Here is a 115343-nt window from a genome sequence, read left to right as displayed (position 1 = left end):
ACCGTCAAGCACCATGTCACTCTTGCTAACAATTAAACATTCCCATTCTAATGAGAGATTATTAGGATTAACATACTTGTATTCACTTTTAGTAGTCATCACAAACACTCCTTAGAAATTGTAAATCCAATGTTAAGTTATACCCGTATATATTTAAGTCAAACACAACCTAGTCATTTTTATTGTGATAGTAAGCAAGATGCAATGATAATAAAGTGCTAAGATAATTAATGATACATGTGGAATCGTGATAAAATAGAACTATAGACCTAAACCGTTACGTTGATGTGACGGTTTTTATTACATCATATGTTGCAGGGTTAGGAGTGTTTTTATGGAAAAAATATTATATTTAATGCGACATGGACAAACATTATTTAATTTAAAAGGAAGAATCCAAGGTTCAAGCGATTCGCCATTAACTGACTTAGGTGTACAACAAGCACAAGCAGCGGGTCATTATTTCACGCAACATCAAATTAAATTTGATAGCGCAGTGTCATCTACACAAGAACGTGCATCGGATACATTAGAACATGCAATTCCTGGGCAACCATATACGCGACTTAAAGGGTTAAAAGAATGGTCATTTGGTTTATTTGAAGGGGAGAGTATTCAATTACTACGCAAAATTAAACAGCCAGGTGTACTATATGGAGATTATGTTGTACCGTTTGGTGGTGAGGCAAGACAAGCAGTACAGACGCGTATGATAGAGACATTAACACAGGTGATGGAACATGATAGCCAAGGATGTACATTAGCAGTGAGTCATGGGAGCACAATTGGGGTCTTTTTAGATTATTGGGTTGAACGCGAGCAGTTTTTCGAAGCGGGAAATTGCCATATCTTAAAATTTTCATATAAAGATGGCGCATTTAAGTTTATTGAAGTGATAAATCCTATTAATGATAATTGAAAAATTAACAATATGTTGAGGTATTATTACTAGAGAAATTAGAAAGTGGGACAGAATTTATTTTGAATTTGTATTCTCGCCTTAGCAAGATTGACTAGGATTGAAACAAGCTTGATATAAGCGTATTTTCAGTCCTTGTCAGCTACTGCTAATAAAGTAGGGGAACTTGTTGACAGTTTAAAGCTGCACTAGCAAATCGCTAGAGCAGCTTTATTTTAAACATTTTTAATCATTCTTTTGTTTTGCACGTTTAGTATGGTAAATAAGCCAATGAACATCTTGATATTCATCGTTAATTTTATAGGCATCTTCTTCATAGCCTAAAGTCTCAAATCCTATGGAGCTATACATAATCTTATCACTTATGTTATTAGAAATAATAGACGTCATAACTTTTTCAATTTGATGATCTTCGGCATATTGCAAGATATGACGAATCAAAGCTTTGCTGTAATCATGGTTATTTTCTTTAACAAACAGGTCTTCAAAGTTTGCTTTATGCTCTCTACCGACAAACTGAATTTGATAATATGTGGCTGCCGCTACAAGTTCATTTTGATCAAACATCCCAAAGATATAAGCATAAGTCATATCTGGAGATAATAGTAGATTTAAATTTTCTTCAGTGATATGAGTTAAATAAATTTTATCCCAATTAAAGGCATGGTCTCCGGTTTCTAATAACGCTTTATATTGTGCTAAGTCATCCAACGTCAATATTCTAATATCACTCATAGCGTCCTCCATTAATAAAAAATAAAGTCTTGTATTAAGATGATAATAAAATAAATAAACTAACAATGCAATATGCTAAGGTTTGAAATTTATATATTTATTTCATTCTTTTTTAAAAAAGGTATTATTACAATGGTATTTTGTAAAAAATGTGGCGTATTTGTATGGGGTTAAAATCTAAGGAAAACGCATGAGAGCGTAGAGATTTGATGAAGTGAAAAGACGGAATCGCAGTCATTGCTGACTGATCAATTCCGTCATAAAAAAGACATAAAATTTATTTTTAGATGATATGAGTTAACTATCATTAGTCAACTACTTCGACACTTAAATCAACATCGATATTACCTCGTGTTGCTTTTGAATAAGGGCAAAATTCGTGAGCATCTTGTAAATATTTTTCCGCATCTTCTTGAGATAATACATTTTTAACTTTTGCATGGATGTCTACAGATAATTTCGGACTTTCTGACTCTGAATCATCCTCTAAGCGCACCGTTAATGTAACTTCTGGTTGTGCATCTCTTACTTTATTTTGTTTTAAAATTAAATCAAATGCACCATTAAAGCATGAGGCGTATCCAGCAGCAAATAATTGTTCTGGATTTGTCGCATTCCCATCAGCTTGTTGAGGTGGTAATACATCTACATTTATCGCTTTATCGTCTGTTTGAACGTGTCCTTTACGGCCACCAACGTTTGTTGCTTTTGTTTCATATTGTACTGCCATGAATAAAGACCTCCTAAAAATGTTTGTACTCATGCTATACCCACTGCAATTTGTTTCAATCATCGAACACCAACATTTGTCATAGTTAGTCGTTGTCACTTAAAATATAATTAATAAGCGAATTTAAAAGTGAGGGATCACCATGACTAAAGTAAACATAGCAGCAACGATTGCACCTAAAGGCCGTTTAGATCACACGTTATTAGCAAAGATAGAACGTGATCATCATGCTATTGATATTATAGAGCTTAGAATTGATCAATGGCAGACGGATATAGATCGTTTACTACAAGATAATTTGGAACAACTGGCAACATTGTCTTTCAAACCTCAAATCTTAGTGACGTATCGTACAGAATCACAAGGGGGTCAAGGGGTTTTAGATGAGCAAAATTATCTCGCGTTACTAAAACGATTGGCTAAAGTTCAAGGCATTGATATGGTCGATGTGGAATGGCATAATCATTTACCATTTGATATTTATCATCAATGTATATCACATTTGAAAGCACAACATAAAGCGGTTATCTTATCACATCATAATTTTCAACATACACCGGAGAGTGAAGCATTACATTTTATCTTTTATAAAATGAGTCAATTTCCAGCTGACTATTTGAAATTAGCAGTGATGCCTGAAAATCAAAGTGATGTACTAAGATTATTAGATGTATTGTCGATTACAGCGCAATCAGTTGATCAACAGGTCATTGGTATTTCGATGTCATCACTTGGTGTGATTTCCCGTACGGCTCAGGGGCTATTTGGAGGTACAATGTCTTATGGCTGTATTGACACACCTAAAGCGCCTGGTCAAATACAAGTTACGCAATTACATGACATCATCAATTTCTATCAAAAATACGATAATTGAATAATCTCATAAACTCGCATATAATTGATAATAGTTATCAACGAAAAAGGGAGAGATACGTCGTGGAATTACAAGAAGCGATTGCAAATAGAAGAAGTATTAAGAAATTTAAACATGATGTCGAAATCGACGATAAAGCATTATATCAAGCGATTGAACAAGCAGCAGATGCACCAAACCATGGCATGCGAGAACCTTGGCGCATGATTCACATTACAAAGGATAGACTAGGGGATATGAGTGAAGCAATCACGCCTTATGCATTCCCAGATAGTGTGGATAAACAGCAAGATCATTATCAAACGGTAACGCGTTTAGGCGGTATATTGGTATTGGTTGTGAAAACAGATCCACGCCAACGTCAAAATAGAGAGAATTTCTTTGCTTTGGGTGCTTATGCTCAAAACTTAATGTTATTATTACATGAAGCAGGAATTGGCACTTGTTGGAAAACACCACCTTATATTTTTGAACCTAAAGTACGTAAAATCTTTGGTATCGCTGGTGATGAAGCCATTGCAGGATTGCTATATCTTACAGACTTATCAGTTGATATGCCACATGTTCAACGTAAAAACAAAAATCTTATAGAAAAATTCTAATAAATAAAGCATGAAGTCACGACTGGTAATGTCGGAACTTCATGCTTTTGCTTTATGCTTGAAATGTTTCAGCTAAAAAAGTTTCAACCTGTTCGGGTGATTTAGCATTTGCTGAATGTAAGTGTGCTAATTTTTCACTATTTTTAAAGATTAATAAACTAGGAATGCCCATTACATCATGATTTGCAGCAACATCTTCTAACTCATCTCGATTGACTGAATACCATTGATAGGCATTGTATTTTTCAATTATAGGGTCAATCCATAAATCCATTGCTTTACAATCTGGACACCAACCCGCTTCAAATTTTATGATGACAGGCTGATCACTTTGAATAATCTTATTAAAATTTTCAGTTGTTTGTATACTTTCCATATTGATGCGCTCCTTTAGTCAATGTCGTAATCGTATTATAACTAAATTTACTTTTTTAATAAAAAATTCAGCTTAAAAAATAGAGCGTTTTCATTTAATATCTGTTATATTAAACGTAACTACTATAGGAGGTTACAACTGAATGATAAAATTTTATCAATATTCTAATTGTACAACTTGTAAAAAGGCTGCAAAGTTTCTAAAAGATTATGGCGTTAGCTTTGAACCAATCGATATTGTGCAACATACACCAACTAAAAAAGAATTTGAACAAATCATTAAGAAAACAGGTGTGGAAGTTAATAAACTATTTAATACACATGGTGCTAAATATCGTGAATTAGGGCTTAAAGATAAGTTGAAAGACTTAACGCAAGATGAAAAATTAGAGTTATTAGCTGGCGATGGTATGTTGGTAAAACGTCCACTTGCAATCTCAGGAGATAGAATCACACTTGGATTTAAAGAAGACCAATATAAAGAAACGTGGTTAGCATAATATAATACAGTTTACATATATTATTATATGTGCAGAAATTATTCAAAGTTTTATGAATAATAGTTGAATGAATGCAGACGGTATGGCATCATTAAACTGTAATTATTTTTAGGAGGGGATTTTCGTGACAGTACCGAGCGAATTAAAATATTCTAAGGAACATGAATGGGTAAAAGTTGACGGAAATGTTGTAACAATTGGTATTACTGAATACGCGCAAGGCGAATTAGGTGATATTGTATTCGTTGAACTACCAGACGTTGATGATGAAATTAACGAAGGGGATACATTTGGTAGTGTTGAATCTGTTAAAACAGTGTCAGAACTTTATGCACCTGTTTCTGGAAAAATCATTGAAACAAATGAAGAGCTCGAAGATAGTCCTGAATTTGTGAATGAATCACCATTCGAAAAGGCTTGGATGGTTAAAGTTGAATTAGATGATGAAAGCCAATTAGATGAATTATTATCTGCAGAACAATATGCTGAAATGATTGGCGAATAAAAGCGATGAACTCCTTGATATACGTATCTTGGAGTTTTTTCTATCATCAGTTATAAACAAAGGTATATGACCAGTTTATTGGTAATATAACATTTTGTTAACATGATTAATCTAAACGCAACAAAATAATAATTATTTTTACAGCATTTCAATGTTTAGAGACACGCGTTTTTGTATAGAAGTAACTGTCTTATAATATGTAACTGTAGAAGGTGGATGAACATGACACTTGTAAATAAAGTTATTATTGTAGAAGGTAAATCAGATAAGAAAAGGGTACAACAAGTGATTGCTGAGCCCGTTCACATTATTTGTACACACGGTACAATGAGTATAGATAAGATAGATGATATGATAGAATCACTTTATGGCAAACAGGTTTTTATCCTGGCAGATTCAGATGATGAAGGTGCCAATATTCGTAAATGGTTTAAACGCTATTTGAGTGAAAGTGAACATATTTATATAGATAGAACATATTGCGAAGTTGCGCGCTGCCCTAAGAAATATTTAGCCAAAGTACTGCACAAGCATGGGTTCATGGTTCGACAAGAACAACAGCTCATGCCTCATTTAAACATGGAAAGGTTCGTCTTATCGAATGACTAAAGATATCAACATCTCTGAAATAACAGAGCATGCACAACAACCACGTCACCTTATCTTTGGTTATACACCAATGTGCGGAACGTGTAAAATATCTGAACGTATGTTAGATATTGCTAATGAAATGTTACAACTACCAGTAACCAAGCTTGATTTGAATTTCTATCCGGAATTTAGTGAACATTATCAAATTCAATCAGTCCCTGTGTTACTGCTAATGAATCAAACACAAGAGTTGAAACGAATCTATGCATTTCAATCGGTGCCTTATTTGTTAGAAAATTTAAAAAAGTAGTTGACGAAATATTACCATAATGGTAGGATTAAAATTAATTAAATAATGCGAAAACTCTTATCGAGAGAGGTGGAGGGATGTGCCCTGCGAAGCCCGGCAACCGTCTATATTAGAAATAGAAATGGTGCCAATTCACATAAAGTTAAACTTTAGAAGATGAGAGAAAGGATATATAAATGCTTTCTCAAACATCTAAAGTTTGAGGAAGCATTTTTAATTAGATACAGCTACATAAGGAGGCACTTAACGTGATTGAGTTAAAACAAGTTGTTAAACGTTATCACACAAAGAAAAAAGATGTTCTCGCAGTTGATCACGTTGATTTAAATATACCAACTGGTTCGGTTTACGGTGTGATTGGATTTTCTGGCGCCGGTAAAAGCACATTAATCAGAATGTTCAATCAACTCGAGTCCCCAACGTCAGGAGATATCATCATCGATGGTGATAACATGAGTCAGTTATCTAAGTCAGAACTGCGTTTAAAACGCCAAAAGGTAAGCATGGTTTTTCAACATTTTAATTTATTATGGTCAAGAACCGTATTAAACAATATTAAATTTCCCCTTGAAATTGCAGGCGTTCCGTCAGGACTTGCTGTCAAACGTGCGCTTGAGTTAGTTGAATTAGTGGGTTTAAAAGGTAGAGAACATGCGTATCCTTCTGAATTATCAGGTGGACAGAAGCAAAGAGTAGGAATTGCGCGTGCACTTGCGAATGACCCTGATGTTCTACTATGCGATGAAGCGACAAGTGCCCTTGATCCGCAAACAACAGATGAAATTTTAGATTTGTTATTAAAAATTAAAAAAAGTCAGAGCTTAACGATCGTGTTAATTACACACGAAATGCACGTCATTCGACGCGTGTGTGATCAAGTTGCTGTCATGGAGAATGGCCGTGTGATTGAGCAAGGTAAAGTAAGTGATGTCTTTGAAAATCCGCAACATGAAGTGACACGTCGTTTCGTAAAAGATGATTTAAATAACGATTTTGAGGAATCATTAGATCAACTCGAGCCACTAGCACACGATGCTTATGTCGTACGTCTAAACTTTAACGGTGATAACACGACACAACCTATCGTGTCTTATATTACGAAAACACATAACATAGACGTTAATATTCTTGAAGCAGATATTAAGAATACGCGCAATGGCACAATAGGATTTTTAGTGATTCATATACCACATATTTCAGAAGTAGACTTTGATCATTTTACTGAAGGATTACATAAAAAAGGTGTCAATGTGGAGGTGCTAAGACATGGGTAAATCATATAGCGAAATCTTCCATGAGATGGTGACAATGCCAAATGTGCAATGGCCAGAAGTTTGGACAGCGATTTACGAGACACTATACATGACTATTATATCAACCATTTTTGCGTTTATTTTTGGCTTGATTTTAGGTGTGCTTTTATTCCTATCAGCGAAAAGTAATTCAGTAGGTGCACGTATTTTCTATAGTATTGTGTCATTTGTAGTCAATTTATTTAGAGCGATACCATTTATTATTTTAATCTTGCTGCTAATTCCATTTACAAGCATTGTCTTAGGTACGATTAGTGGACCAACCGGAGCCTTGCCAGCACTTATCATTGGCGCTTCACCATTTTATGCAAGATTAGTTGAAATCGCCTTTAAAGAAATTGATAAAGGTGTCATTGAAGCTTCAGTTTCAATGGGTGCTACCACACTTACCATAGTAAGAAAGGTATTACTTCCTGAATCGATGCCAGCACTCGTTTCCGGCATTACAGTGACAGCAATTGCTTTAGTTGGCTCAACAGCTGTTGCCGGAGTTATTGGTGCAGGTGGTTTAGGTAACCTAGCTTACCTTACTGGTTTCACTCGTAACCAAAATGATGTCATTTTAGTTTCGACGGTATTTATTTTAATTATTGTATTTATAATTCAATTTATTGGGGATTGGATTACAAATAAATTAGACAAACGATAAGAAGGAAAGAGGAATGATTAGATGAAGAAGATTTTAACTTTAGTTGCAGTATTCGTATTAACGATCGCATTAGCGGCTTGTGGTAAGGGAGACAGTGAAGATAAGACTATTAAAGTCGGCGCTTCACCAGCACCACATGCTGAAATTTTAGAAAAAGCTAAACCATTATTAGAGAAAAAAGGATATGACTTAAAGATTCAATCAATCAATGACTATACAACGCCAAACAAATTATTAGATAAAGGTGAACTCGATGCCAATTACTTCCAACACACACCTTATTTAAAAACAGAAAGTAAAGAAAAAGGTTATAAAATTGAATCAGCTGGTAACGTACACTTAGAACCAATGGCTGTTTACTCTAAAAAATATAAAAGTTTAAAAGATTTACCAAATGGTGCAACAGTTTATGTTTCAAATAATCCAGCTGAACAAGGTCGATTCTTAAAATTCTTTGTGGATGCAGATTTAATTAAAATTAAAAAAGGCGTAAAAATTGAAGATGCGAAGTTCAGTGACATTGTAGAAAATAAGAAAAATATTAAATTTAATAACAAACAATCGGCAGAATTTTTACCTAAAATCTACCAAAACCAAGATGTAGATGCAGCAATTATCAATTCAAACTATGCAATTGATCAAAAATTAAGTCCTAAAAAAGACTCAATCGTTCTTGAAAAAGCAACAAACAATCCATATGCGAATTTAATTGCAGTAAGAAAAGGCCATAAAGATGATAAAAAAATTAAAGCTTTAATCGAAGTATTACAATCTAAAGAGATTAAAGACTTCATTAATAAAAAATATGACGGTGCAGTAGTACCAGCCAAATAATAGCTAAAAACCCGAGAAGGTCAATTTAATTGAGTATCTCGGGTTTTCTGCATGTATAAAGATATTTTGTGAGATTACTAATATAAGAAATTTTATATTAACATCAAAAAATTTGTTTAAGGGCTTGATTTATTTAGAAACTAGGTATATAGTTTTAAGCGTAATAATTACGATTTAGAGGAGTAGGTTATGAAGAAGTTACTAGTAGGTATATTAACCATTATTTTAACGATAACACTTACAGCATGTGGTGGTGGTAAGAGCGAGGACAATAAAAAAGTAAGTGCGGATAATAAGCTAAATGTTTATACAACCGTCTTTGCGTTCCAAAGCTTTATTGAGCAAATTGGTGGTAAATATGTCAATGTGAAATCAATCTATCCGAAAGGCACGGATATACATAGTTATGAGCCAACGCAAAAGGAAATGACAAATATTGCTAAGAGTGATTTATTTGTTTATTCTAGCGATGATATGGATCCAGTTGCCAAAAAAATTGGCAAAGCCATCAATAAAGATGATAAGAAATTACAATTAACTAAAGATATGGCTAAAAAAGACATGATTAAAGCAGATGAAGATGAGGACACACAACATGACCCACATGTATGGTTAGATCCTGTACTCAATAAAAAATTTGCTAAAGAAATCAAAGATGAACTTATTGCCAAAGATAGTAAGCATAAACAATATTATGAAGATAACTACAAAAAATTAATCAAAGATATCGACCATATTGATCAACAAATGAAAGATATCTCAAAAAATAAAAAACGAGACAAAGTCATTATCTCACATGATTCACTTGGATACTTGGCAAAACGCTATGATTTTGAACAAGAAGGCGTAAACGGTATGAATGATGACGAACCAAGTCAAAAGAAAGTCATGGATATCGTCAAAGAAATCAAAAAATCAAAACAGCCGTATGTATTGTATGAACAAAATATTCCACACAAAACAACGGATGTCATTAAATCAGAAACAGATACGAAACCATTAAGTTTCCATAATATGGCTGTGCTAACAAAAGATGACAAAGATGCAACATATCAATCATTGATGGCTAAAAATATTAAAACATTAAGACAAGCATTAACTGAATAATACAGATACAGTCGTAATAGTGTGCAGATAAGAATTTGTAGCTCAACAAGCATTTTAAGCATCATTCATGTCTGATTGTAAAATCAGTTTGGAACATCTTTATGTTTTAGGCTAAGAACTATATATTGAAAGTAGTTGACTGGATTGAAAATACGCTGATACCAAGCTTGTTTTCATCCTAGTCAACCTCTCTGGGGCGGGACTACGAATTTATTATGAATTCTGTCCCGCTCCTATTTTGATATGAATGTGGTAATTATAAATCTTGTAGTGTAGTATTTTTCTGGGAAAGAGATATTTAACTTAAGCGTTAAACTCAAGCTGAACGTCAGCCGTGATTTAGCTCTGATTTTACAGCATGCAACCCAATAAGACACATACTGTAGTGAATCTTTTTCGAAAAGATGTTTATGAATGTGGCCTACGGGTAAATAGAACTATCTCAAAACAACCTAGGAGGAATACAAAATGGCTGAAGACAATAAATTTGAACAAGCAAAAGGGAATGTAAAAGAAACTGTAGGTAATGTGACAGACAATAAAGAGTTAGAAAAAGAAGGTAAAGAAGATAAAGCTTCTGGTAAAGTAAAAGAAACAATCGATAATGTAAAAGACAAAGCAAAAGATTTTGTTGATAACATTAAAGACGGGAAAAATAGAGATACAAACTAATAAAGTAGAAAAAGCTCTTAGGCTGTGTGCTTAAGAGCTTTCTTTGTGTGATTTGCTTGATGTTGAAGCTTCATTTTTAGCGGTAATTTGGCCTAAAACGAAGCTAACGATAAAACCTAGTATAAGCGTAATAATCGATATCAACCATGATAGCAGCGTCATTGGCATTCCTGGGAAAACAGCAAAAACAGAGCCGATCACAAAGCCAATAATCAAGGCAAAGGTCAATGTAGGATAATGATGCAACGCATAATGGATGACTTTACTAGAACATATAAAGCCAGCTACGATGCCCAAGCCAACAACGAATAATAAAGATATAGCTTGAAAATTAAATGACATAAGTTCAGAAATAGCAAACATTACTGTGCCATAAGCACCGAATACCAGTAACATAAATGAACCTGAAATACCTGGTAAGAGCATTGCACTAGACGCACACATGCCAGCGATAAAATATTCAATAATAAGACTTGAATTTAATGTAAGTGACGTGTTGGCATGCGTGTCACCATGATTGAGCAATGTGATTATGACTAAGATAATGATACCTAAAGCAACTACAGCATAATGTTTAACTTGAAAGCGACTTTTGAAATGAGATATACGCAATAAATAGGGAATGATACCAATGATTAATCCTGTGAAGAAAAACATGGTTGGTACTTGATGGTTGGCCAATAAATAATTAAAAAGTTTACTTAAAAGGCCGATAGCTAACAACATGCCGATTAAGATTGGAAATAAGAATTTAAGACTAGGCCAGAAACGTTTAGAAAATAGTCCACTGATAGCATGAATAAAATCATCATAAATGCCTAGTAACAAGGCGATTGTTCCACCACTAACACCAGGAACTAAATCACTTGTGCCCATACCAAAACCTTTCAAGACATTAATCCATCTAAAATGTTTCATAATGACTCCTTTCTAGTTAAATTGCAGTGAAACTGCATCATAGCAGAAATAGTGTTAATAAGGAAATAATATCTGTCGAAATTTTGGATATTGAGAACAGAGGGGCCAACATTATCAGTTAAGTGTAAAATAATACGATTATCAAAAATAATTATATTTAAATAATGACTCTAATTTAGCAGTTCAAACGGTTTATATTGCTACTTATTTGCGTTATAATGTAGTGGATTGAACATTTCAAAGTCTTTTTGACTACAAATTAAAATTACTATAAACTAGTTAAGAAAACTTTATATTTTACGGAGGGAATATAAATGTCATCAACATTAGAAATCAAAGACTTACATGTGTCTATTGAGGATAAAGAAATTTTAAAAGGTGTTAACCTTACGATTAATACTGACGAAGTACATGCAATTATGGGGCCAAATGGAACAGGTAAATCAACATTATCATCAGCAATTATGGGGCATCCTAGCTATGAAGTCACGCAAGGGGAAGTGTTATTAGACGGCGTGAATATCTTAGAATTAGAAGTTGATGAAAGAGCTAAAGCAGGATTGTTTTTAGCAATGCAATATCCATCTGAAATCACAGGCGTAACTAATGCGGATTTCATGCGTTCAGCAATTAATGCGAAACGTGAAGAAGGCCAAGAAATTAATTTAATGCAATTTATTAAGAAATTAGATAAAACTATGGCATTTTTAGATATTGATGAAAACATGGCACAACGTTATTTAAATGAAGGTTTCTCTGGTGGCGAAAAGAAACGTAATGAAATTCTACAATTAATGATGCTAGAACCAAAATTTGCTATTTTAGATGAAATCGATTCGGGTTTAGATATTGACGCATTAAAAGTAGTATCCAAAGGAATCAACAAAATGCGCGGTGAAAACTTTGGTGCACTCATTATTACGCACTATCAACGTTTATTAAACTACATTACGCCAGATCAAGTACATGTGATGTATGGAGGCAAAGTAGTGAAAACGGGTGGTCCAGAATTAGCTAAACGTCTTGAAGACGAAGGTTATGAATGGGTTAAAGAAGAGTTCGGTACTGAAGAATAATCAAGCATGCGTGTTTAAATGGCATTGCATAAATCGCAATCACGTATGGAGAAAATTCAAGTTTAGCTATGTGTTTAGCATCTAACTTAATATTTCATCAAGTAGGAGGAAAAAGTTATGACAACGGAAACTTTAAACATTTCTGAAGAACAACTTGTTGATTATTCAAAAGCACTCCATGAACCTTCTTGGATGACAGACAGTCGTAAAAAAGCTTTGAAATTAACGGAAACTTTAGAAATGCCTAAACCAGATAAGACCAAATTAAGAAAATGGGACTTTGATTCATTTCAACAACATCATGTTGATGGCGCAACATTCAAAGATTTATCAGAACTCCCAGAATCAATTAATAAAATCATTAATGTTGAGACATCTGAAAACTTAATCATTCAACATAATAATACGCTGGCCTACACACAAGTGTCAGACCAAGCAAAGCAAGATGGCGTCATTATCGAAGGATTATCTGAAGCCCTTGTTAACCACGGAGACTTAGTTCAAAAGTATTTAATGACAGAAGCGGTTCAAGTAGACGAACATCGTTTAACAGCCTTACATGCTGCATTAATCAATGGTGGTGTCTTTGTTTATGTACCAAAAAATGTTGTGGTAGAACATCCAATACATTATGTTGTGTTACACGATGATGATAAAGCGAGCTTTTTCAATCATGTGATTTTAGTCACTGAAGAAAGTGCTGAAGTGACATATGTGGAAAACTACGTTTCAGATGCAAGTGGTGATGGTAACCAAATTAATATTATTTCCGAAGTAATTGCAGGTGCAAACTCAAGTATCACCTATGGCTCAGTCGATTATTTAGACAAAGGCTTCACGGGTTATATCATTCGTCGTGGACATACAGAAGCGGATGCCTCTATTAATTGGGCATTAGGCTTAATGAATGAAGGCAGCCAAATCATTGATAACACGACAAACCTTGTAGGAGATCGTTCAACAAGTGAACTTAAATCGGTTGTCGTAGGTACTGGAGATCAAAAAATCAACTTAACTTCTAAAATCGTACAGTATGGTAAAGAAACGAATGGCTATATTTTAAAACACGGGGTCATGAAAGAACATGCATCATCTGTCTTTAATGGTATTGGCCATATCAAACATGGTGGTACGAAATCAATTGCGAACCAAGAATCACGTGTTTTAATGTTATCTGAGCATTCACGTGGCGATGCGAACCCAATTCTCTTAATCGATGAAGACGATGTAGAAGCTGGACACGCAGCATCTGTAGGTCGTGTTGATCCAGAGCAGTTGTATTATTTAATGAGTCGTGGTATTTCACAACATGAAGCCGAACGCCTTGTTATTCATGGTTTCTTAGATCCGGTCGTGCGCGAATTACCAATTGAAGATGTTAAACGTCAACTTAGAGATGTCATTGAACTTAAAGTTTCTAAGTAAAATGAAATATAATATTAGCAGTATTCTAAAATAAATCATATAAGCGTGCTTCATAAGCACAAGCGTTGAGACACGTTATAAATTGAAGAAACAAATGAGATTTTTAATATAAGAAAGGTCGTGAAGTCAATGGCCGACACAACTTTAAATGTTGAAGACGTTATAAAAGATTTTCCGATTTTACAACAGCAAGTGAATGGCAAACGCTTAGCTTATTTAGATTCTACAGCAACAAGTCAAAAGCCTATACAAGTACTCAATGTATTAGATGACTATTACAAGCGCTATAATTCAAACGTTCACCGTGGCGTGCATACATTAGGTTCATTAGCCACTGATGGTTATGAAAGTGCACGCGAAACCGTGCGCCGTTTTATAAATGCGCACTATTTTGAAGAGGTTGTCTTTACACGTGGTACAACGGCATCTATCAACATGATTGCACACAGTTACGGCGACGCACATGTTGAAGCTGGTGATGAAATTGTAGTAACTGAAATGGAACATCATGCCAACATTGTGCCATGGCAACAATTGGCTAAACGTAAACAAGCGACACTTAAATTTATTCCGATGACCGCAGAAGGCGAATTACGTGTAGAAGATATTAAAGCGACAATTACCGATAAAACTAAAATTGTAGCGATTACACATGTATCCAATGTGTTAGGAACAATTAATGATGTGAAAATGATTGCTAAAATTGCGCATGAACACGGTGCGATAATTAGCGTTGATGGTGCACAATCAGCACCGCATATGCCAATTGATGTTCAAGATTTAGACTGTGATTTCTTTAGCTTTAGTGGTCACAAAATGCTAGGGCCAACAGGCATTGGTGTGTTATATGGTAAACGTGACTTATTAAATGACATGGAGCCTGTAGAATTTGGCGGCGATATGATTGATTTTGTTAGCAAGTATGATGCGACATGGGCAGACTTACCGACAAAATTTGAAGCAGGTACACCGCTCATTGCCCAAGCAATAGGCCTTGCAGAAGCCATTCGCTACATTGAAAATATTGGCTTTGAAGCGATCCATCGGCATGAGAGAGCGTTGACTGAATATGCATATGAGCAAATGTCAGCGATTGAAGGTATTGACATATATGGTCCGCCTAAAGATCGTCGTGCAGGTGTTATTACGTTTAACTTAAAAGACGTACATCCACATGATGTAGCAACAGCAGTTGATACAGAAGGTGTTGCTGTTCGTGCAGGACATCATTGTGCACAACCCTTGATGTCATGGTTAAACGTATCTTCTACAGCACGTGCAAGCTTTTATATTTATAATACGCAACAAGATGTCGATCAATTAGTCAACGCATTGAAACAAACGAAGGAGTTTTTCTCGTATGAATTTTAATAATTTAGATCAATTATATCGATCTGTGATTATGGATCATTATAAAAACCCTAGAAATAAAGGCGTCTTAGACAACGGCTCAATGACTGTAGACATGAATAACCCAACCTGTGGTGATCGTATTCGACTTACATTTGATATTGAAGATGGCATCATTCATGATGCGAAATTTGAAGGTGAAGGCTGTTCTATTTCAATGTCCAGCGCATCTATGATGACGGAAGCAGTAAAAGGTCACTCATTGGCAGAAGCTATGCAAATGAGTCAAGAATTTACAAAGATGATGCTTGGTGAAGACTACGAAATTACTGAAGATATGGGTGATATTGAGGCGCTACAAGGCGTTTCTCAATTCCCAGCGCGTATCAAATGTGCCACTTTAGCATGGAAAGCGCTTGAAAAAGGTACGGTTCAAAAAGAAGGCAAAGCGGAAGGTTCTACTGAAGAAGACTAGCAGAGTGTGACAATTGAGATGTCACACTTTTGATACAGAAAGTAACTTGTTACAATGGCGGTAGACTTTTCATAACATTAAAAATCTCACGCACGTCGTTTAAATATATTTTTAAGGAGTGATTGAAATGGCTAAAAAAGCACCTGATGTTGGGGATTATAAATATGGATTCCACGACGAAGATGTGTCCATTTTCAGATCAGAACGCGGTTTAACAGAAAATATCGTGACTGAAATTTCAAAAATGAAGGAAGAGCCTCAATGGATGCTCGACTTTAGATTAAAAGCACTTAAATTATTTTATAAAATGCCAATGCCTCAATGGGGTGGTGACTTGTCAGAATTAAACTTTGATGACATCACATATTACGTTAAACCTTCAGAACATACAGAACGTTCATGGGATGAAGTGCCAGAAGAAATTAAACGTACATTTGATAAATTAGGTATTCCAGAAGCAGAACAAAAATATTTAGCAGGTGTATCTGCACAATATGAATCAGAAGTGGTTTACCATAATATGGAAAAAGAACTTGAAGAAAAAGGCATTATCTTTAAAGATACAGATAGTGCGTTAAGAGAAAATGAAGATTTATTCCGTGAGTACTTTGCGTCAGTCATTCCAGCAGCAGATAATAAATTCGCTGCATTAAACTCAGCCGTGTGGTCAGGTGGTTCATTTATTTACGTACCTAAAAACGTTAAACTTGATACACCGCTGCAAGCTTATTTCCGTATAAACTCTGAAAATATGGGGCAATTTGAGCGTACATTAATCATTGCTGATGAAGGTGCTTCTGTAAATTATGTAGAAGGCTGTACAGCACCTGTATATACGACAAGTTCGTTACACTCAGCTGTCGTTGAAATCATTGTGCACAAAGATGCACATGTCCGTTACACAACGATTCAAAACTGGGCTAACAACGTCTACAACCTAGTAACCAAACGTACATTTGTGTATGAAAACGGTAATATGGAATGGGTTGATGGAAACCTAGGTTCTAAATTAACAATGAAATATCCAAACTGTGTACTGTTAGGAGAAGGTGCTAAAGGTAGCACACTATCCATTGCCTTTGCCGGTAAAGGACAAGTTCAAGATGCAGGTGCGAAAATGATTCACAAAGCACCAAACACATCATCAACTATTGTGTCAAAATCTATTTCTAAAAATGGTGGTAAAGTCATCTATCGTGGTATCGTTCATTTTGGACGTAAAGCAAAAGGTGCGCGTTCTAATATTGAATGTGATACGTTAATCTTAGATAACGAGTCAACATCAGACACAATTCCTTACAATGAAGTGTTTAATGACAATATTTCCTTAGAACATGAAGCGAAAGTGTCTAAAGTATCTGAAGAACAATTATTCTATCTCATGAGTCGTGGTATTTCCGAAGAAGAAGCCACTGAAATGATTGTTATGGGCTTCATTGAACCATTTACGAAAGAATTACCAATGGAATATGCCGTTGAAATGAACCGTTTAATCAAATTTGAAATGGAAGGTTCTATCGGTTAATTATCAATGAAATCAATGATCATATACAGCCATCAATGGATTGTTTGCGTACAATGCCATTGGTGGCTTTTTTGACTATTCAAAAATGATAATAAGCAAACAAATTTACAAATAACTGTTTAAAAATATTATTATATAATTCATATTTACTTTTTTACCCAAGAGTGGAATAATATGAGTTGTGGAACGGGTTGTGTAGCAGTTGTAAGTGATTCATGTTGTAGACACAATCGGTTTGGCTTTATGACTTAGGGAGGTTAGATGGGATGGAACAGCCACAATAGTCCAGGCTTGCCTGACATTCCATAGATTATAGATTTTACATATTCGCTCCTTGAGGAATAATAAAATTTCTGGGCAGTCCTCTTATTATTTTTGGAGATTTTTATTAAAAAGTATCATTAATGCCGAGAAATAACAGATTTTTCAAATATGTAAGAAAAAGGAGGAACATCATGAGAAAAATATTCATCGGTATGCTGGTTGCGGTGATTATTGTTGTCAGTGGTTGTAGTAAAGATAGTCATAATGATAAGCAAGCAGATAATAAACAACAAAGCACCAATAAGCAGAAAAATAATAAATACCAAAGCAAGATAGATGAAATATTATCAATTCAGCAAAAAACACATCAAGATATGGTGAAAAGTAGTGATAAAGTAAATCCAGAGTTTAAGAAAGAACGTGTGAATCGTTATGTTTATAACGATGGCAAGTTAATAATTATTAGTTATCCATTGTACAAAGGAAACAATAAGTTATTTTATGCAGCTTATGAATATAAAAATGACAAAATATACTATAAGCGTGGTTTTAACGCGAAAGCCTATGTTGAGCAGCATAAACCAGACTATAAAGATATTAAAGTTAAATAATAAAGGAGATTGTTATGACTAAAGCAATTAAAGTAACATCATTGATTGGCATAATTTTACAAGCTATCATTAGCGTTATATTATTACTCTTATTTTTAGCATCCGTAGCAGGCTTGTTACACCCCGAATTCAAAACAACGGTGAATGGTGAAGTGAAAATATACAGTCCGGAAGAAGCACAATCTATTTTTAATGGTATCTTTGGGGTGCTATTTATTATTAGTATTATTTCATTAGCCTTAGGACTTGTAGGATTAAAATTTATGTCTAAAAAAATGGCAATGAGTGCTACATTCTATATTATAGGCGCTATTTTAAGCTTTAATTTCATTACATTTGTGTCATGGATTGCATGTGGTGTATTAATCATCCAAAGAAAAAAAGAACTCAAAAATCCATTATCAGATGAACACCAATCAGTAGATTAATCGGTATTATTCATATTTAGAGCCGGTTAACAGTCTTTCAAAAATTTAGCCAGTAATGCATTGTCATTGTACAATTGTATTGCTGGCTTTTTGAGTTTAATAGAGCAAGTAATAAATAAGTGTTTAAAATTATTATTATATAATTCATATTTACTTTTTTACGTCACAATGAAATAATAAAAATCATAATACTGTTGACCGTGTAGCATGGTTGTGTTATCAACAGTTGTGCGCTACAAACTATTAACATACATAAAATCAAGCATAAGGGAGAACATGATGATTAAAACAATAAAAGTAACATCGCTGATTGGACTTATTCTAGAAGCATTTCTATCATTTCTATTTTTACTTTTTTTCGTAGGGTCAGTTTCAGGCATTTCTCATTCCGAGATTAGGACTACGATAAATGAGCAAACAACAACAAAAAGCACTGAAATGTCATCATTAATCTTTAATTGGATTTTTGGTGTGCTGATGGTTGCAAGTTTTATTTCATTTATTATAGGGTTTACAGCGTTAAAGTTAATGACGAAAAAAACGACGATGAGTGCAGTGTTCTATATCATTGGTGGTGTGGTCAGTCTTAATTTAATCACGATTGTTGCTTGGATGATTTGTGGCATATTAATTTTTAAAAATAAAGCAGCAGTTAAAGAGGCAGTTATTGAGAAAAATAAAATAGGCAATAGCTGGTGGATTATTTTAGCTGTTGCTGGCATTTTTAGTTTACTGAGTATACATGGATTTATTATAACCATAGGTGCATTTGGCATCTTAGCTTTGAATATTGTATGGTTAACCGTATATAAGCCAAAGAGCAACGGTCAAGCTTTCGAAAGTACGGCTAAACCAACCATCTATTTATCTATCATCGGTCTATTTATTATGTCAGTTTTAATGAATATACTATTTTATATAGTATTGTATGATGATTTCTTTGATATTGGGTTGAAATTATATGGCGATAACTTTCATTTTATAGGAAAAACACTATTTTTCATTAGTATCCTTCTATTTGCATTAGGTACAATATTTGCTTTTCAAATACAAAAAGCACGTTTACAACATCAAAACAGCAAACAGTGATATATACGAAAACACCTTATTTTTTAAAAGTATGTTGATGTAAAACTACATATAAATACGACGTATTTTGGCGAGACTCTTGAGGGAACAGGACAAGCTGAAGACAGGGGCCTCAACAAAGAGAAATGCGAAAAGCATTTCGTCGATCAAAGCAAGTTGGTGTGGGGGCCCCAACAAAGAGAATTTCGAGAAGAAATTCACCAGGCAAAGCAAGTTGGGGTGGCTGAAGCTGTCCCCTAAGAAAGCGAGCCAACAATACAAAGTATTGAATAAAAAGAAGCACTCAGATGAGTTGAATTCAATTCATCTGAGTGTTATTTTTCTGAGATTTATGTCCCAGGTGTTTGCTCTCTAATGTATATAGTTGTAGGACCCGGCTTCCATAGATGATATTGTACGTGTAGATGTAATGTATGGGGCGATCCAGTTCATTTCTGAAATAAAGACACTGCCGTCAGCGTTAACGCGTTCAACAAAAGCAACATGTCCATATGGGCCATTACCAGTCTGTAGAATCGCACCTTTTTCAGGTTTGTGATCGACTTTAAAGCCGTCACCTGAAGCTTGACCAGCCCAATTGCGCGCATCTCCCCAAAATGTGCTAATCGTGTGGCCAGCTTGTGCACGTTTATCGAAGACATACCACGTACATTGACCTGCCGTATAGAGATTGTTCTTACTTGTAAATAATGGGTTTGAAATAATCTTACCATTGCCTAAAGCAAGTGGTTTACCATCGACTGTCATCGCCTTGTCGTTAAATTCACTTAACTTCAACTCATCATAAAGACCGTCGACATTAATGCTTGTAATCATACCGGAGTCATCTTTTTTATATACTTTGTCAAAATCTGCTTGTTCATTTTGCGATTCTGCTGCTAATGATGCATCAGCTGCATATTGACGTGTCGCAATAGATGGTGCTGGTTGACTTGGTTCTGGTGCTTTGACAGGACCGACATTTTGTTGCACACCTAATGGAGATTGAGATGTGCTTCCTGGTGCTTGGCTTGCTCTTTGGCCTTGATTGGTACCAGCTTGGCCATGTGCATGACTTTGTGGTGTATGGTTATCATTAGAACCACGTTGCTGTTGGCCATAAGTATAGGTAAACGTGCCATCATTTGAATTGACATTAAATGAGGCATTTGGATGTGCCTTTTTAGCTTCTTGTAGTGAAGTGTATGTTGCTGCATATGTCAGTTGGCTATTAACGATTGTAAATAATAATAAAGAAGACATTGTCGTAACTAGTGTTTTTTTCATACGGGTACATTAATCCTTTTTAATTATTGATATAAATTTAGTATACATAAAAAAGACTTACAAATGAATAGTAATAGGCAAATTAAATTTCCGCAATATATTTTACGTAAAATTTTAGTAAAAGTGTATACATGAACCTATTTTTTTTATATTATTTAATAAGATACGATTTTTCATAATCTATCTGTAATAGAAGTAACCAATTAAATTTTTTAGGAGGTTTCGTATTATGGCATTGATTAAAATGAGCCCAGAAGAAATAAGAGCTAAGTCACAATCTTATGGAAATGGTGCTGAGCAAATCCATCAAATTCTTTCTGATTTAACTAGAGCACAAGGTGAAATTGCTGCAAACTGGGAAGGTCAAGCATTTAATCGCTTTGAAGAGCAATTCCAACAATTAAGTCCAAAAGTTGACAAATTTGCTCAATTATTAGAAGAGATTAAACAACAATTAAACAGCACAGCTGATGCTGTTCAAGAACAAGACCAACAATTATCTAATAATTTCGGTTTACAGTAATAGTTATATATAGGTTGAGACATTTAATCGTGTCTCAGCCTGTTTTATCATTAATAAGTGTGGATTGAAAGGACAAAAAAATGAAAAAAGAATACTGGATCTATACTCTTATCTCAATTTTAATCGTCGCGATTGCCATTATAGGATTTTTTGTTTTTGTACATTTTAAATATGGTGACCAATCAGGACAAAGTCATAAGAGTGAAACAAAAAATTATGAAGATATACATATAGCGATTGTCAATGAAGACCAATCGACAACATATAACGGTAAGAAGATTACGCTAGGGGATACATTTGTTAAGAAATTATCTAGTCAAACGAACTATAATTTTGAGACGGTTACGCGTAATATTGCTGAAAATGGCTTAAAAGATGGTAAATATCAAGTCATGATCATTATCCCTGAAAACTTTTCTAAATTATCGATGCAATTAGACAAAAAGAAACCAGCCAATATGGCGATTCAATATAAAACAGCAGTTGGACAAAAAGAAGAAGTTGCGAAGAAAACTGAAAAAATTGTCGCAAGTATTTTAAATGATTTCAACAAAGATTTAATTAAAATCTATTTAACAAGTATTATCGACAATTTGCATAACGCTCAGAAAAATGTTGGCGCAATTATGACACGTGAACAAAACGTTAATCAAAACTTTGCCAATTATTTGTTGAATCCGCTCAACGATTTTCCAGAATTATTTACTGATACATTAGTCAATTCTATTAATGCGAACAATGATATTACGAAATGGTTACAAGGTTACAATAACTCTTTATTAAGTGCGAAGCCAGAAGCGTTTAGCATTCAATCTGATAATGATGTGTCATCTATCGTCGGCAAACAAGCAGAATATTTCAATGCGCATCAGTCTTTATTAGAGGATACACTTGATGATATGAAATCACGAGATAAAGATGTGAATATCTCAGATTATATTAATCAATTGAAACAAGTTGATAGTAAGTTAGACCAACAACATGAAGCGCAACAACGTACGAAAGATGACTACCAAAAATCATATCAAGACGCTTTAAATAAAGTGAAAGATGAAGTGAAAGCACAAGAATCACCATTTACGGAAGATATGATTAGAGACTATCGTCAAAAATTGACTGTCTCATTACAAGAACAATTGAAGAATAATCAAGATTTAAACGATATCGTGGATCAAATGAAACAAGACCAACAAAAAATACAAGATACGATGGCTAATCAATTGAGAAACGCTATTGAAAACGACCAGTCTGGTCAAGATGAATTTTATATTAGAAAGTTAACAAATAAAGATATCGCAGACGCTGGATTATCTGAGAAAGCTACTAAAGAATACCAAGAAATTTTAAAAGAAGTAAATCAATATAGAACAAGCTACAATGTGAAGCATCTTGATAATCCAATTAAACAAGAAGATTATCACGGTGAAATTAGTGCCACAGATACATCGAAATTAGAAACTGAAGGTACGACGTTTGAACGTCAAGAGGATATCAAATCTAAAGATATTAACCATTTAACAGTATCAACAGATCCTAACTTTGATTTTAGCGGTGATATTTATATCAACGGTAAGAAATACGATATTAAAGATCAAAATGTCAAACTGGATACGACAGTTAAAACATACCATGTTAAAGTCAAAGGTGTGGCCAAACTTAAAGCTGATGCACAACATAAAGAAGATTTCCTTAAAAATAAAACGATGAAGCTACAATTGTTATTCGGCCAAGCCGATAATGATAAAGATGAACCAAAAGCGAATGTCGTTGATTTATCTATCAACAATCATTTAGATGGCAAATTAATCAGTGGCGATTTAAATCAACAACTCCGTTCACTTGATCAATTCAAATCTAAATATGACATCTATAAAGACGTTGCAATCGATCCAAATGATATCAAGATTGATAATAAAGCAATTGTCGATATGATGGTTAATCAAGTTATTAAAGATATGGAAAGCTTTAAAAATGATAAATCAGCATTACTAAATCAATTAGATCAATTAAATCAACAGTCTGATAAATTTATTGATGATGTCATCAATAATCAAGACCAAGTTGCACAGAATAAAAAAGACATCAGCACGTTACTTGATGATTTATCAAAAGCTGAAAAATTATTAAGTGATGAACCTGAAACACCAAAAATCAATGAAGAAAAAGGTAAAGAATTTACAACGATATCAACCGATTTAGATAAACAAATTAGTGATTTATCTGAGCGTAGTACGAAGTTACTTTCAGATAGTCAAAATTCTAAATCAACTGCCGATGACATTAGTGGTGAATTAAACAAACTTGATGACAATGTTGGCAAGCTTCATGCTAGCGGACGTGCATTAGGTGTTAGAGCTAACAACTTAAATGAAGTGATGAATAAAAACGATAAAGAAAATCGTCTCTTCGCTAAAGACTTTGAAAACGTCTTGAAAAACTCTAAAGAAGGCGATCGTCAAAACGAAGTGTTAAAAGACTTTATGAGTAATCCAATTCAGAAGAAAAATCTGGAAAATGTGTTAGCAAATAGCGACAATCACAACACATTCTCACCAACAATTCTAGTATTGCTCATGTACTTAGTTTCATTAATGACGGCATACCTATTCTATAGTTATGAACGCCATAAAGGCCAAGTGAACTTTGTTAAAGATGAATTTAGCAAACATAATCACTGGTGGAATAAAGGTATTGGTGCAGGTATTGTTACTGTTGCTGGCTTAGCAGAAGGTCTCATTATCGGTTTGATTGCCATGAATCAATATGAAGTTATGGCAGGATACCGTGCGAAGTTTGTCGGTTTAATTATCTTGACAATGATTGTCTTTGTACTCCTCAATACGTACTTATTGAGACAATTAAAATCCATCGGTATGTTTATCATCATTGTCATACTTGCCTTATACTTTATTGACATGAATCGCAATAACGCAATACTTGCAGCGATTTCACCATTATCACATATAGATAAAGTGTTCTATAACTACTTGAATGCAGAACATCCAGTTGGCATGGCAATGTTAATCCTTGCAGTACTTGCCATTATTGGATTCATCTTAAATATGTTTATTAAGCACTTTAAGAAAGAGAGGCTCATTTAATGCTCATTGAAGGCTTAACCATGATGACGCTATTAACTGCCAATCCACATCAAGGTGATTTAGATATAAGAGTCGATGATGAAGATCAACAAAATGTGAATAAAGATATCAAAGAATACGATACAACGCTCTTTGATGATGAAAGTAAAAAAATAAATCAACGCATTAAAGAACAACAACAGAATAAAGATTCAAATATAAAAAATAATTTGTTTCAAAAACAAGCGGGCAATAAGTCCCGCTTGGATGAAACAAAGCATGTATTGTTTTCAAACAAGAATTTGAACAAAACAGCGGAGAGTGATAAAAGCCCTTATTTACAAGACAAACAAAAGAAAAATTTCTTTCCATATATCTTGTTAAGTATAGGGGCTTTTTTAACTATAGGATTTATGGTATTTACCATCCAGCGAGGGAGAAGGGTTAAACGATGAGCCAGCATAAAAAAGTGACATTTGATTTTTCAAACTATCAACACGGAAGCTTTGATTTAGCAGTTCCCATATTTATTCCTATCAAACAACTAATACCACTGATTATAGAAAGTTTAGATTTAGAAATATATGATTATAAAAATCAAATAAAAGTGACCACTAAGGATCGCTTATTACTAGAAAATGACCGACTCGTGGACGGCAAAATTGCAGATGGAGATATTCTGAAAATATTGTAGGGAGAATCAAAAGATGGCAAAAAACAAAGCTGAAGAACGAAATGAGCAAGACGTAATTAAAGAAACAAAGCATGAACGCGAAGATATGCGAGAGATTCCTAAATCCTCGATTAAAGATGAACATTATCATTTGATGTATTTATTAGAACAGCAAGACAATGCATTTTTAAATGCGAGGCTGACTGAATTAAGAGATAGTTATCAAATTCATTATGATTTGTCACAACATCACACGCCATTTTCAGAAATAAAGACCTTCCCTAAAAATGAAAAAATGCGTTATTTGTTAAACATTGCCAAGCTCGAAGATGTGCTGAAAACACGTTACACCTTCATCTTATCGCCACAAGAATTATTCTTTACGAAAGATGGATTACCATTATTAAAGACACGTGGTTTGAAAAATATTGTCGAACCCCTTGCCTTATCGGATGAAGAGTTTCTTGCGCGTTACAAAGCACTGATTATCACGGCATTTAATGACAAAGTCACATTCGATTCTTTAGTAGAAGGTAATCTTGAATTACATAAAGGCACACCGTTTGAAAAGAAAATCATTGATATTGCGACGTTAGATGAATTAAAAGCCTTTTTAGTTGAACAATTTGATAAACAACAATCAGATTATCGTCGTAACTTCTCATATGTGAAGAGAAGAAACTTTACGATTTTCAAAGCTATTGCCATTACAATGAGCGTAATTGGTGTTATTTTACTAGCAATACTTGCTTATCTGTACTTTTCAGTAATGAAAAATAATGCTCAGATTGAAAAAGGTTATAAATCATATGTGAAATCGAATTACACACAAGTGCTCAATGATTACGATGATTTAAATGGTAAAAATTTAGACAAAGAAGCGTTATATATCTATGCAAAAAGCTATGTTGAAACAAATAAACAAGGCTTGGAAAAAGATAAAAAAGAGAACTTATTAAACAATATTACACCAAATTCGAATAAAGATTATTTACTTTATTGGATGGAATTAGGTCAAGGTGACTATGACGAAGCACTTAATATTGCCACATATTTAGATGATAACGATATTACTAAATTAGCTTTAATCAATAAATTAAATTCAATCAAAAATAATGCTAACTTATCAAACGATAAACGTTCAGAAGAAACGAAAAAATATAACGATAAATTACAAGATATTTTAGAAAAAGAAAAACAAGCTAAAGAAGAATCTTCCAAAGAAAAAGAAGAAGCAGCTAAGAAAAAAGATGAAAAAATAAAACAACAAGAAGAAAATGAGAAGAAACAAAAAGAACAAGCGCAAAAAGATAAACAAAAACGTCAAGAAGCAGAACGGAAAAAATAGTATAGGATTGAGGGCAGAATGATGCATAAATTGATAATACAATATAATGACCAATTAAAAATGCTAAATCTCCAAGATGATAAAACTTATACTATCAGTTCGGATGACAAAGCAGATATCACGCTAAAGCATTTGCCAGAGGCCATTCATATTGAACAAAATGAATTTGGCGCTTGGCAAGCCAATCATACGACCTTGTTTAAAACATTGGTGCGTAAAGTTGCAGATGGAGAAGTGACATTAAAACTTTATGGTCAAGAACATTTACATTCATTCATGTATCCATCACTTAAAGAAGTGATGACGATAGGTAACCATGCATACGATGACTTAAAGATAAGTGGCGCGACCAATGTCATTATTTTAAAGGATATTCATCGCATTAAAGAACAACACTATATTAAAATCATTCATGATAACGCAGCTGAAGTCTTTATCAATTACGATAAACAACATAATAAAGTGGATAGAGCTTATGTCGGCGATCACTTGTTTATTGACGACATGTGGATTGAAATTAGAGAAGATGGTATCAACATCTTGTCACATGATGATATTGAGACGGAACTTATTCGCAGAAATAGCGATAAGTTTGAAAATTATACGATAGAATCAAATGATTACCATCGTTCACCGAGAATTATTCATCGTGAACCGACAGATACCATTAAGATAGAGCGCCCACCTCAACCAATTCAGAAGAATAACTCTATGATTTGGCGCTCCATCATTCCGCCATTAGTGATGATTGCCTTGACGGTTGTGATCTTTTTAGTACGACCTTTAGGTGTCTATATTTTAATGATGATTGGTATGAGTACAGTAACCATCATCTTCGGTATTACGACATACTTTTCAGAAAAGAAAAAGTATAAGGAAGAAGTTAAAAAGCGGGAGAAAGATTATAAAGACTATTTGGATGAAAAATCAACAGCGATTAACCATGCCATTAAAGATCAACGCTTTAGCTTGAACTTTCACTATCCAACGTTGGCAGAAATTAAAGAGATTGTTGACAGCAAAGCACCAAGAATTTATGAAAAATCACCACAACATCACGATTATCTTTACTATAAATTAGGGATTGCAGATATTCAAAAGTCGTTCAAAGTGGATTACTCGGAGGAAGAATTTAATCAGCGCCGTGACGAACTGTTTGACGATGCGAAACGCCTGTATGAATTCTATGAAAATGTCGAACAAGCACCATTAACTAACGACTTAACCCATGGGCCTATTGCCTACATTGGGACACGCCGTCTAATCTTAGAAGAACTCGAAAAAATGATGCTGCAACTCGCGACATTCCATAGCTATCATGATCTAGAATTCTTATTAGTGACGCGTGAAGATGAATATAAGAAGTTGAATTGGTCACGTTGGTTACCACATACAACATTAAAAGCGCTGAACATTAGAGGTTTCGTCTATAATCAACGTACACGCGACCAAATATTGACATCCATTTACAGCATGATTAAAGAGCGCATTCAAACCGTCAGAGAACGCAGTAGAAGCAATGAACAAATTATTTTTAAACCGAATTTAGTATTTATTATTACGGATATGTCATTAATTATTGATCACGTTATTCTTGAATACGTCAACCAAGATTTATCAGATTATGGTATTTCACTTATCTTTGTTGAAGACGTGATTGAAAGTTTACCAGAACATGTAGAGACGATTATCGATATCAAATCTCATACAGAAGGCGAACTCATCATGAAAGAAAAAGAATTAGTGAAAACGCCATTTGTACCTGAAAGTATGGAAGGTATTGATAAAGAATATATCGCACGACGCATTGCCAACTTAAATCATGTTGAGCATATGAAAAATGCCATTCCAGACAGTATTACATTTCTACAAATGTATCAAGTCAAGGATGTGAATCAACTCAATATTGTACAGCGTTGGCAACAAAATGAAACATTTAAGACGATGGCAGTGCCCCTCGGTGTGCGTGGGCAAGATGACATTCTAGAGCTGAACCTACATGAAAAAGCACATGGGCCACATGGTTTAATTGCAGGTACAACAGGGTCAGGTAAGTCAGAAATCATCCAATCTTACATTCTGTCACTTGCAGTGAACTTCCACCCACATGAAGTGGCATTCTTATTAATTGACTACAAAGGTGGGGGAATGGCGAACCTCTTTAAAAACTTAAAACATCTTGTGGGAACGATTACCAACTTAGATGGAGACGAAGCCATGCGTGCATTAGAGTCCATTAAAGCCGAATTGCGCAAACGTCAACGTTTATTTGGGGAGTTTGATGTTAACCACATTAACCAATATCACAAGTTATTTAAAGAAGGCGTTGCGACAGAACCGATGCCGCATTTATTCCTGATTTCCGATGAATTTGCGGAATTAAAATCAGAACAACCAGATTTCATGAAAGAATTAGTATCAACTGCACGTATCGGTCGATCATTAGGGATTCACTTAATCTTGGCCACACAAAAGCCATCCGGTGTGGTTGACGATCAAATATGGTCGAACTCTAAATTCAAATTAGCCTTAAAAGTACAAGACCGTCAAGATAGTAACGAAATATTAAAGACACCAGATGCTGCAGATATTACGTTGCCAGGTCGTGCATACTTACAAGTAGGGAATAACGAAATTTATGAACTATTCCAATCCGCATGGAGCGGTGCAGTGTATGATACTGAAGAAAATGTTATCGAGACAGAAGATAAAACGATTTATGCTATCAATGAATATGGTCAGCTCCAAGCCATCAATAAAGACTTAAGTGGTTTAACCGATGCTGAAGCGCAACCAACACAAACCGAACTCGAAGCGGTCATTGCCCATATTGAAGAAATTACAGAACGCTTAAACATTACAGAAGTGAAACGGCCATGGTTACCACCTTTACCAGAAAATGTATATCAAGATGAGTTAATGACGACAGACTTTAAAGCACTATGGAGTGATCAACCAGGTGATGTCGAATTAACACTTGGTTTAAAAGACGTGCCAGAAGAACAATTCCAAGGGCCATTAACCCTAAAATTAAAAGCGTCAGGACATATTGCCTTAATCGGAAGTCCAGGATACGGACGCACGACATTCTTACACAACATTATTTTCGATATTGCACGTCATTTCAGACCAGATCAAGCCCATATGTATTTATTTGATTTCGGTACAAACGGCTTAATGCCAGTATCCGATATCCCACATGTGGCGGACTTATTCACGATAGACCAAGAAGATAAAATCACAAAAGCTTTAAAACGCATTAACGAACTCGTATCAGAACGTAAACGCTTATTAAGCCAACAACGCGTCGTTAATATCGAACAATATAAACGCGAAACACAAGACAATGTACCAAACGTCTTTATCATGATTGATAACTACGACGCCGTTAAAGAATCACCATTAATGGAAGCCTATGAAGATATGATGATGAAAGTCACACGTGAAGGTTTAGCGTTAGGCATATACATTATCCTAACAGGTTCACGCTCAAGTGCGATTAAATCCGCAATCTTCACCAACATTAAGACACGCGTTGCTCTATATTTATTCGATAACAATGAGTTAACCAACATCATTGGTTCATACAAAAAAGGCGTTAAAGACATGAAAGGCCGTGCAGCCATCAATGATGATAACTTCACCCAATTCCAAATTGCACAGCCATTCAAACTAGCAGAAGGTGAAACGTACAATAACCGTATCAAAGATGAAATCGCTCAAATGAACGAACACTATGTTGGCGATTATCCAAGTCATATTCCAATGATGCCAGAAAAAGTATTGAAATCAGAAGTAATAAAACGCTATGATATAAACACAATCATCAAAGAAGATTACAAACTTCCATTAGGATTAGACTTTGAAGATGTCGAGTTAGTGAGCTTGGATTTAAAATCACCAAGTATTATCGCAGCTAGAGCACCAAAAGATTTAGACTTAATAAATCAAGTTGTTCTAGAGGGTATTAGTCAGTTAAAAGAGCAAACGACAACAATTTTAATTGATGCAGACGGTAATATGTCAGATAAAGAGAAATATGTGCGTTCTTATTATACACAACCCGAAGAATTAATTTATATCAAACAAGGATTTAATGTTGAAATAAAAAAACGTCTTCAAGGCCAACGTGATATTAAAGATAAGAAAATAGTAATAATTAATAACTTTAAAGAATTTTCGACAAAAACAGGTATTACTGAAAATGATATCCGATTAATGTTTGCTGAAGGACCTAAGGTCAACGTTTATATTATTATAACAAGTATGTACAATGATATTCTTGGTACTTTTGACAAAGTAACTAAATTAACTAAGCAAATCATTAATCAAGCAATCATTGTATCTCGATTATATGACCAAGAATTTTTACCAGCAAAATCAACAAATAGAGAACCATTATTAAAACCTTATGAAATGTATTACTTTAACGATAATGAATATCAAAAAATTAGGTTATTAGAGTAGGAGTGAATAATATGGGAGAAATAAAAGTAGAAACAGGAACAACATCGTCTAAAATTAGTAATATTACATCAGCAGGGACTGCCATGCAATATGATGCAATTAATGATAGTCTAGAAACAACAAATATTAGCCCATTTGTAGAGTTCGCTGCTGCTAGTGAATCGCTCTCTAAAGCTATTGCTAACTATAGTACAATCGTTACTCAAGATGCCAAAGCTATGCAAAGTGCAGTGAATGATTTTAATGACAATGATCAATATATTGCCGGACAAATTAATAATAGCCAAGGATTGACTTAAAGGGGGAATTGAGGTGTCTAATAAAGCAGAACTTCGTAGTAGAAAAGCTAAATGTGTATCTGAAAAAAGTAGCAAACTAAGTGATTTGTCAGATTTAAAAGCAGATAAAAAAAGACTTGAGCATGCTATTAAGTCAGCAGAAGGTATACAAGAAGACTTTAATTCGGAACATACAACATATAAAAGTATTAAAATAACAAAGAATGAATGGTCAGGGGAAACAAGAAATAAAGCTGACAATAAAAAAGATGATTTAGATAATGAAATTAAAGACTATAGTGATAAATACGATCATATTCTGGAACAAATGAATAAAGATTTGGAAAAAATAGAGAAAAAAATTAGTGGTTTAGAATCAGATATTGCAAGTTTAAATAGTGAAATTGCTAGTATTGATAGAGAACTTGGTAAAGACTAAGGGAGGTATTATACTGTGGATAATAAAGTTAGAATGTCAGAAGTTCATGCATTACAAAAGGCTGTGAACAGCTCATTAAGCAGTTTGTTAAGCAATGGAAAAACATTAAAAAATAACTTAAATCAACTTAAAAACGATGATAATTTTAAAGGGCAAACTGCTAGTAGTATTAATGCCTATAATGATAGTTTTCATATTGAAACAATACATCGAATTGAAAAAATAAAATCTGAATTTGAGTCTAAATTTAAAAGTGCAGTTGATAGCTTTCATTCAAATGTAGATAACGATCATAGTGCTATCCTTGATGCAGAGAGAATGGAAAATTATAAAGATGATATTAAAAAAGCAGTTAATAACATCGAACAAACAAAAACTAGAATGAATAGTACGATAAATGGAGTACATGATATTACAGATGCAAAAACCATAACGGGCCACTCTGTCAAAGAAAAAGGGACAGCATTAACTAACTTTATAGGTGATACGGTATCAGATTTTAAATCTTTTCAGGGTAAACATGACATGGATGGAGCAGAATTGCTAGATATGATAACGCCGGTAGCTAAAATGACATCTAAGGTCAAAGATATGCCTGCTGATAGATCTACAATCGCAGGAAAGGCTGTAATTATAAAAGAACAATATAAAATATATTCAAAAGATAATCAGTTTACTCAATTAAAAAAAGAATTAGACAAATATAAAAATGCTGCATATGGTGGTAATAAGGCAGCGAAAACAACTAAAGCATTTTTAGAAATAAAAAATCAATTATTAGCTGCATATATTGCTGGAGATGGAAATTTTTATAAAGGAAATGAACTTTTAAAAGCTGGCAAGATAGGAAGTTTAGGGAAAAGTAAATTAAAATTAATTAATGCTACTTTGCATACAAATATTGAAAATATCCAAGGTAAACGTTTGCTTAAAGCAGCTAACTTTTTATTAAGCAAAAAAAATATGAAAATGAGTGATAAATTAGTAAATGCGTTAAAAATGACTCGAAATTATGATGATGTTGAATTTAGAACAATACAAAAAGAAATGAAAAAATACACAGCTAAAAATCCCTTAAAACAAGGGTCAAAATCATTCTTAGATAAAGTATTGGATCCTAAATTAAAAGAAGCTTTAAAGCACCCTAAAAAAATGACTTTACAGGAAATTGAAGAGTTCAAAAGTCTTAATTTATTGGGCAAAGGCGGTAAAATTTTAAAATATGGTGGTAAAGTTTTAGGTCCTCTAGGAATTGCAGCTATTATTGCGACAAACGCTATGAGTAATAAGTCAAAACAAAGAAAAATTGTTGATACAACTGTTGATTTAGGTGCAATGGGAGCTTCAACAGCAACAGGTATGGCTGTAGGGACTGCCATAGGAGGTCCTATAGGTGCAGCAGTTGGAGCAGGAGTTGGTGCTTTAACAGGTATTGCTACCGAACTTAAGGTTTTTGGTGGTAAGTCTCTAACTGATATTGCTAAAGATAAAGCAAATGAAGCAGTTAGTCGGTTTAGAAATTCAAAAGCCGGTGAAATGACAGGTAAATTTTTAAAATCTACAACTGTATTTGGATTATTTAGTTAGGAGGAATAATAATGTCAACATCCGAATGGATTGAAGATATAAGAAAACCCGCAGTACAAATAATAAGTTTCTTTTTGCTAGGGTTTATAGGTTTATCATTTGTTGTATTTATTATGGATGCCAAAATCGAGGATATGTACTTAGGTTTAAAAATTTCAATAGTTGCGGAACTGCTTATTATCTTAATTGGTATTATTATGTGTAAGGATTTTTTTAACTATTCATATGTCAATGATTTAAACAAGGTAAGAAGATATACTAAGTTTCTAACGATAATTAATGTAGTAGGTACATATAATGTGATATTTGTAACTCATAATGTCTTTTATACACTAGCATTGCAGTATGAAGCTAATTTAGAAAAAGTATGGCTTTGGAGCTTTTTATTAGTAGTAAGTTTTTGCATTGTAGATGCAGTGAGTAATGTTTTTATATTGATAAAGTTGGAAAATGTAGAAAAAATTATTAGTGGAAAAACAAAGTCGATGATAGGAATAATATTGAAATTATTTGCACAGCTTATTTTTGTCGAAAAAATAATTGAATATATGTCTGTTCCAGCTTCTGATGAAAATAGATTTATGATATTAGCGTCTATTATTGTTATCTTTTGTATGAACTTTGCGGCCTTCTTATTTGTAAAAAAATATGCTGATTTTAAAATTGAGGTATTGGAGGATTAAATATGCAATTAGATATGTTAATTATGCCGAACTTAGCAAAAATGGAATTTTCAATGAATCCAGAATATTGGGAAGATGAAATGTCACGAATTCAATCATTTTTTATCTCAAATGATATTTATACTACTGGACCAATTATCTTTTCTAAAGAAGTAACAGGATTAGATGAAGTAAGCTATACAACATATATTGCGCTGAATGATGAAATCGAAGCTATACCAGAATTGAATATTGAATATGTTCCTTCTTTAGAAGTTTTTCCTACAATATCTCATCGATGCTTTGAGGATGCTGATCTTGATCAAGTATATCAGGACATTAAAGACTATGCTGCTGAAAATGATGTGATTTTAAGTGATAAACCTTTTTATCATGTTGCAGTTAATTATTTTGATGGTCAAGTCTATGAAATTCATGCTGAAATTGATGTAGATGGAGTTGAAATAGATGAATAAGATGGGATATTCAACTATGATGTATCGAAATCTTGTATACAAAGAGTACATAGATATTGAACTAGATATGACGAAAGATTATATTCAAGAATTTTATCGAAGCGTAGAAAAAAATAAGTTGCATAAAAATGGACCACTTATTATTGTTTATACTCAAATTATGAAAGATGAACGTGTGAATATTCTATTTTATTTACCTGTAGATAAACCGTTCAAGGGTAAAGAAACACTTAAATTCCGCTCATACTTGTACATTGATCAAATGTTACATGCTAGGATGATTGGAAATGATTATGAGCAAGAGGAAGTTAAAGCATTAAATGAGATAGAAGAACATGCTAAAGAAAATCATTTAAGAAAAATACCTCCTTATTATCATATAATTAATGAAATTAACGATTATTATTGGGTAGATATAAAAGTTAAAGTAATGGAAACGAGAGGATAAGTATGTGTACGTTTTACTAATAATTGTCATTTTTGGATTTTACTATTTACTTTATTATACTGCAGTGCTGTGGTCTGAGCGTTTGGTACTTAAGTCTACGCTTATATACATCGTTAGTGGTATTTTATTTTCAATCCCTTTTATTTTTATGCCAAACAATCAGAAATCCGTAGATACTTATGTAGTAATATTGTTTTTGGGCGTTGTATTTTATGGTTTTGCAGCAATTAATGCACTATGGAAAAGGCCATTGAAAATTAAATTTGAAGTTTCAACAAAATATAGCAATCAAAGTATTTCACAATGGAAATATGGTCAAATTGAGAGTATGAAGATTAATTTGCAATTATCAAAATATAGATTATATATTTCTCTTGGTGTATTAGCTGCATTATTTATTGCAGCTAAAATATTAGTTACACCTGATATGGTAGATGTGATTGTTGAAATTGTTGAAACGTTATTCATCATATTATTTTTTGTTACTATAGTATTTTTCGTAATCGATATCGTTTTATGGATTAAAAGAGGAAAATTCGCTTTTATTACGATTAAACCATTATTTATCATGGCATTAATTATTCTTTTAGTTTGGTTTTTACCATAGAAAAAACGGTTAATAGTTTAAATAATAAAGATGAAGTGTGTATTTAAGTAGGTTTAAATCAACATCATAATCATATAACAAATAAAAGCGATGGTTTTCATTGAGTAAATACATAAGTTGGAGTAATGGAATCGAGAGGATGAGTATGTGTACTTTTTATTGTTAATTGTTATTATGGGGTTTTATCCTGTACTTTGCTTTACGACAGTCATGTGGTCTAATCGTTTAGTGATTTTACCCACGATTGCTTATATGATTAGTGGTGTATTATTTGTAATTCCTTTTATTTTTACACCAAAAGATCAGAATTCAATAGATAATTACTTACTAGCTTTATTATTTGGTATTGTATTATACGGTTTTGTAGCAATTAATGCACTGTGGAAAAAACCAGTGAAAGTAAAATTAGAAAATTTAAGGAGACCTACCGGAATAATTGAAAATACCAATGAAGATAAAATTGAAGAAATAACAATGAATCTACAGGTATCAAAATATAAATTTTACATAGCAAGTGGTACATTAGCAGTTTTATTTTTTGCGACTAAAATATTTGTTACACCAGAAATGAGAGTTGGAGCACTTGAGAGTATTGAGACGATATTTATTCTGTTACAGTTTATGATTATAGTGTTTTTTGTGATAGATATTTATATATGGTTAAAAAATAAAAGATTTGTATTTATTACGATTAAACCACTATTTGTTATCGCTTTATTAATTGTGTTAGCTCGTTTTTTACCGTAATAGGTTATATAAGTTTTAAGATGGTTCACTAGTTATTTATTCGTATTATTAAGCTGTATTTAATCTTCATCTAACAAAAACGGCAAACAATATATTATCAATTTAAGACAGTCAGGAGAAATAGCTTGGTTATTTTTGTTTTTATTACAATATTTATATTATATTGGTTTGTGGCATTTATCAGTATATTAAAGACGGAAGCATTTTCGTTATTAGGTTTATTCATGGACATTATTGTATTAGTATTATTATTAGTCTATTACTTTATTGGAGACCACTTATATAATAATGATTTGAAAAATTTCATTATGTTTATGCATTTTGGTTCATTTACATATATGTATTTTGCGATTAAATTCTTTTGGATTAAACCCAAAGTATTAATCTATTTAGTTAATAAAGATGCTAACCCAGAGGATGAGTCGTTAGAAGAACAAGAAATTGATATTCAAACGTCACGGGTTCGTGCTTTATATTATTTTATTATTTCAATTGTCTTATTTATCATTACTAAAATAAGACTTACACCAGATATTAAAGAAGATTCCTTATCAATGAACCCTATGTTTATTTTTATTGGTATGATTATCACAATAATATGGTTTATTATTGATTGTTATCGTAAGAAGAAATATCGTATATTTTTATTTAAAACTATTGTTCCATTGGTAGTTACATTATGGATCATTATTGTAACGTTAATATTGCAATAAATATTAATGTTTAAATAGACAATATAGTAATTTATTTAATCAAAATGATTAAAAAGGAGTAATACAAACGAAAAAGGTCATGACGGCATTACTCATATTTGCTATAGTCTTAGCTGGCTGTGGTAAAGGAGATAAATACGACAAAGATATTAATAAAGTGTATAAAGAACAAGAAGACTTTAATGATATATTAAATTCATTGGACATCGAAAAAGCAGATAAAAAAATAGATAGAGATGATAGCAATACATATGTTTATGAAGATGGTAAAGTCATTATTATTGGTATAAAACTAACTAAAAAGGCAGACAGAATTAATTACTTTATCTATAAAATTAAAAAAGGAAAACCAATATTAGATGTGGATGAAAACCCAATAAAATACAAGAAGAATCACAAAGCTGATTATGAGGAAGAAAATCTGAAAGTGAAAGAAGAAAAATAGTAGATTCTAGAAATAATAAATATTACAGGTTTTAAATCGTAAAATAAAGTGGAAAAATGTTTGTTGTATATATAAATTTATTTAAAAATATCATATAATGATAGCATCAAATGTATAATTTAATTTGATTGATAAAGTATGAAGGAGAATTGATATGGAAGAAAAAGGTAAAGCTTTAAAAATATGGGCTTGGGTATTCATGGTCCTATCATTGGTCATTTTCTTATTCGGCATAGGTTCAATTATCTGTAGTTATAAATACAAACAATATAATGAAGAAAAAGGCGCAAAATTATTACAAATAGCAATTATTGTTACGGCAATAACAACTGTTTTTACTATTAGCAGACTTTTTATGTAATAAACTAACTAAATATTAGTTTAAACTTACTATGAATGAAAGAGATTAGACAAATAATCCTTGTTTAATCTCTTTTTTTAAAGTTTAATTATATTTATAGACATCTAAATTAAAACGAATGCTATAACCGTCTGCTTTATATTAATATTGATATGATAATCAAGCATTGAGTAATATAATTGTATTACAGATCAATTAGGAGTGATTGATAGTGAGTTTTGAAAACAAGTTAAATAAACAATACAATAAAATAGCGAATTATGTGAGTGATATGATTCCAGGTCCATGGGAGAAAGTAAATTTAGTTGCATATATGGAAGAATATGCTAGTGAAGTGTTTTTCTTTTTTACAGTTCCACAGAAAGATGAACTTTATTATTCACAACATATACCAAAAGATTTTGGTGTGTCTAAGAAAGAATATGTAGACAGTTTTTTTAGATTATGTGATTTATATGATGATTTAAATGCAATTTTTATTAAATATGGTCAAGAACCATTTGGCACGTGTGAGTTTGACTTTACCATTGAAGGTAACTTAAATGTCTCTTTTGAGTACATAGATTGGAAAGCATCAAATTTTTCTCCAAGTGAAAAATTTGATTATTATCGATATAAAAAATTTGGCATATTACCTAAATTTCAATATCAAATTGATGATCTTCATGCGGTCGAAAAGTATGTAAAAGAAAGTCAGGAAAAATAAAACATTAACAAAGCAATTATGCAAAAGAAGATTAGACAAATAGTCCTTGTTTAATCTTTTTTAAGTAATTAAATTCACTTACAATATAAATAATGCTCATTAACCAAATTACATTTTAGATAATCAATATTTGAATCAAAGTTTAACTTATAAAAGCATAATGAAGATAATAAATTAATTTTAGTATAAATAACGCAACTGTGAGAAAAATAAAAATTATAGATATAACTATCTATTCAGAAATTCAAAATTTGGTTAAATCACAATAAAGTTTTTAAAATCTACAGAAGCATTAGGAATATTAGGTTAGGAGGGGTATCGTGTCAAAAAATGAATTGATGGACGATATAAGAAAACCAACAGCACAAATCATAAGTATTTTTTTATTATGCATGATAGGAGTCTCGTTTATAGTTTTTATCGATGATGCAAAATTAACAGATGTATATTGGGGATTAAGAATTTCAATACTATTTGAAATCTTAATTGCAATAATGGGTATTATTCAGTTTAAAGATTTCTTTAATTATTCAAATATTAATGATTTAAATAAGGTGAAGCAATATACTAAATTTTTAACGATAGTTAATGTTTTGTGTACATATAATTTTATTTTTGTTGCTCACAATTTGTATTATACTCTAGCGTTACAGTATGAAACAGATTTAGAAAAAATATGGTTTTGGAGTATTATATTTGTTATCATTTTTTGTGCTATAGATGCAGTGAGTAATGTTTTTTTATTAATAGATTTGGGAAATTTAGAAAAATTTATTAGTGGAAAAACAAGGTCGATGATAGGTATAATATTGAAATTATTTGCACAGCTTATTTTTGTCGAAAAAATAATTGAATATATGTCTGTTCCAGCTTCTGATGAAAATAGATTTGTAATTATTGTATCTCTTCTCATAATTTTTTGTATAAATTTTGCAAACTTCTTATTAGTAAAAAAATATGCTGATTTTAAAATTGAAGTATTGAAAGATTAGAATAGCAATTAGGTATGCTGATTTTAGAAAAAATTGAATTTCCAATGAATTCAGTATTATTAAAGAGAATAAATGTCACGAATCTAATCTTTTTGCCAATATTATTTATATTATAGAGGCAAGCATCTTTTTTAAGAAGTAACAGGATTAAATAAAGTGATTTCGGTCACATATATTATGTTAAAATTATATAAAAAATGTAAAATTGTTTTTTGCTGTTTATGAGTTTGAAAAATTACAATAAACAGAGACTTAACATGAAAAATTTTGTAGATCAATACGAAGTAAATTACAAATATATAAAAACAAACAATAAAGGTGAATACTATGATTAAAACAATTAAAGTGACATCCCTTATCGGACTTATTTTGGAAGGATTTTTATCGTTAATGTTCGCCCTTTTTTTCGCAACGTCAATTTCCGGTTTGTCTCATTCAGAGATTCAAACCACAGTTAATGGTGAAACAACGATGCAAAGTGCTGAAACGTCATCATTAATCTATAATTGGATTTTGGGTGTACTTATGGCTGTAAGTATCATTTCATTTATTATTGGTATTATAGCTTTAAAAATTATGACAAAAAAGACAACAATGAGTGCAGTGCTTTATATTATTGGTGGTTTTGTAAGCCTTAATTTGATTGCGATTTTTGCATGGACACTTTGTGGCGTATTGTTGTTAAAAAATAAAGAAGCACTTAAAGGAATAGTCATTGAGAAAAATAATATAGGTAATACCTGGTGGATTATTTTAGCTATAGCTGGTGTTCTAGGCCTGTTGAGTGTACATGGTTTTTTAATTGGATTCGGTGCACTAATCATTTTAGTTTTGAATATTATTTGGTTAACTGTGTATACGCCAAAGAATAATACTCAAGCTTTCGAAAGTACGGCTAAACCAACGATATACGCATCTATCATAGGTATTTTTGTAATACTTGTTTTAATTAATATATTGAACGGTGCTGTTCTATATGATGACTTGCTAGATTTAGGGTTAAAAATATACGGTAATATATTTAACGTCATCAGTAAGCCGATGATTATATGTAGTTTGATATTATTTGCGATTGGTACATATGATGTTTTTCAAATTCAGCGAAAGCGATTAAATAGTAAATAATGAAATAAAGAAAATTTTAAAGTGTGCTATATTGGTTTTACGTCAAATAGGACTATTAAGCTTAATTATATTTATTGACATCTAAATTATATTGAATACTATAACCGTCTGCTTTATATTAATATTGACATGATAATCAAGCATTGAAAAATATAATTGTATTACAGATCAATTAGGAGTGATTGATAGTGAGTTTTGAGTCAAAGCTAAATAAACAATATAATAAAATAGCGAATCATGTGAGTGATATGATTCCAGGCCCATGGGAAAAAGTATATTTAGTCGCATATATGAAAGGATATGCTAGTCAAGTAATTTTCTTTTTTACAGTTCCACAGAAGGATGAACTTTATTATTCAGAACATATACCAAAAGATTTTGGTGTGTCTAGGGATAAATATGGACAAAGGGTTTTTCGATTATGTGATTTGTTTGATGATTTAAACGCTATTTTTGTTAAATATGGTCAAGAACAGTTTGGCACGTGTGAACTTGACTTTACCATTGAAGGAAACTTAAATGTCTCTTTTGAGTACATAGATTGGAAAGCATCAAATTTTTCTCCAAGTGAAAAATTTGATTATTATCGATATAAAAAATTTGGTATATTACCTAAATTTCAATATCAAATTGATGATCTTCATGTGGTCGAAAAGTATGTAAAAGAAAATCAGGGAAAATAATTAAATTAGATAAAAGAATTTATAAAAAATAAAGGTGAATACTATGATTAAAACAATTAGAGTGACATCTCTTATCGGACTTATTTTGGAAGGGTTTCTATCGTTGTTGTTCGCCCTTTTTTTCGCAACGTCAATTTCCGGTTTGTCTCAATCTGAGATTCAAACCACGGTTAATGGTGAAACAACGATGCAAAGTGCTGAAACGTCATCATTAATCTATAATTGGATTTTTGGTGTACTTATGGTTGTAAGTATCATTTCATTTATTATTGGTATTATAGCTTTAAAAATTATGACAAAAAAGACAACAATGAGTGCAGTGCTTTATATTATTGGTGGATTTGTGAGTCTTAACTTGATTGCGATTTTTGCATGGACATTTTGTGGTATTTTACTGTTAAAAAATAAAGAAGCACTTAAAGGAATAGTCATTGAGAAAAATAAGATAGGTAATGTATGGTGGATTATTTTAGCTATAGCTGGTGCTCTAGGTTTGTTGAGTGTTCATGGGTATTTAATTGGATTTGGTGCACTAATTATCTTAGTTTTGAATATTATTTGGTTAACTGTGTATACGCCAAAGAATAATACTCAAGCTTTCGAAAGTACGGCTAAGCCAACGATATACGCATCTATCATAGGTATTTTTGTAATACTGGTTTTAATGAACATACTTGACTACGTAGTGTTGGATGATGGAAATTCAGATATAGGAATAAAATTATATGGTAATACATTTAATATAATAAATATGCCAATGCTAATATTGAGTTTGTTATTTTTTGCGATTGGTACATATTTTGTTTTTCAAATTCAGCGAAAGCGATTAAATAGTAAATAATGAAAACAATAAAAATTTTAAAATGTGTTATATTGGTTTTATGTTAAATAGGACTAGTAAGGCTAATTTGAGAGATTAGACAATTTTGTTTAATCTCTTTTTTAAAAGCTTAATTATATTTACTGAGATCTAAATTGTATTGAATACTATAACAATCTGTTTTATATTAATATTGACATGACAATCAAGTATGAAATATCTAGCATTGAGTAATATAATCGTATTCCAGGCCAATTAGGAGTGATTGATAGTGAGTTTTGAAACAAAGTTAAATAAACAATATAATAAAATAGCGAATCACGTGAGTGATATGATTCCAGGGTCATGGGAGAAAGTTTATTTAGTTGCCTTTCTGGAAGAAAGAGCATGTGAAGTCTTTTTCTATTTTACAGTTCCAAACAATGATGAATTATTATATTCGTTATCTATTCCTGAAATTTATGGAGTTTCAGAAAAAGAATTTAGCCAAAGAAAGTTTAAACTGTACCATTTATTTTTTGATTTACGTAATATTTTCGAAAAAAATGGACAAGAACCGTTTGGTACGTGTGAATTTGACTTTACAATTGGAGGTAAGTTAAATGTATCTTTTGAATACACAGATTGGGATGCATCAAAATTTGGACCTGGTGGAAAATTTGATTATTACCGATATAAAAAGTTTGGTATTTTGCCTGAAATGGAATACGCAATTAAAAGAATGCATGAAGTTGAACAATATGTAAAAGAAAGCCAAGAGAAATAATAAAATTAGATAAATTAATAAAAGGAGATTAGACAAACACTATCTGTTTAATCTCCTTTTTCAATGGGCTCTACGTCAAATATTAATGTATAATAATCATTTGTTATTTAAAATATTTTTCTATAAAAAGACTTCAATTACCTGTTCCAAAGCTATAACAAGATTAAATAAAGTGAGTTCTGCTACATATATTGTGTTAAAATTATATAAAAAGTAAAGGTGAATACTGTGATTAAAACAATTAAAGTAACATCTCTTATCGGACTTATTTTGGAAGGATTTCTATCGTTAATGTTCGCTCTTTTTTTCGCAACGTCAATTTCCGGTTTGTCTCAATCTGAGATTCAAACCACAGTTAATGGTGAAACAACGATGCAAAGTGCTGAAACGTCATCATTAATCTATAATTGGATTTTTGGTGTACTTATGGCTGTAAGTATCATTTCATTTATTATTGGTATTATAGCTTTAAAAATTATGACTAAAAAAACCACGTTGAGTGCAGTGCTTTATATTATTGGTGGTTTTGTAAGTCTTAACTTGATTACGATTTTTGCATGGACATTTTGTGGTATTTTACTGTTAAAAAATAAAGAAGCACTTAAAAGAATAGTCATTGAGAAAAATAAGATAGGTAATGCATGGTGGATTATTTTAGCTATCGCTGGTGTTCTAGGTTTGTTGAGTGTATATGGATTTGTTATAGGTATAGGTGCACTTGGTATTTTGGCAATGAATATTGCATGGTTAACAGTTTATACACCAAAGAAAAATAGTCAAATATTTGAAAATACTGCTAAACCAACAATGTATGCATCAATCATAGGTGTTTTTATAATGTCAGTTTTAATGAACATACTTGACTATGTAGCATTTGGTGATGGAAAATCAGATATAGGAATAAAATTATATGGTAATACATTTAATATAATAAATATGCCAATGCTTATATTGAGTTTGATATTATTTGCGATTGGTACATATTTTGTTTTTCAAATACAGCTTAATCGGCTAAAAAGTTAAAAAATGAAATAGAATATCTATAAGTTAATGAATTATTAAAGTATTCTTAACCAATTAGGTGAAAATGGAAACCAGTTGGAAATTATAGTCAGAATGGACAGGGGCGATATACAATGAAATTTGAAGAGAAATTAGGAGAACAATACAATAAAATAGCGAATTATGTGAGCGATATGATTCCTGGCCCATGGGAGAAAGTATATTTAGTTGCATATATGGAAGAATATGCTAGTGAAGTGTTTTTCTTTTTTACAGTTCCACAGAAAGATGAACTTTATTATTCACAACATATACCAAAAGATTTTGGTGTGTCTAAGAAAGAATATGTGAACAGAGCTTTTCGATTATGTGATTTGTTTGATGATTTAAACGCTATTTTTGTTAAATATGGTCAAGAACAGTTTGGCACGTGTGAATTTGACTTTACAATTGAAGGTAACTTAAATGTCTCTTTTGAGTACATAGATTGGAAAGCATCAAAATTTGGACCTGGTGGAAAATTTGATTATTACCGATATAAAAAGTTTGGTATTTTGCCTGAAATGGAATACGCAATTAAAAGAATGCATGAAGTTGAACAATATGTAAAAGAAAGCCAAGAGAAATAATAAAATTAGATAAATTAATAAAAAGGAGATTAGACAAATGACACTTGTTTAATCTCTTTTTTTAAGTTTAATTCTAATTATTGTTATCTAGATGATATTATAAGTGTTATTTTTATTAATATTGCTATGCCAGTTAAATTTAAAAACCTAAAATAAACGTATTAAATATAAATAGCAGTGGGTATAAATGAGTTTTAAATCAAAGTTAAATGACGGAGGCGCTGTAAAATAATAAATATAGATAGAATAAATCAACGATGATTATTTTTTTTTACTAAATAGTATATGTCAATTTTAGAAATTAATATATAATCAATATTGTATATAGTCATTTCAAAAGCATAACTATTAGTTAAAATGAGAATTAAACTGTTTTTACAATTTAAAGCTTAAAAGAAAATATACGTCAATATGGTTTAGAGATTTATTTAATAAATATAAAGAACTACAAAAATCAAACGCCGACTGTAAAATAGCTATTTCAATTTATAAATAAAAGAGGATGGTGTTTCAAAGAATAAAAGTATATTTGAAATTACCAGGTTGGAAATATATGAAAATTATTGAAGTCATGCAAGACGGATTAAGATAAAATGAAATATGGTACATCATCCAGAACACTACTTTAATCATTTGATATCTGAATACTAAAAATTATCGCAAAAATATTTACATAATGAATGGGAAGGTGTGACTAATCATGAATTTTGAAGCGCAATTAGATGAATTATATATTGAAATTACTAATCATATCAGTGACATGATTCCAGAAAGATGGGAAAACGTGTGTCTAAATGCGTTTATTGGGGACAATAAGAGGTATGTGTACTTCCATTATATGGTCCCAGGTGAAGATGATTCTCAACTGTCAATGGATATTACCTGGAATTTTGATGTATCAGAAGAAGTATTTGATCAGCAGTTTGAAACGTTATGTGAATTATTAATGAAGTTGCGGCATCTGTTTGTTGTAAATGGCAGACCGCCATTTGGTACATGTGTTATTGAGTTTAATCATAAGGGACAAAAGCAAGCTGTATATGAAAATACAGATTGGGATGTGGTAGATTTTAGATCTAAACATATGAAAAACTATTATTTTTATAAGAATTTTGGTCACTTACCAAAACAAAAATATGACATTGAACAAATGTATGCCATTCATAGGTATGCCAAAACAATTGACGATAAAAATGAAATTGTAACTATGGAATTTAAAGAAAAGATAAATTATTTATATCGATATATTGGACAGCATATCATGAATATGATTCCAGTATCGTGGGAGAATGTATATGCAGTTGCATATATGACTGATGGCGGAGGATCAGTGTACTTTTACTATACTGTACCGGGTAGTGATGAACTGTTTTATTCAATGGATATCCCTAAGAATTGTCATACTTCAAGTGATGAATTCAGTCATCAAACCGATGGATTATATGATTTGTTTGAAGAATTACGTTATGAATTTATTAGAAATAAACACAAAGCTTGGAGTACATGTGAATTTGATTTTACGATTAAAGGTAAATTAAACGTATTGTATCAATTTATAGATTGGGATGCTACAGAATTTGGATCAAGTGCTTATTTTAATTATTATCGTTATAAAAAATTTGGTATATTACCTAAATTAGACTATGAGCTTAAAGAACTGTATGCACTCGAACGTTATATGAAAGAATATCAAAAACAGCAGGATACATCAATTTAGATAAAAGTCAGCAAAGCATGTTATAAACAATTTGATATAGTCAGGAGAAATGTTTTGGTTATTTTAGGTTTGATTTCAATTATTTTACTTATTATTTTAGCGATTTTTACAAGTATGTTAAAAGCTCAAAGAATCCCGATTTTCGGTTATTTTGTCGATATTGTTATCTTAGCACTGCTGATGACAATTTACTTTGTTGGTGGAGGTTTAAATCATAGTGGGTTGATTGCTTATGTGGTGTTTCTGCATATAAGTTCATTGATATATATTTATTTGGCACTGAAAAATTACTTTATCAAATTAAATAAACATAAATATAATTATGCTAAGAAAAATCAATTTAATGACAAAATAGCAAAGGATAAAGCTTATGATTTTCGCTTTACTCGCAGACAAGCTGTATATCATTTTCTTATTGCCATCGCCTTGATTGCTATTGCTAAACTAAGACTCACACCAGAAATAGAGCAAGATGTTTTATTATTTGAGTTTGGTTACGCATACCGTTTCATTATAATTGGGCTTGCAGTTATAGTTCTTACGTTCCTCATTGAGTGCTATCGTATGGAAAAATATGGCGCAAATTTAGTTAGAATAATTGTGCCACTAGGTGTTGCATTATGGGCAGTTATCTCCATGTTGTTGCTAGTAAAAGACGTATGGATAATTGTATTATTAGCCATTGTTGTTTTTGGTTTTTATTACGTACTTTGTAGTACAGCAGATATGTGGTTTAATCATTCTATTATTTTACCGATAATTTTATATAGTATAAGTGGCATTTTATTTGTCATTCCATTTCTATTTATGCAGCACAATCAGAAATTAATCAACAATAGTTTATTTATACTCATACTTGGCATTCTTATATATGGATTGGTAGTGATAAATGCATTATGGAAGAGACCACTACGACATCAATTAAAGATATTAATGAAATATAATAATACGTTGATATCAGCTAAAATTTATAATCAAACTAAAAAGCGTATGACAAGTTTGAGATTATCAAAATATAAATTTTACATTGCTATGGTAGCATTAATCATATTATTTACTGCAACTAAAATACTAGTCACACCGGCTATGAAAGATATCGCCGGCAAAGATATTGTAGCATTAATGATGCTATTATTTTTTATAACTGTGGTATTTTTGGTAATAGACATTATTTCATGGCTGAAAAGAAAACAATTTGTCTTCATCACCATAAAACCTTTATTTGTTTTTGGATTATACATCCTTTTATTCATATGGTTGCCTTAATTATCAAGCGTTAGTTTGAAAGGTTCGAAGTAAAGATAATGATACTTTTTTGATTGCGTTTGTTGTAATAGATATTTTGTTTTGGATTAAAAATAAAAAAATTATATTCATTTCGATTAATCCACGATTTCTTATGGTATTATTAATTGTGTTAGCTTGGTGTTTATTTTAAAAGAAAAAGATAATATCAATCTAAATAAAAAAGATTAAGGGGTAAACAAATGAAAAGAATTATTACTGTGTTATTACTGTTTGCGATTGTGTTAGCGGGTTGTGGTAAAGGAGATAAGTACGACAAAGATATCGATAAGGTTTATAAAAAGCAAGAAGAAACAAATAAAATGTTACCAGCATTTGGCTTAAAAGTAGATAAAAAAGTAGATAGAAATGATAGTAATACATATGTTTATAAAGACGGAAAAGTATTTGTGATTGGTGTACAACTTAGTAAAAAAGTTGAAGAATTAAATTACTTTACTTATAAAATGAAAAACGACAAACCAGAATTAGATATGGATGAAAACCCACTTAAATACAAGAAAAGCCATAAAGCAGATTATGAAGAAGAAAATGTAGAAGTAAAAGAAAAATAGGGACATACTTGTATTATTTGTGTGGAAATATTATAAAATTATTATATAACAGTATATTGTTTTATTTATAAAGAGGAGTATTGATATGGAAGAAACCGGGAAGGCATTAAAAATATGGACATGGGTATTTATGGTCTTATCTCTAGTAGTTTTTCTATTTGGTATCGGTTCAATCATCTGTAGCTATAAATATAAACAATATAATGAAGAAAAAGGCGCCAAATTATTACAAACCGCAATTATTGTAACCGTTGTTACAACTACTATGACAATTTGTAAATTCTTTGTTTAATGAACAATACATTTTAGTTCGATATCAATAATAATTATAAGGGATTAGGCAAATAGCACTTGTTTAATCCCTATTTTTAAAAAATACAATATATGGCATAACGTTTAATTGCATGGGAAACATACAAAAAAATTAGTATTTATTTAATGAATATCAAGCACTAATTGGTATAACTATAGCTAAGATTAGTTGACAGTTTTAAAGCAATATCAATGTTTGAAAAAGGAGAGAGTCCATGAAACCTAAAGAAATGCAAGTTATGTGTATAAACAACATAAAGAATTCATATTTAATCGCCTTTGCTTTTAGTTAATCAAATGGTTAGGAATTAACACTATAATACTTTCAACTATTGGATTAATATACTTTTCATTGATTATTCCCGTTGACTCTGAAGAAAATAGAACAATTTGGGTAGGGATATTATTTATAAACCTCATTATGTATTTGAACCAGAACGAATTGGTAGGTCACTAACAATATTTTACACTAATGACGACAATGTACAGCGTGTAAGATACAGATATAAAGTCCATGGAGAAAATCATGACCACACAGTAGTTAAACATGGCTCGGATTTTAAACTAGAAGAATAATGTCATTACTATTTTTTATCTTTAGAGCTTAATTGAGAACTAACTAGCTTAAAAAGACATCATTTGTAGAGGAGAGGTGGATAGTGGAAAAGGAAATAACTAAAGAGGAAATTGCTCATAATATAAAAAATCCATAAATTACCCTTGTTGCAACTTTTATGTTTATATTCTCAATGGCCTTTTATTGCATTTTATTTTTTAGCGCTAATTTATTATACAAATTGCCAATATATTTGTACATATTTTTATTTGTTATTTGGTGAGATATTAACGAGTAAAGAAATGGGTTACAGGATTGAAAGCAAGTAATCCAGTGAAAATAAGCATCGGTTAGCAACTTATGGTGAATTTAGCTATGAGTTTAAAAATGATTTGAACTTATCGAGTCTCATTATAGACTGTGTCACCCAAAATATATGATTATTTCATAATGAATTTGAATTTACTTTATTCAGTTTGTAATAACATAATTTAAATTAAAACTTATAATGTGTTATTCGCACGTCATCGTCGCTAACACTTATAAGTTTTTTGTATATTGGCTAAGGGAACTTATGCGTTTATGGTGTTTAATTGTTGGGAATATTTTATATAATATAACATTTTTATTCATTGCAGAGGAGCATGTTGTATGATTATTGCAATTATTTGTTTAGTTGTGTTGTCGTTCTTCTTTTCTATTGGTGAAACCACTTTAAGTACGGTGCATCGGACGAAATTTCAAACTGAAGGCGAGCAAGGTGATAAAAAAGCATATCGTATTGCACGATTTTTAGCGCATCCAAGTGAAGCGATGACGGCGTTACTCATTGGTCGTACGATAAGTATGACGCTGTTGACTGTGCTAGTAGCAGCGGTATCTTATCATGCACAATGGCACTTAGGCCTCACGCTTACAATATATGCTGTATTTGTTATTTTATTTGCAGAATTGATACCTAAATCTATTGCTGCAAATTTTGCTAATCGCATTATGCGTATGATTTTTCCTGTTGTACGTGTGTTTGTCGCAATCTTGCGTCCAATCACTTTATTATTGGATGCGATAACGAAAGGGTTGAATCGACTTATTGCGAATGGAAGTGAACCAGAAGCGCAATGGTCTAAAGCGGAGATTCAAATGATGTTTGCAGTGGCTCAGCGTGATGGGGCATTGAATGAAATTGAAAGTGAACGTTTAAAAGGGGTTATGGCGTTTAGTAATTTAAAGATTAAAGATGTTAATACGACGCCAAGAGTAAATGTCACTGCTTTTTCAAATATCACACCTTATGATGAAGTCTATCAAACGGTCATGAATGAACCTTATACGCGTTATCCAGTATATGATGAAGATATTGATCATATTATAGGCGTGTTTCATTCGAAATACTTACTGTCTTGGAGCAAAGATCCGAGTCATACTATTGATGAATATATTGCTGAACCACTGTTTGTCAATGAACACAATCGTGCAGAATGGGTGTTGAGAAAAATGACGATAAGTCGAAAACATTTAGCGATTGTGCTTGATGAATATGGTGGTACAGATGGTATTGTTTCGCATGAAGATTTAATTGAAGAAATGTTAGGCATGGATATTGAAGATGAAATGGATAAAGAAGAAGAAGAAAAGTTACAACAACAACGTTTAAAACATCAGCACCTGCATCAACAATTTCAAAGACGACGGTAAATTTGGAGGATACAAGATGAAGCAGTTGACAACGCAATTCACAAAATATTTGAACGTTCACTATCCTATCATTCAAGCAGGTATGGCTGGCAGTACTACTCCAGAATTAGTGGCTGCCGTGAGTCATCAAGGTGGGCTTGGCACGATTGGTGCAGGCTACTTTGATACTGCGCGATTAGAACAAGAAATCCAAGCAGTTCAGGCATTAACTTCGCAACCATTTGCAGTGAATTTATTTATTCCGAGTGATTATCAGTATTCAGAGGCTGAGGTGGCACAAATGAATGCTTGGCTGAAACCTTATCGTCGTGCACTTCAACTAGAAGAACCCACTGTAAATATTACTGAGGAACAACGTTTTAATGCTGCGATTGATTTAGTGCTTCAATACCATGTTCCTGTATGTAGCTTTACATTTGGCATACCGAAGCAAGAAATCATTGAACGATTAAAAGCAGCACAAATTGTGACGATGGGTACTGCAACATCAGTAGATGAGGCAATCGCAATTGAACAAGAAGGTATAGATATCGTAATTGCCCAAGGTAGCGAAGCAGGAGGGCATCGTAGTAGCTTTTTACCTACAACTCAAGGGCAACAATCAATGATTGGTACAATGGCACTTGTACCACAAATCGTTGATCACGTAGATATTCCTGTTATTGCTGCAGGTGGCATTATGGATGGCCGTGGCATTTTGGCAAGCTTGATTTTAGGTGCCTCTGGCGTACAAATGGGCACAGCTTTTTTAACGTTGCAAGAAAGTGGTGCACGCCCAGTATTAAAGCAAGCCATTCTGAATAGTAAAGAAACGGATACTGTCGTGACAAATGTATTTAGTGGCAAATATGCGCGCGGTATTAATAACAATTTTATTCAATCCTTTAAGAATTATAATGGTAAAATCCCTGATTATCCAATTCAAAATCAGTTGACAACATCGATACGTCAACATTCAGCACAAAAGCATAACGATGCATGGACGCACTTATGGAGTGGACAAGCACCACGACTGGCTATAGATAGTCATGTAGCTGGACTTTTTGATAAATTGTTGACAGAGATAGAAGCATTACGTTGCCAATTTTAAATCGTTTATCATTGATAAATCTAAGTTGATATAATGAAGTAATAAATTCGATTGTGGTATGATTGTACTGGTGATGAATATGATTAACATTGGCTTAACTGGTTGGGGTGACCATGAGACGTTATATGAAGATATTGGACGCCAAGCTGATAAACTTCAAACGTATGCAGGTCATTTTCCAATTGTTGAATTGGACGCCTCTTATTATGCGATTCAACCTGAAAGAAATATATTAAAGTGGATTAAAGAGACACCAGAGACGTTTAAATTTGTTGTCAAAATACATCAAGCGTTGACGTTACATGCGGATTATAAAGATGTTGCGACATCGCGCAAAGCGTTGTTTGAGCAATTTAAAGCAATGATTGAACCCCTGCAAACGCATGATAAATTAGCGTTGGTGTTAGTTCAATTTCCGCCTTGGTTTGATTGCTCGATGGAAAATGTAACTTATTTACGGTATGTACGCCAACAATTATTAGATCTTCCCGTATGCATTGAATTTCGTCATCAATCATGGTTTGATGCGGTACATAAGGAACAGACATTACAATTTCTTGTCGACCATCAATTTATTCATGCGGTTTGTGATGAACCACAGGTGAAAATGGGTTCGATTCCAATGGTTAATCGTATTACTCATGATATCGCCTTTGTACGTTATCATGGGCGCAACACTCAAGGCTGGACTAAAAAGGATATGACAGACCAAGAATGGCGAGATGTGCGGTATTTATATGATTATAATCAACAAGAATTGCAAGACCTCGCGCATAAAGTTGAAATATTAGCGCAAAAAGCTAAGACAGTATATGTCGTGTTTAATAATAATTCTGGGGGCCATGCGGCTAAAAATGCCAAAACATATCAACAGATGCTTGGAATAGATTATACAGGTTTGGCACCACAACAACTAAAATTATTTTAAGAGGCGAAATCAATGGTATTAACTTTTATTTTTCTTATTTTAATTGGCCTACTTTCTGCTGTTATTGGTTCATTAGTAGGTATTGGCGGCGGTATCATCATTGTACCTACGCTTGTTTATTTAGGTGTGGAACATCATCTTTTACATGGCATTACGCCTCAAATTGCTATTGGGACGTCATCCGTGATACTCATTGTAACAGGATTATCGTCATCTCTAGGCTATTTGAAAACGAAACAAGTTGATATTAAAAATGGCTCTATTTTCCTATTTGGCTTATTGCCTGGGTCATTAGCGGGTTCGTTGCTTAGTCGCTATTTAACATTAGAGTCATTCAATTTATATTTTGGTATTTTTATGATTCTTGTATCCATTATATTGATGGTACGTCATAAAATAAAACCAATTAAACTATTTGATAAGCCACAATATCGTAAGTCTTATACGGATTCGGAAGGTGTAACTTATCATTATAGTGTTCCACCGCTTGTGGCTTTTGTCGCAACCTTATTTATTGGTGTGTTAACAGGATTGTTTGGCATTGGCGGCGGTGCATTAATGACGCCATTAATGCTGATTATCTTTAGATTTCCACCACATGTTGCTGTCGGCACAAGTATGATGATGATTTTCTTTTCTAGTGTGATGAGCTCAATTGGTCACATTTTTCAAGGACATGTGGCTTGGGGATATTCTATCATTTTAATTATCTCAAGTTATATTGGCGCACAAATTGGAGTGAAGATCAATCATTCTATTAAGTCTGAAACGGTAGTCATGTTGCTTAGAACTGTCATGTTATTCATGGGGATTTATCTTATTTTTAAATCATTGATGTAAATTACAAAGGGGGTAGTACTGTGAAGTTGACGATTTATCATACGAATGATATACATAGTCATTTGCACGAATATGCACGCATTCAAGCTTATTTACAGACACATCGCCCAGCGCTTCAACATCCTTCTCTTTATATAGATATTGGGGATCATGTCGATTTATCTGCCCCTGTGACAGAAGCAACATTAGGGAAAAAGAATGTTGCGTTATTAAACGAGGCACAATGTGATATTGCAACCATTGGTAATAATGAAGGGATGACGATTTCGCATGAAGCTTTGAATACATTATATGATGATGCGCATTTTAAGGTGATTTGTACGAATGTTCTTGACGAACATGGACAATTGCCTAACCATATCGCAACTTCATATATTCAAAACATCGAAGGGACACGGATTCTTTTTGTTGCTGCAACCGCACCATTTACACCATTTTATCGTGCGCTAGATTGGATTGTGACAGATCCACTTGAAGCGATTAAAGATGAGATTCAATCACGTCAAGGACAATATGATGTCTTAATTGTGATGAGTCATGTTGGTGTCTTTTTTGATGAACAATTATGTCAAGAAATACCAGATATTGATGTTATTTTCGGGAGCCATACGCATCACTATTTTGAACATGGTGAAATAAATAATGGTGTGCTGATGGCTGCCGCTGGAAAATATGGTCACTATTTAGGTGAAGTTACGCTAACCATTGAACAACATCAAGTCATTGCGAAAGAAGCAATGCTACATCCCCTCGACACATTGCCCACTGTCGAAACACACTTTGATGAGGAAGGTAAGGCACTGCTAAATGAACCTGTGATTCACCATCCAGTTCACTTAGAAAATAAAACAGATGTCATTACCCAAACAACCTATCTTCTCGCTGAAAGTGTCTTTGAATTTACAAATGCAGATTGTGCGATCATCAATGCGGGATTGATTGTTCAAGGTATTCAGGCTGACCAAGTGACTGAGTACGATATTCACCGTATGCTACCACATCCTATTAATTTAGTAAGGGTAAAAGTCACAGGTACAGAATTGAAAAATGTGATTATAAAAAGTCAAAAGCAAGAATATTTACATGAGCATGCACAAGGTTTAGGCTTTAGAGGAGACATCTTTGGCGGTTATATTTTATATAATTTGGGTTTTATAGAATCAGAAGCGCGTTATTTTATCAATGGAGAAGACATTGATGATGAGCAATGCTATACGTTGGGAACGGTTGATATGTACACGTTTGGCCGTTACTTCCCGATGCTAAAAGGATTGCCAACAGAATATTTAATGCCAGAATTTTTACGCGATATATTTAAAGAAAAGTTATTAAATTATTAAATTTATTGCGTATTACGTTTTAATTTAGGGTAAATTTAGTTATAATGAATGAAGATTGATTATTCAGGAGGGTAAGCGTTGTTATGGCTACAAGAAATGAAGAAATTTTACGTAAACCAGATTGGTTGAAAATTAAGCTTAACACGAATGAGAACTACACTGGCCTCAAAAAAATGATGCGAGAAAAGAATCTACACACTGTTTGCGAAGAAGCAAAGTGTCCAAATATACATGAATGCTGGGGAGCAAGACGTACGGCAACGTTTATGATTTTAGGTGCGGTATGTACAAGAGCATGCCGTTTCTGTGCGGTTAAGACGGGATTACCTAATGAATTAGACTTAAATGAGCCAGAACGTGTGGCAGAATCGGTTGAACTGATGAATTTAAAACACGTGGTTATTACAGCAGTAGCACGTGATGACTTAAGAGATGCGGGTTCAAATGTTTATGCTGAAACAGTGCGCAAAGTACGTGAACGAAATCCATTCACAACGATTGAAATCTTACCATCTGATATGGGTGGGGATTATGAAGCGTTAGAAACATTAATGGCATCACGACCAGATATTTTAAATCACAATATCGAAACAGTACGCCGTTTAACACCAAGAGTACGTGCACGTGCAACATATGACCGTACACTCGAATTCTTACGTCGTTCAAAAGAATTACAACCAGATATTCCTACGAAATCAAGTATTATGGTAGGTTTAGGTGAAACGACTGAAGAATTATTACAAGCTATGGATGATTTACGTGCGAATGACGTAGACATTTTGACAATTGGTCAATATTTACAACCATCTCGTAAGCATTTAAAAGTTCAAAAATATTATACACCTCTAGAATTTGGTAAGTTACGTAAAGCAGCTATGGATAAAGGATTCAAACATTGTGAAGCTGGACCAATGGTACGTAGCTCATATCACGCAGATGAACAAGTTAATGAAGCGGCTAAAGAACGTCATCGCTTAGGAGAAAAGCAATTAAATCATCAACAATAATCGAATAGACTGTGGAAATTGAGTTGGCAGAAGTATTATGTGAGCCACTATCAGCTATGGTCATTCTTATCAATAAAAGGGCTTAGTTTGTACGAGAGTGATTAACTGTCGTATTTGCTAAGTCTTTATTATCATATAAAGGTGAGTCATTTATGATTAAAGTAAACCAGCAATATTTTGAAATCATTGAGGACTATCGTGACTGCTTTGATGAAGAATTATTTGCTGCTAAATATGCAGATATTCTCGATAAATATGACTTTGTTGTCGGAGATTTTGGTTACGAACTGTTAAGACTCAAAGGATTTTATAAAGATAGTAACAAAAAGGCTGAAATTTCAAAACGATTTTCAAGTATTCAAGATTATATCTTAGAATATTGTAATTTTGGCTGCCCATATTTTGTTCTACAGCGTCTTTCAGAAGACGAGGTTAAAACTCGATTAGGTGAGCCAGACACACAAATTAACAGCGAAGACAAACTACACGATGTCAAAATAGCGCCATCCATACCAGCAGAATCTCAACAAATAGAAACCAATAAAGATTAATTGGCACAGACAACATAGCATCAACAGAGTAACTTTCAAAACGAAAGTCCACAAGTAAAGCGAGAAAACAAAGTTAACATCAACTTTTGTTTCCTCGCTTTTTTCATGCTTTGATAACATGTTTATGACACAGCATTGAATCATAAACATGTTATTGTATGACTTCATTTAAATATTCGGTTATTTCAGTGGCTTCTGCATCAGAAACACCAAGAATATAGGCGATATAATCATCTTCTTCAAGGTCATCTGTGCCGATAATTCCAAATTTATTGGTCTGCATATTCAAAACTAATGTCTTTCCATAATGACGGTCTGTTTGAACTAACATCAAATCATAGCGACTATGTTCACCGACAAAGCCTACAAATTGCACTTGACTTTGTTCTTCATCGTCATATAAATACATATCTATCATAAAGTGGTGCTCCTTTATTTAAGGTTATTTATTTAGTATAACTACAAATGAAGTGTGCTGCAAAATTATGATATGATAAAGACATTAAGAGGTGACTAAGCATGTATTTTGTAGACAAAGAAAAATTAACACAGAAATTAAATTATTTAAGGCAGTTAACGCAAGATTATCAAGATCATAAAGATAATCCTTATGCTTTTGAGCGCATTGCACAAATGCTAATTGAAGCATCTGTCGATATTGGTAATATGATTATCGATGCTTTTATTTTAAGAGATCCTGGTAATTACAAGGATGTAATTGATATATTAGCACTTGAGGGTGTGATTACATCTGAAACACAAGCTGCAATCAATCAAACAATCGAAGTGCGTAAGCAATTTGCACATGATTATATTACTTTACAACATGATACACTTGAACCTCTGTTTGATGATGCACTACCGTATTATGACAACTTTATATATGAAGTATCATTATTTTTAGAACAGGAAAGTGTACCAGTGACAGCTTTTGGAAAAGGAGACAATTAACAATGAAACACTATAAAGGATATTTGATAGATTTAGATGGGACGATGTACAAAGGTACAGAGGAAGTTGACGGAGCAGCACAATTTATTGATTATTTAAATCAGCAAGGCATTCCTCATTTATATGTAACGAATAACTCGACCAAGACACCTGAAGAAGTAACAGCTAAATTACGCGAGATGCATATTGATGCTAAACCTGAGGAGATTGTGACTTCAGCATTAGCTACGGCAAACTTTATTGCCAATGAAAAAGCAAATGCCTCTGTATATATGATTGGTGGTAGTGGTTTGAAAGCAGCATTACTAGACCGTCGTTTAACATTAAGACGAGATAAACATGTCGATTATGTAGTGATAGGATTAGATGAACAAGTTACTTACGATAAACTAGCGATTGCAACACTTGCTGTACGTGAGGGTGCCACATTTATTTCAACTAATCCGGATGTTTCTATTCCTAAAGAAAGTGGTTTATTACCTGGTAATGGTGCTATTACAAGTGTCGTTAGCGTCTCTACTGGGCAACAACCACAATTTATTGGTAAACCAGAACCAGTTATAATGGATATTGCACTTGATATACTTAAATTAGATAAAGCAGATGTTGCCATGGTCGGGGACTTGTATGATACAGATATTATGTCTGGCATCAATGTTGGCGTGGATACAATTCATGTTCAAACGGGTGTAACCTCATTTGCTGAAATTCAAGAAAAAGATGTTCCGCCAACTTATTCGGTAAAAGATTTAAATGAAGTGATTCGACAATTACAACAATAGTCAGGGACACTTAAAGGAGGCTGAATGATGGTTAAAATACTTGTTACCAGAAAAATCCCAGACCACTTTGTCCAGCAATTAGAACAATTTGGGGAAGTAGAGATGTGGGATAAGGCACTTGTACCAATGCCTAGAGCACAGTTTTTAACAGCTATTAAAGATGCAATAGCGTGTTTCATTACGCTCAGTGAACAAATTGATCACGAAGTTATCGCACAAGCGCCACAGTTGCGTATCGTTGCAAATATGGCAGTTGGCTATGATAATATCGATATTTCACTAGCAAAGTCACGCGATATTGTGGTAACCAATACACCAGATGTACTTACAGAAACGACAGCAGAATTAGGGTTTACCTTGATGCTTAGTGTTGCGCGACGTATTGTTGAAGCAGAAAAATATGTTCAAGATGGTCGATGGACTAGCTGGGGTCCTTACTTATTATCTGGTAAAGATGTGTACGGTTCGACTGTTGGTATTTTTGGCATGGGTGCCATTGGTCAAGCATTTGCAAGGCGTTTAACTGGCTTTAATACGCGTACGCTATATCATAATCGTTCAAGAAGAGAAGATGTTGAGCGTGAATTAAAAGTCACATATGCTGATTTTGACACATTATTAGAAGAAAGTGATTTTGTCATATGTACAGCACCATTGACAGTGGAAACGAAGAACAAATTTAATGCTGAGGCATTTCAAGCGATGAAACAAGATGCAATCTTTATCAACATTGGTCGAGGTGCAATAGTAGATGAAGACGCACTTGTATTTGCACTTGAACAAGGTGATATCGCTGGATGCGGCTTAGATGTTTTACGTGAAGAACCTATTAATGAGAAACATCCATTATTATCTATGCCGAATGCCGTCATTTTACCGCATATTGGCAGCGCATCAGTGAAGACGAGAAATCGTATGATTCAATTATGCGTTGATAATATCGTGGCTGTTTTACAACAACAGGCGCCATTAACACCGGTTACTAGCCATTAAATTATGATACAAGCAGAGCTTTTACATGTTGTTATTTAATAGCATGTAGAAGTTTTTTGCGTATATAACAAAATTGTTATGTCATATGTAATTGTGTGTTTCGTTAATAAGACGTAAAATAAAATATGTTCTACAAATAGTGTAGTGCAAGTCTTTGCAATAGTGTTTTTAAAGATAACATTGCAGGCTTGTCAAAAAATAGATATAATAAGTTGTAAAAATAATATATAAATCTGAAACTAATTATACTTATTATAAAAAGTGGCGCAGCAAAAGATAAGCTGTGCATCTTAATTTTGAATGAGTGAGGTGCGATATGAAAGCCCAACAAAAAGAAACTTCAGAAACATTTAAAAAACTTAAACCATATTTATTAACATTGCTTTATTTAGCTATATTCATAGCATTGTATTTAATTTATGGTACTGGCGATACACAGAATAACTTCATTTATAATGAATTTTAATGAGGGAGAATATAACATATGAACGATATCATTTCTAAATTAATCGATATTGAGCAAGCGCAGCCGAATCAAGTTGCTGTAAGACATATGAATGACGAATTAACTTATAAGGAATTACTTGAGGAATCAAGTAAACTAGCACATCAATTACAAGGCAGTCAACAACCAATGATTTTATACGGCCATATGTCTCCGTACATGATTGTTGGTATGCTTGGTGCTATCAAAGCAGGTTGCGGCTACGTTCCGATTGATACATCGGTGCCAGCTGAACGTGTAAACATGATTATTGATAAAGTTGAACCACAGTTCATCTTTAATACCGTTGATGAACCATTAACATATGATGGGGCGAAGACGATTACGACTCAAGATGTCAAAGAATCAAACAATCCAATCGTATTCGATAGTCAAATGACTGAAACAGATACGGTATATACTATCTTTACTTCCGGTTCAACTGGTGAGCCTAAAGGTGTTCAAATTCAATACGCAAGCTTGATTGAATTTGCTGAATGGATGGTATCGTTACATCAAGAAGATGGTGGCCAAGAATGGTTAAACCAAGCACCATTTTCATTTGATTTATCAGTGATGGCAATCTATCCATGTTTAACATCTGGTGGCACACTAAATCTTGTAGATAAAGATATGATTAAAAAGCCTAAGTTATTAAATGACATGTTAGTGGCTACACCAATTAACACTTGGGTATCTACACCATCATTTATTGAAATGTGCTTATTATTGCCGACATTGAATGAAAATGATTACCCAAGCTTAAATCATTTCTTCTTCTGTGGTGAAATTTTGGCACATAGAACAGCTAAGGCTTTAGTTGATAGATATCCACACGCTGTGATTTACAACACATATGGTCCGACTGAAGCAACTGTAGCTGTTACAAGTATTCAAATCACACCTGATGTATTAGCGCAATATAATCCACTTCCAGTAGGTGTTGCACGTCCAGGTACGACGTTATCTATAACTGATGAAGACGAACTTGTTATTAAAGGTAACAGCGTGAGCCTAGGTTATTTAAAAAATAAAGCTAAAACAGATGCTGCATTTAAATATGATGATGGCATTCGCCATTATTATACAGGGGATAAAGCCAAAGAAGACAACGGCCTATGGTTCATTCAAGGACGTATTGATTTCCAAATTAAAATGAATGGTTACCGTATGGAACTTGAAGAGATTGAAGCACAATTACGCCAATCTGATCGAGTGAGAGAAGCTGTTGTAGTGCCAGTATACCGCAATGATAAAGTTGTTCACTTAATTGGTGCTGTTGTTCCAACGCAACACGTTGAAGATGATATGGCTATGACTCACGCATTGAAATCCGAATTGAAATCTCGTTTACCCGAGTATATGATACCGAGAAAATTCGTTTGGATGGATCATTTACCACTTACTTCAAATGGTAAATTAGATCGTAAAGCTATTGCGGAGGTTGTAAACGGATGATTCCATATGGTACGTTTACGTTCTTTTTAATTGCATTTATTGTACTCTTACCAGTGATTATACTCGGATTTTTAGGTAAGCGTAGTTATATATACAACGGCATTAGTACAGCCATTATGATTGTCATTATCTTTGCTTCAGATAAGTATCATTTCTTTGGTACGAAATATATTAGCGTCCAGTTAATATGTTTTATTGTGTATTTAATTTATCAAACAGCGCTGATTATGTTTTACTTTAAATCGAGACAGAAAAATAATACATTTGCAAAATTTACTGTAATTATGGTTCTGTCTATCTTGCCATTAGCAGTGGTTAAAATATTGCAAAGCTCTTGGCTAGGTGGTCATCAAATTCATTTCCATGAACATAAATTAATTGAATTTGTAGGGTTCTTAGGTATTTCTTATGTAACTTTTAAAAGTGTTCAATTAATTATGGAAATTCGAGATGGCTCGATTAAAGAAATAAAAGTTGGCAAGTTAATGCAATTTATTTCATTCTTCCCAACGGTATCATCTGGTCCAATCGACCGTTACAAACGTTACGTGAAAGATGATAAGAAGATTCCAACAGGTGAGCAATATCGTGAGTTGATTTTAAAAGCGATTCATATGATAATGTTAGGGTTCCTATATAAATACATTATTGCGCATTTAATTCAATTCTATGCGATTAATCCATTGATGATGGATTTACATGGATTTACGCATAAATGGCTGTATATGTATGCGTATAGTTTCTATCTGTTCTTTGACTTTGCTGGTTACAGTTTATTTGCGGTAGCAGTCAGCTATATCTATGGCATTATGACACCGCCAAACTTTAAACAACCATTTAAAGCTAAAAATATAAAAGACTTCTGGAATAGATGGCATATGTCGCTATCATTCTGGTTTAGAGATTGCATTTACATGCGTGCACTGTTCTACATGTCAAAGAAAAAATTATTAAAAAGTCAATTTGCCATGTCTAATGTAGCCTTTTTCCTAAACTTCTTTATCATGGGTGTCTGGCACGGTTTAGAATTATTCTATATCGTCTATGGTATCTATCATGGTTTAATGTTTATTGGTTACGGCTATTATGAACGCTGGCGCAAGAAACATCCTGCACGTTGGCAAAATGGATTTACAACTGCCTTAAGCATTGTTATCACTTTCCATTTTGTAGCATTTGGATTTTTAATTTTCTCAGGAAAACTGATATAAAAGGAGTAATTAATTATGGAATTTAAAGAACAAGTATTAGATGTATTAGCTGAAGTTGCTGAAAATGATATCGTCAAAGAAAACCCTGATGTAGAAATTTTCGAAGAGGGGATTATTGATTCATTCCAAACTGTAGGACTGTTATTAGAAATTCAAAACAAATTAGGTATTGAAGTTTCAATTATGGATTTTGATCGTGATGAGTGGGCGACACCAAATAAAATTGTGGAAGCATTAGAAGAATTACGATGAAATTAAAGCCGTTTTTACCGATTTTAATTAGCGGTGTGATATTTATCATCTTTGTCTTAATGCCGTCAAGCTGGTTTACGGGATTGGTGACAAATAAAACACTGGCAAATAATAGACTTGCTTCAACGGATCAAGTGCTTAAAGGTACGCTCATTCAAAACAAATTATTTAAATCAAACGATTATTACCCAATTTATGGTTCAAGTGAACTCAACAAAGAAGATCCATTTAATCCAGGTATTGCACTTAATGGTCGTAAAGGGACTAAACCTGCATATTTACTTGGAACTGGTGGTTCAACAGACTTGATTAACGCTGTTGAGTTAGCAGCACAATACGATCAACTAAAAGGTAAAAAAATTAGTTTAATTATTTCACCGCAATGGTTCACTGATCATGGTTTAACAAATAAGAACTATGATGGACGTATGTCTGCGAACCAAATCGATCAATTGTTCAAGCAAACTAAAATGCCAGCTGAGTTGAAACAACGCTACGCGAAACGGTTATTACAATTTAAGCATGCTAAAAATAAAGCATTTTTAAAACAACTAGCAAAACACCCAAATCAAGATCATGGCAATTATATTTCTCAATTCAAAGGTGAGCAAATCAAAAAGATTGAAGCAATCAAATTATACTTTGGTTTCGACAAATCACCGTTGTCACATGTTGAACCAGTGACATCACCGAATGCTTCTTGGAACGAGATGAATCGCAAAGCGACAAAAATTGCAATCGATCATTCGAAATCCAATAAATATGGCATTAAAGATGAATATTGGAAACTAATTAAGGAAAATAGACGTAAAGTAAGACGTGATTGGGAGTTTAATATTAATTCTCCAGAATTTAACGACTTAAAATTACTTGTAGATACAATGCGTGAAGCAGGTGCAGATGTTCAATACGTCAGCATCCCTGCCAATGGTAAATGGTACGATCATATCGGTATTCCACATGAACGTCGTCAACCTGTTTACAACAAAATTCGTGAAACAGTAATTAATAATGGTGGCCAATTGTATGATATGACGGACAAAGAATATGCGAAACATTACATTACTGATGCCGTTCATATAGGCTGGAAAGGCTGGGTCGACATGGATAGACAAATCGACAAGCATATGAGAGCACCTTACAAAGCACCACATAAACCGCATCACGATGATCAAGATCATCAATAAATATAAGTAAGATGTATTGAATATAACAATAGCACAAAGACGGTTTTTAATTTCAAATCGTCTTTGTGCTATTTATTTTGGGATTTATGTTCCATATTGTAATTTTTTAGAGATTTATATCTCAGTATTTTGGTTCTTGAATGTTATACATTTTATCTCTGTGACTACAAATGAAAAAACTAGAGCGCGTAGGGGCTCTAGTGATGTATATATTATAGATATCTAGAATACTTGTTCCACTTCAATTACACCTGGAACTTCTTCATGTAATGCTCGTTCAATACCTGCTTTTAATGTAATTGTTGAACTTGGGCAAGTGCCGCAAGCACCATGTAGTTGTAATTTAACAATACCGTCTTCTACATCGACTAATGTACAGTCGCCGCCATCACGTAAGAGAAACGGACGTAAACGTTCAATAACTTCAGCTACTTGATCAAACATTGTTGCATTCTCAGTTGGCATGAGAGATGACTCCTTTCAAGTATATTACTTCATATTTAGATTGTTATTCTATTATAATGGATAGTGAAAGAAAAATCTATCAACTCAACGGGGGATTTTTTATATGACAAAGGTGAGTGTTGTCGTTTATGGGGCAGATGTGGTATGCGCAAGTTGTGTCAATGCGCCAACATCTAAAAATACGTATGAATGGTTACAACCATTATTAAAAAGAAAATATCCACAAATTGACTTTCAATTCACATATATCGATTTTGAACACCAAACAGAAAATTTAACGGATCATGATGTGCAATTTATTGAACAATTGCAAGAGGATGAATTATTTTATCCTCTTGTGACGATGAATGATGCGTATGTAGCTGATGGCTATATACAAACAAAACAAGTCACAAATTTTGTAGATAATCATATTATGGATACAAAATAATATGTAGGGAGCGGGACAGCATTCATTATGAATCCTTAGTCTCGCTCCCATATGGTTGACAGGATTGAAAATACGTTGATATCAAGCATTTTCAATCCTGTCAGTTACTGTCAATATAGAGTTCGTAACCTAAAATATAATGATGTCCAAGACTTTATATTGAACCGTTTATTAACCATTATGGTATTTGTAGAGCCATAAGACACCTGATTTTAAAATAGCAGCAAGACGTCCGGTCACGGTACGATCCATGATATAGGCGAAGCCTTGCTTTTCACCTAAAGAACCAAGGAAACCTTGTACTTTTAATTCTGGCATTTTATCTGGAAGCGCTTCGTTTGCCCATTGTTTTTTTAAGACATCGGCTATTTGATCGCCTTGAAGTTCTGCAAGTTGTGCACTTGGTGCGTGAGGTAAATCTGCACAGTCACCAACTACAAATACATTCGTATATGTAGGAATTTGATGATATTGATTTACAATCACGCGACCACTGCGATTAATATCTATCGGTAAATTTCTGACAATCTCAACAGGTTGGATACCAGCCGTCCATACTACTAAGTCGACGTCTTCAGGCTGTCCATTATTATATATTTTACCGGGTTCAACACCATCAATTGTCGAATTTGGTACCACCGTTACATCGTGCTTTTTGAACCAAGTTGCAATATAATTGCTTAGTTTTTCCGGGAAATTTCTTAAAATACGTTCTCCACGGTCATATAAGATAATCTGAATGTCTTTTCGACTTTCTCTCAATTCGCTTGCTAACTCAATCCCGCTTAAGCCTGCACCAACGATACCAACTTTGGAACCAGCAGGCAGTTCGCTGATTTTATGAAATGTTTCACGAGCTTTAGATAATGTTTGGATACTATACGTATAGTCGTCAGCGCCAGGAACATTATGATATTTATCTTCACAGCCAAGTCCAATCACTAATTCATCGTAATCGACTTTTGTTTGACCGACCGAAATGATTTGGTCATCTAAGTTAATATCTGTAATTTCCCCATAAATGGTATTAATCCGCTCTGATTCTGGAAAATTCATGCGAACATCTGTATCAGACTTTGTGCCGGCTGCCAATGCATAAAATTCTGGCTTAAGGCCATGATAAGGCATGCGGTCGACTAACGTTAATGTGTAGTCAGCCGGTAATGCATTTGGTAAAATGTGCGACATAATACGCATATTACCGTAGCCGCCACCTAGTAATACTAAATTTTTCATAAATATACCCCTTTGATATGAAATCATTGTCACACATCACTCATATTTTCTTAAACTGATGTTATATTAATTGAGTGAAAAACTGTGTAAACTGCATTTACGATAACAAAACATCAATTTCCCCAAAAAATTGAAGTATTTTTATTTATGTGCTTATTATATCTTGTTTTTTTGATGACTACAAACAAATTTACGACTGGGCACAATCATATTGTAAACGTTTTATTGGAGTGCATATAAAAATCAAGATAATGAGCTGGCCGTATGCATATAGAAAGTATATTTGCTATAATAATATGACTAAAATGATTGAGAGGGTGTACTATGAATCCAATCGTGGAATTTTGTATTTCCAATATGGCACGTGGTGGACAATATGTATACGATCAACTTGAAGAGGACCCTGATGTCGATGTGTTAGAATATGGTTGTCTACAAAATTGTGGTATCTGTTCATCCGGGTTGTATGCATTGGTTAATGGTGATATTGTTGAAGGTGAAACGCCAACTGAGTTATTAAATAATATATATAAACATATAGAAGAAACATGGATTTTTTAGGAGGTCATGATGATGAGTACTGTAACTTTAACAGAAGCTGCTGCTTATGAAGTCAAAGATATGTTGAAAAGTAATGATATGGAAGACGGTTATTTAAAAATTAAAGTTAATGGTGGTGGATGTACTGGTTTAACGTATGGTATGTCTGCAGAAGAAACAGCAGGGGATAACGACGAAGTGTTAGAGTTCTATGGTTTAAAAGTACTCGTAGATAAAGATGATGCGCCGGTGTTAAAAGGGACAACAATCGATTTTAAACAGTCACTCATGGGTGGTGGTTTCCAAATCGATAATCCTAATGCGATTGCATCTTGTGGCTGTGGCAGTTCATTTAAAACAGCCAAAGTTTCAGGTACACCAGAAGAATGTTAATCACGTGTAGTTAAATATAAATTGAATTAAATATGTTAGAAAACCTTATGAGTCTCTCATAGGGTTTTTTTGTTTTCCCAAAAAAGAGTATAAAAAATAAAAATTATATAGAATTTTTTGGGAAACAATAAATTTTGCGTTAAATATCAATCAACATTGATAATCATTATCAATTAATGTAAGATAAAAGTGTAAATATCATTTTAAATCATAAAATAACTATAGGAGGAAAAAGGTATTTGGCAAATTATCTAATAAATCATGAAAAAGATAGAGATGAAGCGTTGATATTATTTCCCTTCGCAGGTGGGGGGGCGAATATTTATCGACATTGGAGTGATTATTTTCCGGCAACCAATGTAATGCGAGTGCTTTATCCAGGCAGAGAAAGTCGGTTTAGCGAAACGCCCATTTCCGAAATTAGTGAGTTAGTTCAAGAAATTTATGATGAATTAGTCCAAACATTTAATTTTGAACAAGACTATTATTTATTTGGCCATAGTATGGGAACTAAAATTGTTTATGAACTTGCATTAAAAATTAAACATAGCGGTTTAAATAATCCTAAGGCAGTGATTATTTCAGCGGGTAGAGCACCGTGTTTTAAAGAACCTGATCCTATATATCATCTTGATGATGCAGGTTTTAAACAGGGCTTGCAAGACTATGGTGGTACACCTAAAGAAGTATTAGAAAATGATGATTTAATCAAAATGTTTTTACCGATGCTAAGAGCCGACTTTGTCATTGATGAAGAATACCAAGATATGAATAAAGAACCCTTAGATAGTCCTATTTTGGCGTTGATGGGTACCTCAGATGAACAAATGACGCTAGAAGAGTTACTAGAATGGGAGCAATACACAACCAAATCATTTAGATGGGAATATGTAGAGGGTGGACATATGTTTATTAACGGTAATTCCGAAGAAGCCATCAATAAGATAAAGGCATATTTAAATGAAATATAAAATATATGAGCTAAATGATAACATGCACAATTTATCACAACGCATCATGCAACATTTGTTAAATGGTTATTCGGTGATTGTTATTGGTAGGACTGACAGAGTTAACAAGTGCGGTAATCAATCCAGTTTTTTAACAAAATCACAGCTTGCTAAACTAAAAAATTTAAAAAGAAAAAGCGACAAAGTGAATTATATTTATAGTCATGCACTTGTGAATTTGTTTTATCAATATCTATTGACGTGTGAGTTAACTGACTTGGTCTATCAATACACAAGCTACAAAAAGCCTTATATAGAAAATGCTTATAATATTCGCTTTAATATTTCGCATACTGAAGGTTGCTGTGTGGTTGCGTTTTCAATGGTTGATATTGGTGTAGATGTTGAAAATATAACAAGACAAATTGACTTCAAAGATATTATTGACTGTTATTTTAATGTGCACGAAGCGTTATATATTAGCGATAATCCGTATCATTTCTTTCAGTGTTGGGTTGCCAAGGAAGCATATTTAAAATGTATTGGTACAGGTTTGATGGAAGGATTGGATTATGTAGAAGTTCAAAAACGTTCAGGCAATCATTTTATAATATACAACAATAAAGATACAACAAAATCCATTGTGAGAATGGAAGATATAGATTCAAAATTTATTTTAGGTATTTCAATGATGGAGGTTCCAAAATGAAAAGGACAAAGAGAGAACAACTAGAAATATTTTATGATGAACAAGTTTGGGATCATCAAACACTAGATGAATTTATCCAAGAAAAAGTAAGACAGTACCCAGAAAAGATTGCACTTATAGATCGTGAGTTTGAATTTACATATCAAGAAATGTATGACGAGATAAATCATTTTGCGTATAAATTTTATCAGGATGGCATTAAACCGGACGATAAAGTGTTAATCCAGTTACCAAACTGCTTCGAATTTATTTTCGTCTTATTCGCATTATTTAAAATAGGAGCGATACCTGTATTAGCTTTAGCGACACATCGAAAAGTTGAGATCAAAGGTGTTTTGGAAGCGTCTGGTGCGGTAGCATATATAGCTAAAGATAAGTATTTAGGCTTTTCATATTCACAGCTGATTAATGAAATAGAAGGTGAACTAGGTTGTCAGATTAATCAATATATTCTTGGAAATTCCAAGCAATATAAAAATTTTTATTCCGCAAATCGTAATGATTATGACTATCGCTATTCAGAGGAATTAATCAAGCCATCTTATAATAATACTGCATTATTGTTACTTTCAGGCGGTACGACAGGTATACCTAAACTTATACCTCGTAGACATTGTGACTATATTTATGTTGCCAAACAATGTGCACAAAGATGTGGCTTAGATGAACATTCGACTTACTTAGTTGCTTTGCCTATCGCACATAATTTTCCTTTAGGTTGTCCAGGAATCATTGGAACATTAGCGGTCGGTGGCGCAATAGTGATTTGTAGTGTTACGAGCCCTGATGAAATTTTCCCGTTGATAGATGAACAAGATATTACTCATTTAGCGTTTGTACCATCATTGGCGAAAATGTGTCTTGACTATCAAAAAGACAACGATGAAGATGATATCAGTTCTCTCAAATTAATTCAGGTGGGAGGTGCATTATTAGATTCATTTACTGCGCAAAAAATTGAAGAACAATTTGAGTGTAAATTACAACAAGTATACGGTATTGCAGAAGGATTAATTTGTATGACTGATAAGCAAGATGGCAATGAAGTCACTTATCACACACAAGGGACACCTATTTCTGAATATGACGAAATTAAAATATTAGATGATAGTGGAAAAGAAGTGCAGCAAGGTGAATATGGCGAGCTTTACGTCAGAGGCCCCTATACAATATATAACTATGAACATGCGCCACACATAAAATGTGTAGATGATGACATGTATTTTATGACAGGAGATAAAGTGAAGCAACAACCTGATGGAAACTTTAAAGTTGTTGGGCGTATCAAAGAGATGATTAATAAATCAGGTGAGAAAATTTTACCTAATGAATTAGAAGATGTCATTTTAGGCCATCCTAATGTTGACGAAGTCAAAGTAATAGGAGTACCAGATGAGGTTGTAGGTGAGAAAATTTGTGTCTGCATTAAAGAGGATACAAATATCAATCTTAATGAACTGAGAAATTATCTACAACAACAAGGTATAGCAAATTTTAAATTGCCCGATTTAATAAAAAAAGTACCCGTATGGCCTTTAACTACATTTGGGAAAATTGATGTTAATAGATTAAAAGAATGAGTTAAATAAGACATGGAGGTTTATAGTAATGGAAGTGCTTTTTTCGAAAGATAAAATAAAACAGCTTATTAAGTCTTGGTTAACTGAAAAAACAAATCTTACACACATTGATGCGCACGAAAATCTTATTAATTTAGGCGTTCATTCAATAGATATCATGGCATTAGTCAGTAAATTGCGACGAGAAGGTTTAAGGATAAAATTTTCTCAATTAATAGAAAAACCTACATTTAGCCAGTGGATGTTACTTGTTGACAACAGTAAATTTAAAAAGAAAAAAAGTACTGTTCATCATTCAATAGAAGCGGTTGATAACTATCAGCCATTTCCATTAACAGATGTACAAAGTGCGTATTTAATTGGTAGAGAACAGGATCAAGTGTTGGGTGGCGTTGGCTGTCATGCATACTTTGAAATTATAGGGCATCAAGTGGATATAGAAAAATTAAATCAAGCATGGAATGAGCTACAACGTATTCACCCTATGTTACGCTGCCGATTTATTGATAACCATCAACAACAATTTCTGAAAGAACCAATCAAAAAACGCATCGATATAATCGAATTAGATAACTTAGATGAAACGCAACTATCAGTGGAATTAGCAAAATATAGAACAGAACTATCCCACAAAAAATTAGATGTTTATCGTGGAGAAGTGGCAAGCTTAACTGCTTTTATATTGCCACAGCAAAAGGTGCAAATAAGTTTAAATATCGATTTATTGGTAGCAGATGTTTTAAGTATCAGTATGATCATAAAACAATTAGCGCATTTATATCATGGTCATACTGTAAGTGAAGAACAAATCACGTTTAAGACATATTTGGAACAAAAGCAGATAGATGATGAACAAGTAGAACAAGATAAAACATTTTGGTCACACAAAATAGATGAATTGCAGTTGAATCCTATTCAATTACCCATTTTAAAAAAGCCAGAATTGGTAGAACAGGTAAAAGTATCAAGACATAAAAGAATAATTGAAAATAAGGTATGGGAAAAAATTAAAGAGAACGCAAAGCGATTTGACACAACGCCATCTATTGTTTTACTTACATGCTATATGTTGACACTAGAGAAATGGAGCAATCAAGAAGGCTTTTATGTCAATATTCCGTTGTTTAATAGAGAAAGTGATACAAAAGATGTAACGCATATAGTAGCAGATTTTACAAATCTGTTATTAGTTGAACATATACCTCATAAAAATGAACGGTTTGCGAATACGTTACAAAGAGTAAAGCAAACGTTTATTGAGAATGTATCCCATTCTGATTATAGCGGTGTACAAGTACAACGTGATGTTTCAAAAAAATATGGAGAAAGTATAAATATCGCCCCAGTCGTATTCGCATGTAATATTGATTATGAACTTGAAAACGATGAGACAAGACAAACATTTGGAGAAATATCGTATATGGTTTCTCAAACACCAGGCGTGTGGTTAGATTTTCAATCTTATCTTGTTAAAGGCGACTTGCATTTATGCTGGGACAAGGTGGATGATTTGCTAACAGATACAACGGTTGATGCGATGTTAGATGACTATCGTCGTTTGCTCGCATCATTAACAGATGTTGATAATTGGAATAAGACGAACGACATATTAAGCGAATATGTGGAAGACATACAGCTATCAGACTTGAAACAACCTAATGCAATGCTATATGAAGGTTTCGTGCGAAATTATCAGCAGACACCAGACAATATTGCATTAATAGCTTCAGATGATGGTAAACGTATGACTTACGGTGAATTGTTTGACAAAGCCATGTCCGTTAAACAGATGTTAGAAGATATTGGCGTAAAGCCCCATGATTATGTGGGGATAACATTACCTAGAGGAATCGACCAAGTGGTGTCAATTCTCGGTGTGTTATTTGCCGGCGCTGCTTATGTACCGATTGGTATTCAGCAACCTAGTGATCGGAGAGACAAGATTTATAAGCAGGTAGGGATAGATGTCATTATTAGCAATACCAAATATATTGAGTCATGTTCATTAAGAAGTAGTCATAAAAAAATGATTGATGCTAATTTAACTACAAAGCCAAAAGATTGCAAGATTAAGTCTGTTAGTGCAAATAGCTCTGCATATGTCATTATGACGTCGGGTTCAACAGGTGTACCTAAGGGTGTTGAAATTACCCATAATAATGCAATGAATACAATACTTGATATTAATTGTAAGTATCATATCACCAATGAAGATACATTATTGATGGTGTCATCAATAGACTTTGATTTATCTGTTTACGACATATTTGGGATATTAGATGCAGGTGGCACGCTAATCCTCACAACCGAAGAGAATTTTAAAGATGCTAATAAATGGCTAGAAATCATTCATAAATATAATGTGACAGTTTGGGATTCTGTGCCTATTCTGTTTGATATGCTTGTTACCATGGCAGAAGGTAAAAATGAACATCTTCCTTTAAGTAAAGTATTACTGTCAGGAGATTGGATAGATTTAAACTTGCCACAGCGGTTTTACGAACGTTCAATGTCAGATAGTTTAGTCGTTGCGATGGGCGGTGCAACGGAAGCATCCATTTGGTCTAACCATATCGATGTTCCACATCAACTTCCTATTGACTGGATTTCGATACCATATGGAACAGCACTCAAAGGGCAAATGTATAAAGTAGTAGATAAATTTGATAGAGTATGCCCTAATAATGTAGTTGGAGAATTACATATTGGTGGACTTGGCGTGGCTAAAGGTTATATTGGTGACCAACAGCTAACTGAAGAAAAATTCTACTATGATAACAATCATGTTAAGTGGTATCGAACAGGTGACCAAGGTCGTATTTGGAATGATGGCACGATTGAATTTTTAGGTAGAATTGATAATCAAGTAAAAATCAAAGGGCATAGAATTGAAATCGGTGAAATTGAAAAAGCAATCTCAAACGCTATAGACATTAGTAAAGTGAAGGTTATTAAAACTAATAATGCACTTTCAGCATTTATTATTCCTAAAAGTCATACAACCATCTTAAATGATGAAAATGGTATTAAAGATATACCTCAAACATTATCTAGAATGAATAACATGATCTATCACGTATTAATGAAAATGTTTGAGAATTTAAATGCATTAGATAGCTTAAATTATCGTTCGTTTGAGACTATTTTAACAACATTAAACGTTCATAAAAAGTACGAGTCTATAGTGAACAAATGGCTAAATAGACTTATAGCTAAAGGCTATATTAATGAACAAGATGGCAAATACAAGCGTACATCTAAAGTAGATAATGCTTATCAATACCCTGATGAAAACAAATCCATCATCAAATTTTTAAATAAATTAGAAAAATATTTACCTAAACTGATTACTGGAGAACTGAATCCTATTGAGCTGTTCTATCAGCAAGAACCAGAGTTAGCACCATCTAAACTTGCAGAACTAATGCCTTGGAATATGGCGATACAAGACTATTTGTTCAAAACTATCCAAGAATTAAACAATCAATCGATAAATGTCTTAGAGTTTGAGACAAGAAACAGTGCATTAAGCAGTGACCTTGTGCATCAAATCAATCATAAAGGCAAAGATTACCATTATTTAGATGAATCAAAATTATTAAATCGGGAGTATATTGATCATGACATTGGAATCGAAGTAAAAAACGACTTTGAGCAGCTAAAAGATCACCATTATGATGTGATTATTGCTGTTAACGCGCTTCATAGAAGTTTTAATATACAACAGCAGTTGATGAAACTTAAATCTAAGTTGAAACCAGATGGACATATAATTATTGTTGAACCTAATCTAAGTTTATTTATTGAACAAATTACGGTTGATATATTAAATGCTTATATTGGTGATTATAAGGGGAAATTAACTAGACGAGATTGGCAAAACATGTTTACTGAAAATAACTTTGATTGTCAGCGTATACAACAAGTTGGTAATGATAGGGTTTATGCTAATATTTATTGCATTTCTCCAACTGATATAACATCTGAATATATTACATCTCAACTGACGCATATTATACCGAATTATATGATTCCAGCGCATATTTATTTCTTAAATGTATTTCCATTAAATAAAAATGGTAAAATTGATCAAAAAAAATTAAGTCAGTTAGCTCGTAAACAAAGAAACAGTGATTCCAGCGTTAAAGCTGACAACTTAACTCATATGGAACAAAAGATACTAAATATATGGCGTGCAGAGTTTAACGATAACACTATTAACAGCGATTCAAATTTTTATAACATTGGTGGCGATTCACTAATTGCTACACATATAGCTAAAGAAATAGAAACCGCATTTCATATAAATTTTACTATTAAAGATGCCATGGAAAACACAACAATCAAAGCGCAGGCTGCACAAGTTGAGAAGAATAAGAACCAAGCGCATACAGATGAAACCATCGAATTTCAAACTAATCCAGCAAAAGAAAATGAACCGTTTTCCTTAACTGATGTTCAATATTCTTACTTCATAGGCAGGAAAAAAGAATTAAGCCACCATAATGTATCGACGCATTGCTATTTCGAAATTAATGCTACGAATATTGAATTAGAACGACTAGAAAGAGTATGGAACAAGCTAATCCATAGCCACGGCATGATGCGAGCAATAATTACTGATGATGGCTTACAGCAAATATTAAGCGAAGTGCCATATTATAAATTTAAAACGAACCATCTTGAAAATAAAAATTCACAACAGCAACAAAGTTCGTTGTTGGAAATTAGAAATAGATTGTCTCATCAAGTATTAGATATCAATCAATGGCCCATTTTTAATATTGAAGTATCTATTTTATCTGACAGAGAAGTTAGACTGCATATTAGTTTCGACAATTTGATCTTTGATGGTTGGAGTATGTTTACATTGCTAAGTCAATGGAATCAGCTGTATCTTAACAAAGATATAAGCCAACAACTTACAGCGTTAAACTTTAGAGATTATGTATGCTACCTAAATCAACTTAAACAAACAGAGCAATACACCAAAGATAGAGACTATTGGTTAAAACGAGTCGGACACTTTTTAACAGCACCAGAAATACCAACAATGGCTGTATCAAATGATGATGCAAATCAGTTTACAAGAAGAACATATCATGTTGATAAACAAAGTTGGCAAAAGTTAAAAGAAATAGCTAAAGGCATAGAGTTGACGCCAACCTCACTCTTGATCGGTATATATGCTGAAGCGATTAGGAAAGTCAGTCATAACGATAATTTTTCACTTAATATTACGCAATTTAATAGGTTGCCAGTACATCCTAATATTGAACATGTCATAGGTGATTTCACTACATTAACTTTATTAGAAATTAAACATTATGGCAGCACAACATTGTTAGATCGCTTTAAATATGTTCAGAAACAGCTCGTCAAAGATTTAGAACATCATCTGTATTCCGGTGTTGAATTTCAACGAGATTTAAGAAAATATTGTGAAATTAATGACTATATACTCATGCCGTTTGTATTTACAAGTGGTCTAGGTATACATGCACTTAATAGCCAAAACTTACTAGGAGAAATTGTTTACAATATTAGTCAAACGCCTCAGGTTTGGTTAGACAATCAAGTGATTGAACGAGATGGTGGTTTAGACATTTATTGGGATAGTGTAGATCACCGCATAGGTACAGACAACCTTGATAAAATGTTTGATTATTTTATTAAGATGATACTTGAGATTGCGCATAATAAAAATGTTCTAAATCATGAATTAAACGTAAGTGATAGATATGAAGATACTTATTTTACAAAAATAGATTCCGTTTTAGAAAATGATAATCAACTCGAAGTAAGTAGTTTCATAGACGATGTTAAAGATATTTTAACGGATATTGTTAAACAAGAGGTTTCTAACAGTAATAGCAGATTTTTTGAAATTGGTGGTGATTCTCTTAAAGCGATAGAACTTACCAATAAAATTAGAAACCAATTTAACGTTGAACTCGAACTATCCTTTATATTTACAAATCCTACTGTCGCTGATATTGCAGCTAAAATAGAAGGCTCACAACATATTAATCGTGATGAAGGGGTGTTGTAAATATGAAAAATTGTATTATATGTGGCAGTAGATTTGGTCAATTTTATATAGAGGCGATACGTAAACATGATGATATAAATATTTGTGGGTTGTTAGCAAATGGTAGTCAACGCTCTGTCGACTGTGCTGAATTTTATCAGTTAAATTTATATACGCATATCGATGAGATTCCGAGTCATATTGATTTTGCATGTGTAGCAATTAAATCAGAAGTTCAAGGTGGTCAAGGCAATATTATTGCCAAAAAGCTATTACAAAAAGGGATAGATGTCATATTTGAACAACCTATTTCTGAGAGGGAATATGCGGAGTTATATGGGGTCGCTCGAAAAAATCAACGTTATTTTGCAATTTGCAATTTATATAGTAGATTGCCATCAGTACAAAATTTTATCGAAAATTATCAAATCATAAAAAAGGAACAAGATGTTAAATATATCAATTTCGAATTTGCAACACAGTTATCTTATCCAGTGGCAGAAATACTATGTAAATTATTACCAGCGTTTGTAAATGAACCCCTCCCTGAAAAATTAAATAATGATGGACCGTATCATTTACTTTCGACTAATTTAAATGGTATTCAATTAAATTTAAGTGCGTACAATGAAGTTCGTGATGATATTGACCAATTTATGCGACAGTTATTCAATATAAAAATAGGATTTCAAGGTGGCGAACTAGCATTAACCGATCCGCACGGTAATGTGCAGTGGAGAGAATATATTCATTTTCCAAAAGAACACTTGTTGCCTTATAAATTAAAAGATCATCCACCACTTGGCATGCAAAAAAATAACATAGAAACGATATATTCAAGCTATGAACAAACACAGCAATTAATATTTACAGAACTTTGGACTCGGATGATTTTTGAAGAAATAAATTTATATTTAAACCAAGAATATTACAGTAAAAAATGCTTTAATTCCAAGGCACAGAGCCACATCAATCATGCCATGGCTTGGAAAAAACTTATGCAAGCATTTGGTTATCCACAAAAGACAGAAAATGATTTTTATGCGTACTTTGATGTCAGTCAGTTCAAATATGACATTGCGTCTGATGATGATATAAGTGGTCAACTGCATAGATTAGAACGTGTATGTGCGCTCACCATGCTTTATGTATTAGGTAAGTATTTAGATAAGAAACAGTCTTATATGATAGATGACATATTTGAAAGATTAGAAGTACATCCTAACAATAAAGACATTATGAGCAGATGGTTGAATTATTTAGTAGATCATTTTTATGTAATTAAAACTATGGATGATGCATATATTTTTGATTATCAAACGCTTACTAAAGATAACGTGCAACATGAATGGAATCATCTTGAGCAGCAATGGATAACATCTATTATGCCAAAGAAAATCTTCCAATATTTTAAAGCACACTTTGAGCATATTGAAGCTATCGTTAGAGGAGATAAACCAGTTAATTTAATTTTATTTGAACATGGAGATATTGACATTGCCAATGCGTTGTATCGCCATACAGCGATTGCACGCTATATTAACACACAAATTGCTTTATACGTTCAAACATGCGCAGAACATAGAAGGCTCAATATATTAGAATTAGGCGCTGGTACAGGTGCAACTACGACGTGCATTTTGAAACAAATCGGGCAGATATTTACGGGGTCGTATCTCTTTACGGATATTTCGCAGTATTTTATCTCGTTGGCAAAAAAACAATTTGTTGATAAAACCTTTATGCGATATCAACTTCTAAATATAGATAACCTTCATCATAGCAAATTAAATGCTTATCAGCCTATAGACATTGTGATCGCAGTGGGTGTTATTAATAACGCGAAGAACTTGAACAGATTACTTAAGGCTGTGCATCAGATTTTAACTAAAGGAGGCAAACTTATCATCGGTGAAGCTTATGGTGAATCGGCACCTATGTTAATTTCTCAAGCATTTATGATGACCGAGCCAACTGATATTAGAAAAAGTAAAAATACAACCTTTCTCACGCTAGATGAATGGTATGAACTATTTAATCAGACGGGATTTAAACTATTAGATAAAAAACCACAACAAAGCGATGAATTAGCATCATTTAAGCAAGTATTATTTATTTTAGAAAAGAGGTAATTATGTATAAAATTGGCCACTTACAATATAAAGTGAAAAATCTTGCACAAGCGATGGAAGCGTTCAAACAGCTAGGGTTTGAAATTGAAAGAGGCGGTGAAAAATCTAAAAATGCATTTATTTGGTTCAATGAGGGTCCCTATATTGAACTTATAGAAATGAATCGCACATTAATGCCATTTGCTTATATTTTTAGATGGATTTATGGCCGTGCAATGAAAGCGCGATGGAAAAAATGGTGTTGTAGTCAGCAAGGATTTATAGATTTTGCCATTGAAGCTCAAAAAGCTAGCTTAAGGTCTATTGCGCACTTTTCAAAAAACAAAACAATATTAAATCAATTTGAAATCAAAGGGAGAAAGGTGATTACGTGGTATAGAAAAAATTTAAAAAACGAAAAGATAGCATTTAGTTATTATCCAATTCTACCTGTAACATTACCGTTTGTGGTTTCAGATTATAGTACGCCACAGAGGCCTTCAAGTACAATTCATTCGAATCAATTCACAGAAATTGATAAGGTTATCTTCGTGTGTCAACCACAAGATTATCAATTGATGTGCCAATTGGTTTGTCATGATGACAAACTTCAATTAAAACAAGGAAATATTACAGAAATTGATAAAGTTATTTTGAAAAATAATCAAAATGAAACGTATCAATTATCTAATAAAATTACCTTAGAAAGGATGTGATAAAGGTGAATTTAGAGCAGCAACTCATTGAGTTATATAAGCAAGGTATAACGCTGTGGACGAAAAACGGTCAATTACATTATAAAAGTAAAAATGCAAAAATAAATGAAAAAATATTAGCATTTTTGAAGCAAAACAAACAGGATATTTTAAAGCTTTTATTAAAACATAGTGACGTTAATTATTATCAAAGTGCAACACGCTTTCCCTTAAAAGACATTCAAAGTGCCTATCTAATAGGGCAACAAAGCAAATTTGGAGATGTATCAAGTCATGTCTATTTTGAAGTCAAATTTCCTAAATTAGACATAGAGCGAGCTAATCAATTATGGAATAAACTCATAAAGAAACATCAAGCTTTGAGGACGATTATTGACTCATGGGAGACACAAACGATATTGTCAGGTGACTTAGATTATAAATTATTAGTAAATAATGAAAATGGTGACAGTCATTTAATACGAGAACAACTTCAAGATAAACAATATGATCCAGCAACATGGCCATTATTTGATATAGGTATTACGCAACGACATGAGCAATCCATACTGCACCTATCGTTTGATTTTTTAATTTTAGATTGGACAAGTATTTGGATATTACTTAAAGCGTTTGAAAGTGCCTATTTTAATGAAAATGACGTTATTGATACATCTCAAGACTACGAGCTAAAAGATATATATATGCAAAGCGAATTAACTAAGGCAAGCTCTAAATATTTGGTTGATCAGCAATATTGGTTAAATAAGTTGCCACATTTAGGACAATATCCACAATTACCAATTACTATTGATAATGCCAAAGATTTATTTGTAAGAAATTCATTTGTAGTCAATCGTCAGTCATGGTTAAATTTAAAAACATTTGCACAACAGCATGGATTAACGCCAAATACACTTGTACTAACCGCATTTGCTTGTGTTGTCAATAAGTGGATCGATCAACAGACATTTGTAGTCAATTTAACGACGATGAACCGTAATGAAACATATAAAGATATTGATCATATTGTCGGTGATTTCACCTCTACGAACTTATTATCAATCAATGTTGATGAAAATAGTTCGTTTTTGGAAAACGCTTCAAAGATTCAAGCTACACTATTAGAGGACTTACAGCATAACACTTTTACCGGTGTTGATTTAATTAGAGAGATTAGAAAAACAAATTCAAATCGTCTGTATCCTATTGTTTTTACAAGTTCATTAGGGACTGGAGATATGCACTTTGAGCATTTGAAAATTGGGGATGAAGGCTTAAGTCAATCGCCACAAGTGTTTATGGATTGTCAAATCATGGAAATTAACGGTAAGTTAAACGTTAATATTGATACGAGACAAGGTATTTTTAAAGAAGCATTTATCAATAGGTTTATTATGGATTTAGAACACATGCTCATGAATTATACAACTAGTGAAAGTTTAACTAAGGCACTTAGCTTTTGGTATGACACTGAAAGAAAAACAAGTGCGTATCAGCAAATCATGTCACAACAGCAAGACGTCAAACAAATAGATAATAAAACATCTGATGTTCAAGCAGATTTAGTACCCGAATCTTTAAAGCAAGAAATCATCGACCATTGTCAGTCGATATTACAAGTCAATTCACTATCTTATGATGACAATTTTTATAACTTTGGTGCGGATTCACTAGTATTAGCACGACTTTCTACTCAAGTGGTTGAATCGTGTAAATCACATGATTATGAAATCATCAATTTTGATGGTTTATTACGAAAATTATTAGCCGAACCCACGATTAATATGCTATTCAATGCAATTAATACCAAAATTGCTGAAGTAGAAAATGTGAAGGAGTCGGAAAGTAATCAATCAATCGGGAAGTTGACATTCTTTAAAAAGGAAGGTACGACACTAAAAATACTATTTCATGCTGGTTTAGGAACGATGAATTGTTTGCGTTATTTAATCGATGATTTAAAAGCTATTGATCGCGATGCACTGGCAGGAATTACCATTAACAATCAAGAGCAATATTGTCATATCAATCGTCAAAATCTTGTTAAAAAAATTAGTGAATCCTATGCTGAAATGATTAGTGAAACGGATTATGAATCGATTCATCTTGTAGGATATTGTTCGGGCGGATTGGTGGCGTTAGAAACTGCTAATATTTTAACACTACAAGGCATTGACGTAGAACATGTGACGTTAATTGATACATCGATATCACCTATATCTCAAATAGATGACATCGTGTCAGAAATGGCATATATACAAAATCATTTTATAACAATCTCTGATGTCATTCCTGATATTGAATACAATAAATTAACTCAGAGTATTAAAGAAATGTATAGCAACATAGAACAAGACAAACAATATCATTTATTAGATTTCCTGGAAAATAAATATGGGGAATCAGATCAATTAGTTACACAATTAAAACATTTTTTTGAACGCAAAACATTTGATGAACGATTTAAGATTTATGCGAATGTAATAGAGGAAACAAATGGAGAAACTATTAATGAAGCATTTTTAATGTCTTCTTATCAAGTTCAAATGGCAAGTTGGGAATCCGCACATATGGTGCCCACGACTTACATTGGGGATGTTACGTATTTAAATGCGCAACAAAAAGAAAATAGTTCTTTATTGCCAGCACAAGATAATGATCAATGGGAACAATATTGCATAGGTAATTTTGAACAAAAAAATATTCCAGGTAATCATTACGATTGCGTAGAAGATAAAGATAATGCCACAGCAATAGCAAATTTAATAGCTCATTAGTAAAGGAGTCATTTTTATGAAACAGTTAAACGTTAAAGATTTAATTACAGTAGGTATTTTTACAGCCATTTATTTGGTCGTCTTTTTTGTTACTTTTATGCTAGGTTATATACCGTTTTTAATTCCATTTTTAGGATTAATTTGTCCAATCGTTTGTGGTATACCGTTTATTTTATATGTGATGAAAATTGAAAAGTTTGGGATGTTAACACTAACTGGATTTATATTAGGGCTAGCTTTTACCATCATGGGAAGTGGACTAATTATGATTCCAGCTGGATTGATTTGTGGATTGCTTGGTGATTTGATTATGAAACAAGGTGATTACAAAGCTTGGAATAATATTGCATGGGGTTATGCGGTCTTTTCATTGTGGATGATGGGCTTTGTGTTGCGTATGTTTTTAGCTAGAGAGGCGTATTTTAAAGAGTTAGAACAATCTTATGGGCATGAATATGTGCAAACATTAGCATCTATAACGCCATTATGGACGTTACCAATTATGTTTGTTTTAACAATCGTTGGTGGGCTCTTAGGTGCTTGGTTAGGTAAGAAAATGTTTAGTAAACATTTTAAAAAGGCGGGGCTTATGTGAGTAAAATAAGTTCTTTATTTAAAGATGATAGAACACGGTTAGCACAATTAGACCCTCGAACTAAGATTTTACTGACAATTACTGTGAGCACTATTCTTATTTCAAGTGGTAGTTCACAAAGTATCTTACGTATTACGATTACGTTATGTTCATTGAGCTTGTTACTTTCTATATATAAATACTTAGCTTTTTTAAAGTTTACAATGTTGTTCGTGATACTGATGCTTTTACAAGCTTATGTTGTGCCGTATACACATGGTATGCTGCAGTTTATCTTGTTGGCTTGCGTAGGCATATTTATGAATATGTTGCCTGGTTTCATTGTAGGTTATTTTACATTATATTCAACTAAAGTGAGCGAATTTATAGCCGCTATGGAAAAAATAAAAATGCCACGCAACGTTATTATTCCAATCACTGTTATTTTTCGCTTTTTTCCAACGATTTCAGAAGAGTATAGGAATATTAATCATGCCATGAAAATGCGCGGTATTACGTTAAGACGACATATTTTTAAAAATTTAGAGTATCGTCTCATTCCACTGATTATATCAGTCGTACAAATTGGCAATGATTTATCCTTTGCTGCAATGACACGTGGCATTGATGCACCACACGCAAGGACAAATATATGTACAGTCAAATTTAAGTGGTTAGATATGGTGTTCTTTATTGTTATGTTGGCATTGTGGGTGAATTATTATAAGGAGAAATTAAGTTGATGATTAAATTTGACAACGTATCTTTTACTTATGCTGAAGCAACACATCCAGCACTAAAGCAGTTATCTTTAGAAATCAAACAAGGTGAAGTTGCTATATTTTGTGGGAAGTCAGGCAGCGGTAAATCAACCATAGCAAAATTGATTAATGGCTTAATACCAAAGGTTCAAACGGGTGACATTGAAGGAGACATTTATCTTAATCAACAATCGATGGCTGAATTATCCATGTATGAAATTTCGACCATGGTAGGCAGCGTATTTCAAAATCCTAAAACACAATTCTATAACGTGGATACAACCAGTGAACTGGCTTTTAACCTGGAAAATCAAGGTGTTCCACCAGCTACAATCATGCAGAAAATTGAACAAACCATGAATTATTTTGAGTTAACACATTTATTACAGCGGAATATCTTTGAGTTGTCTGGAGGCGAAAAGCAGATGATTGCATGTGCTTCCGTGCTAATTAGTAAGCCAGAAATCGTCGTCTTGGATGAGCCTTCTTCCAATTTAGATATGTATAGTATTAAAAAGCTTCAGCAGATGATACGTTATTTGAAGCAACAAGGGACGACGGTAATCATTATAGATCATCGTCTCGATTATGCGCTTGATTTGGCTGACAATATCTATTATATCGATAGCGGACAATTGCAACAGTGTTTTACGGTGAATGATTTTCGTGCGCTCGAACAACAACAGTATGAAACAATGGGATTAAGATATCAAGCCTGCCCAATAAAAAACGATATGCCTCATAACGATAATCAACCGTCAATACACATTAAAGATTTCAGCTATGGTTACAACAAATGGAGACAAACTAAACAACTAAATATTGCAGATTTCAGCATACCTGAACATGAAATGATTGCCATAATTGGTGATAATGGTAGTGGAAAGTCCACCTTTGCACGTTGTTTTTGTGGTTTAGCAAAGGGATTCAAAGGAAGTGTCTCATGGCAACAATGTCATGCAAAAAGGAAACAATTATTAAAGCATAGCTATATGGTATTTCAAGATGTCAACACACAATTGTTTACAGAAAGTGTTGACCAAGAAATGAAACTACTCAATCAAGATATAGAAGAAACACATGTTAATGCTATTTTGAAACACATGAATTTATTGGCTAAAAAAGAGGCGCATCCACGCTCATTGTCTGGTGGTGAAAAGCAACGTGTTGCAATAGCGACCGCGCTTATCAGCAATAAAGATTTTATTATTTTTGATGAGCCAACGTCAGGTTTAGATTTATATCACATGAAGCAAGTCGCACAGAATATTCAGACGGTCCATGCACAAGGTAAGCGCGTTTTTATTATCACGCATGATTATGCTTTAATTTTAGAATTATGCAGTTATGTCATGCATTTTGCAGCTGGACAAGTCATAGATCATTATCCATTAGATCATGCAGGTCATGATAAATTGGCATCATATTTCCAAGTATCATGAGGTAAAAGAAAGGAGTAACAAACATGACAAATCGCTCACATTGGTTCACATCTTTATTGAATTTCGGTAAAGATAGTAAAGGAAAAATTGTGTTATCGGTCTTGTTATCCATCTTGAGTGTGTTTTCAGGTTTAGTTCCATATTGGGCAGTCTATCGAATTATTCTGTATGTGATAGCTGGGCATAAAGAAACACACAACGTATTATTTTACATTGGCATAGCGCTTTTAGCCTATGTATTACAAGTTATCTTTTTCGGTTGTTCTACCATGCTGTCCCATGTAACAGCTTATGACATATTGTCAACAATTAGAAAACGATTGGCACAGAAACTTATGCGATTACCACTCGGTGTTGTGGAAGCGAAAAAAATCGGTGAACTTAAGAGCATTATGGTAGACAAAGTTGAAACAATCGAATTACCTCTAGCACATATTATTCCTGAAGTCATTGGCAACTTATTATTATCACTCGCGATTTTTGTTTGTATGATTGTCATTGATTGGCGGATGGCATGTGCAATGCTCATTACAATTCCGATATCATTTTTTGCATTTAAAAAGTTAATGTCTGGCTTTAATGATACGTATGCTGCACAAATGGCATCAAATAATTATATGAATAGTTCAATTGTAGAATATATCGAAGGTATTGAGGTAATTAAGACATTTAATCAATCGCAAAAGTCTTATCAAAAATATAAAGATGCCGTCAATGATTATAAGACACATACATTAAATTGGTTTAAACAAACATGGGGTTATATGAATTTAGGTGCCAGCATCTTACCATCAACCTTTTTAGGGGTCTTACCTATGGGGATGTATCTGGTGGCCATACATCAATTAGATCAAGCATCATTTTTCTTATGTTTAGTGTTATCTTTAGGTGTCGTTGCACCAATTAAGAACTTCACTAATTATGTGAATCAATTAAAGTCGATTCAATATGCAATTTCTGAAGTACAAACAATTTTAGATTTAGAAGAATTAAGTCAACCCGAACAATTTCAACAGCCTAAAAATACCAATATTACGTTTAATGATGTCGGTTTTTCTTATACAGGTGAAAGTGAAGACCTTGTTTTTGATCACTTAAACTTTACAATTCCTAGCCAGACCTTTACCGCTATAGTTGGTCCTTCTGGAACCGGGAAATCCACGATTGCTAAATTATTATTGAGATTTTGGGATGTAACCCGTGGTGACATTTTAATAGGAGATGCCAACATTAAAAATATCAGCTCTAAACAATTGAATGATTTAGTCGGTTTTGTTGGTCAAGATAACTTTTTATTAAACTTAACCTTTAAAGAAAATATTAAATTAGGACGTCCTGAAGCATCAGATCAAGATGTTATTGCTGCTGCTAAACAAGCACAATGTCATGATTTTATTCAACAGTTACCTCAAGGCTATGATACATATGTGGGTGCTGTTGGTGATAAATTATCAGGTGGAGAAAAACAACGTGTGACGATTGCACGTATGATTTTGAAAGATGCACCTATCATCGTTCTAGATGAAGCAACAGCTTATGTAGATCCAGACAATGAACAAAAGATTCAAAGTGCTTTAAATGCATTAACACACAATAAAACGTTAATTGTGATTGCACATCGTTTATCGACGATTAAACAAGCAGATCAAATCATAGTGTTAGATCAACATCGTATTGCTGAGCAAGGTACACATGAAGCGTTGCTTAAAAATCAAGGTACATATCACAAAATGTGGACGATTCATAGAGGTGTTAAAGACTGGGGCGTCACGTCGTAGTGATAGACGATAAGGAGGATTCCGATGTTTCAAATAACCAATAAAATTTTAAAATGGACTGCACCCTTCAAAGCTCGAATGATTTTAGGATTTGTCATGTCATTTCTGAATGCAATTTTTATTGCAATGCCTATCTTCTTAGCTGCCAATGTGTTTAATCGCATGTTAACACATCAAGATATTGAAAGTAATGAAATATTTTTGGTGCTTGGTGTCATGATTGTATTAGTGTTGGCACGTTTCATCACTGCGTATGCGAAAAATAGGTTACAAGAGAGTATTGCCTACGAAATGAGTGCTACAGAGAGATTAACCATTGGTGAAAAATTAAAAAATGTGCGTTTAGGATATTTTGAGCGTAATCATTCGAATGAGCTCTCAACAACCGTAACTTCAGATTTAACATTTTTAGAAAACTATGCCATGAAAATGGTTGATATAGTGGTGAATGGATATATCCTAATCACGGTACTTATTCTATCATTAGCCGTTGTTTCATGGCAGGTTGCGTTGGTTGCACTTTGCGGTGTCTTGCTATCATTACTGAGTATTTATGTCTTAGAAAAAATAAGTCATCGTAATGCACCGAAATATCACTATGCACAAAATCAGCTTGTTGAGAAGGTGTTAGAAGTTGTAAGAGGTATTCAAGTCATTAAAGCTTTTTCTAAAGAAGATACGAGTTTAAATAGCTTCAATCGTGCTGTTGACGATAGTAAGCGTACAAATTCTAAAATAGAACTGCAATATACACCGTTTAATTTACTTCACTTATTAAGTTTAAAAATTGTTTCAGTACTTATTGTGCTTGTCGCAACTTTATTATATTTTAACCATACAATTGAACTACCGATGCTCATTATGATGGCTATATTTTCATTTGTCATCTTTGATAGTATAGAGCATATTAATAATGCAGCACATGTGTTAGAAATTATTGATGTGACACTGGATGATATCGCCGAGATAAAAACGGCTCCAGAGCTCAATGAAACTGCAACGAACCAAAATATTACCAACTATAATATAGCCTTTGATCATGTAAGCTTTGCCTATGAGCAACAATCCGTTATTAAAGATGTGACATTTAACATTGATGCACAAACGTCAACAGCGATTATTGGACCATCTGGAAGTGGTAAGTCAACACTGTGTCATTTGCTGTTAAGATTTTACGATGTCGATGAAGGTAGTATACGTATTGGTGACGTAGATATTAGAGATATGACACTAAGCACATTGATGTCACATATTAGTGCAGTTTTTCAAAAAGTTTACTTGTTTAATGATACTATCGAAAACAATATTTTATTTGGGAAACCTCATGCGACACAAGAAGAAGTGGTTGAAGCAGCGAAACAGGCCTGTTGTCATGATTTTATCATGTCTTTACCTCAAGGCTATCAAACCGTTGTCAACGAAAAAGGAAATAATCTTTCAGGTGGTGAAAAACAACGCATCTCTATTGCCAGAGCCATTCTAAAAGATGCACCTATCATTATTCTTGATGAAGCAACAGCGAGTATTGATCCTGAAAATGAACATCTGATTCAACAAGCGATTGATGAACTGAGCAAAGGGAAAACGGTTATTACGATTGCACACAAATTAGGAACAATTAAAAATGCAGACCAAATCGTGGTGTTACAACAAGGAGAAATCTGTCAACTTGGTCAGCATGATACACTTGCAAATGAAGCAGGTATGTATCAAGACTTTTTAGCTATTAAAAGTGAATCGGAAGGTTGGAAATTATAAATGGTACAATGTATTGGTATTATCGGAGGCAATGGTGTAATAGGGTATAAGCTTGCGACATTATTAGCAAACCATCAGAATATGGACGTTATTATTACTTCTAGACAACTACAACCTCAACATGAGTTACCACCACATGTTACATTTACAACCGTTCATTTAGAGCGTGAGGATGAAATCATATCATTGATACGTCGATGTGATTTGATTATAAATTGCACTGGAAAGGCAATCAGACAATTATTACGATATTGTCTCACATATCACACGCACTATATCGACGCTTCTGGAGACATTCAGTGGGCAAACAATGAAACGGAATTGCATAGCCAGCTAAGTAGAGCAAAGCTCAATGCAATTCAATTTGCAGGTGTTAACCCAGGATTAACGGAAGTCCTACTTGATTATACATATCGCCGTAATGAAGTAAAATCCTTAGAAATGTATTTTTCAGGCACAGGACATCTATCTAAATCCGCTGTCTTTGAAATGATGACAACATCTAATCCACCTTATGCATACAATCAAATGTATTTAGCACAAGGAGAGTTAACGCCTACAAATTATATGATGACAACACGTCAGCTTGAGTCAGACGCACCACCATATCATTGCATTCCTATTATTAATCAACACTTTATAAATTATATTAAGCAAACAACGATTAACGAAGCACATTTCTTTAATGCTTTTAAAGACGACAGTATTATCTATAAAATGGTACAAGCGAAATATCACTTTGATCAACATGATATCACTAGTGCCATCACTATATTACGCAATGAATTTGAAGCAGATGCCAATCGCCATGAGCCATTTACATGCATTAGTTTGCTGTTAAATGATAACAAGACAATTTCAATACGGTGGTCTCAAGATTGGAATGATGTAACTGCTTTGACATTATATTGGACGGCGATATTGATATTACAAGGGAATGTTAAACAACCTGGTTTAACAAACTTATATGAAGCTATAGACGCCGAGACGTTACTAAATATGCTTCAACAAGAAAGCCATTGCTACTTTCATAACTAATGGTTAAAAAATAACAAACTATTAACAACTTTTACTTTAAACCTATATTCGCTTGAAAATGTAAGCTAAAAACTATAGAATTAAACATGGATTGAAGATTTTGTCTTTTTTGTGAACTCAAATGACTTGATCAAGATTATAAAAAGACATTGATACGTATGTATAAAGTCTATAAATTGTTTTTTGCAACACATTCATATTGAATTAACTTATGAATTGTATTATTGTCACATACTTTAGACTACGTAGAAATTAAATCAAATGAAAGCTTAGGTGAATAGTAATGGCTCAAGAACGGAAAAAAATACTTGTATTAGGTGCAGGTTATGCTGGATTACAAACTGTAACAAAATTACAAAAGCATGTTTCAGCTGAAGAAGCAGAAATTACATTGGTGAATAAAAATAAATATCACTATGAATCAACGTGGTTACATGAAGCGTCAGCTGGGACTATTAGCTACGAAGATTTAATATATCCAGTTGAAAGCGTACTTAAAAAAGACAAAGTAAACTTCGTCAATGCTGAAGTGACTAAAATTGACCGCAATGCGAAAAAAGTAGAAACAGATAGCGGTATTTTTAACTACGATATTTTAGTTGTTGCATTAGGCTTTGAAACTGAAACATTTGGTATCAGCGGTATGAAAGACTATGCTTTCCAAATTGAAAATGTTGATACTGCCCGTCATTTATCTCGTCATATTGAAGATAAATTTGCCAACTATGCAGCTTCAAAAGAGAAAAATGATAATGACTTAGCTATTTTAGTAGGTGGCGCTGGATTCACCGGTATTGAATTTTTAGGTGAATTAACTGACCGCATTCCTGAATTATGTAATAAGTATGGTGTAAACCAAGAAAAGGTTAGAATTACTTGCGTTGAAGCTGCACCAAAAATGTTACCAATGTTCTCAGACGAGTTAGTTAACTACGCAGTTAAGTATTTAGAAGATCGCGGCGTTGAATTTAAAATCGCTACACCAATCGTTGCTTGTAACGAAAAAGGTTTTGTAGTTAAAATCAATGATCAAGAACAACAATTAGAAGCGGGTACTTCAGTTTGGGCTGCAGGTGTACGTGGTAGTCAATTAATGGAAGCATCATTTGAAGGTGTTAAACGTGGCCGTATCGTGAACAAACAAGATTTAACTATCGAAGGTCATGACGATATCTTTGTGATTGGTGATGTATCTGCGTTTATTCCAGCTGGTGAAGAACGCCCATTACCAACAACTGCTCAAATTGCTATGCAACAAGGTGAGCACGTGGCTAAAAACATTAAACATATCTTAAATGGTGAAGCTACAGTTGACTTTGAATATGTTGACCGCGGAACAGTATGTTCTTTAGGTTCACATGATGGTGTTGGTATTGTATACGGTAGAGACATTGCAGGTAAAAAAGCTGCTTTCATGAAAAAAGTGATCGATACACGTGCAATATTCAAAATCGGTGGCGTAGGTTTAGCATTCAAAAAAGGTAAATTCTAAGATAATGGACTGACGATTAACATAAAAAAAGTTAATAGGACACTTTGACCTACCGTTTAGCCTCTTGCATTGAGCAAGGGGTTTTTTAGTGCCTAAATCAACATATTAACATGATTGATATACCTAATTGGTACTATGTTATGATTTATAAATGATATAGTTAAATTTATAAGGAAAATTTTAAAATTAAATAATTATATAAAAGGAATGATACTATGGTTCAATTAATTTTCAATCAACAACAAGGTACCAAGGACACTTTAATCATAGGATTACCATCACATCTGAATCAATTAGAGCCAATTGATTATGATGGTCTCGATTTGACAGATTTATTGGAGAGCTATAAGCATCAGCATATTATTAGTGCTAATGTAGGACATATTTCTTCAACAGCATTATATATTAATCAACGTCTAGTAAGATTAATCACAGTTGGCTTAGGTAATTTAAAAACGTTAACTTCAGCTGATTATTTATGTGGATTTGGTCAATTATTTCAATATTTACGTAAAGAAATGATTGCAGAAGCCGAGCTACTATTTGAGACATTTCAATCTAAAACAATGTCCAAGCAACACTGCGCGACATTGCTCGGACTACAAAGTGCACGAGCGATTTATCAATTTGATCATTACAAATCAAATAAACGTGTACCATATCATTTAACCATTTATTTGAATAAGATAGATGATGAGATACAGCATACCCTAGAGCAAGGTGTTATTGTCGGTGAAGGCGTGAATGTTGCACGTGACTTCAGTTATATGCCACCTAATTTGTTAACGCCTAAAGTTTTTGCCGATGAAATTACACAACATTTTGAAGATCGTGCTGTTCAGATTGATATAAAAAATGGCACACAATTGTTGTCAGAAGGCTTTGGTTTGTTACACGCAGTAGGCAAGGGTTCTGCACATGAACCGCAACTGATTACATTGACATATCAAGGTACAAATGAGGAGCAAGCACCTATTATGCTTGTAGGTAAGGGTATTACCTATGATTCAGGAGGATATAGCATTAAGTCAAAGGCAGGCATGCAAACAATGAAATTTGATATGTGTGGTGCAGCGAATGTAGTAGGCATGTTGCATGCCATTGAACGCTTACAACTGCCAATAAATGTCGTCGGTATTATTGCGGCAGCTGAAAATATGATTAGCGACAGCTCTATGAAGCCGGATGATATCTATACGGCACTTAGTGGTGAAACAGTTGAAGTACTCAATAGTGATGCAGAAGGTCGATTAGTATTAGGAGATGCGGTCTTTTACGCGAGTCAATTTCAGCCAAGTGCCATTCTTGATTTTGCAACGTTAACAGGTGCAGCGATTGCTGCTTTAGGAGAAGATAAGGCTGCTGTATTTAATTCACAAGCAGATGATCAACTAAAAGAAATTTTAACCGTTGCACAACAGTACGAAGAATATGTATTTGAACTACCTATGACTGCGACAGAGCAACGTTTAATTCGTCAGTCAGATGTTGCCGATTTAGTCAATCACACGAATGGCCAAGGTAAAGCTTTATTTGCAGCTGCTTTCATCAGTCATTTTAGCGGAAGTGTGCCGCATTTACATTTTGATATTGCGGGTCCAGCTACCATCGCTCATAAGAACTATAATGGTCCAAAAGGTGCAACAGGGTATTTAATACCAACAATTGTAAAGTGGTTACAACAATTAACATAAAGATTCATAGTGGAACACAGTTCCTGAAATCAACTATTTCAAGTTATAAATGATCTGGGGACATCATTATGTTTTAGGCTATGAACTCCATATATTGGCAGTAGTTGACTGGATTGAAAATACGCTGATGCCAAGCTTTTTTCAATCCTAGTCAACCTTGCCGGGGCAGGACTACGAATTCATAATGAATACTGTCCTGCTCTTTTTTTAACAATTTTTTTGCAACTTTATATTGACAGCTGTAATTTGAACTGCTATTATAAACGTCATACAAAAACGCTTTAGTTCGGTAGAGTGATAAAGGATGTGTTTTTTATGATTAATGCAGTTGTTATTGCAGTAGTGCTAATGATTGTTTTATGTTTATGTCGACTTAATGTAGTCATTAGTCTTTTTATTAGTGCACTTGTTGGTGGATTGATTTCAGGTATGACTTTAAATAAAGTGGTGGCGGTCTTCGCTAAAAATATTGTAGATGGTGCAGAGGTCGCTTTGAGTTATGCTTTATTAGGTGGTTTTGCTGCTTTAATTTCTTATAGTGGTATTACCGATTATTTAGTTAATAAGATTATACGTGCAATCCACTCAGAGAATAGTCGATTGTCAAGAATTAAGGTTAAAGTCATTATTATAGTGGCACTTTTAGCGATGAGTATTATGAGCCAGAACTTAATTCCAGTTCATATCGCTTTTATTCCAATTGTGATACCACCATTATTAAGTTTATTTAATGACTTGCGCATAGATCGACGTTTGATTGGTTTAGTCATTGGCTTTGGATTATGTTGGCCATACGTATTATTACCTTATGGTTTTGGTCAAATCTTCCACCAAATTATTCAAAGCGGATTTTCAAAAGCACATCATCCTATTGAATTTAATATGATTTGGAAAGCGATGTTAATACCTTCAATGGGCTATATTGCTGGCTTGATACTAGGTATGATTTACTATCGTAAACCCAGAGATTATAAGCGTGAATCATATACAGATAACGAAGCAGGCAATACTGAAATTAAACCATATGTCTTAGGTGTAACTGTTGTAGCTATTTTAGCAACATTTTTAGTTCAAACATTTACAGATTCAATGATTTTTGGTGCGCTTGCAGGGGTGCTTGTATTCTTCATTTCTCGTGTTTATAAATGGACAGAGTTAGATAGTCAATTTGTTGAAGGTATTAAAATTATGTCATTTATAGGTGTAGTTATCTTGTCAGCGAATGGCTTTGCGGGTGTGATGAATGAAACTGGAGATATCCAACACTTGGTAAGTAACTTAACACAAGTGACAAGTGGACATAAGTTATTAAGCATCATCATCATGTATGTCATTGGCTTAATTGTCACATTAGGTATTGGTTCATCGTTTGCAACAATTCCAATCATTGCTACGTTATTTATTCCATTAGGTGCTTCTCTTGGATTGGATACGATGGCATTAATTGCTTTAGTAGGTACCGCTGCTGCATTAGGTGATTCGGGTTCACCTGCGAGTGATTCAACACTGGGGCCTACAGCAGGATTAGATATTGATGGACAGCACGATCATATACGAGATACCTGTATTCCAAACTTTATCTTTTATAATGTGCCGCTCATTATTTTTGGAACAATTGCAGCTATGGTATTATAAAACAAAAACGGAGTGTCTCATATGACTAATTTATTAGAAACATTGGATATGAAGATTGAGTCCGAACAAGAGGGCAAGGTTGTATTGTCTATGCCAGTGAGTGATAAAGTGAAACAACCTTTTGGATATTTACATGGAGGCGCAAGTCTAGCACTTGGTGAAACAGCCTGTTCACTTGGTGCGGCTAATTTAATTGATAACCAAAAATTCATTCCACTTGGTTTAGAGATGAATGCCAATCATATTAAATCTACACGTGATGGTTATGTCTATGCCACGGCTACAATATTGCACCAAGGTAGTACAACACAAGTTTGGGATATTAAAATTACAGATGACAAAGCACAACTTATTAGTGTTATGCGTGGTACAATCGCAATCAAGTCACTAAAGTAACAAAATTTCCCCTATAAAAGAGGAAGCGTTATTATGCGCTTCCTCTTTTATAGGGTTTTTGAGTTAGACGTTGATATGCCTGATATATGCGTTCTGCGGCATCACGCCCACCCATAATGTTTCTAGCGAATGGGCCTAATTCTAAATCTGCTAATCCACCAGCAACAAATAATTGTGGTAACCACTCTAATTCTGAAGTTATTTGAGGGAATCCACTCATGGTTATAGGTGCTTGTTCTTGTTGAATCAAGTTTTTAACCATAGGCTGTTGAAGCAAAGTAGGCTTAAAACCAGTAGCTAATAAAATATGGTTATATGGATGCTGCTCCTGTTCCGTATAACAATGATGATCCGATATGTGTTTGATAGGTGACTGATGGATGATAAGTCGACCTTCAGATACATATTTTTTAAGGCGTAAATATAATTCATGTGGTAATGAACCCTTATGTCGTTCTTGGTTTATGATAGCCATACGTTTTTGTGATGATTCAATTTGTAAGAACCGGTTCATATTTTTAGGACCGAGCCATCCAGGATCAGCGTCAAAATCATGTATTTCAAATTGCTTATTCATCCATAAATGAATCGTATTATTTGGCTGTAAATCAATTAATTTTAATGTTAAATGTGCAGCAGAAATACCACTACCGACAACATGAGCGGTATGCTGATAAATTGTTTCGTCGATATTAGTTTGAAAAATATGTGTGATATCTGGTTGTTGTTGAAAGATGTCAGGAATGTACGGCTGATGATTGCAACCATTGGCTAATACCACACAATCTGTATTAAAAAGTGTGCCATCTTGTAGTTCAAGCTGCCATTGTGATTGCTGTTTACGTATGTGACTAACCTTGCCTTGGCGATGGCACATATTAAGATTGTAATCATGAATTTGTTGATGTGTATGATCCATAAACATGTCACGTTGAGGACGTTTATATTTACCATAAGTCGCGCCCGTATACTGATGGTATTTCGCAAATTGTTTTAAATGAAATGGATTTGGATGACAATGGTGTACAAACGGGGACCTTAAAAAAGGCATGCGAATACGCTGGCTAAATTGATTAAACTGTTCACATAATGAAGTATATGGGTCAATAATCGTTAAATTTTCAAGTGGTAAGCCATGATGTCTTAACTTAATAGCAATTGTGGTTCCTTGAAGACCGCCACCAATAATTGTCCAATGCATATAATCACTACTTTCTATTATAAAACGTAATAGTTACGATTTATAATAGCATGTTTAACACAATAAATGCAACAAAGAAGGGAACGGAACAGAATTCATTATGAATTCGTAGTTCCGCTCCCTAACGTTATAATTTTTTATCTTTTAAATCATCGTTAATTTCATCTATTTTAGTGTTCTTAGTGTATGGCGTTTTAATATTATAAGCTGCCTTCATAATCATATGACTTGAAAGGGGACCAGTTATAAAGACAAAGATAATACCTAATAGTAGTTGCATATTTGGATAACCTTTCGTGGCGTAAAAATATAAAAACGTACCAAATAGTAAGAACATGGCACCAAGTGTTGCTGCTTTACCCGCAGCATGTGCGCGTGAGTAGACATCTTCGAGACGAATAATGCCAATGGCTGCAAACGCACTTATCAATGCACCTAAAATAACAAATATTACAGCGATACTATTGATGATCGTCGTTATCACGGTCAATCACCTTACCTTTATCAATAAATTTACTAAATACAGCTGTACCTAAAAATGCAAGTATGGCAACGAGTAAAATTGCTACTAATAAATACTCTGCCCCCATAAAAATACTGTAAAGTGCGATGCAGGCCATTAATTGCAGGCCAATCGCATCTAGTGCAACAATTCTATCAGCGAGAGAGGGGCCTAAAATGACCCTAATAAACATTGCAATCATTGATAACGCAACAATGATTAAAGCAATCATCATAATGACATGAATCATTCGTTCCCCACCTCTCTAACTACTTTTTCCAATGATGATTTAATACTAGCGACTTCTTCTTCTTTAGTACTAAAGTCAATGGCATGAATATAGATTTTAGTGCGGTCGTCACTAATACCAAGGACGACAGTTCCTGGTGTCAACGTAATAAGGTTAGATAATAAGACGATTTGCCAATCTGTTTTTAAGTCTGTGTTATATACAAAGAATCCAGGATGATTATTGATTTTAGGCCGTAAAATGATCTTTAATACATCAATATTTGCTTTAATTAATTCAATCAAAAAGACTACGGCTAATTTTATAATTTTATATACGCGATATAAATAAAAATGTTGCGGTAATACTTTTGAAAATAAAAATACGAATAGGGAACCAAGAATTAATCCAAGGACGAAATTATTGAGGGTATAGCTACCAGTTAATAAAAGCCAGATAACAGAAAGAATCAAATTAACAATAAATTGAAATGCAATCATCATTTACCCCCAATACACTTTTAATATAAATACTAGGATCTGTATAAGTCATTGCAGCTTCCTTAACATAAGGATAAAGTACCTCTGCCGATAATCCAAAAACAACTGTAATGGTAACAGCAACAATTGAAATGATTGTAATCGTGGTAATTTGTTGATTTGATGCTATGTTATAGCCATATGCCTCACCGAAGAATCCTTTTAAGAAAATACGCATAACGGAATATAATACGACTAAACTTGATAGTAATACAACGATACCACTGATATAGAAACCTTCTTCAAATGTAGACTTTACAATTAATAACTTACCATAAAAACCACTTAATGGTGGTATACCCGCTAGACTAAGTGCGGCTATAAAGAATGTCCATCCTAAAACAGGATAAGACTTTATTAAACCACCAAATTGATTTAAATCTGTAGTTTTAGTGATTTGATACATTACTCCAATTAATAAAAACAGGGCAGTTTTGACCAACATATCATGTAAAGTGTAATATATTGCGCCCATCATACCAGTTTGTGTCATTAAGGCAACACCCACCAGAATCACGCCTATAGCAATCATAATATTGTAAATAATGATCTTTTTCGTATCATTAAATGCAATCGCACCTACACAGCCAAATATAATTGTTAGTAATGCAAAGAATAAGACAAGATAGTGTGAGAAGCCAACGGTATCTTGGAAAAATAAACTCAAAGTTCTAGCAATCGCGTATACGCCGACTTTAGTTAACAATGCACCAAAAAAAGCAATAATAGCAAATGGAGGTGCATAATATGAACCAGGTAACCATACATACATTGGAAAGGCACCAGCCTTTGTTGCAAAAACAAAGAAGAATAAAATAAAGACAATGCTAACTAATCCGCTTTCAGTGTTTGATAGTTGTGCTAGTTTTTGACTGATATCTGCCATATTTAACGTTCCCACAATAGAATAAAGAATTGCTACTGCGATAACGAAAAATGTAGAAGATACAACGTTAATGAGTAAATATTTAACCGTTTCTCTCAATTGAACTTGCGTACTACCGAGCACGAGTAAGCAATAAGAAGACATTAAAAATACTTCGAAAAAGACAAATAAGTTAAAAATATCTCCGGTAGTAAATGCGCCTATAATACCAGTCAACATAAACATAATAGAGAAGTAATAATAATACGTTTCTCTATGTATGCCAGATGTAGGAATTGAAAATGAAATAATTAGCATTGTAATTACAATGCTGGTAATGATTAACATGGCACTAAATAAATCTAAAGTAAAAACAATGCCATATGGTGCCGACCATGAGCCGAGTTCAACTTTAATTGGACCATGTTGTGCCACATGATTAAAGTTAACAATCGCAGCTACTAACGTTAACACACATCCAATAAGAGCCACATAACGTTTGATAACAGGACGCTTACCTAAGAATACTAGTATAATCGCTGTAATCATCGGCACGATAATGGCTACCACTAATAAATTACTTTCTAGCATCTTCAGGAGCTCCTTTCATACGTTCGACATTATCAGTGCCTAATTCTTTATAACTGCGAAATGCAAGTACTAAGAAAAAGGCTGTTGTTGCAAAGGCGATGACAATCGCAGTTAAAATTAAGGCATGTGGTATAGGGTCAACATAATGAGAGATACCTTTTTCATAAATAGGCATTTCACCATTTTTTAAACCACCCATTGTGATTAAAAAGAGATTTGAGGCATGTGTGATAATTGTTGTTCCCATAATAATGCGAATAAGACTTTTAGATAAGATGAGATAGACACTGATGGCAGTTAATATGCCACAAACAATAATCATGATAATTTCCATTAGTCATTCTCTCCAATCGTTATAATAATCGTCATTACGGTACCAACTACGGCACATAACACACCAAAGTCAAAGAACATAGGTGTATTCATATGCATAGGTGCAAGCAATGGTAAGGGAACATTAAATTCAGTATGTGTAAAGAAATTTTCGCCATATAACCAACTTGCAATAGGTGTTGTTACACAAAAGACAAGACCTATACCAATCAAAATTTTAAAATCCCAAGGGAAGATACGACGCATTGTTTTGATATCAAAAGCAATGGTGATAATTACTAAAGCGCTTGAGATTAATAAACCACCGACAAAGCCACCACCAGGTGTATAATGACCTGCTAAAAATAATGTGACAGCAAAAAGTGAAATTAACAAAGCGATAATGACAGCAGCATACTGTAACATTAAATTATTTTTCTGTCTGTTCATAACGCTTCACCTCACTTGAATTGGCTTTATGCTTGTTTTTTAATTTAATCATTGTATATACGCCTAAACCTGCAATACCAAGTACAGATGATTCAAATAAAGTGTCCATACCACGGAAATCGACGAGGATGACGTTGACCATGTTTTTACCATGAGCCAGATCATACACATGCGCTTTATAGTACTCAGCTATTGAAGTGAAATGGCGATTACCATAGGCAATCAAACCTAAAATGATAACAACAAGTCCTACGCCAGCAGATATCAAAGCATTCGTTACTTTAAATGATCGCGTCTCGTTATAACGGTTTAAGTTAGGCAAATAATAGAAACATAGTAAAAATAATGCAGTTGAGATTGACTCAACAACAAATTGAGTTAAAGCTAAATCAGGTGCTTTAAAGAAGACAAATAGTACCGATACGGCATAGCCAATGACACTCAACATGATAATACTAAAGAGTCTAGACTTAGCTAAGACGACCATAAACGCAGCAACAACAAGCAATACAATAATAGCTGCTTCAAAGATTCTAATACGATTTACGTCTTTAAAGTCAAAGTGGAAAGGCACACTTGACAGTGTAGCAATAGTGATGACTAATAAAGCACTGAAGATAATAACTAAATGATTACGTGAGAAACCATCTACATAACTACTTGTCATTGCCTTAGAATAGTTAGGTAAAAGCATGCCCGAACGATTATACCAATAATTGAACGTTAGCCGTTGAGGGTGAGCTTGCAATAGTTTAACCCAGTAAGTAAACGTTAAAATAAAGACAATTCCTAAAGCATAAATCACTAACGTAGAGATGAAAGCTAGGGTCAGACCGTGAAATAGTTCAAATTCTGCTACTACATTTGATGACTGACTGATTGCTTGTGCTGCAGGTGCAACAAGTGCTTGTGATGTCCATCCAGGGAATAAACCAAGGGCAATCACTAGGATCGCTAAAATAGTAGGTGACACTAACATGAGAATTGGTGCTTCATGTGCTTGTTTTGGCAAACGATCTGGACGATGTTTGCCAAAAAAGATGTGCATGACAAATTTAATAGCGTAGACAAAGGTAAAGATACTTCCAGCAATAGCCATGATTGGGAAAATCATACCTAATGTGTTTAAGCTAAAAATATTTGCATGTGTTACCGAAAGCATAGCATCTATAAATGATTCTTTTGACAAGAAACCATTAAACGGTGGAATGCCTGCCATACTTAATGCTGAAATAATCGTAAGCGTAAAGGTCATCGGCATGATAGTCAATAAACCACCTAGCTTATTGATATCACGCGTACCAGTTTCGTGATCAATCGCTCCTGTCACCATAAATAAGGCACCTTTAAATGTCGCATGATTAATTAAATGGAACATTGCTGCAGTATAAGCTGCAATATAGAGCTGGCTATCAGCGCCTTCGAAATGATAGCTTACTGCGCCAATACCCAGCATTGACATAATCATGCCTAACTGAGAGACGGTTGAAAATGCAAGAATACCCTTTAAATCAGTTTGTTTAGTTGCATTTAAAGAAGCCCCAAATAGAGTGATTAGACCGACAAGTGTCACGGTCCAAATCCAACCTTGAGATACAGCAAACAATGGTGTCATACGTGCCACTAGATATAATCCTGCTTTAACCATGGTTGCAGAATGTAAGTAAGCACTTACTGGTGTTGGCGCCTCCATAGCATCTGGTAACCAAATATAAAAAGGTACCTGTGCAGATTTGGTGAAAGCTCCAATTAAAACTAAAACCATCGCAAGATTAAATATTGGGCTATTTTGAATTTCAATGGTATTTTCAAATAATTGCTTAATACTAAAACTATTTCCAGCAATACCTAATAGAATAAAACCACCGAGTAAAGATAAGCCGCCTAATACTGTAATGATTAGTGACTTTTGTGCACCATAAATGGAAGCTTGACGTGTTCTCCAAAAGGAAATCAGTAAGAAACTGGAAAAAGACGTTAGCTCCCAGAATAAGTACAACATAATCATATTATCTGAGATGACAACACCTAACATCGCACCCATAAATAATAATAAATAACAGTAAAAGTTTCCAAGTTGTTCTTGCTTACTTAAGTATCCAATCGAATAAAGTACGACTAAACTACCAATCCCTGTAATTAATAAGCTAAACAATAAACCTAAGCCATCTATATAAAGGTCAAAGTTCATTCCGATATGAGGCATCCAGTTTAAAGTTCTCATTATCGTATTACCTGACGTCGTAATTGGTATGTAGGTTAAAAAATAAATAAATAAGACGATAGGGACAGGTAATACAAACCATCCTAAATGGATACGTGGTACGAATCGATATAGGATTGGAATAATGAGTGCAAATATTAACGGTAATATAACCGCAATATGTAACCAACTCATTATATTGTCCTCCTTTAAAAATTTGTTTATGTTATTCATTATACATGAATCATATTGTTCTGAAAAACGTGACAATCACTACTATGCTTACATTTATCGAGACTTTTAAATAAGAAGAAACACGTTTTTTTAGTAAAAATTTTGTTTATATTGAAGGGTATAATCCTCTTTTATGCGTGACAAATTTTCTAATGCGCGCTGTGCATAATCATCATTTTGTTCTTTAAGTGAATCTTCTAATGCGGAGAGTGCTTGTTGCAATGATGTTTCATAAGACATACGTTCAACATTAAATTCCCGTAATTGTGATTGCTTAGCATAACGCTTTTCAAAGTGGCTTAGCGCTTTACGCTCATGAAAGAATACGCCTTCTGTAGCTTTGGGATGATGTAAATCACCTTGTTTTGGATGTTTAATCACTTGCTCAATTTGAACAAGAACCTCATCACCATGCTGTTCTACAATGGAGACGCCATAAGTCCCAGTTTTATGTGAAAATCGATGTAACATGTTATATGACTTCCTTTCAAATATGTTAGTATATATGTATATCATCATAACATGAATGGAGAATTGAAATGGCTAACTATCCACAGTTAAATAAAGAAATACAAGATAATGAAATTAAAGTAATCATGCATACAAATAAAGGTGACATGACGTTTAAATTATTCCCAGATATTGCTCCAAAAACAGTTGAAAATTTTGTGACACATGCGAAAAATGGCTATTATGATGGTGTTACATTCCACCGTGTGATTAATGACTTTATGATTCAAGGTGGTGACCCTACAGCAACTGGTATGGGTGGAGAAAGCATATATGGAAGTGCTTTTGAAGATGAATTTTCATTAGAAGCATTTAACTTATATGGCGCTTTGTCAATGGCCAATGCTGGTCCAAATACAAATGGGTCACAATTTTTTGTTGTACAAATGAAAGACATTCCAGAATCAATGATTAGTCAACTTGTTGATGGTGGCTGGCCTGAAGAAATCGCTCAAGCTTATAAAGAAAATGGCGGTACACCATGGTTGGATCAAAAGCATACGGTTTTCGGACAACTCATTGAAGGAGACACTACATTAGAAGATATCGCTAATACTAAAGTAGGTCCTCAAGATAAACCTGTACATGATGTTGTTATTGAAGGTATCGATGTAGCAGAATAAGAACTAAGAACGCGATATAATCACGACCAACAAGGATTTAAATATTTAGCTGTATGAGTTGTTGGCTGCTTGGGATTTAATAGGTAGCCCAAGCACTACTTTTATAAATAGAATATATGATTTAACAAGGATTAAAACCATGTAGATTGATTGTTATCAGTTGCATGGTTTTTAATTAGTCTATAAACTACATGATTTCTCTGTTCCTAACAATATTATTAGTCCACATTATCGTTTTGTGCTATTATTATTATGTTAAGTAAAATAGATATAAGGGGTTATCACGTTGAATAATCACTATAGAGCAGGTCAACATATTAAGGTACGTGTGACTGGTATTCAACCTTATGGCGCATTTGTTGAGACCCCTGACCATACTGAAGGACTTATTCATATTTCAGAGATCATGGATGACTATGTCCACAATTTAAAGAAATTTCTGTCAGAGGGACAGGTAGTTAAAGCTAAAATTTTATCAATTGATGATGAAGGAAAGCTTAATTTGTCCCTTAAAGATAATGATTACTTTAAAAACTATGAACGTAAAAAAGAAAAACAATCCGTTTTGGATGAAATAAAAGAGACAGAAAAGTATGGGTTTCAAACGCTTGAAGAACGCCTACCGGTCTGGATTAAACAGTCAAAACGTGCGATGCATAACAATTGAATGACTGTGAACACGTCAAACTAACGTTGCTGATTAAAAGGAACGTTAGTTTTTTTATATAAAAATTCACAAATGATTGATATTTAGTTTTTCGGGAAGAAAAAAAGTGGATGTCAACATGTATTAACAAGCAAATAATTAGAACTAAAGTTGTTCACATGCTATAGTTTGTGCAAAATTAAGGAGGAAAATTTGCAATGAATAAAAAATATGCGAAGTTATTTGAGAAAGTTAAACTACCGAACGGTGTTGAACTAAAAAATCGATTTGTTTTGGCACCTATGACACACAATACTTCAAATGATGATGGTACAATTTCTGAAAGTGAAATAACATTTAGTGAAACGCGTTCTAAAGATGTTGGTCTAGCGATTAATGCAGCAAGTAATGTTAATGATCTTGGTAAAGCGTTTCCAGGTCAACCTTCAGTCGCACATGATTCCGATATCGATGGTTTAAAGCGTTTAGCAAAAGTGATGAAAAAACACGGCGCAAAGGCGTTAGTTCAAATACATCACGGTGGTGCACAGTCATTGCCAAACTTGACTCCTAATGGTGATGTTGTAGCTCCTAGTCCAATTTCAATGAAAAGTTTTGGAGAGCAGCAAGAACATCACGCGCGAGAGATAACACCAGAAGAAATTGAACAAACGATTAAAGATTTTGGTGAAGCAACACGTCGTGTGATTGAAGCGGGATTTGATGGCGTTGAGATTCACGGAGCTAACCATTATCTTATTCATCAATTTGTTTCTCCATACTATAATAGACGCAATGATGAATGGGCAGATTCAATGAAATTTCCACTAGCTGTCGTTCAAGAAGTACTTCAAGCAAAGCAAAAATATGCAAGTGATGACTTTATTGTTGGATATCGTTTATCACCAGAAGAACAAGAATCGCCAGGAATTACAATGGAAATCACTCAGCAATTGGTTGAACTTTTGGCAGAACAACCTATTGATTACATTCATATATCAACAATGCATGTACATGGTGAAACACGAGAAGGTAAATACGCTGGTCAAGAACGCTTACCACTGATCCATAGATGGATAGATGGTCGCATGCCATTGATTGGAATAGGCTCTATATTCACGGCTGACCAAGCATTAGATGCAGTTGAAACAGCAGATATCGAATTAGTGGCTTTAGGACGTGAACTTGCACTCGATTATCAATTTATTTCAAAAATCGAAAAAGGCAAAGAGCAAGATATTATTTCTACATTTGATTCAACACGACAAGATCATTATGAATTACCACCGAACTTGTGGAAAAAATTTAATAATGGCTTTTATCCACTACCAAGAACAGATGAGAATTAGAGGTCATTAACACGAGCTAGCGGGACTAAAAGAAACACACAGTACATGTCTCTATTATATTCTGAACCAAATATTGGCAGTAGTTGACTGGATTGAAAATACGCTTATACTCAGCTTTATTCAATCCTAGTCAACCTTACCGGGGCGGACTACGAATTCATAATGAATTATGTTCTGCTCCTTTTTATTGGAGTGTCGTCTTAAATTGGGCTTGTATTTTGTTGGTGGGTTGTGGCATTATAAATGTAAGGGCTTACAAAACAACTCTTTTATTTATATAAAGGAGTTGTTTTGATTTATTTGTATGAAGTAAAATTGATTAAATTATTGTGACACAATGTTTAATTCGGCAATCAAACATTGGGATATAAAGTTTTGATATGATGTTTATACAAATTGCTAGGCATACTGTAATGGTAGTACTAAAGGCTGTTCAAAAAATTGTAACATTTAGTATGAAACCCCTTTAAAAACATAAGACATATTGTTACAATGTTTATGAAAGCGAAATCATTAGTTAAAAAGAGGCGAAGAGGATCATGACTGAGACTAATAATTTAGTAACTTCTACACAAAGTATTATTAAAGAGGCATTACATAAATTAGGTTTTGATGATGGTATGTACGATTTAATTAAAGAACCATTAAGATTTTTAGAAGTGCGTATTCCAGTAAGAATGGACGACGGAACTGTAAAAACATTTACTGGTTATCGTGCACAACATAATGATGCAGTTGGGCCAACAAAAGGTGGCGTAAGATTTCATCCTGAAGTAGATGAAGAGGAAGTAAAAGCTTTATCTATGTGGATGACCTTAAAATGTGGCATTGTCAACTTACCATACGGCGGTGGTAAAGGTGGTATTGTGTGTGATCCACGTGAGATGAGTATTCATGAAGTTGAAAGATTATCTCGTGGCTATGTAAGAGCAATTTCACAATTTGTGGGACCGACTAAAGATATTCCAGCACCTGATGTATTTACAAATTCACAAATTATGGCATGGATGATGGACGAATATAGCGCATTAGATAAATTCAATTCACCTGGTTTCATTACAGGAAAACCAATTGTCTTAGGCGGTTCACAAGGTCGTGATCGTTCTACTGCCTTGGGTGTTGTTATAGCTATTGAACAAGCAGCTAAACGAAGAGGACGTCAAATCGAAGGATCTAAAGTAGTGATTCAAGGCTTTGGAAACGCAGGTAGCTTTTTAGCAAAATTCCTATACGATATGGGTGCTAAAATTGTAGGTATATCTGATGCATATGGCGCATTACACGATCCTAATGGACTAGATATTGATTACTTATTAGATCGTCGAGATAGTTTCGGTACTGTAACAAATTTATTTGAAGATACGATTTCGAATAAAGAGCTATTTGAAATAGATTGTGATATTTTAGTTCCAGCAGCAATCTCAAATCAAATTACTGAAGATAACGCACATGATATTAAAGCTGATATTGTTGTTGAGGCAGCTAATGGACCAACGACACCTGAAGCAACACGTATTCTAACAGAAAGAGGTATTTTACTAGTACCAGATGTGCTTGCAAGCGCTGGTGGCGTAACGGTATCATACTTTGAATGGGTGCAAAATAACCAAGGCTACTATTGGTCAGAAGAAGAAGTTAATGAAAAATTACGTGAAAAATTAGTTGAAGCCTTTGATACAATATATGAATTATCTCAAAATAGAAGAATTGATATGAGATTAGCAGCATATATTGTCGGCATTAAGCGTACTGCTGAAGCTGCTCGTTATCGTGGTTGGGCATAAAATACAATAATAATTTTTAGGGTCTGGGACATTAAGTTCTTAAACAATGTAAAAAAGACAATTTCTATTAAAATTATTTGATAGAAATTGTCTTTTCTCTTATGTATTAGATAATATACAGCTCGTTATCATTTTAGGGTGATAAGATGTAGCCCTACGATGGTGTTCGAATTATAAATTAATTTTGGTTTGATATCATTGCTTACCTTATTATTATTCGGCAAACGTCATAAAAATCGTAAAGAAAATTAATTATATTTTACAGAAAGGTCGGGCGTCTGTCCGTCCTTTTTTATAATTGATTGAAAATTTGCAGAAAAAATAAAATATTTGTAAAGTAAAGTTAACCTATTATTAAAGGAGAAAGCCTATGAATATAGAAAGTAAAATTCAAGACTTAGTTGATCAAGTCAACAATTTCTATCCTGAATTTGATAAAATATTTGTGAGTTTGGGCAAACCCAATATTAAAGCGCAAGTCAAATTATTAAAAAATAAGCGTAATCTTGAACGTGATGTTATGAAGCGATGCCAAAAATTTAAGAAACAAGCAGGTAGTTATCCGCAATGGATAAAATTGGATATCGTTACTGATACACAAACCATTCGTTTTGATAATGTAGCTGAAGAATTGATAACTACTCGTAGAAATTATATTGATTTTGGTATTGCAATGGATAATTATTGGAATTTAACTTTTTTACCAGAAGAAATTAATGCCAATGCATTTGTTAGACCTAAAAAAGGTACGAACACTTTATTTTTATCCGAAGAAAATATTAATAATTATCTTAAAAAATATACGACACATAAAAAAGGTTTTAGCTATGAATTTTACAAAGATAAAAATGTAACGAAGTTTTATACACAAGGGTTTATATATGATGGTGAAGGTATTTATCAATTACATGGAAGAGGATATCAAAAAAACTTACGTATAGTTAATAATTTACATACAGAAATTGATAAGTTAATAGATAAGAGTTCTGACTTTTTACAAAATATGCTAATGCCGAATGGACGCTATATTTATGGTTATTTTCCACATTTTGATAAAACGATTAATTTTTATAACGTACTTAGACACGCTTCCTCAACGTATGCATTAATTGAAGGTTTAGCATATCAACAGAAAGATATTACATCAACAGAGAAAGCAATTGACTATATTATTGATTATTGTTTATGCAAAGATAACTCAGGAGCAATGTTTGTTTTTGATGGTACGAATGATATCAATGAAATTAAATTAGGTCAAAATGCGTCATTTATTTTTGCTGTATGTGAATATTTAAAATATGGACAATTTAATAAACGTTATTTAAATGTAGCGCAGCAAGTTGCTCAAGGTATGTTAAAAATGATTAATCAGACGACAGGCGAAACGGTACATATTTTAAATTATCCAGATTTAACTGTAAAAGAAAAATATCGTATTGTATATTATGATGGAGAAGCAGCACTTGCGCTATTACGGTTATATCAAATCGATCAGCAGCCGCAATGGTTAAAAACGGTAAAAATATTATTTGAGTATTTTATTGCTAATGATTATTGGAAATATCATGACCATTGGTTAGGCTATTGCACAAATGAGTTAGTTCAAATTTCATCGGAAGAAAAGTATTACCGTTTTGGAATTCAAAACGTTAGTTCTCACTTGGATTATATTAAACAGAGGGAAACAACATACCCTACGTTTTTAGAAATGCTGATGGCCACATATCATTTAGTTGAAAAGGCTAAAGCTTCGGGATATGATGATTTGGTTGCAAAATGGTTAGACGAAGATAAATTTATTGATACGATCCATACAAGGGCAGATTATGAACGCACGGGTTTCTTTTATCCTGAAATTGCGATGTATTTTAAAAAGCCAGGTCGCATTTTAAATAGTTTCTTTATTAAACATCATGGTTATCGTGTAAGAATTGATGATATAGAACATTATGTGTCAGGGTACGTGCAATATCAGAAAGTATTTAAGGCGTAAGTTTTGTAGGTAAAAAGGAGTATAAGATATGACTCGAAAGGATAATCAAAAGAATGACAATAAAGTTCCTGAAAAACACAGTAAAAATTATGAAGACAAGAAATCAAAAATAGATAAAGAAATAGAAGCAGAATTACTGGAATATTTAAATAGGGATAAAACTAATGAAAAAGAAGAGAAGCAGGAAAAGAAAAAATACAAATCGGCAATGTTTGTTGTTTTACTGATTATTGTTTTACTATACTTATTTAAAATGGGCAAACATTTTATGTATATTGATATTAATGCGCTGCTGCTATATTTTAGTTAATATTATAAGAATGTATATCTCATGCGTTATTGTAATAAGACTTGTTGTGAGAAGGATACCTAACACTTTCGCTAAATTGATTTAATGTGAACTTAGCGAAAGTTTTTTTATAAAAATGATTAGAAATTAATAGCATAGTTATCACAATAAAATATTACTGTAAATAACAAAGTTTAAATACAAACGCATGTCGATTCTTCATAAAATTTTAAAACTTAGCAGATATAATATATTACGTAAAGATAATTAATAATACTTTATTTGAAATCATCACATGTTAAAGGAGAACCATACCAGTGAATAAATTTAAATTATCCATCTACTTACTATCCATTCTTCCAATAGATTATTTTGGTTTAATTATAGATTATCATTATAAAGTGATGTGGGGATATATTCCGCTAGTTATAATATCTATTGCTCTCGGAATGTTTATTAAAAGCTTTAAGAGCTATGTCTCAACATTTATGATTAGAACAATAGGTATAGTAATATCTTTCATTTGTACGCATGTTTTTATGAATTTGTATGAAACATCAGGGTATTTTAAACCGTTCTATGCATCTGGTTATGCCATTTTTTTAGGAATAATCAGTCATATCATCATACTGGTAACGATAGCAATTACTTATACAATCACACCAAAAGATGATAAGTCTTAGGCAGTTTTATGGTAAATGCATATTTATGTTACAGCTTAAATTAGTGATTATCTGCAAGTAGGTCGAATAACCAATAGGCTAATTATTATAGAGGTAATTGCACTATTTTTCTATTCAAAATTTAAAAATCGAACTAGTGTTTTATCTCACCAGTCCGATTTATTATAGAACCAAAAGAAATCATTATAAAATGAAATCAATTTTTAATGAATGATTTATGATTCATCGAGTAATGCTTGCGCTACTTTAAGTTGATGTTTAACTGCATCAGGTCCCGTAGAACCATAGCTTTGGCGACGTTGTAAGCAATTTGCTGGTTTGAGGTAGTCATAGATATCTGCTTCAATGCGTGCGTCATAAGCCTGGTAGCGTTCTAGTGAGACATCTAGGAGGTAAATACCTTGTTGTATACATTCAAATACTATTTTTCCAACGATTTCATGTGCAGTTCTAAATGGGACGTTTTTAGTAACTAAATAGTCAGCTAACTCTGTTGCATTTGAAAAATCTTGTGTAACTGTTTGTGCTAAGCGTTCTGAATTAACAGTCATAGTTGCAATCATACCTTCAAATATTCTTAATGAACCTTTGATCGTATGCAAAGCATCAAATAATCCTTCTTTATCTTCTTGCATGTCTTTATTGTATGCTAGTGGTAACCCTTTAAGTGTTACAAGCATACTCATCAAGTGACCTGTTGTACGTCCCACTTTGCCACGGATAAGTTCAGCCATATCGGGATTCTTTTTCTGTGGCATGATAGAGGAACCAGTTGAAAATGCATCCGCAAGTGTAATGAACTTTGCTTCATCTGTTGACCAAAAAATAATTTCTTCGGCAAAGCGTGATAAATGAACCATTGTTAATGAAATATTGTGCAATGTTTCTACAATATAATCACGGTCACTAACGGCATCTAAACTATTTTCATAAACGCTAGCAAATCCGAGTAAGTCCTTCGTTTCATGTCTATCAATTGGATATGTTGTACCGCTTAAGGCTGTTGCACCTAATGGTGAGATATCTGTACGTTTTAAGCTATCAGTAAAGCGTCCTTTATCACGTTCAAGCATCCAAAAATATGTCATAATATGATGTGCGAAAGATATAGGTTGAGCACGTTGTAAATGCGTGTATCCAGGCATTATCGTATCAACGTGTTGATTGGCAAGCTCAACGATGGTCTGTTGGAAAGATTTAATTAACGTTGTTATATCTAAAACTTGTTGTTTTGTATATAAATGCATATCCGTTGCAACTTGGTCATTGCGACTACGACCAGTGTGCAGTCGACCACCTGCTGCACCTATGCGCTCAATTAATTCATGTTCAATATTTAAATGAATATCTTCCAATGAATGTTTAAATGTTAATTTATGCTGATGAAAATCAGCTTGTATTGCTTTTAGCCCGTCTATAATATCCGCTTTGTCTTGTGTTGAGATGATACCTTGATTTGCTAACATTGTGGCATGTGCAATACTTCCTGCAATGTCTTGATCAATTAAGGTTTGGTCAAAATCGATGGACGCATTAAAATCATCTACCCATTCCTCGGGTTGCTGTTGGAAGCGTCCACCCCATGCTTTATTGCTCATTGCTATAGCCTCCATGTAACATGGCGTTGACTTGTGTTGGTAAGCCAAAGATATCAATGAAGCCAACAGCAGCTTCTTGATTGAATGCGTCCTCTTTAGTATAGGTTGCTAATTTTTCATCATAAAGCGTGTAAGGTGATTGTCTGCCATTAACGATGGCATTACCTTTAAATAATTTAATTCTGACATCTCCTTCAACATGTTGCTGTGTTGAATCAATGAATGTTTTTAAGCTGTCTGTCAAAGGTGAGAACCATAACCCGTTGTATGTTTGCTCTGCGAATTGTTTTTCAATGATTGGTTTGAAATGTGCCACATCTTTTGTTAGCGTAATGGTTTCAAGCGCTTTGTGTGCTTTTAAAATGACTTCAGCACCAGGCGTTTCATAAATCTCTCTCGATTTAATACCTACAAGTCTATTTTCTACATGGTCGATACGACCGATGCCATGTTTCCCAGCTAGGTCATTCAAAGTTAAGATTAGCTCATCTAAATCATAGGCTTTATCGTTCAATTTAACTGGAATACCTTTTTTAAATGATAGGATAATTTCATCAGCAGTATCTGGTGTCTCTTCAATAGGTGTTGTTAAATCAAATGCATCTTCTGGAGGCGTTGCATAAGGATCTTCTAAAATACCGCATTCATTTGCTCTGCCCCATAAATTTTGATCAATTGAATAAGGAGAATCATGATTGATAGATACAGGAATATTGTGTTTCAATGCATAATCAATTTCTTCTTCACGGCTCCAAGCCCATTCTCGCACGGGTGCAAATGTTTTTAATTTAGGGTTCAAAGCTTTGATCGCTACTTCAAAACGTACTTGATCGTTTCCTTTACCTGTACAGCCATGTGCAATACCAATTGACTGTGTTTGTTCAGCAATTTCTACCAATTTTTTAGCAATGAGTGGTCGTGATAATGCTGATACGAGAGGATAACTATTTTCATACATCAAATTACCTTTAATAGCATAGCTTACATAGTCATCACTAAACTCTTTCGTAGCATTGATAATATGGCATTCAATTGCGCCCATTTCTAAAGCTTTAGAGTGTACAGTATCTAAATCTTTTCCTTCACCGACATCTAAACAACAAGCTACAACATCATATCCTTTATCTATAAGCCATTTAACTGCTACGCTAGTGTCTAATCCACCAGAATAAGCTAACACGATTTTATCTTTCATTATATAGTCACCTCAAATTGTTTTCATAATTATCATTATGACTTTATCATAACAGAAAGGTAATGAAAATAAAACCGTTTTATTACATAATTATACATTTTATAACTTTATCATTTTTCTTTATTAGCCTTATATATTCACATTTAAAGCTTTTTTGTAATTTTTAAAAAATATGAAAAATGCATAAAAAAGTAATGGTAGATTTTACTTTAATTTGATATCATTATCATTTTTTAAATAGCTCAAATTTAGTTCTAAGGACTTGAAATTTGAATAAGGTATACAAAGTTAGTAAAATTAAAGTAATCTACCCCACAGGAGGCTTTTTAAATGACGCATATTCAATTAGATTATAGTAAAACGTTAGAATTTTTTGAAAAACATGAACTAGAACAACAACAAGAAATTGTAAAATCAATTCATCGTACAATTCATGAGGGAACAGGTGCGGGTCATGATTTCTTAGGTTGGCTTGATTTACCAGAAAATTATGATAAAGAAGAATTCTCTAGAATTGTTGAAGCGGCAAAACGCATTAAAGCTAATTCTGATGTGCTTGTTGTAATTGGAATTGGAGGATCTTATTTAGGTGCACGTGCTGCAATTGAAATGCTAACCTCATCATTCCGTAATAATACAGAATATCCTGAAATCGTTTTTGTTGGAAATCATTTATCATCCACATACACTCAAGAATTACTCGATTATTTAGCTGATAAAGATTTTTCTGTTAACGTAATTTCTAAATCAGGTACGACTACTGAGCCTGCAGTTGCATTTAGATTATTTAAGCAATTAGTTGAACAACGGTATGGTAAAAAAGAAGCACAAACACGTATTTTTGCTACTACTGATAAAGCAAAGGGTGCGTTGAAACAACTTGCTGATAATGAGGGCTATGAAACATTTGTTGTTCCTGACGATGTTGGCGGACGATACTCTGTACTAACTGCCGTAGGTCTATTGCCTATTGCAGCAGCTGGAATTAATGTTGAAGCAATGATGATAGGTGCAAATAAAGCACGTAAAGAGTTATCATCTGATAATTTAGACGATAATATTGCATATCAATACGCAACGATTCGTAACGTTCTTTATAATAAAGGCTACACAACTGAAATGTTAATTAACTATGAGCCGTCTATGCAATATTTCAACGAGTGGTGGAAACAATTATTTGGTGAATCAGAAGGTAAAGATTTCAAAGGTATTTATCCATCAAGTGCTAACTATACAACTGATTTACACTCTTTAGGACAATATGTCCAAGAAGGACGTCGTTTCTTATTTGAAACTGTAGTTAAAGTAAATCATCCTAAACAAGATATCACGATTGAAGAAGATAGCGAGGATTTAGACGGTTTAAACTATTTAGCAGGCAAAACAATGGACGAAGTCAATACTAAAGCATTTGAAGGTACGCTATTAGCACATACAGATGGCGGTGTTCCAAACATTGTCGTTAATGTACCAAGATTAGATGAAGAAACATTTGGCTATTTAGTATATTTCTTCGAATTAGCCTGCGCAATGAGCGGTTATCAACTAGGCGTTAATCCATTCAATCAACCTGGAGTTGAAGCATACAAACAAAACATGTTTGCATTATTAGGTAAACCAGGTTATGAAGATAAAAAAGCTGATTTAGAAGCACGCCTATAATAGGTAATGGTTTATTAAAGTTTGTTGAACCGATATGTGGTAATAGTGCTGCATATCGGTTTTTAGTCTTTCAATAAGGTATTGTAGGCGTTTATTTGCTACAATGTTTTTAAGTAAATAGCAATGTCAGACATTATTTATAGAAGGGATAGGTCACTCATGTTACAACAAATTGAACAATGGTTTGATGCGTTTCGAGATTTGGGCTATTTGGCTGGCTTTCTACTTCTATATTTAAGAGCTATGGTACCCATCTTACCGTTATTTCTTTATATTACAGTTGTTATTCATGCTTATGGATTTACTGTAGGAATTATTATATCTTGGTTGGGAATTGTAGCAGGTACATTTACAGTCTATCTTATTTGCAAACGATTTATTCATTCCAAATTTATGCTTAAAATTCAGCAAAGAACAGCGGTGAAAAGGCTTATTCATTTTATAGATAGACAAGGACTGGTGCCTATATTTATCTTACTATGCTTCCCGTTTACGCCCACTACGTTAGTGAATTTTGTTGCAAGTTTATCCCATATTAAGACTAAATATTACTTTATTATTTTGCTAATCTCTAAATTGATTTCTATATTATTATTAGGCATGATGGGCACAGGAATAACAACATTATTTACGCATCCTATTCGTGGCATATTATTGATTTTAGTTACAGTTGTATTATGGATTGTTGGCAAACAAGTTGAAAAGTATTTTATGGGTCAATCAAAGGAGAAGTGACAAGGTGCAAAAAGTTAGTCAATATATAATAGCTTTTATTGCTGCGATAATTTTTGTTTTCATTTTAAATGTTTTTATTATTCAAGGTGCAGTAGTAAAGCAACAGAACATGGCACCTGTTTTACAAAAAAATGATCGTGTCATTGTTAATAAAGTCAAAGTGACGTTTAACATACTACAACATGGCGATGTCGTTATGTTCCGACAACATGGTGATTTAAAGTTTAGTCGAATTGTCGGTATGGCTGGTGAATCAGTTGAAGTCAAGCAGGGGCAATTATATCGAGATGATAGACAAATTAAAGCACCATATGCTAAAAATATAAAAACAGACTTTCAGTTACGCAATTTACCTCATTCAGAAGGAGATATCATTCCACCTGATAAGTACCTTGTACTATCTGATGATAGTCGATTAAATAAGCAATCTCAGTCATATCAACTTATAGATAAAAAAGACATTATTGGTGATGTTAATTTAACTTATTATCCTTTCCATCATTTTCGTTATAACTATGAACGATAAAGGAGGTGTTTATGTGAAAAAGGAATTGACAGAATGGTTAATAGCTATAGCGGTAGGTATTATTTTAGTCATACTAATCATTAATTTTGTAGCGAAATCATATACCATTAAAGGCGACTCAATGAATCCAACATTAAAAGATGGCGATCATGTTCTGGTCAATATTATCGTCTATAAAGTAGGCACTGTGAAAAAGGGGAATG

Annotated in this window: 116 protein-coding genes and 1 riboswitch (2 of these 117 only partly in view); of the genes, 96 read left to right on the top strand and 20 right to left on the bottom strand. The window is 33.3% G+C overall.

Annotated features, from left to right (window positions below):
- A protein-coding gene (locus AL499_RS04375; RefSeq protein ID WP_002459664.1) for a hypothetical protein crosses the window boundary here: on the bottom strand, positions 1-99 show its 5' portion. It extends 144 nt beyond the left edge of the window; the window shows 99 of its 243 coding nt (coding positions 1-99); it begins with the start codon at positions 97-99; its stop codon lies beyond the left edge, outside the window.
- Between the two features lie 235 nt (positions 100-334).
- On the opposite strand from AL499_RS04375, the gene AL499_RS04370 reads away from it, so the two are divergent.
- Positions 335-919 (top strand): histidine phosphatase family protein, encoded by a 585-nt coding sequence (locus tag AL499_RS04370; protein WP_002459663.1) that lies wholly within the window; start codon positions 335-337, stop codon positions 917-919.
- Positions 920-1144: 225 nt separating this feature from the next.
- Here AL499_RS04370 and AL499_RS04365 read toward each other — a convergent pair whose 3' ends face one another.
- A complete protein-coding gene (locus AL499_RS04365) occupies positions 1145-1654 on the bottom strand; it encodes a GNAT family N-acetyltransferase (RefSeq protein WP_002479307.1) in 510 nt (169 codons plus the stop codon).
- A gap of 307 nt (positions 1655-1961) precedes the next feature.
- A complete protein-coding gene (locus AL499_RS04360) occupies positions 1962-2384 on the bottom strand; it encodes an organic hydroperoxide resistance protein (protein WP_002459661.1) in 423 nt (140 codons plus the stop codon).
- 142 nt (positions 2385-2526) lie between these two features.
- Here AL499_RS04360 and aroD point away from each other — a divergent pair, with 142 nt between their 5' ends.
- Complete coding sequence (gene aroD, locus AL499_RS04355; RefSeq protein WP_002459660.1) at positions 2527-3258, top strand: type I 3-dehydroquinate dehydratase; 732 nt, start codon at positions 2527-2529, stop codon at positions 3256-3258.
- 62 nt (positions 3259-3320) lie between these two features.
- Positions 3321-3860, top strand: a complete 540-nt coding sequence (locus tag AL499_RS04350) for a nitroreductase family protein (RefSeq protein ID WP_002459659.1) — start codon at positions 3321-3323, stop codon at positions 3858-3860.
- A 52-nt stretch (positions 3861-3912) separates the two neighbouring features.
- On the opposite strand, the gene AL499_RS04345 is transcribed toward AL499_RS04350, so the two are convergent.
- Complete coding sequence (locus tag AL499_RS04345; RefSeq protein WP_002493033.1) at positions 3913-4236, bottom strand: thioredoxin family protein; 324 nt, start codon at positions 4234-4236, stop codon at positions 3913-3915.
- A gap of 142 nt (positions 4237-4378) precedes the next feature.
- Between AL499_RS04345 and AL499_RS04340 the strand changes: the two genes are divergently transcribed.
- The 9 genes from AL499_RS04340 to AL499_RS04300 all read left to right on the top strand — a co-directional run bounded on the left by AL499_RS04340 (position 4379) and on the right by AL499_RS04300 (position 10716).
- On the top strand, positions 4379-4735 hold the full coding sequence (locus AL499_RS04340) for an arsenate reductase family protein (protein WP_002479305.1): 357 nt from the start codon (positions 4379-4381) through the stop codon (positions 4733-4735).
- A 124-nt stretch (positions 4736-4859) separates the two neighbouring features.
- Positions 4860-5240, top strand: coding sequence for a glycine cleavage system protein GcvH (gene gcvH, locus AL499_RS04335; protein ID WP_002459656.1), 381 nt, complete (start codon positions 4860-4862; stop codon positions 5238-5240).
- A 222-nt stretch (positions 5241-5462) separates the two neighbouring features.
- Positions 5463-5849 carry a toprim domain-containing protein gene (locus AL499_RS04330; RefSeq protein WP_002493035.1) on the top strand — a complete coding sequence of 129 codons (387 nt, stop codon included), beginning with the start codon at positions 5463-5465 and terminating at the stop codon, positions 5847-5849.
- On the top strand, positions 5842-6141 hold the full coding sequence (locus AL499_RS04325; RefSeq protein WP_002459654.1) for a thioredoxin family protein: 300 nt from the start codon (positions 5842-5844) through the stop codon (positions 6139-6141). The genes AL499_RS04330 and AL499_RS04325 overlap by 8 nt, the downstream gene beginning before the upstream one ends.
- Before the next feature lie 54 nt (positions 6142-6195).
- Positions 6196-6304, top strand: a riboswitch (SAM riboswitch).
- Positions 6305-6389: 85 nt separating this feature from the next.
- Complete coding sequence (locus tag AL499_RS04320) at positions 6390-7415, top strand: methionine ABC transporter ATP-binding protein (RefSeq protein WP_002479303.1); 1026 nt, start codon at positions 6390-6392, stop codon at positions 7413-7415.
- Positions 7408-8103: a methionine ABC transporter permease gene (locus AL499_RS04315; protein WP_002459652.1), complete on the top strand. Its 696-nt coding sequence runs from the start codon at positions 7408-7410 to the stop codon at positions 8101-8103. The genes AL499_RS04320 and AL499_RS04315 overlap by 8 nt, the downstream gene beginning before the upstream one ends.
- 21 nt (positions 8104-8124) lie before the next feature.
- Positions 8125-8937: a MetQ/NlpA family ABC transporter substrate-binding protein gene (locus tag AL499_RS04310; protein ID WP_002459651.1), complete on the top strand. Its 813-nt coding sequence runs from the start codon at positions 8125-8127 to the stop codon at positions 8935-8937.
- 189 nt (positions 8938-9126) lie between these two features.
- A complete protein-coding gene (locus tag AL499_RS04305; protein WP_002459630.1) occupies positions 9127-10044 on the top strand; it encodes a metal ABC transporter solute-binding protein, Zn/Mn family in 918 nt (305 codons plus the stop codon).
- Positions 10045-10512: 468 nt separating this feature from the next.
- A complete protein-coding gene (locus AL499_RS04300; protein WP_002493030.1) occupies positions 10513-10716 on the top strand; it encodes a CsbD family protein in 204 nt (67 codons plus the stop codon).
- 30 nt (positions 10717-10746) lie between these two features.
- Here AL499_RS04300 and popT read toward each other — a convergent pair whose 3' ends face one another.
- Positions 10747-11634 carry a polyprenyl-phosphate transporter PopT gene (gene popT / locus AL499_RS04295; protein ID WP_062248873.1) on the bottom strand — a complete coding sequence of 296 codons (888 nt, stop codon included), beginning with the start codon at positions 11632-11634 and terminating at the stop codon, positions 10747-10749.
- Between the two features lie 314 nt (positions 11635-11948).
- Between popT and sufC the strand changes: the two genes are divergently transcribed.
- The 9 genes from sufC (at position 11949) to AL499_RS04255 (ending at position 19877) form a co-directional block, all read left to right on the top strand.
- Complete coding sequence (sufC, locus tag AL499_RS04290) at positions 11949-12710, top strand: Fe-S cluster assembly ATPase SufC (RefSeq protein ID WP_002459627.1); 762 nt, start codon at positions 11949-11951, stop codon at positions 12708-12710.
- A gap of 117 nt (positions 12711-12827) precedes the next feature.
- Positions 12828-14135, top strand: a complete 1308-nt coding sequence (gene sufD, locus AL499_RS04285) for a Fe-S cluster assembly protein SufD (RefSeq protein WP_002459626.1) — start codon at positions 12828-12830, stop codon at positions 14133-14135.
- A gap of 129 nt (positions 14136-14264) precedes the next feature.
- Positions 14265-15506 carry a cysteine desulfurase gene (locus AL499_RS04280; protein ID WP_002459625.1) on the top strand — a complete coding sequence of 414 codons (1242 nt, stop codon included), beginning with the start codon at positions 14265-14267 and terminating at the stop codon, positions 15504-15506.
- Complete coding sequence (gene sufU / locus AL499_RS04275; protein ID WP_002459624.1) at positions 15496-15960, top strand: Fe-S cluster assembly sulfur transfer protein SufU; 465 nt, start codon at positions 15496-15498, stop codon at positions 15958-15960. The genes AL499_RS04280 and sufU overlap by 11 nt, the downstream gene beginning before the upstream one ends.
- Positions 15961-16087: 127 nt before the next feature.
- Positions 16088-17485 carry a Fe-S cluster assembly protein SufB gene (gene sufB, locus AL499_RS04270; protein WP_002459623.1) on the top strand — a complete coding sequence of 466 codons (1398 nt, stop codon included), beginning with the start codon at positions 16088-16090 and terminating at the stop codon, positions 17483-17485.
- Positions 17486-17819: 334 nt separating this feature from the next.
- Complete coding sequence (locus AL499_RS12830) at positions 17820-17903, top strand: hypothetical protein (protein WP_207754600.1); 84 nt, start codon at positions 17820-17822, stop codon at positions 17901-17903.
- Positions 17904-17940: 37 nt separating this feature from the next.
- Positions 17941-18360 carry a cystatin-like fold lipoprotein gene (locus AL499_RS04265; RefSeq protein WP_002459622.1) on the top strand — a complete coding sequence of 140 codons (420 nt, stop codon included), beginning with the start codon at positions 17941-17943 and terminating at the stop codon, positions 18358-18360.
- Positions 18361-18374: 14 nt separating this feature from the next.
- Positions 18375-18788, top strand: a complete 414-nt coding sequence (locus tag AL499_RS04260; protein WP_002459621.1) for a DUF4064 domain-containing protein — start codon at positions 18375-18377, stop codon at positions 18786-18788.
- Between the two features lie 279 nt (positions 18789-19067).
- The gene (locus AL499_RS04255) at positions 19068-19877 is read left to right on the top strand and encodes a DUF5084 family protein (protein WP_037540632.1); all 810 of its coding nucleotides are present in this window, start codon (positions 19068-19070) and stop codon (positions 19875-19877) included.
- Between the two features lie 351 nt (positions 19878-20228).
- Here AL499_RS04255 and AL499_RS04250 read toward each other — a convergent pair whose 3' ends face one another.
- Positions 20229-21143, bottom strand: a complete 915-nt coding sequence (locus AL499_RS04250) for a CHAP domain-containing protein (protein WP_002493031.1) — start codon at positions 21141-21143, stop codon at positions 20229-20231.
- Positions 21144-21372: 229 nt separating this feature from the next.
- Between AL499_RS04250 and AL499_RS04245 the strand changes: the two genes are divergently transcribed.
- The 36 genes from AL499_RS04245 (at position 21373) to AL499_RS04065 (ending at position 56615) form a co-directional block, all read left to right on the top strand.
- A complete protein-coding gene (locus AL499_RS04245) occupies positions 21373-21666 on the top strand; it encodes a WXG100 family type VII secretion target (RefSeq protein WP_002459618.1) in 294 nt (97 codons plus the stop codon).
- A gap of 80 nt (positions 21667-21746) precedes the next feature.
- A complete protein-coding gene (gene esaA, locus AL499_RS04240) occupies positions 21747-24767 on the top strand; it encodes a type VII secretion protein EsaA (protein ID WP_002493036.1) in 3021 nt (1006 codons plus the stop codon).
- A complete protein-coding gene (essA, locus tag AL499_RS04235; protein WP_002459616.1) occupies positions 24767-25201 on the top strand; it encodes a type VII secretion protein EssA in 435 nt (144 codons plus the stop codon). Before esaA ends, essA begins: the two co-directional genes overlap by 1 nt.
- Positions 25198-25440 carry an EsaB/YukD family protein gene (locus AL499_RS04230; RefSeq protein WP_002459615.1) on the top strand — a complete coding sequence of 81 codons (243 nt, stop codon included), beginning with the start codon at positions 25198-25200 and terminating at the stop codon, positions 25438-25440. Before essA ends, AL499_RS04230 begins: the two co-directional genes overlap by 4 nt.
- A gap of 13 nt (positions 25441-25453) precedes the next feature.
- Positions 25454-26767 (top strand): type VII secretion protein EssB, encoded by a 1314-nt coding sequence (essB, locus tag AL499_RS04225; protein ID WP_002493023.1) that lies wholly within the window; start codon positions 25454-25456, stop codon positions 26765-26767.
- 21 nt (positions 26768-26788) lie between these two features.
- Positions 26789-31234, top strand: coding sequence for a type VII secretion protein EssC (gene essC / locus AL499_RS04220; protein WP_172412356.1), 4446 nt, complete (start codon positions 26789-26791; stop codon positions 31232-31234).
- An 11-nt stretch (positions 31235-31245) separates the two neighbouring features.
- The gene (locus tag AL499_RS04215; RefSeq protein ID WP_002493026.1) at positions 31246-31533 is read left to right on the top strand and encodes a TIGR04197 family type VII secretion effector; all 288 of its coding nucleotides are present in this window, start codon (positions 31246-31248) and stop codon (positions 31531-31533) included.
- A 13-nt stretch (positions 31534-31546) separates the two neighbouring features.
- Complete coding sequence (locus tag AL499_RS04210) at positions 31547-31951, top strand: YwqH-like family protein (RefSeq protein ID WP_002493045.1); 405 nt, start codon at positions 31547-31549, stop codon at positions 31949-31951.
- 15 nt (positions 31952-31966) lie between these two features.
- Entirely contained in the window at positions 31967-33538 is a 1572-nt protein-coding gene (locus tag AL499_RS04205) for a T7SS effector LXG polymorphic toxin (RefSeq protein ID WP_002493032.1), read from the top strand.
- 11 nt (positions 33539-33549) lie between these two features.
- A complete protein-coding gene (locus AL499_RS04200) occupies positions 33550-34221 on the top strand; it encodes a DUF5079 family protein (RefSeq protein ID WP_002493037.1) in 672 nt (223 codons plus the stop codon).
- Between the two features lie 2 nt (positions 34222-34223).
- Positions 34224-34676: a DUF5085 family protein gene (locus AL499_RS04195; protein ID WP_002493038.1), complete on the top strand. Its 453-nt coding sequence runs from the start codon at positions 34224-34226 to the stop codon at positions 34674-34676.
- Positions 34669-35124 carry a DUF5085 family protein gene (locus AL499_RS12270; protein WP_002493034.1) on the top strand — a complete coding sequence of 152 codons (456 nt, stop codon included), beginning with the start codon at positions 34669-34671 and terminating at the stop codon, positions 35122-35124. The genes AL499_RS04195 and AL499_RS12270 overlap by 8 nt, the downstream gene beginning before the upstream one ends.
- 4 nt (positions 35125-35128) lie before the next feature.
- Complete coding sequence (locus tag AL499_RS04185; RefSeq protein WP_002493028.1) at positions 35129-35731, top strand: DUF5080 family protein; 603 nt, start codon at positions 35129-35131, stop codon at positions 35729-35731.
- 147 nt (positions 35732-35878) lie between these two features.
- Positions 35879-36478 (top strand): DUF5080 family protein, encoded by a 600-nt coding sequence (locus AL499_RS04180; protein WP_002479285.1) that lies wholly within the window; start codon positions 35879-35881, stop codon positions 36476-36478.
- A gap of 125 nt (positions 36479-36603) precedes the next feature.
- A complete protein-coding gene (locus AL499_RS04175; RefSeq protein ID WP_002493024.1) occupies positions 36604-37191 on the top strand; it encodes a DUF5080 family protein in 588 nt (195 codons plus the stop codon).
- Between the two features lie 79 nt (positions 37192-37270).
- Positions 37271-37636 (top strand): cystatin-like fold lipoprotein, encoded by a 366-nt coding sequence (locus tag AL499_RS04170; protein WP_037540634.1) that lies wholly within the window; start codon positions 37271-37273, stop codon positions 37634-37636.
- Between the two features lie 154 nt (positions 37637-37790).
- Positions 37791-37997, top strand: coding sequence for a hypothetical protein (locus AL499_RS04165; RefSeq protein ID WP_002479282.1), 207 nt, complete (start codon positions 37791-37793; stop codon positions 37995-37997).
- 211 nt (positions 37998-38208) lie between these two features.
- On the top strand, positions 38209-38703 hold the full coding sequence (locus tag AL499_RS04160) for a TIGR01741 family protein (RefSeq protein WP_037555300.1): 495 nt from the start codon (positions 38209-38211) through the stop codon (positions 38701-38703).
- A gap of 320 nt (positions 38704-39023) precedes the next feature.
- The gene (locus AL499_RS04155) at positions 39024-39695 is read left to right on the top strand and encodes a DUF5079 family protein (protein ID WP_002492879.1); all 672 of its coding nucleotides are present in this window, start codon (positions 39024-39026) and stop codon (positions 39693-39695) included.
- 327 nt (positions 39696-40022) lie between these two features.
- Complete coding sequence (locus AL499_RS04150) at positions 40023-40820, top strand: DUF5084 family protein (protein ID WP_002492883.1); 798 nt, start codon at positions 40023-40025, stop codon at positions 40818-40820.
- A gap of 188 nt (positions 40821-41008) precedes the next feature.
- Positions 41009-41503: a TIGR01741 family protein gene (locus tag AL499_RS04145; protein WP_002492872.1), complete on the top strand. Its 495-nt coding sequence runs from the start codon at positions 41009-41011 to the stop codon at positions 41501-41503.
- Between the two features lie 43 nt (positions 41504-41546).
- A complete protein-coding gene (locus tag AL499_RS04140) occupies positions 41547-42344 on the top strand; it encodes a DUF5084 family protein (protein ID WP_002492874.1) in 798 nt (265 codons plus the stop codon).
- Positions 42345-42594: 250 nt separating this feature from the next.
- The gene (locus tag AL499_RS04135) at positions 42595-43089 is read left to right on the top strand and encodes a TIGR01741 family protein (RefSeq protein WP_002492884.1); all 495 of its coding nucleotides are present in this window, start codon (positions 42595-42597) and stop codon (positions 43087-43089) included.
- Between the two features lie 228 nt (positions 43090-43317).
- The gene (locus AL499_RS04130) at positions 43318-44112 is read left to right on the top strand and encodes a DUF5084 family protein (protein ID WP_002492885.1); all 795 of its coding nucleotides are present in this window, start codon (positions 43318-43320) and stop codon (positions 44110-44112) included.
- 113 nt (positions 44113-44225) lie between these two features.
- On the top strand, positions 44226-44720 hold the full coding sequence (locus AL499_RS04125) for a TIGR01741 family protein (protein ID WP_002492882.1): 495 nt from the start codon (positions 44226-44228) through the stop codon (positions 44718-44720).
- 700 nt (positions 44721-45420) lie between these two features.
- Positions 45421-46437 carry a TIGR01741 family protein gene (locus AL499_RS12265; RefSeq protein WP_002492875.1) on the top strand — a complete coding sequence of 339 codons (1017 nt, stop codon included), beginning with the start codon at positions 45421-45423 and terminating at the stop codon, positions 46435-46437.
- Positions 46438-46491: 54 nt separating this feature from the next.
- On the top strand, positions 46492-47703 hold the full coding sequence (locus AL499_RS04110; protein WP_002492878.1) for a DUF5080 family protein: 1212 nt from the start codon (positions 46492-46494) through the stop codon (positions 47701-47703).
- A 221-nt stretch (positions 47704-47924) separates the two neighbouring features.
- Positions 47925-48296, top strand: a complete 372-nt coding sequence (locus tag AL499_RS04105) for a cystatin-like fold lipoprotein (protein ID WP_002492881.1) — start codon at positions 47925-47927, stop codon at positions 48294-48296.
- An 85-nt stretch (positions 48297-48381) separates the two neighbouring features.
- Positions 48382-48588 (top strand): hypothetical protein, encoded by a 207-nt coding sequence (locus AL499_RS04100; RefSeq protein WP_002459600.1) that lies wholly within the window; start codon positions 48382-48384, stop codon positions 48586-48588.
- Positions 48589-49815: 1227 nt separating this feature from the next.
- Complete coding sequence (locus AL499_RS04095; protein ID WP_002492877.1) at positions 49816-50859, top strand: hemolysin family protein; 1044 nt, start codon at positions 49816-49818, stop codon at positions 50857-50859.
- Positions 50860-50875: 16 nt separating this feature from the next.
- Complete coding sequence (locus AL499_RS04090; protein WP_002492873.1) at positions 50876-51949, top strand: NAD(P)H-dependent flavin oxidoreductase; 1074 nt, start codon at positions 50876-50878, stop codon at positions 51947-51949.
- A gap of 79 nt (positions 51950-52028) precedes the next feature.
- Positions 52029-52877, top strand: a complete 849-nt coding sequence (locus AL499_RS04085; RefSeq protein ID WP_037540854.1) for a DUF72 domain-containing protein — start codon at positions 52029-52031, stop codon at positions 52875-52877.
- Between the two features lie 12 nt (positions 52878-52889).
- Positions 52890-53717, top strand: coding sequence for a sulfite exporter TauE/SafE family protein (locus AL499_RS04080; RefSeq protein WP_002492321.1), 828 nt, complete (start codon positions 52890-52892; stop codon positions 53715-53717).
- A gap of 20 nt (positions 53718-53737) precedes the next feature.
- Positions 53738-55057, top strand: coding sequence for a bifunctional metallophosphatase/5'-nucleotidase (locus AL499_RS04075; RefSeq protein WP_002492323.1), 1320 nt, complete (start codon positions 53738-53740; stop codon positions 55055-55057).
- Positions 55058-55140: 83 nt separating this feature from the next.
- Positions 55141-56064: a lipoyl synthase gene (lipA, locus tag AL499_RS04070; RefSeq protein ID WP_002459589.1), complete on the top strand. Its 924-nt coding sequence runs from the start codon at positions 55141-55143 to the stop codon at positions 56062-56064.
- Positions 56065-56216: 152 nt separating this feature from the next.
- Complete coding sequence (locus tag AL499_RS04065; RefSeq protein ID WP_002492322.1) at positions 56217-56615, top strand: YutD family protein; 399 nt, start codon at positions 56217-56219, stop codon at positions 56613-56615.
- Between the two features lie 151 nt (positions 56616-56766).
- Here AL499_RS04065 and AL499_RS04060 read toward each other — a convergent pair whose 3' ends face one another.
- Positions 56767-57033, bottom strand: a complete 267-nt coding sequence (locus tag AL499_RS04060; protein ID WP_002492325.1) for a DUF3055 domain-containing protein — start codon at positions 57031-57033, stop codon at positions 56767-56769.
- A gap of 101 nt (positions 57034-57134) precedes the next feature.
- Here AL499_RS04060 and AL499_RS04055 point away from each other — a divergent pair, with 101 nt between their 5' ends.
- The 8 genes from AL499_RS04055 (at position 57135) to dltD (ending at position 63933) form a co-directional block, all read left to right on the top strand.
- Positions 57135-57566: a DUF86 domain-containing protein gene (locus tag AL499_RS04055; RefSeq protein ID WP_002459586.1), complete on the top strand. Its 432-nt coding sequence runs from the start codon at positions 57135-57137 to the stop codon at positions 57564-57566.
- Positions 57567-57568: 2 nt separating this feature from the next.
- Positions 57569-58348, top strand: a complete 780-nt coding sequence (locus tag AL499_RS04050) for a TIGR01457 family HAD-type hydrolase (RefSeq protein WP_002459585.1) — start codon at positions 57569-57571, stop codon at positions 58346-58348.
- 27 nt (positions 58349-58375) lie between these two features.
- The gene (locus AL499_RS04045) at positions 58376-59341 is read left to right on the top strand and encodes a 2-hydroxyacid dehydrogenase (protein ID WP_037540857.1); all 966 of its coding nucleotides are present in this window, start codon (positions 58376-58378) and stop codon (positions 59339-59341) included.
- Positions 59342-59657: 316 nt separating this feature from the next.
- The gene (locus AL499_RS04040) at positions 59658-59807 is read left to right on the top strand and encodes a teichoic acid D-Ala incorporation-associated protein DltX (protein ID WP_002459583.1); all 150 of its coding nucleotides are present in this window, start codon (positions 59658-59660) and stop codon (positions 59805-59807) included.
- A gap of 18 nt (positions 59808-59825) precedes the next feature.
- Positions 59826-61283 carry a D-alanine--poly(phosphoribitol) ligase subunit DltA gene (gene dltA, locus AL499_RS04035; protein WP_002459582.1) on the top strand — a complete coding sequence of 486 codons (1458 nt, stop codon included), beginning with the start codon at positions 59826-59828 and terminating at the stop codon, positions 61281-61283.
- Complete coding sequence (gene dltB, locus AL499_RS04030) at positions 61280-62494, top strand: D-alanyl-lipoteichoic acid biosynthesis protein DltB (protein ID WP_002459581.1); 1215 nt, start codon at positions 61280-61282, stop codon at positions 62492-62494. The genes dltA and dltB overlap by 4 nt, the downstream gene beginning before the upstream one ends.
- Positions 62495-62509: 15 nt before the next feature.
- On the top strand, positions 62510-62746 hold the full coding sequence (gene dltC / locus AL499_RS04025) for a D-alanine--poly(phosphoribitol) ligase subunit 2 (RefSeq protein ID WP_002459580.1): 237 nt from the start codon (positions 62510-62512) through the stop codon (positions 62744-62746).
- Positions 62743-63933 carry a D-alanyl-lipoteichoic acid biosynthesis protein DltD gene (gene dltD, locus AL499_RS04020; protein WP_002492327.1) on the top strand — a complete coding sequence of 397 codons (1191 nt, stop codon included), beginning with the start codon at positions 62743-62745 and terminating at the stop codon, positions 63931-63933. Before dltC ends, dltD begins: the two co-directional genes overlap by 4 nt.
- Before the next feature lie 222 nt (positions 63934-64155).
- Here the strand turns inward: dltD and AL499_RS04015 are convergent, their stop codons facing one another.
- Positions 64156-64398, bottom strand: a complete 243-nt coding sequence (locus AL499_RS04015; protein WP_002433501.1) for a NifU family protein — start codon at positions 64396-64398, stop codon at positions 64156-64158.
- A 103-nt stretch (positions 64399-64501) separates the two neighbouring features.
- Between AL499_RS04015 and AL499_RS04010 the strand changes: the two genes are divergently transcribed.
- Positions 64502-64828 (top strand): YuzD family protein, encoded by a 327-nt coding sequence (locus tag AL499_RS04010; RefSeq protein WP_002459578.1) that lies wholly within the window; start codon positions 64502-64504, stop codon positions 64826-64828.
- Between the two features lie 171 nt (positions 64829-64999).
- On the opposite strand, the gene AL499_RS04005 is transcribed toward AL499_RS04010, so the two are convergent.
- Positions 65000-66064, bottom strand: a complete 1065-nt coding sequence (locus AL499_RS04005; protein WP_002492328.1) for an NAD(P)/FAD-dependent oxidoreductase — start codon at positions 66062-66064, stop codon at positions 65000-65002.
- Positions 66065-66388: 324 nt separating this feature from the next.
- Between AL499_RS04005 and AL499_RS04000 the strand changes: the two genes are divergently transcribed.
- From AL499_RS04000 to AL499_RS03910, 19 genes are all read left to right on the top strand, one after another.
- Positions 66389-66625, top strand: a complete 237-nt coding sequence (locus AL499_RS04000) for a YuzB family protein (RefSeq protein WP_002459576.1) — start codon at positions 66389-66391, stop codon at positions 66623-66625.
- 12 nt (positions 66626-66637) lie between these two features.
- A complete protein-coding gene (locus tag AL499_RS03995) occupies positions 66638-66997 on the top strand; it encodes a HesB/IscA family protein (RefSeq protein WP_037540859.1) in 360 nt (119 codons plus the stop codon).
- Positions 66998-67236: 239 nt separating this feature from the next.
- Positions 67237-67968, top strand: coding sequence for a thioesterase II family protein (locus tag AL499_RS03990; protein WP_002459574.1), 732 nt, complete (start codon positions 67237-67239; stop codon positions 67966-67968).
- Entirely contained in the window at positions 67958-68656 is a 699-nt protein-coding gene (locus AL499_RS03985; RefSeq protein WP_002478464.1) for a 4'-phosphopantetheinyl transferase family protein, read from the top strand. The genes AL499_RS03990 and AL499_RS03985 overlap by 11 nt, the downstream gene beginning before the upstream one ends.
- Entirely contained in the window at positions 68653-70236 is a 1584-nt protein-coding gene (locus tag AL499_RS03980; RefSeq protein ID WP_002491927.1) for a (2,3-dihydroxybenzoyl)adenylate synthase, read from the top strand. Before AL499_RS03985 ends, AL499_RS03980 begins: the two co-directional genes overlap by 4 nt.
- A 28-nt stretch (positions 70237-70264) precedes the next feature.
- Positions 70265-76288, top strand: a complete 6024-nt coding sequence (locus tag AL499_RS03975; protein ID WP_002491938.1) for a non-ribosomal peptide synthetase — start codon at positions 70265-70267, stop codon at positions 76286-76288.
- A 2-nt stretch (positions 76289-76290) separates the two neighbouring features.
- The gene (locus AL499_RS03970) at positions 76291-78399 is read left to right on the top strand and encodes a bifunctional Gfo/Idh/MocA family oxidoreductase/class I SAM-dependent methyltransferase (RefSeq protein ID WP_002491934.1); all 2109 of its coding nucleotides are present in this window, start codon (positions 76291-76293) and stop codon (positions 78397-78399) included.
- Between the two features lie 2 nt (positions 78400-78401).
- Positions 78402-79094, top strand: a complete 693-nt coding sequence (locus tag AL499_RS03965; protein ID WP_002491932.1) for a VOC family protein — start codon at positions 78402-78404, stop codon at positions 79092-79094.
- Positions 79095-79099: 5 nt separating this feature from the next.
- On the top strand, positions 79100-81853 hold the full coding sequence (locus tag AL499_RS03960) for a condensation domain-containing protein (RefSeq protein ID WP_002491939.1): 2754 nt from the start codon (positions 79100-79102) through the stop codon (positions 81851-81853).
- 16 nt (positions 81854-81869) lie between these two features.
- Positions 81870-82448, top strand: coding sequence for an MptD family putative ECF transporter S component (locus tag AL499_RS03955; protein ID WP_002491936.1), 579 nt, complete (start codon positions 81870-81872; stop codon positions 82446-82448).
- Positions 82445-83170 carry an energy-coupling factor transporter transmembrane component T gene (locus AL499_RS03950; RefSeq protein WP_002478458.1) on the top strand — a complete coding sequence of 242 codons (726 nt, stop codon included), beginning with the start codon at positions 82445-82447 and terminating at the stop codon, positions 83168-83170. The genes AL499_RS03955 and AL499_RS03950 overlap by 4 nt, the downstream gene beginning before the upstream one ends.
- Positions 83170-84630, top strand: coding sequence for an ABC transporter ATP-binding protein (locus AL499_RS03945; RefSeq protein WP_002491928.1), 1461 nt, complete (start codon positions 83170-83172; stop codon positions 84628-84630). Before AL499_RS03950 ends, AL499_RS03945 begins: the two co-directional genes overlap by 1 nt.
- Positions 84631-84653: 23 nt before the next feature.
- The gene (locus AL499_RS03940) at positions 84654-86408 is read left to right on the top strand and encodes an ABC transporter ATP-binding protein (RefSeq protein ID WP_002491931.1); all 1755 of its coding nucleotides are present in this window, start codon (positions 84654-84656) and stop codon (positions 86406-86408) included.
- 24 nt (positions 86409-86432) lie between these two features.
- The gene (locus AL499_RS03935) at positions 86433-88166 is read left to right on the top strand and encodes an ABC transporter ATP-binding protein (protein WP_002491930.1); all 1734 of its coding nucleotides are present in this window, start codon (positions 86433-86435) and stop codon (positions 88164-88166) included.
- Positions 88167-89204, top strand: coding sequence for a saccharopine dehydrogenase NADP-binding domain-containing protein (locus AL499_RS03930; RefSeq protein WP_002491940.1), 1038 nt, complete (start codon positions 88167-88169; stop codon positions 89202-89204).
- A 283-nt stretch (positions 89205-89487) separates the two neighbouring features.
- A complete protein-coding gene (locus AL499_RS03925) occupies positions 89488-90696 on the top strand; it encodes an NAD(P)/FAD-dependent oxidoreductase (RefSeq protein ID WP_002491937.1) in 1209 nt (402 codons plus the stop codon).
- 215 nt (positions 90697-90911) lie between these two features.
- Positions 90912-92390: a M17 family metallopeptidase gene (locus AL499_RS03920; RefSeq protein WP_002491935.1), complete on the top strand. Its 1479-nt coding sequence runs from the start codon at positions 90912-90914 to the stop codon at positions 92388-92390.
- A gap of 315 nt (positions 92391-92705) precedes the next feature.
- Positions 92706-94025, top strand: a complete 1320-nt coding sequence (locus AL499_RS03915) for a Na+/H+ antiporter family protein (protein ID WP_002478453.1) — start codon at positions 92706-92708, stop codon at positions 94023-94025.
- A gap of 21 nt (positions 94026-94046) precedes the next feature.
- Positions 94047-94421 carry a PaaI family thioesterase gene (locus AL499_RS03910; RefSeq protein ID WP_002491929.1) on the top strand — a complete coding sequence of 125 codons (375 nt, stop codon included), beginning with the start codon at positions 94047-94049 and terminating at the stop codon, positions 94419-94421.
- A 31-nt stretch (positions 94422-94452) separates the two neighbouring features.
- Here AL499_RS03910 and AL499_RS03905 read toward each other — a convergent pair whose 3' ends face one another.
- The 9 genes from AL499_RS03905 to kapB all read right to left on the bottom strand — a co-directional run bounded on the left by AL499_RS03905 (position 94453) and on the right by kapB (position 102018).
- On the bottom strand, positions 94453-95622 hold the full coding sequence (locus AL499_RS03905; protein ID WP_002493111.1) for an NAD(P)-binding domain-containing protein: 1170 nt from the start codon (positions 95620-95622) through the stop codon (positions 94453-94455).
- Between the two features lie 127 nt (positions 95623-95749).
- Positions 95750-96106, bottom strand: a complete 357-nt coding sequence (gene mnhG1 / locus AL499_RS03900) for a Na+/H+ antiporter Mnh1 subunit G (RefSeq protein ID WP_002478451.1) — start codon at positions 96104-96106, stop codon at positions 95750-95752.
- The gene (locus tag AL499_RS03895; RefSeq protein ID WP_002478450.1) at positions 96084-96374 is read right to left on the bottom strand and encodes a Na(+)/H(+) antiporter subunit F1; all 291 of its coding nucleotides are present in this window, start codon (positions 96372-96374) and stop codon (positions 96084-96086) included. Before AL499_RS03895 ends, mnhG1 begins: the two co-directional genes overlap by 23 nt.
- Positions 96371-96850: a Na+/H+ antiporter subunit E gene (locus tag AL499_RS03890; RefSeq protein ID WP_037540876.1), complete on the bottom strand. Its 480-nt coding sequence runs from the start codon at positions 96848-96850 to the stop codon at positions 96371-96373. The genes AL499_RS03895 and AL499_RS03890 overlap by 4 nt, the downstream gene beginning before the upstream one ends.
- Positions 96828-98348: a Na+/H+ antiporter subunit D gene (locus AL499_RS03885; protein ID WP_062248871.1), complete on the bottom strand. Its 1521-nt coding sequence runs from the start codon at positions 98346-98348 to the stop codon at positions 96828-96830. Before AL499_RS03885 ends, AL499_RS03890 begins: the two co-directional genes overlap by 23 nt.
- A complete protein-coding gene (gene mnhC1 / locus AL499_RS03880; RefSeq protein WP_002459552.1) occupies positions 98335-98682 on the bottom strand; it encodes a Na+/H+ antiporter Mnh1 subunit C in 348 nt (115 codons plus the stop codon). Before mnhC1 ends, AL499_RS03885 begins: the two co-directional genes overlap by 14 nt.
- Positions 98682-99110, bottom strand: a complete 429-nt coding sequence (locus AL499_RS03875) for a Na(+)/H(+) antiporter subunit B (protein WP_002459551.1) — start codon at positions 99108-99110, stop codon at positions 98682-98684. Before AL499_RS03875 ends, mnhC1 begins: the two co-directional genes overlap by 1 nt.
- Entirely contained in the window at positions 99091-101508 is a 2418-nt protein-coding gene (locus AL499_RS03870; protein WP_002493131.1) for a Na+/H+ antiporter subunit A, read from the bottom strand. Before AL499_RS03870 ends, AL499_RS03875 begins: the two co-directional genes overlap by 20 nt.
- A 129-nt stretch (positions 101509-101637) precedes the next feature.
- On the bottom strand, positions 101638-102018 hold the full coding sequence (gene kapB, locus AL499_RS03865; protein ID WP_002493132.1) for a sporulation phosphorelay system protein KapB: 381 nt from the start codon (positions 102016-102018) through the stop codon (positions 101638-101640).
- A 68-nt stretch (positions 102019-102086) separates the two neighbouring features.
- Here kapB and AL499_RS03860 point away from each other — a divergent pair, with 68 nt between their 5' ends.
- From AL499_RS03860 to AL499_RS03830, 7 genes are all read left to right on the top strand, one after another.
- Positions 102087-102680 carry a peptidylprolyl isomerase gene (locus AL499_RS03860; protein ID WP_002459548.1) on the top strand — a complete coding sequence of 198 codons (594 nt, stop codon included), beginning with the start codon at positions 102087-102089 and terminating at the stop codon, positions 102678-102680.
- Between the two features lie 286 nt (positions 102681-102966).
- Entirely contained in the window at positions 102967-103347 is a 381-nt protein-coding gene (ygs, locus tag AL499_RS03855; protein WP_002459547.1) for a S1 domain-containing post-transcriptional regulator Ygs, read from the top strand.
- A gap of 197 nt (positions 103348-103544) precedes the next feature.
- A complete protein-coding gene (locus AL499_RS03850) occupies positions 103545-104675 on the top strand; it encodes an NADH-dependent flavin oxidoreductase (RefSeq protein ID WP_002478443.1) in 1131 nt (376 codons plus the stop codon).
- A gap of 539 nt (positions 104676-105214) precedes the next feature.
- A complete protein-coding gene (locus AL499_RS03845; protein WP_002459545.1) occupies positions 105215-106459 on the top strand; it encodes a Glu/Leu/Phe/Val family dehydrogenase in 1245 nt (414 codons plus the stop codon).
- A 370-nt stretch (positions 106460-106829) separates the two neighbouring features.
- Positions 106830-108452 carry a hypothetical protein gene (locus AL499_RS03840; RefSeq protein WP_002493115.1) on the top strand — a complete coding sequence of 541 codons (1623 nt, stop codon included), beginning with the start codon at positions 106830-106832 and terminating at the stop codon, positions 108450-108452.
- 28 nt (positions 108453-108480) lie between these two features.
- Positions 108481-108762 (top strand): hypothetical protein, encoded by a 282-nt coding sequence (locus AL499_RS03835; protein WP_002493130.1) that lies wholly within the window; start codon positions 108481-108483, stop codon positions 108760-108762.
- 296 nt (positions 108763-109058) lie between these two features.
- The gene (locus tag AL499_RS03830) at positions 109059-109424 is read left to right on the top strand and encodes a hypothetical protein (protein WP_002478440.1); all 366 of its coding nucleotides are present in this window, start codon (positions 109059-109061) and stop codon (positions 109422-109424) included.
- A gap of 215 nt (positions 109425-109639) precedes the next feature.
- Here AL499_RS03830 and argH read toward each other — a convergent pair whose 3' ends face one another.
- Both argH and AL499_RS03820 read right to left on the bottom strand, forming a co-directional pair.
- Complete coding sequence (argH, locus tag AL499_RS03825) at positions 109640-111022, bottom strand: argininosuccinate lyase (protein ID WP_002493138.1); 1383 nt, start codon at positions 111020-111022, stop codon at positions 109640-109642.
- The gene (locus AL499_RS03820) at positions 111012-112217 is read right to left on the bottom strand and encodes an argininosuccinate synthase (RefSeq protein ID WP_002459540.1); all 1206 of its coding nucleotides are present in this window, start codon (positions 112215-112217) and stop codon (positions 111012-111014) included. Before AL499_RS03820 ends, argH begins: the two co-directional genes overlap by 11 nt.
- A gap of 330 nt (positions 112218-112547) precedes the next feature.
- Between AL499_RS03820 and AL499_RS03815 the strand changes: the two genes are divergently transcribed.
- The 4 genes from AL499_RS03815 to lepB (AL499_RS03800) all read left to right on the top strand — a co-directional run.
- The gene (locus AL499_RS03815; protein WP_002493127.1) at positions 112548-113879 is read left to right on the top strand and encodes a glucose-6-phosphate isomerase; all 1332 of its coding nucleotides are present in this window, start codon (positions 112548-112550) and stop codon (positions 113877-113879) included.
- Between the two features lie 159 nt (positions 113880-114038).
- Entirely contained in the window at positions 114039-114614 is a 576-nt protein-coding gene (locus tag AL499_RS03810) for a TVP38/TMEM64 family protein (protein WP_002493116.1), read from the top strand.
- Positions 114615-114618: 4 nt separating this feature from the next.
- A complete protein-coding gene (lepB, locus tag AL499_RS03805) occupies positions 114619-115140 on the top strand; it encodes a signal peptidase I (RefSeq protein WP_002459537.1) in 522 nt (173 codons plus the stop codon).
- Positions 115141-115153: 13 nt separating this feature from the next.
- Positions 115154-115343: the 5' portion of a signal peptidase I gene (gene lepB, locus AL499_RS03800; RefSeq protein WP_062248869.1), read on the top strand. 380 nt of this gene lie beyond the right edge of the window; 190 of the gene's 570 nt are visible here — the first part of the coding sequence; it begins with the start codon at positions 115154-115156; its stop codon lies beyond the right edge, outside the window.

This window comes from Staphylococcus lugdunensis (assembly GCF_001558775.1).
Classification (GTDB): Bacteria; Bacillota; Bacilli; order Staphylococcales; family Staphylococcaceae; genus Staphylococcus; species Staphylococcus lugdunensis.
The sequence above is the reverse complement of the archived record's forward strand: the minus strand, read 5'-3'. Positions and strand labels throughout refer to the sequence as shown.

Excerpts from the sequence above, each read along its gene's own strand:
- AL499_RS04370 (WP_002459663.1), top strand. The coding sequence starts at position 335 with ATGGAAAAAATATTATATTTAATGCGACATGGACAAACATTATTTAAT.
- AL499_RS04365 (WP_002479307.1), bottom strand. The coding sequence starts at position 1,654 with ATGAGTGATATTAGAATATTGACGTTGGATGACTTAGCACAATATAAA.
- AL499_RS04360 (WP_002459661.1), bottom strand. The coding sequence starts at position 2,384 with ATGGCAGTACAATATGAAACAAAAGCAACAAACGTTGGTGGCCGTAAA.
- aroD (WP_002459660.1), top strand. The coding sequence starts at position 2,527 with ATGACTAAAGTAAACATAGCAGCAACGATTGCACCTAAAGGCCGTTTA.
- AL499_RS04345 (WP_002493033.1), bottom strand. The coding sequence starts at position 4,236 with ATGGAAAGTATACAAACAACTGAAAATTTTAATAAGATTATTCAAAGT.
- AL499_RS04340 (WP_002479305.1), top strand. The coding sequence starts at position 4,379 with ATGATAAAATTTTATCAATATTCTAATTGTACAACTTGTAAAAAGGCT.
- AL499_RS04330 (WP_002493035.1), top strand. The coding sequence starts at position 5,463 with ATGACACTTGTAAATAAAGTTATTATTGTAGAAGGTAAATCAGATAAG.
- AL499_RS04325 (WP_002459654.1), top strand. The coding sequence starts at position 5,842 with ATGACTAAAGATATCAACATCTCTGAAATAACAGAGCATGCACAACAA.
- AL499_RS04315 (WP_002459652.1), top strand. The coding sequence starts at position 7,408 with ATGGGTAAATCATATAGCGAAATCTTCCATGAGATGGTGACAATGCCA.
- AL499_RS04310 (WP_002459651.1), top strand. The coding sequence starts at position 8,125 with ATGAAGAAGATTTTAACTTTAGTTGCAGTATTCGTATTAACGATCGCA.
- AL499_RS04305 (WP_002459630.1), top strand. The coding sequence starts at position 9,127 with ATGAAGAAGTTACTAGTAGGTATATTAACCATTATTTTAACGATAACA.
- AL499_RS04300 (WP_002493030.1), top strand. The coding sequence starts at position 10,513 with ATGGCTGAAGACAATAAATTTGAACAAGCAAAAGGGAATGTAAAAGAA.
- popT (WP_062248873.1), bottom strand. The coding sequence starts at position 11,634 with ATGAAACATTTTAGATGGATTAATGTCTTGAAAGGTTTTGGTATGGGC.
- sufC (WP_002459627.1), top strand. The coding sequence starts at position 11,949 with ATGTCATCAACATTAGAAATCAAAGACTTACATGTGTCTATTGAGGAT.
- sufD (WP_002459626.1), top strand. The coding sequence starts at position 12,828 with ATGACAACGGAAACTTTAAACATTTCTGAAGAACAACTTGTTGATTAT.
- AL499_RS04280 (WP_002459625.1), top strand. The coding sequence starts at position 14,265 with ATGGCCGACACAACTTTAAATGTTGAAGACGTTATAAAAGATTTTCCG.
- sufU (WP_002459624.1), top strand. The coding sequence starts at position 15,496 with ATGAATTTTAATAATTTAGATCAATTATATCGATCTGTGATTATGGAT.
- sufB (WP_002459623.1), top strand. The coding sequence starts at position 16,088 with ATGGCTAAAAAAGCACCTGATGTTGGGGATTATAAATATGGATTCCAC.
- AL499_RS04265 (WP_002459622.1), top strand. The coding sequence starts at position 17,941 with ATGAGAAAAATATTCATCGGTATGCTGGTTGCGGTGATTATTGTTGTC.
- AL499_RS04260 (WP_002459621.1), top strand. The coding sequence starts at position 18,375 with ATGACTAAAGCAATTAAAGTAACATCATTGATTGGCATAATTTTACAA.
- AL499_RS04255 (WP_037540632.1), top strand. The coding sequence starts at position 19,068 with ATGATTAAAACAATAAAAGTAACATCGCTGATTGGACTTATTCTAGAA.
- AL499_RS04250 (WP_002493031.1), bottom strand. The coding sequence starts at position 21,143 with ATGAAAAAAACACTAGTTACGACAATGTCTTCTTTATTATTATTTACA.
- AL499_RS04245 (WP_002459618.1), top strand. The coding sequence starts at position 21,373 with ATGGCATTGATTAAAATGAGCCCAGAAGAAATAAGAGCTAAGTCACAA.
- esaA (WP_002493036.1), top strand. The coding sequence starts at position 21,747 with ATGAAAAAAGAATACTGGATCTATACTCTTATCTCAATTTTAATCGTC.
- essA (WP_002459616.1), top strand. The coding sequence starts at position 24,767 with ATGCTCATTGAAGGCTTAACCATGATGACGCTATTAACTGCCAATCCA.
- AL499_RS04230 (WP_002459615.1), top strand. The coding sequence starts at position 25,198 with ATGAGCCAGCATAAAAAAGTGACATTTGATTTTTCAAACTATCAACAC.
- essB (WP_002493023.1), top strand. The coding sequence starts at position 25,454 with ATGGCAAAAAACAAAGCTGAAGAACGAAATGAGCAAGACGTAATTAAA.
- essC (WP_172412356.1), top strand. The coding sequence starts at position 26,789 with ATGCATAAATTGATAATACAATATAATGACCAATTAAAAATGCTAAAT.
- AL499_RS04215 (WP_002493026.1), top strand. The coding sequence starts at position 31,246 with ATGGGAGAAATAAAAGTAGAAACAGGAACAACATCGTCTAAAATTAGT.
- AL499_RS04200 (WP_002493037.1), top strand. The coding sequence starts at position 33,550 with ATGTCAACATCCGAATGGATTGAAGATATAAGAAAACCCGCAGTACAA.
- AL499_RS04195 (WP_002493038.1), top strand. The coding sequence starts at position 34,224 with ATGCAATTAGATATGTTAATTATGCCGAACTTAGCAAAAATGGAATTT.
- AL499_RS12270 (WP_002493034.1), top strand. The coding sequence starts at position 34,669 with ATGAATAAGATGGGATATTCAACTATGATGTATCGAAATCTTGTATAC.
- AL499_RS04170 (WP_037540634.1), top strand. The coding sequence starts at position 37,271 with ATGACGGCATTACTCATATTTGCTATAGTCTTAGCTGGCTGTGGTAAA.
- AL499_RS04165 (WP_002479282.1), top strand. The coding sequence starts at position 37,791 with ATGGAAGAAAAAGGTAAAGCTTTAAAAATATGGGCTTGGGTATTCATG.
- AL499_RS04150 (WP_002492883.1), top strand. The coding sequence starts at position 40,023 with ATGATTAAAACAATTAAAGTGACATCCCTTATCGGACTTATTTTGGAA.
- AL499_RS04140 (WP_002492874.1), top strand. The coding sequence starts at position 41,547 with ATGATTAAAACAATTAGAGTGACATCTCTTATCGGACTTATTTTGGAA.
- AL499_RS04125 (WP_002492882.1), top strand. The coding sequence starts at position 44,226 with ATGAAATTTGAAGAGAAATTAGGAGAACAATACAATAAAATAGCGAAT.
- AL499_RS12265 (WP_002492875.1), top strand. The coding sequence starts at position 45,421 with ATGAATTTTGAAGCGCAATTAGATGAATTATATATTGAAATTACTAAT.
- AL499_RS04105 (WP_002492881.1), top strand. The coding sequence starts at position 47,925 with ATGAAAAGAATTATTACTGTGTTATTACTGTTTGCGATTGTGTTAGCG.
- AL499_RS04100 (WP_002459600.1), top strand. The coding sequence starts at position 48,382 with ATGGAAGAAACCGGGAAGGCATTAAAAATATGGACATGGGTATTTATG.
- AL499_RS04095 (WP_002492877.1), top strand. The coding sequence starts at position 49,816 with ATGATTATTGCAATTATTTGTTTAGTTGTGTTGTCGTTCTTCTTTTCT.
- AL499_RS04090 (WP_002492873.1), top strand. The coding sequence starts at position 50,876 with ATGAAGCAGTTGACAACGCAATTCACAAAATATTTGAACGTTCACTAT.
- AL499_RS04085 (WP_037540854.1), top strand. The coding sequence starts at position 52,029 with ATGATTAACATTGGCTTAACTGGTTGGGGTGACCATGAGACGTTATAT.
- AL499_RS04080 (WP_002492321.1), top strand. The coding sequence starts at position 52,890 with ATGGTATTAACTTTTATTTTTCTTATTTTAATTGGCCTACTTTCTGCT.
- lipA (WP_002459589.1), top strand. The coding sequence starts at position 55,141 with ATGGCTACAAGAAATGAAGAAATTTTACGTAAACCAGATTGGTTGAAA.
- AL499_RS04065 (WP_002492322.1), top strand. The coding sequence starts at position 56,217 with ATGATTAAAGTAAACCAGCAATATTTTGAAATCATTGAGGACTATCGT.
- AL499_RS04060 (WP_002492325.1), bottom strand. The coding sequence starts at position 57,033 with ATGATAGATATGTATTTATATGACGATGAAGAACAAAGTCAAGTGCAA.
- AL499_RS04055 (WP_002459586.1), top strand. The coding sequence starts at position 57,135 with ATGTATTTTGTAGACAAAGAAAAATTAACACAGAAATTAAATTATTTA.
- AL499_RS04050 (WP_002459585.1), top strand. The coding sequence starts at position 57,569 with ATGAAACACTATAAAGGATATTTGATAGATTTAGATGGGACGATGTAC.
- AL499_RS04045 (WP_037540857.1), top strand. The coding sequence starts at position 58,376 with ATGGTTAAAATACTTGTTACCAGAAAAATCCCAGACCACTTTGTCCAG.
- AL499_RS04040 (WP_002459583.1), top strand. The coding sequence starts at position 59,658 with ATGAAAGCCCAACAAAAAGAAACTTCAGAAACATTTAAAAAACTTAAA.
- dltA (WP_002459582.1), top strand. The coding sequence starts at position 59,826 with ATGAACGATATCATTTCTAAATTAATCGATATTGAGCAAGCGCAGCCG.
- dltB (WP_002459581.1), top strand. The coding sequence starts at position 61,280 with ATGATTCCATATGGTACGTTTACGTTCTTTTTAATTGCATTTATTGTA.
- dltC (WP_002459580.1), top strand. The coding sequence starts at position 62,510 with ATGGAATTTAAAGAACAAGTATTAGATGTATTAGCTGAAGTTGCTGAA.
- dltD (WP_002492327.1), top strand. The coding sequence starts at position 62,743 with ATGAAATTAAAGCCGTTTTTACCGATTTTAATTAGCGGTGTGATATTT.
- AL499_RS04015 (WP_002433501.1), bottom strand. The coding sequence starts at position 64,398 with ATGCCAACTGAGAATGCAACAATGTTTGATCAAGTAGCTGAAGTTATT.
- AL499_RS04010 (WP_002459578.1), top strand. The coding sequence starts at position 64,502 with ATGACAAAGGTGAGTGTTGTCGTTTATGGGGCAGATGTGGTATGCGCA.
- AL499_RS04005 (WP_002492328.1), bottom strand. The coding sequence starts at position 66,064 with ATGAAAAATTTAGTATTACTAGGTGGCGGCTACGGTAATATGCGTATT.
- AL499_RS04000 (WP_002459576.1), top strand. The coding sequence starts at position 66,389 with ATGAATCCAATCGTGGAATTTTGTATTTCCAATATGGCACGTGGTGGA.
- AL499_RS03995 (WP_037540859.1), top strand. The coding sequence starts at position 66,638 with ATGAGTACTGTAACTTTAACAGAAGCTGCTGCTTATGAAGTCAAAGAT.
- AL499_RS03985 (WP_002478464.1), top strand. The coding sequence starts at position 67,958 with ATGAAATATAAAATATATGAGCTAAATGATAACATGCACAATTTATCA.
- AL499_RS03980 (WP_002491927.1), top strand. The coding sequence starts at position 68,653 with ATGAAAAGGACAAAGAGAGAACAACTAGAAATATTTTATGATGAACAA.
- AL499_RS03975 (WP_002491938.1), top strand. The coding sequence starts at position 70,265 with ATGGAAGTGCTTTTTTCGAAAGATAAAATAAAACAGCTTATTAAGTCT.
- AL499_RS03970 (WP_002491934.1), top strand. The coding sequence starts at position 76,291 with ATGAAAAATTGTATTATATGTGGCAGTAGATTTGGTCAATTTTATATA.
- AL499_RS03965 (WP_002491932.1), top strand. The coding sequence starts at position 78,402 with ATGTATAAAATTGGCCACTTACAATATAAAGTGAAAAATCTTGCACAA.
- AL499_RS03955 (WP_002491936.1), top strand. The coding sequence starts at position 81,870 with ATGAAACAGTTAAACGTTAAAGATTTAATTACAGTAGGTATTTTTACA.
- AL499_RS03945 (WP_002491928.1), top strand. The coding sequence starts at position 83,170 with ATGATTAAATTTGACAACGTATCTTTTACTTATGCTGAAGCAACACAT.
- AL499_RS03940 (WP_002491931.1), top strand. The coding sequence starts at position 84,654 with ATGACAAATCGCTCACATTGGTTCACATCTTTATTGAATTTCGGTAAA.
- AL499_RS03935 (WP_002491930.1), top strand. The coding sequence starts at position 86,433 with ATGTTTCAAATAACCAATAAAATTTTAAAATGGACTGCACCCTTCAAA.
- AL499_RS03930 (WP_002491940.1), top strand. The coding sequence starts at position 88,167 with ATGGTACAATGTATTGGTATTATCGGAGGCAATGGTGTAATAGGGTAT.
- AL499_RS03925 (WP_002491937.1), top strand. The coding sequence starts at position 89,488 with ATGGCTCAAGAACGGAAAAAAATACTTGTATTAGGTGCAGGTTATGCT.
- AL499_RS03920 (WP_002491935.1), top strand. The coding sequence starts at position 90,912 with ATGGTTCAATTAATTTTCAATCAACAACAAGGTACCAAGGACACTTTA.
- AL499_RS03915 (WP_002478453.1), top strand. The coding sequence starts at position 92,706 with ATGATTAATGCAGTTGTTATTGCAGTAGTGCTAATGATTGTTTTATGT.
- AL499_RS03910 (WP_002491929.1), top strand. The coding sequence starts at position 94,047 with ATGACTAATTTATTAGAAACATTGGATATGAAGATTGAGTCCGAACAA.
- AL499_RS03905 (WP_002493111.1), bottom strand. The coding sequence starts at position 95,622 with ATGCATTGGACAATTATTGGTGGCGGTCTTCAAGGAACCACAATTGCT.
- AL499_RS03895 (WP_002478450.1), bottom strand. The coding sequence starts at position 96,374 with ATGATTCATGTCATTATGATGATTGCTTTAATCATTGTTGCGTTATCA.
- AL499_RS03885 (WP_062248871.1), bottom strand. The coding sequence starts at position 98,348 with ATGCTAGAAAGTAATTTATTAGTGGTAGCCATTATCGTGCCGATGATT.
- mnhC1 (WP_002459552.1), bottom strand. The coding sequence starts at position 98,682 with ATGGAAATTATCATGATTATTGTTTGTGGCATATTAACTGCCATCAGT.
- AL499_RS03875 (WP_002459551.1), bottom strand. The coding sequence starts at position 99,110 with ATGAACAGACAGAAAAATAATTTAATGTTACAGTATGCTGCTGTCATT.
- AL499_RS03870 (WP_002493131.1), bottom strand. The coding sequence starts at position 101,508 with ATGAGTTGGTTACATATTGCGGTTATATTACCGTTAATATTTGCACTC.
- kapB (WP_002493132.1), bottom strand. The coding sequence starts at position 102,018 with ATGTTACATCGATTTTCACATAAAACTGGGACTTATGGCGTCTCCATT.
- AL499_RS03860 (WP_002459548.1), top strand. The coding sequence starts at position 102,087 with ATGGCTAACTATCCACAGTTAAATAAAGAAATACAAGATAATGAAATT.
- AL499_RS03850 (WP_002478443.1), top strand. The coding sequence starts at position 103,545 with ATGAATAAAAAATATGCGAAGTTATTTGAGAAAGTTAAACTACCGAAC.
- AL499_RS03845 (WP_002459545.1), top strand. The coding sequence starts at position 105,215 with ATGACTGAGACTAATAATTTAGTAACTTCTACACAAAGTATTATTAAA.
- AL499_RS03840 (WP_002493115.1), top strand. The coding sequence starts at position 106,830 with ATGAATATAGAAAGTAAAATTCAAGACTTAGTTGATCAAGTCAACAAT.
- AL499_RS03835 (WP_002493130.1), top strand. The coding sequence starts at position 108,481 with ATGACTCGAAAGGATAATCAAAAGAATGACAATAAAGTTCCTGAAAAA.
- argH (WP_002493138.1), bottom strand. The coding sequence starts at position 111,022 with ATGAGCAATAAAGCATGGGGTGGACGCTTCCAACAGCAACCCGAGGAA.
- AL499_RS03820 (WP_002459540.1), bottom strand. The coding sequence starts at position 112,217 with ATGAAAGATAAAATCGTGTTAGCTTATTCTGGTGGATTAGACACTAGC.
- AL499_RS03815 (WP_002493127.1), top strand. The coding sequence starts at position 112,548 with ATGACGCATATTCAATTAGATTATAGTAAAACGTTAGAATTTTTTGAA.
- AL499_RS03810 (WP_002493116.1), top strand. The coding sequence starts at position 114,039 with ATGTTACAACAAATTGAACAATGGTTTGATGCGTTTCGAGATTTGGGC.